Source organism: Hymenobacter persicinus, from assembly GCF_004167665.1.
Taxonomy (GTDB): domain Bacteria; phylum Bacteroidota; class Bacteroidia; order Cytophagales; family Hymenobacteraceae; genus Hymenobacter; species Hymenobacter persicinus.
Window position 1 is genome coordinate 1 of the sequence record NZ_SEWE01000019.1, and the last position, 85,348, is coordinate 85,348.

The 85,348-nt window shown below is 63.1% G+C and carries 71 protein-coding genes, 1 tRNA gene and 1 pseudogene; 32 read left to right on the forward strand and 41 right to left on the reverse strand.

Annotated elements, in window-relative coordinates; genetic code table 11:
* The 3 genes and pseudogenes from EWM57_RS21150 to EWM57_RS21155 all read left to right on the forward strand — a co-directional run.
* A pseudogene (locus tag EWM57_RS21150) lies at positions 1–278 on the forward strand (cytochrome-c peroxidase); the annotation flags it as partial.
* 126 nt (positions 279–404) lie between these two features.
* Positions 405–1,547 carry a cytochrome-c peroxidase gene (locus EWM57_RS10595; protein ID WP_129921121.1) on the forward strand — a complete coding sequence of 381 codons (1,143 nt, stop codon included), beginning with the start codon at positions 405–407 and terminating at the stop codon, positions 1,545–1,547.
* A gap of 68 nt (positions 1,548–1,615) precedes the next feature.
* On the forward strand, positions 1,616–1,765 hold the full coding sequence (locus tag EWM57_RS21155; RefSeq protein WP_165370480.1) for a hypothetical protein: 150 nt from the start codon (positions 1,616–1,618) through the stop codon (positions 1,763–1,765).
* Positions 1,766–1,846: 81 nt separating this feature from the next.
* Here the strand turns inward: EWM57_RS21155 and ftsZ are convergent, their stop codons facing one another.
* From ftsZ to mraZ, 13 genes are all read right to left on the reverse strand, one after another.
* Positions 1,847–3,340, reverse strand: a complete 1,494-nt coding sequence (gene ftsZ / locus EWM57_RS10600) for a cell division protein FtsZ (protein WP_129921122.1) — start codon at positions 3,338–3,340, stop codon at positions 1,847–1,849.
* A 104-nt stretch (positions 3,341–3,444) separates the two neighbouring features.
* Positions 3,445–4,815 carry a cell division protein FtsA gene (gene ftsA / locus EWM57_RS10605; protein ID WP_129921123.1) on the reverse strand — a complete coding sequence of 457 codons (1,371 nt, stop codon included), beginning with the start codon at positions 4,813–4,815 and terminating at the stop codon, positions 3,445–3,447.
* 87 nt (positions 4,816–4,902) lie between these two features.
* On the reverse strand, positions 4,903–5,667 hold the full coding sequence (locus EWM57_RS10610; RefSeq protein ID WP_129921124.1) for a cell division protein FtsQ/DivIB: 765 nt from the start codon (positions 5,665–5,667) through the stop codon (positions 4,903–4,905).
* Entirely contained in the window at positions 5,651–7,087 is a 1,437-nt protein-coding gene (murC, locus tag EWM57_RS10615) for a UDP-N-acetylmuramate--L-alanine ligase (protein WP_262708246.1), read from the reverse strand. Before murC ends, EWM57_RS10610 begins: the two co-directional genes overlap by 17 nt.
* A gap of 76 nt (positions 7,088–7,163) precedes the next feature.
* Positions 7,164–8,294 (reverse strand): undecaprenyldiphospho-muramoylpentapeptide beta-N-acetylglucosaminyltransferase, encoded by a 1,131-nt coding sequence (murG, locus tag EWM57_RS10620; RefSeq protein WP_242510041.1) that lies wholly within the window; start codon positions 8,292–8,294, stop codon positions 7,164–7,166.
* Positions 8,295–8,415: 121 nt separating this feature from the next.
* Positions 8,416–9,594: an FtsW/RodA/SpoVE family cell cycle protein gene (locus EWM57_RS10625; protein WP_165370481.1), complete on the reverse strand. Its 1,179-nt coding sequence runs from the start codon at positions 9,592–9,594 to the stop codon at positions 8,416–8,418.
* A 17-nt stretch (positions 9,595–9,611) separates the two neighbouring features.
* A complete protein-coding gene (gene murD / locus EWM57_RS10630) occupies positions 9,612–10,982 on the reverse strand; it encodes a UDP-N-acetylmuramoyl-L-alanine--D-glutamate ligase (RefSeq protein ID WP_129921125.1) in 1,371 nt (456 codons plus the stop codon).
* 92 nt (positions 10,983–11,074) lie between these two features.
* Positions 11,075–12,295: a phospho-N-acetylmuramoyl-pentapeptide-transferase gene (mraY, locus tag EWM57_RS10635; RefSeq protein ID WP_129921126.1), complete on the reverse strand. Its 1,221-nt coding sequence runs from the start codon at positions 12,293–12,295 to the stop codon at positions 11,075–11,077.
* Positions 12,296–12,516: 221 nt separating this feature from the next.
* Positions 12,517–14,007 carry a UDP-N-acetylmuramoyl-L-alanyl-D-glutamate--2,6-diaminopimelate ligase gene (locus EWM57_RS10640; protein WP_394345415.1) on the reverse strand — a complete coding sequence of 497 codons (1,491 nt, stop codon included), beginning with the start codon at positions 14,005–14,007 and terminating at the stop codon, positions 12,517–12,519.
* 34 nt (positions 14,008–14,041) lie between these two features.
* Positions 14,042–16,369, reverse strand: a complete 2,328-nt coding sequence (locus tag EWM57_RS10645; RefSeq protein ID WP_207218298.1) for a penicillin-binding protein — start codon at positions 16,367–16,369, stop codon at positions 14,042–14,044.
* Entirely contained in the window at positions 16,353–17,108 is a 756-nt protein-coding gene (locus EWM57_RS21410) for an FtsL-like putative cell division protein (RefSeq protein WP_207218299.1), read from the reverse strand. The genes EWM57_RS10645 and EWM57_RS21410 overlap by 17 nt, the downstream gene beginning before the upstream one ends.
* A gap of 2 nt (positions 17,109–17,110) precedes the next feature.
* Positions 17,111–18,037 (reverse strand): 16S rRNA (cytosine(1402)-N(4))-methyltransferase RsmH, encoded by a 927-nt coding sequence (gene rsmH, locus EWM57_RS10655; RefSeq protein ID WP_129921127.1) that lies wholly within the window; start codon positions 18,035–18,037, stop codon positions 17,111–17,113.
* Positions 18,034–18,510: a division/cell wall cluster transcriptional repressor MraZ gene (mraZ, locus tag EWM57_RS10660; RefSeq protein WP_129921128.1), complete on the reverse strand. Its 477-nt coding sequence runs from the start codon at positions 18,508–18,510 to the stop codon at positions 18,034–18,036. Before mraZ ends, rsmH begins: the two co-directional genes overlap by 4 nt.
* A gap of 377 nt (positions 18,511–18,887) precedes the next feature.
* Between mraZ and EWM57_RS10665 the strand changes: the two genes are divergently transcribed.
* The 3 genes from EWM57_RS10665 to EWM57_RS10675 all read left to right on the forward strand — a co-directional run bounded on the left by EWM57_RS10665 (position 18,888) and on the right by EWM57_RS10675 (position 22,185).
* Entirely contained in the window at positions 18,888–19,328 is a 441-nt protein-coding gene (locus EWM57_RS10665; RefSeq protein WP_129921129.1) for an HYC_CC_PP family protein, read from the forward strand.
* An 80-nt stretch (positions 19,329–19,408) separates the two neighbouring features.
* The gene (locus tag EWM57_RS10670; protein ID WP_129921130.1) at positions 19,409–21,709 is read left to right on the forward strand and encodes a TonB-dependent receptor; all 2,301 of its coding nucleotides are present in this window, start codon (positions 19,409–19,411) and stop codon (positions 21,707–21,709) included.
* An 83-nt stretch (positions 21,710–21,792) separates the two neighbouring features.
* The gene (locus tag EWM57_RS10675) at positions 21,793–22,185 is read left to right on the forward strand and encodes a heavy-metal-associated domain-containing protein (RefSeq protein ID WP_129921131.1); all 393 of its coding nucleotides are present in this window, start codon (positions 21,793–21,795) and stop codon (positions 22,183–22,185) included.
* A gap of 82 nt (positions 22,186–22,267) precedes the next feature.
* On the opposite strand, the gene EWM57_RS10680 is transcribed toward EWM57_RS10675, so the two are convergent.
* Positions 22,268–22,837, reverse strand: coding sequence for a hypothetical protein (locus tag EWM57_RS10680; RefSeq protein WP_129921132.1), 570 nt, complete (start codon positions 22,835–22,837; stop codon positions 22,268–22,270).
* A 292-nt stretch (positions 22,838–23,129) separates the two neighbouring features.
* On the opposite strand from EWM57_RS10680, the gene EWM57_RS10685 reads away from it, so the two are divergent.
* Positions 23,130–23,870 (forward strand): LytR/AlgR family response regulator transcription factor, encoded by a 741-nt coding sequence (locus EWM57_RS10685; RefSeq protein ID WP_129921133.1) that lies wholly within the window; start codon positions 23,130–23,132, stop codon positions 23,868–23,870.
* Here the strand turns inward: EWM57_RS10685 and EWM57_RS10690 are convergent.
* The 6 genes from EWM57_RS10690 to EWM57_RS10715 form a co-directional block, all read right to left on the reverse strand.
* Positions 23,848–25,683 (reverse strand): ATP-binding protein, encoded by a 1,836-nt coding sequence (locus tag EWM57_RS10690; protein ID WP_165370482.1) that lies wholly within the window; start codon positions 25,681–25,683, stop codon positions 23,848–23,850. The genes EWM57_RS10685 and EWM57_RS10690 overlap by 23 nt on opposite strands.
* Positions 25,684–26,006: 323 nt before the next feature.
* A complete protein-coding gene (locus tag EWM57_RS10695) occupies positions 26,007–26,765 on the reverse strand; it encodes a fatty acid desaturase (protein WP_129921135.1) in 759 nt (252 codons plus the stop codon).
* Between the two features lie 69 nt (positions 26,766–26,834).
* Positions 26,835–27,683 carry a 4-hydroxy-3-methylbut-2-enyl diphosphate reductase gene (locus EWM57_RS10700; protein ID WP_129921136.1) on the reverse strand — a complete coding sequence of 283 codons (849 nt, stop codon included), beginning with the start codon at positions 27,681–27,683 and terminating at the stop codon, positions 26,835–26,837.
* A gap of 334 nt (positions 27,684–28,017) precedes the next feature.
* On the reverse strand, positions 28,018–28,494 hold the full coding sequence (locus EWM57_RS10705) for a hypothetical protein (RefSeq protein ID WP_129921137.1): 477 nt from the start codon (positions 28,492–28,494) through the stop codon (positions 28,018–28,020).
* A 59-nt stretch (positions 28,495–28,553) separates the two neighbouring features.
* Positions 28,554–29,396, reverse strand: coding sequence for a phytoene/squalene synthase family protein (locus EWM57_RS10710; RefSeq protein ID WP_129921138.1), 843 nt, complete (start codon positions 29,394–29,396; stop codon positions 28,554–28,556).
* Between the two features lie 102 nt (positions 29,397–29,498).
* Positions 29,499–30,998, reverse strand: a complete 1,500-nt coding sequence (locus tag EWM57_RS10715) for a phytoene desaturase family protein (protein ID WP_242510042.1) — start codon at positions 30,996–30,998, stop codon at positions 29,499–29,501.
* Between the two features lie 294 nt (positions 30,999–31,292).
* Here EWM57_RS10715 and EWM57_RS10720 point away from each other — a divergent pair, with 294 nt between their 5' ends.
* Positions 31,293–32,393, forward strand: coding sequence for a nitroreductase family protein (locus tag EWM57_RS10720; protein WP_129921139.1), 1,101 nt, complete (start codon positions 31,293–31,295; stop codon positions 32,391–32,393).
* A gap of 11 nt (positions 32,394–32,404) precedes the next feature.
* On the forward strand, positions 32,405–34,009 hold the full coding sequence (locus EWM57_RS10725) for a phenylacetate--CoA ligase family protein (RefSeq protein ID WP_129921140.1): 1,605 nt from the start codon (positions 32,405–32,407) through the stop codon (positions 34,007–34,009).
* Between the two features lie 115 nt (positions 34,010–34,124).
* On the opposite strand, the gene EWM57_RS10730 is transcribed toward EWM57_RS10725, so the two are convergent.
* From EWM57_RS10730 to EWM57_RS10760, 7 genes are all read right to left on the reverse strand, one after another.
* Positions 34,125–34,640 carry a sigma-70 family RNA polymerase sigma factor gene (locus EWM57_RS10730; RefSeq protein WP_129921141.1) on the reverse strand — a complete coding sequence of 172 codons (516 nt, stop codon included), beginning with the start codon at positions 34,638–34,640 and terminating at the stop codon, positions 34,125–34,127.
* Positions 34,641–34,941: 301 nt separating this feature from the next.
* Entirely contained in the window at positions 34,942–35,844 is a 903-nt protein-coding gene (locus tag EWM57_RS10735; protein ID WP_165370483.1) for a MerR family transcriptional regulator, read from the reverse strand.
* Positions 35,845–35,855: 11 nt separating this feature from the next.
* Positions 35,856–36,353, reverse strand: coding sequence for a sterol desaturase family protein (locus tag EWM57_RS10740; protein WP_129921143.1), 498 nt, complete (start codon positions 36,351–36,353; stop codon positions 35,856–35,858).
* Between the two features lie 119 nt (positions 36,354–36,472).
* Positions 36,473–37,282 carry an enoyl-CoA hydratase/isomerase family protein gene (locus EWM57_RS10745; RefSeq protein WP_129921144.1) on the reverse strand — a complete coding sequence of 270 codons (810 nt, stop codon included), beginning with the start codon at positions 37,280–37,282 and terminating at the stop codon, positions 36,473–36,475.
* A 178-nt stretch (positions 37,283–37,460) separates the two neighbouring features.
* Complete coding sequence (locus tag EWM57_RS10750) at positions 37,461–39,701, reverse strand: ComEC/Rec2 family competence protein (RefSeq protein ID WP_165370484.1); 2,241 nt, start codon at positions 39,699–39,701, stop codon at positions 37,461–37,463.
* A 143-nt stretch (positions 39,702–39,844) separates the two neighbouring features.
* Entirely contained in the window at positions 39,845–40,285 is a 441-nt protein-coding gene (locus EWM57_RS10755) for a GNAT family N-acetyltransferase (protein ID WP_129921146.1), read from the reverse strand.
* 167 nt (positions 40,286–40,452) lie between these two features.
* Positions 40,453–41,559 (reverse strand): PhoH family protein, encoded by a 1,107-nt coding sequence (locus EWM57_RS10760; RefSeq protein ID WP_129921147.1) that lies wholly within the window; start codon positions 41,557–41,559, stop codon positions 40,453–40,455.
* A gap of 138 nt (positions 41,560–41,697) precedes the next feature.
* On the opposite strand from EWM57_RS10760, the gene EWM57_RS10765 reads away from it, so the two are divergent.
* The 5 genes from EWM57_RS10765 to EWM57_RS10785 all read left to right on the forward strand — a co-directional run bounded on the left by EWM57_RS10765 (position 41,698) and on the right by EWM57_RS10785 (position 44,890).
* Positions 41,698–42,459 carry an SAM hydrolase/SAM-dependent halogenase family protein gene (locus EWM57_RS10765; RefSeq protein WP_129921148.1) on the forward strand — a complete coding sequence of 254 codons (762 nt, stop codon included), beginning with the start codon at positions 41,698–41,700 and terminating at the stop codon, positions 42,457–42,459.
* Between the two features lie 142 nt (positions 42,460–42,601).
* Positions 42,602–42,907 (forward strand): putative quinol monooxygenase, encoded by a 306-nt coding sequence (locus EWM57_RS10770; RefSeq protein WP_129921149.1) that lies wholly within the window; start codon positions 42,602–42,604, stop codon positions 42,905–42,907.
* Between the two features lie 35 nt (positions 42,908–42,942).
* Entirely contained in the window at positions 42,943–43,479 is a 537-nt protein-coding gene (gene hscB / locus EWM57_RS10775) for a Fe-S protein assembly co-chaperone HscB (RefSeq protein ID WP_129921150.1), read from the forward strand.
* An 18-nt stretch (positions 43,480–43,497) separates the two neighbouring features.
* Positions 43,498–43,579, forward strand: a tRNA-Leu gene (locus EWM57_RS10780).
* Between the two features lie 105 nt (positions 43,580–43,684).
* Positions 43,685–44,890: a glycosyltransferase gene (locus EWM57_RS10785; protein WP_129921151.1), complete on the forward strand. Its 1,206-nt coding sequence runs from the start codon at positions 43,685–43,687 to the stop codon at positions 44,888–44,890.
* A gap of 59 nt (positions 44,891–44,949) precedes the next feature.
* On the opposite strand, the gene EWM57_RS10790 is transcribed toward EWM57_RS10785, so the two are convergent.
* Positions 44,950–45,993 carry a UbiA family prenyltransferase gene (locus EWM57_RS10790; protein ID WP_129921152.1) on the reverse strand — a complete coding sequence of 348 codons (1,044 nt, stop codon included), beginning with the start codon at positions 45,991–45,993 and terminating at the stop codon, positions 44,950–44,952.
* 291 nt (positions 45,994–46,284) lie between these two features.
* On the opposite strand from EWM57_RS10790, the gene EWM57_RS10795 reads away from it, so the two are divergent.
* Positions 46,285–47,382, forward strand: a complete 1,098-nt coding sequence (locus tag EWM57_RS10795) for a prenyltransferase/squalene oxidase repeat-containing protein (RefSeq protein WP_129921153.1) — start codon at positions 46,285–46,287, stop codon at positions 47,380–47,382.
* Here the strand turns inward: EWM57_RS10795 and EWM57_RS10800 are convergent.
* Entirely contained in the window at positions 47,379–50,102 is a 2,724-nt protein-coding gene (locus tag EWM57_RS10800) for a cyclic nucleotide-binding domain-containing protein (RefSeq protein ID WP_129921154.1), read from the reverse strand. The genes EWM57_RS10795 and EWM57_RS10800 overlap by 4 nt on opposite strands.
* A gap of 183 nt (positions 50,103–50,285) precedes the next feature.
* Between EWM57_RS10800 and EWM57_RS10805 the strand changes: the two genes are divergently transcribed.
* The 7 genes from EWM57_RS10805 to EWM57_RS10835 are packed head-to-tail and all read left to right on the forward strand — an operon-like array spanning position 50,286 to position 56,896.
* Positions 50,286–50,639 carry an S-adenosylmethionine decarboxylase family protein gene (locus EWM57_RS10805; RefSeq protein ID WP_129921155.1) on the forward strand — a complete coding sequence of 118 codons (354 nt, stop codon included), beginning with the start codon at positions 50,286–50,288 and terminating at the stop codon, positions 50,637–50,639.
* Positions 50,636–51,958 (forward strand): DUF4178 domain-containing protein, encoded by a 1,323-nt coding sequence (locus tag EWM57_RS10810; protein ID WP_129921156.1) that lies wholly within the window; start codon positions 50,636–50,638, stop codon positions 51,956–51,958. Before EWM57_RS10805 ends, EWM57_RS10810 begins: the two co-directional genes overlap by 4 nt.
* A 4-nt stretch (positions 51,959–51,962) precedes the next feature.
* Positions 51,963–52,151 carry a hypothetical protein gene (locus tag EWM57_RS10815; RefSeq protein ID WP_129921157.1) on the forward strand — a complete coding sequence of 63 codons (189 nt, stop codon included), beginning with the start codon at positions 51,963–51,965 and terminating at the stop codon, positions 52,149–52,151.
* Between the two features lie 12 nt (positions 52,152–52,163).
* Positions 52,164–52,379 carry a DUF350 domain-containing protein gene (locus EWM57_RS10820; protein WP_129921158.1) on the forward strand — a complete coding sequence of 72 codons (216 nt, stop codon included), beginning with the start codon at positions 52,164–52,166 and terminating at the stop codon, positions 52,377–52,379.
* On the forward strand, positions 52,372–53,934 hold the full coding sequence (locus tag EWM57_RS10825; RefSeq protein WP_129921159.1) for a polyamine aminopropyltransferase: 1,563 nt from the start codon (positions 52,372–52,374) through the stop codon (positions 53,932–53,934). The genes EWM57_RS10820 and EWM57_RS10825 overlap by 8 nt, the downstream gene beginning before the upstream one ends.
* A 17-nt stretch (positions 53,935–53,951) precedes the next feature.
* Positions 53,952–55,832, forward strand: coding sequence for an NAD(P)-binding protein (locus tag EWM57_RS10830; RefSeq protein ID WP_242510043.1), 1,881 nt, complete (start codon positions 53,952–53,954; stop codon positions 55,830–55,832).
* A complete protein-coding gene (locus tag EWM57_RS10835; RefSeq protein WP_129921160.1) occupies positions 55,829–56,896 on the forward strand; it encodes a hypothetical protein in 1,068 nt (355 codons plus the stop codon). Before EWM57_RS10830 ends, EWM57_RS10835 begins: the two co-directional genes overlap by 4 nt.
* Here the strand turns inward: EWM57_RS10835 and EWM57_RS10840 are convergent.
* The 6 genes from EWM57_RS10840 to EWM57_RS10865 form a co-directional block, all read right to left on the reverse strand.
* Positions 56,893–57,807 carry a DUF6929 family protein gene (locus EWM57_RS10840; RefSeq protein WP_129921161.1) on the reverse strand — a complete coding sequence of 305 codons (915 nt, stop codon included), beginning with the start codon at positions 57,805–57,807 and terminating at the stop codon, positions 56,893–56,895. The two genes, EWM57_RS10835 and EWM57_RS10840, sit on opposite strands and share 4 nt — an antisense overlap.
* 42 nt (positions 57,808–57,849) lie before the next feature.
* Positions 57,850–59,883 (reverse strand): RICIN domain-containing protein, encoded by a 2,034-nt coding sequence (locus EWM57_RS10845; RefSeq protein WP_129921162.1) that lies wholly within the window; start codon positions 59,881–59,883, stop codon positions 57,850–57,852.
* Between the two features lie 146 nt (positions 59,884–60,029).
* Positions 60,030–60,227: a hypothetical protein gene (locus tag EWM57_RS10850; RefSeq protein WP_129921163.1), complete on the reverse strand. Its 198-nt coding sequence runs from the start codon at positions 60,225–60,227 to the stop codon at positions 60,030–60,032.
* A 578-nt stretch (positions 60,228–60,805) separates the two neighbouring features.
* Positions 60,806–61,483: a response regulator transcription factor gene (locus EWM57_RS10855; protein ID WP_129921164.1), complete on the reverse strand. Its 678-nt coding sequence runs from the start codon at positions 61,481–61,483 to the stop codon at positions 60,806–60,808.
* A 309-nt stretch (positions 61,484–61,792) separates the two neighbouring features.
* A complete protein-coding gene (locus EWM57_RS10860) occupies positions 61,793–63,106 on the reverse strand; it encodes an amidohydrolase family protein (protein ID WP_129921165.1) in 1,314 nt (437 codons plus the stop codon).
* Between the two features lie 48 nt (positions 63,107–63,154).
* Positions 63,155–66,250: an amidohydrolase family protein gene (locus tag EWM57_RS10865; RefSeq protein ID WP_129921166.1), complete on the reverse strand. Its 3,096-nt coding sequence runs from the start codon at positions 66,248–66,250 to the stop codon at positions 63,155–63,157.
* Positions 66,251–66,423: 173 nt separating this feature from the next.
* Here EWM57_RS10865 and EWM57_RS10870 point away from each other — a divergent pair, with 173 nt between their 5' ends.
* Entirely contained in the window at positions 66,424–66,648 is a 225-nt protein-coding gene (locus tag EWM57_RS10870; protein WP_129921167.1) for a hypervirulence associated TUDOR domain-containing protein, read from the forward strand.
* 67 nt (positions 66,649–66,715) lie between these two features.
* Here EWM57_RS10870 and EWM57_RS10875 read toward each other — a convergent pair whose 3' ends face one another.
* The gene (locus EWM57_RS10875) at positions 66,716–68,299 is read right to left on the reverse strand and encodes an amino acid permease (protein WP_129921168.1); all 1,584 of its coding nucleotides are present in this window, start codon (positions 68,297–68,299) and stop codon (positions 66,716–66,718) included.
* Between the two features lie 238 nt (positions 68,300–68,537).
* Here EWM57_RS10875 and EWM57_RS10880 point away from each other — a divergent pair, with 238 nt between their 5' ends.
* Entirely contained in the window at positions 68,538–68,960 is a 423-nt protein-coding gene (locus EWM57_RS10880) for a hypothetical protein (RefSeq protein ID WP_129921169.1), read from the forward strand.
* Positions 68,961–69,102: 142 nt separating this feature from the next.
* On the opposite strand, the gene EWM57_RS10885 is transcribed toward EWM57_RS10880, so the two are convergent.
* Positions 69,103–70,521 carry a T9SS type A sorting domain-containing protein gene (locus EWM57_RS10885; RefSeq protein WP_129921170.1) on the reverse strand — a complete coding sequence of 473 codons (1,419 nt, stop codon included), beginning with the start codon at positions 70,519–70,521 and terminating at the stop codon, positions 69,103–69,105.
* 183 nt (positions 70,522–70,704) lie between these two features.
* Here EWM57_RS10885 and EWM57_RS10890 point away from each other — a divergent pair, with 183 nt between their 5' ends.
* The 3 genes from EWM57_RS10890 (at position 70,705) to EWM57_RS10900 (ending at position 76,959) form a co-directional block, all read left to right on the forward strand.
* Positions 70,705–72,081, forward strand: a complete 1,377-nt coding sequence (locus EWM57_RS10890) for an MBL fold metallo-hydrolase (RefSeq protein WP_129921171.1) — start codon at positions 70,705–70,707, stop codon at positions 72,079–72,081.
* A gap of 112 nt (positions 72,082–72,193) precedes the next feature.
* Positions 72,194–73,423 (forward strand): exonuclease subunit SbcD, encoded by a 1,230-nt coding sequence (gene sbcD / locus EWM57_RS10895; protein ID WP_129921172.1) that lies wholly within the window; start codon positions 72,194–72,196, stop codon positions 73,421–73,423.
* A gap of 89 nt (positions 73,424–73,512) precedes the next feature.
* Positions 73,513–76,959, forward strand: a complete 3,447-nt coding sequence (locus EWM57_RS10900; protein WP_129921173.1) for an AAA family ATPase — start codon at positions 73,513–73,515, stop codon at positions 76,957–76,959.
* Here EWM57_RS10900 and EWM57_RS10905 read toward each other — a convergent pair.
* A complete protein-coding gene (locus tag EWM57_RS10905) occupies positions 76,956–78,020 on the reverse strand; it encodes a DUF6687 family protein (protein WP_242510044.1) in 1,065 nt (354 codons plus the stop codon). The genes EWM57_RS10900 and EWM57_RS10905 overlap by 4 nt on opposite strands.
* 62 nt (positions 78,021–78,082) lie before the next feature.
* Positions 78,083–78,415, reverse strand: a complete 333-nt coding sequence (locus tag EWM57_RS10910; protein WP_242510045.1) for an HNH endonuclease — start codon at positions 78,413–78,415, stop codon at positions 78,083–78,085.
* Positions 78,416–78,680: 265 nt separating this feature from the next.
* On the opposite strand from EWM57_RS10910, the gene EWM57_RS10915 reads away from it, so the two are divergent.
* From EWM57_RS10915 to EWM57_RS10935, 5 genes are all read left to right on the forward strand, one after another.
* The gene (locus EWM57_RS10915; RefSeq protein ID WP_129921175.1) at positions 78,681–79,130 is read left to right on the forward strand and encodes a hypothetical protein; all 450 of its coding nucleotides are present in this window, start codon (positions 78,681–78,683) and stop codon (positions 79,128–79,130) included.
* A 175-nt stretch (positions 79,131–79,305) separates the two neighbouring features.
* Positions 79,306–79,614 carry a thioredoxin gene (gene trxA / locus EWM57_RS10920; RefSeq protein WP_129921176.1) on the forward strand — a complete coding sequence of 103 codons (309 nt, stop codon included), beginning with the start codon at positions 79,306–79,308 and terminating at the stop codon, positions 79,612–79,614.
* A 159-nt stretch (positions 79,615–79,773) separates the two neighbouring features.
* A complete protein-coding gene (locus tag EWM57_RS10925) occupies positions 79,774–82,125 on the forward strand; it encodes a TonB-dependent receptor (RefSeq protein WP_129921177.1) in 2,352 nt (783 codons plus the stop codon).
* A gap of 6 nt (positions 82,126–82,131) precedes the next feature.
* On the forward strand, positions 82,132–82,962 hold the full coding sequence (locus tag EWM57_RS10930) for a DUF4249 domain-containing protein (RefSeq protein WP_129921178.1): 831 nt from the start codon (positions 82,132–82,134) through the stop codon (positions 82,960–82,962).
* 83 nt (positions 82,963–83,045) lie between these two features.
* The gene (locus EWM57_RS10935; RefSeq protein WP_129921179.1) at positions 83,046–83,489 is read left to right on the forward strand and encodes a hypothetical protein; all 444 of its coding nucleotides are present in this window, start codon (positions 83,046–83,048) and stop codon (positions 83,487–83,489) included.
* Between the two features lie 83 nt (positions 83,490–83,572).
* On the opposite strand, the gene EWM57_RS10940 is transcribed toward EWM57_RS10935, so the two are convergent.
* Together EWM57_RS10940 and EWM57_RS10945 are read right to left on the reverse strand one after the other, a co-directional pair.
* A complete protein-coding gene (locus EWM57_RS10940) occupies positions 83,573–84,391 on the reverse strand; it encodes a purine-nucleoside phosphorylase (RefSeq protein ID WP_129921180.1) in 819 nt (272 codons plus the stop codon).
* 70 nt (positions 84,392–84,461) lie between these two features.
* Positions 84,462–85,348, reverse strand: an 887-nt coding sequence (locus EWM57_RS10945; RefSeq protein WP_129921181.1) for a PepSY-associated TM helix domain-containing protein, incomplete at its 5' end; no start/stop codon positions are given.

An 85,348-nucleotide genomic window follows, 5' to 3' on the forward strand; every position in this document is an offset into this window, starting at 1 on the left:
CCTCCGACCGGGGCAAGTTCCGAGCCCCAACCCTGCGCAACATTGCTCTGACGGCGCCCTACATGCACGACGGCCGCTTCCAAACCTTGCAGCAGGTCCTCGACCATTACTCTCACGGCGTGCAGGAATCCCCGACGCTGGATGCAGCCCTGCGCCGGCCCGCTGGGCCGCTGGGCCTGACTCTCACGGCCCGGGACAAAAGCGACCTGCTGGCTTTTCTGGCCACGCTCACCGACCAGGAATTCACCACGGACCCGCGACTGGGGCCTCCGCACTAAGTGTTTCGGCGGCTTGCCGACATTAGCGGAAGCTACTGCCCGCGGCCGGAAACCAAACGGCCGGGTCCGGGCGTTCTGGCCTAAAATCAATAACTTGACCGTTCACGCCGCCTTGCCCGCTTGCCTGTGCTGACTTCTACTCTTCTGCGTTCCTGGTTTTTCACCTCGGTGGCGGCGGCCGCGCTGCTGCTCAGCGCCTGCACATCCGACCCCGACGTGGTAGAAGAAGATTTCGTCACGACTCCCTACCAGCTGGTGCCGCCGACCGGATTTCCGCAAGCCGTAACGATTCCGGCCGACAACCAGCTCACCGAAGAGGGCGTGGCGCTGGGCCGGATGCTGTTCTACGAAACCCGGCTTTCCCGCAACAATGGCATGTCGTGCGGCAGCTGCCACCAGCAAAGCAAGGCTTTCACCGACGGCAAAGCCCTGGCCGTTGGCGTCGATGGGGCGACGCACACGCGCCATACCATGTCGTTGGCTAACATGCTCTGGGAGCCCAGCCTCAACTGGGACGGGGCCGCCACCGGTCTTGAGGCCCAGGCCCGCAAGCCGATTGAAAACCCGGTGGAAATGCACCAGACCCTGGCCGAAGGCGTGCGTAAGCTCCAGCAGACTGCCCTCTACCCGCCCCTGTTCCGCAAGGCCTTTGGCTCAACGACCATCACCGAAACCAACGTCTTGAAGGCCCTGGCGCAGTTTGAGCGCACCCTGATTTCGGCCAACTCCAAGTACGACCGGCTTAAGCGCAAGGAAATCAGCCGGCTTAGCGCCGATGAGGAGGCTGGCCGGCAGCTGTACCTGACTCACCCGTCCCCGGCCAACAACATCGTCGGCGCCAACTGCTTTCACTGTCATAATGAAGGCAACCTGCTCTTTAGCTCCACCGATTACACCCGCGGGGCTGCGGCGTCCTTTTTCAACAACGGCCTCGATGCCAACCCGGCCGATGCGGGCCGCGGCGGCGTGACCGGGCTGGCCTCCGACCGGGGCAAGTTCCGAGCCCCAACCCTGCGCAACATTGCTCTGACGGCGCCCTACATGCACGACGGCCGCTTCCAGACCCTGCAGCAGGTCCTCGACCACTACTCCGACCACGTCCAGCAAAGCAGCCCCAACATCGACATCAACCTGCTCGACGCCTCCAACACCTTCAACGGCACCCAGCTCGATCTGACGGCCACCCAGAAGCAGCAGCTTATTGCCTTCCTGCACACTCTCACCGACTCCACCTTTATTCAGGACAAGCGGTTTTCCAACCCGTTCTAGGGTTGCCTTTTCTTACCTCTCGTTACCGGTCTTGGGAAGCTTTTAGCCCGGCCAACCTGGTTTCTTCCATGAAACAGCTTTGCTTTTTTCTGCTGGCCGCTATCCTCAGCGCCTGCACTACCACTTCCTCTTCCCGCACCCTGAGCCCCGACCGGGAGCAGGCCAATCCGCGCAACCACGCGGTGTCGGTAGACTCGGCGGCCACTACTCCAGGGTAGATTTCACAATCGAAAGGATACGGCAACAAAAAAGCCGGTCAGGATACTGACCGGCTTTTTTGTTGACTCTTCGCGGGAAGCTTAGTCCACGTTGTCGTGCAGGAAGCGGTTGTCGCCCAGCAGTTCGTTGTCGTCGGAGAGGTTGAAGCGGGAAATGTTGCCTTGGTTGGAAGGCACCACGTTTTCCAGCTTCACCTGCCGACGCAGGTAGGCCGGCGTTTCGAGCTGATCCTTGATGGCGTCGTTGGTCAGGCCATTGCTGAGCGACTCCAGCCGGCGGCGGCGCTCCTCGGCGCGGGCGTCAAGGGAAGGGCGCGGGGCAATGGGAGCCACGGGCTGGGCCTGCTGTACCATTACCGGATCCGGAGCAGCGGCCATGGGAGCCGTTACGGGCAAAGCCGGTGCCGTGTACGCTGGGTCATCGAGGCCGTAGGTTACCTTGGGCGGCTCGGGCGCGGCGGGCGGCGGCGTGCCGAAGGTGGGCACAAACGACGGAGCCGAAGGAGCCTCCTGACGGTCCTTATCAAAAATATTGATCTGCGGGTCGGGCACTACCACCGGCTCGGGCTCGGATTTCTCCACGCCGTAAGCGGTGCTGATGTTGTGCGCGTCGCGGGCAAAGCCGGTGGCAATAACCGTCACGCGGATGCTCTGGCCCAGGGTCGAGTCGATACCGTGGCCGAAGATAACCTCGGCGTCCTGCCCGGCTTTGTTCTGGATGTACTCGGTGATTTCCGTGAGTTCGTCCATCTCCAGCTCGGCCTGGTCGCCCGACATGATGGAGAGCAGGATTTTCTGCGCCCCGTGGATGTCGGTGTTGTTGAGCAGCGGCGACGACAGCGCCTCCTCGGCCGAACGGCGGGCCCGGTTTTCCCCCTCGGTGATGCTCGAGCCCATCACGGCCGCGCCCGAGTCCTTCATCACCGTTTTCACGTCTTCAAAGTCGACGTTGACTTCGCTGGTAACCGTGATGATTTCGGCAATCGACTTAGCAGCGGTGCTCAGCACGTTATCCGCCTTGGCGAAGGCCGCCCGGATCGGCAGGTTGCCGAAGATTTCGCGCAGCTTATCGTTGAGAATCACCAGCACCGTGTCGCAGTTGTCGCTGAGCTCCTTGATACCCTGCTCGGCTTGCTGGCGCTTCTTCTTGCCCTCAAACAGGAAAGGTGCCGTCACAATGCCCACGGTCAGGATACCCAGCTCTTTGGCTACTTTGGCAATAACGGGGGCCGCGCCGGTGCCGGTGCCGCCGCCCATGCCAGCCGTGATGAACACCATCTTGGTGCCGTTGCTGAGCAACTCGCGGATCTGCTCCCGGCTCTCGATGGCGGCCTGCTTGCCCCGCTCGGGGTTGGCGCCGGCTCCGAGGCCCTCGGTCAGGTCTACGCCAATCTGCAGCTTGTTGGGCACGGTACTGCTGTGCAGGGCCTGCTTATCAGTGTTACAGATGACGAATTCCACATCCTTAATGCCCTGGCTGAACATGTGGTTCACGGCATTGGAACCACCACCGCCGACCCCAATCACCTTGATGATGGACTTGGACTGGGCCGGAATATCAAACTTATAATTCATGTTGGGAAGGTTAAATGTTGAAGGTTGAATGCTAAATGCGGACTGGAAAGCTGTCTTGTGCTAGGTCAATTCAACATCCAACATTTACGATTCAACATTACCATTTAGTACTGCTTGTCGTCGAAATCATCAATCAGCAGCCCTTTGGTGCGGCTGATGATGTCCTGGAAAAACTTGCCAGCCCCCGACGGCTTCTTGGGCTGGGCAGGTTGGGCGGGCTGCTGGGCCACCGGCTGCGGAGTAGCCGGAGCGGCGGCCCGCACTTCGGGCGCCGGCCGGTAGGCCACTTCCTCTTCTTCGTACGGACGGTTCGTGCGCTCGTCGAGCGAACGGTAGCCGGCCAGCACCAGGCCCACGGTGGTAGCGTACATCGGCGACTTCACGGCCTCGATGCGGCTCTTGCCGAGGTGCTCGTTGGGGTAGCCGATGCGGGTGTCGAGGCCGGTGACGTACTCGGTCAGCTGCACCAGGTTCTGGAGCTGGGAGCCGCCGCCGGTCAGCACGATGCCGGCCGCCAGCTTGTCGGCGTGGCCGGTGCGCTGAATCTCGGCGTACACGAGCTCAATGATTTCCTCCATCCGGGCCTCGATGATGTGGGCCAAGTTCTTGAGGCTGATTTCCTTCGGAGCCCGGTCGCGCAGGCCGGGGATGCTCACGATTTCGTAGTCGGAAGCTTCCTCGGAAATGGCCTTGCCGAACTTCACCTTCAGCTGCTCGGCCTGGTTTTGCATCACCAGGCAGCCCTGCTTGATATCGGAAGTCACGATGTTGCCGCCGAAGGGCAGTACCGCGGCATGCCGAATAATACCATCCTTGAAAATGGCCAGGTCGGTGGTACCGCCGCCGATGTCAATCAGCGCCACGCCGGCTTCCTTCTCCTCCTCGCTCAGCACCGACATGCTCGAGGCCAGCGGCTCCAGGATCAGGTTGTCGATTTCCAGGCCCGCCTTGGTGACGCACTTGTTGATGTTGTTGATAGCCGTGCTCTGGGCCGTGATGATGTGGAAGTTGCCTTCCAGCCGCACGCCCGACATGCCCACCGGATCCAGAATGCCTTCCTCGTAGTCCACCTTGTAGTCCTGGGGCATGACGTGAATGATTTCCGAGCCGGGCGGGGTCACCAGCCGGTACATATCGTTGGTGAGGCGGTTTACGTCGTCGACAGTGATTTCCGTCTCGGCCGAGTTGCGGGTGATGCTGCCGTTGTGCTGCAGGCTCTTGATGTGCTGGCCGGCAATACCCACGTTGACCACGCCGATGTTGATGCCCGACTGCTCTTCCGCCTGCCGAATGGCCTTCTTGATGGCATCCACGGTTTTGTCGATGTTCGACACGATACCGCGCACCACGCCCTCCGACACGGCTTTGCCCATCCCAAGGATTTCGAGCTTGCCGAATTCGTTCTTGCGGCCAACGAGCACGCAGATTTTGGTGGTACCAATGTCGAGGCCGACTACAATCTTATCGTTTTGCATGGGGAGGGAAGAGCGAGAGTGGCGGTAGGGTGCAAGGTGATATAAAGGCAAAAAACGCTGTTTTTAAGCGTTTAAACAAGGGTTGAGTCATTCACAGATAATCTGGTCTTTAAACTCCACGTTGACGCGGTGATACGTGTCCCAACCCAAGGCAGGCGGTATTTGACGGTAAAATACCATTAGTTTGGCGAATTTTTCTGAAATATTCTCAGGAAGTCCAAATTCTATGCGCTGGTCTCCCACCTGCTGGGTGAAGGAAACCTTGCCATTGGGCCCCACGAAGACCTCCGCCACCTGGGCCCGCCAGAAGGGGTGCTCATCAATGTAACGCAACATTTCGAGGTAGCGCTGGCCGGTGGAATCCTGAAAAAAACCCGCCTTCAACGGAGCCCCGCCGAGGCGGGAAATCGGCACTACGCGAGCCGTAAACAGCGGCGACAGCGGCAGCTTGTGGCCATCGGCATCGAGGTAGCTGTCGAGGCGGGTGTCGGCGTGGGTGAGGCGGGCAATGGGACGATTCTGGCGCACGTCGGCGTGCAGGTTGCCGGCCAGGTCGCGGTACACTTGAGCGTCCTTGACGAAGCTGTGGGCCTTGAGGCGGGCCTCCAGGGACTTCAGATTCAGGTCCTCGGGCCGGGCGCCTTCCAGGCGCTGGTTGCCGTTGCGGGTGAGCAGCTGGGTTACTTCCCGCTCACTGATGAAGAAGTTGTTGAACTCGTTGCTGATGTTGACGATGACGCTGCCCACGGGTCGGCTAGCCTGCCGCACGCCGGCAAACACGGCCAACCCCGAGAGTAGCACCAGACATCCGGTGGCGAAAATCAGGTTATTTACTTTACGCTTCAGCTCCATTCCAACGAATATCTAGAATATTCTTTAAACGAGATACTAACTGGTCGATGTCGCCGGCGCCCACAGTGGCCAGCACGTCGAAATCCGAGTCCGTTTCGGCGGCAGCCAGCACCTGGGCCTTGGTTTGCAGCGACTTGCGCGGGGCCGTTATCCGGGACAAAATCAGGTCGGAAGTCACGCCGGGCATGGGCAACTCCCGGGCCGGGTAGATGTCCAGCATCACCACCTCGTCGGCCAGACTCAGGCTCTGGGCAAAGCCCTCGGCAAAGTCGCGGGTGCGGGAAAACAGGTGGGGCTGAAACACGACTTTGAGTCGTTTGCCGGGGTACAGCGCCCGCAAAGACCGCAGGAAAGCCTCGATTTCGCGCGGGTGGTGGGCATAATCATCCACGTACACTTTCTCCCCGGCCGTCACGATAAACTCAAACCGCCGCTTCACGCCCCGGTAGGCCGCCACGGCTGCCCGCAGGGCTGGCTCCCCCACCCCTTCGAGGCGGGCCACGCAGCAGGCGGCCAGCATGTTTTCCACGTTATGAAAGCCGGGCACGGCCAGCTCCAGCCCCGCCACCGTGCCCTGGGGCCCGTGCAGGTCGAAGCGAAACTGGTGGCCCTGGGCGCTGATCTGGTCGGCGTACAGCTCGGGGCCCTGCTCGGGCGAGAGGCCATAGCGGATAACGCGCACCCCGGCCGGCACGGCGGCGGCCACGCTCTGGTCGGCGGTGTGGTTGAGAATCAGCGTGCCGCCGGGCTTGATCTGGCCCACAAACTGCCGGAACGACTCCACCAGGGCTTCTTTGTCGCCGTAGATATCCAGGTGGTCGGCGTCGGTGCTCGTGACGATGGCAATATCCGGGTACAGAGTCAGAAACGACCGGTCGTACTCGTCGGCCTCCACCACCACCGGAACCGCTTCCGCGACCGTGTCGCCGGTCGTTGGGGGCAGCAGCAGGTTGGAGCCCAAGTTGACGCTGATGCCACCCAGAAAGGCGGCGCAGGGCACGCCCGCGTGGTGCAGCAGGTGGGCCACCATGCTGCTGGTGGTGGTTTTGCCGTGGGTGCCGGCCACCGCAATGGTGGGCCGCCCGGCCGTGAGCAAGCCCAGCACCTGGCTGCGCTTGCGAATGTCGTAGCCCTGCTCCCGCAGCCAGGCCCACTCCTGGTGGTCCTTGGGAATGGCGGGGGTGAGCACCACCAGCGTCTGCGCCCGGTTTTCGCGCACCGCGGCCGGAATGCTGTTCACCGCGTCGTCGTAGTGAATCACGATGCCCTCGGCCGTCAGGGCCTGAGTCAGGGGCGTCGGGGTTTTGTCGTAGCCGCTCACGCTATGGCCGTTGGCCTGAAACCAGCGCGCCAGGGCCGACATGCCGATGCCGCCGATACCGAGGAAATAGACGTTGGGAAACGCAGCTACGGGATTCACGGAAGAGAATTCTGAATGTTGAATTATGAATTGACGGGCCGGTGGCGGGGCTATTACTGAGGCGGGTCGTTCGAGGCTACTTGATGAGTTTGAGCAGCTCGTCGACGATGGTGGTAGTGGCGTCGGGATGAGCCAGGGCGAGAACGTTTTGGCTTAGCTGCTGCTGGCGGGTCGGGTCGGCGAGCAAAGCCAGGGCGTCGTCGTAGAGCCGGGCCGGGGCTTCGGCATCCGTGACCAGCACGGCCGCGTCGCGGCTGACCAAGGCCTGGGCGTTCTTTGTTTGGTGGTCTTCGGCCACGTTGGGCGAGGGCACCAGGATGCTGGGCTTGCCGGTCAGGCACAGCTCCGACACCGACAGCGCCCCGGCCCGCGACACCACCACGTCGGCGGCGGCGTAGGCTAGGTCCATGCGCTGCACAAACTCCAGGGCCTGCAGACCGGCGGCGCGGAAGGGCGCGGCCTGCTCGGCGGCCTGGGCGTAGTAGGTTTTGCCGGTTTGCCAGAGCAGCTGCACCCCCGCCTCGCGCAGGCGGGGCAGGGCGGCAGCCGTGGCTTCGTTCAGGGTGCGGGCTCCGAGGCTGCCGCCGATAACGAGCAGCACTTTCCGGGCGGGGTCCAGGCCGAAGAACTCCAGCGCCTCCGCCCGGCGGCCGCTGGCAATTTCAGTGCGCACCGGGTTGCCGGTCACGACCAGCTTGTCGGCGGGGAAGAACTTGTCCATGCCCGCGTAGGCTACGCAGATCCGGTCGACGCGGCGGCTGAGCAGCTTGTTGACCAGACCGGCGTAGGAGTTTTGCTCCTGAATCAGGCTCGGAATACCGCGGGAGGTGGCGGCCAGCAGCACCGGGGCCGAGGCGTAGCCGCCCACGCCTACCACCGCGTCGGGGCGGAACTCTTCGAGCAGCTTACCGGCCTTGCGCACCGAGCGGAACACCTTCACGGGAAACAGCAGGTTCTGGGGCGTGAGGCGGCGCTGCAGCCCGGCAATATCGAGGCCGATGATGCGGTAGCCGGCCTCGGGCACCCGGGTCATTTCCATGCGGCCATTGGCGCCCACAAACAGGATTTCCGCCTCCGGCTGGCGGCGGCGCAGCTCGTTGGCAATGGCCACGGCCGGAAAGATGTGCCCGCCCGTGCCCCCGCCACTGATGATGACGCGGTACGGCCGGGGCTCCTGGGTGGCGTTATAAAGAGTTGACTTGGGCACTTCTTGGTGGTGAGATAGTGAACTGGTGAGATGGTGATTTTTAGATTATGGTGGGGGAGGTTTGCGCGGCTTGCGCACCTAAAACGACAACTCACCATTTCACTATCTCACCAGTTCACCGTTAGGCATACGCAGTTTTCTTCGGAATCCGGACCGTATCGGCGGGCTCCCCGGTCATGGGGCGCACTTCCCGCTCCCCGCGGCTCACGGAGAGAATGATGCCGATGCTGATGCCGGTAAAAATCAGGGAGGTGCCGCCCATGCTCAGCAGCGGCAGCGGCAGACCCGTAATTGGCCCCAGACCCACGGCCACGCCCATGTTGACCATGGCCTGCAGCACCAGACTAAAGCTTAGCCCCGCCGAAAGCAGGCCGCCGAAGGCCCCGTAGCTGTTCATCACCGTTTTCAGGCCCCGGTAGAGGAAAGCCAGGTAGAGAAACAGCACGATGACGCCGCCGGCCAGACCGTATTCCTCGATGATAACGGCGTAGATGAAGTCGGAGTACGGGTGGGGCAGAATGTTGCGCTCCGTGCTTTGGCCGGGACCTTTGCCGGTGATGCCGCCGGTAGCAATGGCAATGTAGCTGTGCTCAAGCTGGAAGGGCACGGGCTTGCTCTTGTCGGTGAAGCTTTCCAGGCGCGACTGGGCCGTTTTCAGTCGCTGCCCCGTGGACAGGCCGATGCCGCCCACCACGGCTCCGATGGCCACCATCACGGCCATCTGCTTGAGCGGCACGCGCCCGATAAACATCAGCAGCAGGCAGGTACCGAACAGCAGCAGAGCCGTGGACGTGTTACTCAGAATGATGATGCCGCAGATCAACCCCACCCACAGCATCACGGGCAGCAGGGTGGTGCGGAAGTCCTGCACGTTTTGCTGGCGGCGGCTGAGCATGGAGGCCACGTGGGCAATCAGGGCCAGCTTGGCCAGGTCGGACGGCTGGAAGGTCTGGTTGATAACCGGGATGGTCATCCAGCGCGAGGCCCCGTTGGTTTCGCCGCCGAGCAGGTAGGCAAACAGCAGCAGGGGCACCGACAGCAGCAGCCCGTACAAGGACAGGCGGGAGTAGTAGCGGTAGTCGATGCGGTGAGCCAGCCACATAAAGGCCAGACCGGCCACAATCAGGCCCGAGTGCTTGAACAGGAAGTACTCGGTGTTGCCGCTCATCTTCTTGTAGGCCAGCGTGCCGGTGGCCGAATACACCACGGCAATGCTGATAAGCGAAAACAGAATCACAATGGCCCACAGAATCGGGTCACCCTTCAGGTTTCGTTGCAGCCAGTTTTTGACGATTTCCATGAGCGGCGGCGGTTAGGTTACTTGTTTTCTTCCATCAACTCCTCCACGGCCTGGGCAAACTGCCGGCCGCGGTCCTCGTAGTTTTTGAACAGGTCGAAGGAGGCGCAGCAGGGCGAGAGCAGCACCACGTCGCCGGGCTGGGCCAGGGCGGCGGCCCGGCGCACGGCGTCGGTCATGCTCTGGGTTTCCTCTAGGTGAGGCACCACGCCGCCAAACGAGGCCTTGAGCTTCTCATTGTCCAAGCCCAGGCAGATCAGGGCCTTGGCACGGCTGCGGGCCAGCGGAATCAGGGACGAATAGTCGTTGCCCTTGTCGGTGCCGCCGGCAATCCAGATGATGGGCTGCCTGATGCCGTCGAGGGCGTACCAGGCGGCTTCCACGTTGGTGGCCTTGCTGTCGTTGATAAACTGGGCCCCGTTGATTTCGCCCACGGGCTGCAGGCGGTGGTCGGCGTTGCGGAACGTGCCCAGGCCACTTTCAATTTCCTCGTCGGAGAGCCCCGCCACCCGGGCGCAGAGCACGGCGGCCATGGTGTTCTGGCGGTTGTGCTGCCCAATCAGGGGCGAAGCAGCCACGCTGATTTCCTGGCCGCCCTCGTCGAGGCCGGGCTCGAGGTTGGTGCAGATGCGGTCCTCGGCGGTGTAGTAGGCCGCTAGGTGGTAGTCGGGGCGGTGGTGCAGGCTGAAGGGCAGCTGGTTGGCCTCGCAGAACACGGCCTGAAACTCCTGCTGAATCACCTCGTCGTCGGCGTTGTAGATAAACCACCCGCTGCTGTCCATGCTGCGGGTGATGCGCAGCTTGGCCTGGGCATATTTCTCCAGCGAGTACTCGTAGCGGTCCAGGTGGTCGGGGGTGATGTTGAGCAGCACCCCAATCCAGGGCTGAAACGAATAGGTGTCGTCGAGCTGAAAGCTGCTGAGCTCAATGACGTAGTACTCAAACTTATCCTCAATCACCTGCTCGGCGAGGCTGAAGCCCACGTTGCCGGCCAGGCCCACGCTGTAACCGGCCTGCTTGAGCAGATGGTAGGTAAGCAGTGTGGTGGTGGTTTTGCCGTTGGTGCCCGTAATGCAGATGTGGCGGGCCTTGGTGTAGCGGCCGGCAAACTCGATTTCGGAAATCACCGGAATGCGCTGCTCACGCAGGGCCTGAATCACGGGCGCCGTGGCCGGAATGCCGGGACTTTTCACGACTTCATTAGCGGTCAGCACTTCTTCCAGCGTATGGATGCCTTCCTCGAAGCGGATGCCGGCGGCGGTGAGCTTTTCCTTGTAGATAGGCTGAATCGGGCTGCGGTCCGACACGAACACGTCGAAGCCCTTGGCCTGGGCCAGCAGCGCCGCCCCTACCCCACTTTCCGCCGCGCCGAGAATAACGATTTTAGCCATGAGAGGTTAGAACTTAGTGCTTAGAAGTCAGAACGAAGAAGTGAGAAGGTCAAAAGTCTGGGTTCTACGCTCTGACTTCTGAGTTCTGCATGTTAGCGCAGTTTGAGGGTAACCAGCGTCAGCACGGCCAGCATGATGCCCACAATCCAGAAGCGCGACACGAGTTTGGACTCGTGGTAGCCCAGCTTCTGGTAGTGGTGGTGCAGCGGCGACATGCGGAGCAGGCGGCGGCCCTCGCCGTACTTTTTGCGGGTGTACTTAAAGTAGCCCACCTGCACCATCACCGACAGGTTCTCAATCAGAAACACCCCGCAGAGCACCGGAATCAGCAATTCCTTGCGCACGATGAGAGCCAGCACGGCAATGATGCCGCCGATGGCCAAGGAGCCCGTGTCGCCCATGAAGACCTGGGCCGGGTAGGAGTTGTACCACAAAAAGCCCACGCAGGCCCCCACGAAGGCCGTACAGAAGATTACCAGCTCCCCGGAGTTGGGAATGAACATGATGTCGAGGTAATCGGCCAGAAAGGCGTTGCCGCTCACGAAGCAGAAAATGGCCAGCGTGATGCCGATAATGGCCGAGGTGCCCGCCGCCAAGCCGTCGAGGCCGTCGGTGATGTTGGCCCCGTTGCTGACGGCCGTGATGATGACGATGACAATCGGGATGTAGAGGAAGCTGTAGAGGCCGTTGAAGAACGGGCCGGCGTAGCTGAACAGGTTGCCGTAGTTGAGTTCGTTGTTTTTGGCGAAAGGGATGGTGGTAATCATCAGCTTCACGTCCTGGTACACGCTGCTCGCGTCCACGGCCGAGGTTTCGCCGTTGGGCAGCAGGTACTGGCGCACGGTCACGTCGTTGGAGAAAAACAAGACCCAACCCACGGTGATGCCCAACCCGATCTGGCCCAGCACCTTGAAGCGCCCGCTCAGGCCCTCCTTGTTCTTCTGAAACACCTTAATATAGTCGTCCAGAAAGCCAATCAGGCCGAGCCAGACCGTGCTCAGCAGCATGAGCACAATATAGATGTTGTGGAGCTTGGCAAACAGCAGCACCGGCACCAAGATGGCCAGCAGGATAATCAGGCCGCCCAGGGTGGGGGTGCCCTTCTTCTCCATCTGCCCCTGCAGGCCCAGGTCGCGGATACTCTCGCCCACCTGCTTGCGCTGCAGCACCCGAATCAGACGGGCGCCGAAGAGCTGGGCAATGATGAGGGAGGTGATGACGGCCATGGCCGCCCGGAACGAAATAAACTGAAACACGCCCGCGCCGGGCAGGTGGTAGTGTTTGTCAAGGTAATCGAAGAGGTAATAAAGCATTGCGCGGGGGTTCAGCAGAAGGGGTAGTGGGGAGGCTGGCAAGCTACAAAGGTTCCGCTTTTTGGGTTGGGGTCAAATGTTGTGTTTTTGCAGATTTTCGAGTAGGCGGCATGCCGAGTGTCGGGGGTCATCGGGCCGGCCAGCCTCCCGGCCGGGGATAACCGGCTAGTCTGGCGGCAGCCCGCGGAATTTGGCGGCGGCGCCCGGGCCGGCGTTTATTTTCATTTTCCCAATAGGTCGAACATTTCCTGCAGGACTTTCCGGTCGTCGAAGTCAGCCTTGACGCCCTGGATTTCCTGGTAGGTTTCGTGCCCCTTGCCCGCCACCAGCACGATGTCGCCGGGTTGGGCCAGGGCCACGGCCGTCTTGATGGCCTCGCGCCGGTCCGGGATGGTGAGCACCTTGCCCAGATCCTGGGCTTGCACGCCGGCCTGCATCTGCTGCAGAATCACAGCAGGGTCCTCGAAGCGGGGGTTGTCGGAGGTCAGCACCACCCGGCTCGAGCCCTGGCAGGCCAGGTTGGCCATGATGGGCCGCTTGGCCGCGTCGCGGTTGCCCCCGCAGCCCACCACGGTAATCACCTGCTGGCTGGGCTGGCGGATGTCGGCAATGGTGTCGAGCACGTTCTCCAGCGCGTCGGGCGTGTGGGCGTAGTCCACGATGCCGGTAACCCGGGTTTTCTGAGCCAGCAGGGGCTCGAAGCGGCCCGGCGCCGACGTCAGGCCCGACAGGATGGTGAGCACCTCGGTAGCATCCTCGCCCAGCAGCACCGCGGCCCCGTACACGGCCAGCAGGTTGTAGGCATTGAACACCCCGATCAGGCGGAACTGGACTTCGCGGCCATCTACTTCGAGGTGCAGGCCGTGTACGGCGTTTTCAATGAGGCGGCCGCGGAAGGTGGCCGGACCGCGCAGGGAGTAGGTTTCGCGGGCGGCGGCCGTGTTTTGCAGCATCACCGGGCCGCGCTTGTCATCGGCGTTGGTCAGGGCAAACGCCTTTTTGCCCAGCGCGTCGAAAAAGCCCTTCTTAGCCTTCAGGTAGTTATCGAAGGTGCCGTGGTAGTCGAGGTGGTCGTGGGTGAGGTTGGTAAATACCCCGCCCGCAAACTGCAGGCCCGTGACGCGGTGTTGAACCACGGCGTGGGAGCTGACCTCCATAAAGGTATGGGTGCAGCCGGCCTGCACCATCCGGGCCAGCAGCTCGTTGAGGCGGATGGCGTCGGGCGTGGTGTGAGTAGCGGGAATAACCTGCTCATCAATCTGGTTCTGCACCGTACTCAGCAGCCCCACGTGGTAGCCCAGCTCCCGAAACAGCTTGTGCAGCAGCGTGGCGCAGGTGGTTTTGCCGTTGGTACCCGTGATGCCGACTAGCTTGAGCTGCCGCGACGGGTGCCCGTAGAAGGTGGCGGCCATGCGGGCCATGGCCTCGGCGCTGTCGGCTACCTGTATATATAGAGTGTCGGCGTTCAACTCGGCGGGCACCTGCTCGCACACCACGGCGGCGGCACCCTGCTCCACGGCTTTGGCAATAAACTGGTGGCCGTCGGTCTGGGCCCCGCGCAATGCGAAGAACACCGTGCCGGGACCAGCCTGCCGCGAGTCCAGCGTGAGGGCCTGGATAAGCGGCTCAGCCGAGCCGAGCTGCTGCCGCACCGTGACGTCGGTGAGCAGGGCGGCAAGAGAATGCGCAGGGGAAGAAGCAGCGTGGGTCAAGGCAAAATCAATCAGAAACGGAACATTCGAAGGCTTACCCGCGGCTTACGGGCGGGGCCTGGGGCTTGGCAACGCGCTTGGGCGTCTGCTGGGTCAGCGGCTTGGACTGGGGCTTCACCAGCTTCAGGGGCTGAGGCTTGGCCTGGGTGGGGTCGGCTTCCACGGGGGTGATGAGCTTGTTCTCGGCCAGCTTGGTCGAGGCCGGCATGGCTACCGGCGCGGGCGCGGCGGGCCGGGTGCCAATGGCATCGAGCTCCAGCACGACCACGGCCCCGCGACGGATGGCGCTGCCGGCTTCCACCGACTGCTGCCGGACGCGGCCATTGCCCTGGGCCCGCACCCGCAGCCCCCGGTTTTCGAGCAAAAACAGCGCGTCGCGCAGGGTCAGGCCCGTCACGTCGGGTACGCGGCCGGGGCGCACGGCCACCGGCTGCCACTCCAGCGCCTTTTGGTTGGAGTCGTTGGCCGCGGCCCGCACCCAGTCGTCGCCGGAAGCCTGGCTCTGGCTCGTGACGCCCATTTTCTGGCACACTAGGCTCAACTCATCTTGCAAACCGGCCCGCACCGAGGGCACGCGCGACTTGTTCAGCGGAGCCCGGGCCAGCAGGGGGCGCTGGCTGGCGTTGTCGCGGGCCATGGCTTTGTCAGCCACCTCCCGGAAAATCGGCGCGGCCGTCTGGGCCCCCGACCAGTTGGCCCCAATCGGTGAGTCGACCACCACAATGCAGCTGTACTTGGGCTTGTTGGCGGGGAAATAGCCGCAGAAGCTGGTCGAGTACATCTTGGTGTAGCGACCATTCTTGAACTTCCAAGCCGTGCCGGTTTTGCCCGCAATCGGGTAGTCGGGCGTCTTGATGGCCTTGGCCGTCCCCTCTTCCACCACCCCTTCGAGCATCTTGCGCAGCTTGGCCAGCGTGGCGTCGGAGCAGATTTTGGGAATCAGCACCGTGGGCTCAAACTGCTCGATCACCTTGTCGGCCTGCCGGATTTCCTTGACAATCATGGGCTGCACCTTGGTGCCGTTGTTGGCAATGGCGTTGTAGAAAGCCAGGGTCTGGAGCGGGGCCAGCTTAAGCTCGTAGCCAATGCACATGGTGCTGAGCGAGGTCCGGCTCCAGGAGCGGTCCGTGGGGTCTTTCACGTACGGGCGGGCCTCGCCGGCCATCTGGAAGCCCAGCGGCTTATCGAGTCCGAATTCCTTGAGGTATTTGGCGTACTTCTCGGGCTTGGTACTGAAATGGTCGTTGATGAGCTTGGCCACCCCGATATTGGACGAATTCTCAATCACCTGCTTCACCGACAGGCGCCCATAGGCGTGGGTGTCGGTTTTGACGGCCCCGGCAATGCGCATCGAGCCGGTGCGGCCGGTGTTGACGGTGTCGTCGAGGGAAATTTCGGGAAACTCCTCCATCAGTGCCATCATCGAGGCCAGCTTGAAGGTCGAACCCGGCTCGGTCCGGCCCTGGTCGGCAATGGCGTAGTTGTAATCTTCGCGGTACACGCCGTCGGCCACTTTGCCCAGGTTGGCCACGGCCTTGATTTCACCGGTCTGCACTTCCATCAGAATCACGCAGCCGTAGGCGGCGCGGTTGGCTACGAGCGACTTGAGCAGGGCGTTTTCGGCCACGTCCTGCAGGTTGATGTCGAGGGTGGTCTTGACGTCGAAGCCCGGCTGGGGCTTGATTTCGGTGCCGTCGTAGATGGGCTTGTTGCCGCCGGGCAGGCGCTCAAACAGGGCTTCCCCGTCTTTGCCGGCCAGGTGGCGGTTGTAGGTGAACTCCAGACCCGCGCCGTTCTTGTCCTCGTTGAGGAAGCCGATGGTGCGCTGAGCCAGGCCGCCGAAGGGCCGGAAGCGCTTGTCAACCTTTTCGAAGATGACGCCGCCCTTGTTCTTGCCCCCGCGGAAAATCGGCCACTGCGACAACTCCTTTTTCTGCTGGTAGTTGATCTGCCGGGAGTTCAGGCGCACGTAGCGCACGGCCGGCTTGGCGTTGTGGGCATTCTTGATCTTGCGCAGGTATTCCTGCGGGCTGCGGTCACCGAAAAAGCGCGAGAGCAGCAGCGCCAGCGAGTCGGCGCCGGCCCGAAAGTTCTTCTCGTCGACCACGCTCGGGTCCCAGGCGACCCGGTAAAATGGCAGGGACGTGGCCATGATGCTGCCGTTGTCGGAGAGCAGCATGCCGCGGGTGGCAAATACGGGCTGGTACACCACGCGGCGCTCCTGCTCCAGAGCTTTCCAGCGGGCACCCTCGCTGAACTGAATGCGCGAGACTTTCCAGACGATGGCAAACGAAAACAGGCAGACGCCCAGAAACGCCAGCCGAACGCGGGTAACAATGGATTTTTTAACGCTTCCTTTCATGACGGGACTGATTGGAAGTTGAGTTGGCTTTTTTGGCCGCCGGCCGGGCCGGGGTCGTTTTTTTCTTTTTAGCGGTTGCCTTCGGCTTCACCGGGGCGGCATGCGAAGCTCCCAGCGTGTGGACGGGGCGCTCCGGCATCAGGGCCCGCACCGAGTCGGCGGTGGCGGCCGAGTCGCGGGCGGCCTGGGCGGCCAGGGAGTCGGCGTTGAGCACCGGAATCATGTCCAGCTCGGCCTCGTCGAGGCGGCCGGCGGGCACGGTGATACGAAACGGCGGCGAGGAGCTTTCCACCAGCCCATAGGCGGCCACTTTGCGGGCTACCTCGCTTTGCTTGCTGGCTTCCATGTAGTCCGACTTCAGGGTGGTGTAGTCGGCGCGCAGGTCCTCGGTTTCCAGGCGCAGCTTTTGGATGCTGCGGTTCATGCGGTTGCCCCAGTGGGTGTTGCCGATATAAATCAGCGTCAGGCTCATGATGAACAGCACGTGGGGCAGATAGCGCACGGGCAGCCCTTCGCGAAACAGGTCGTCCATGCGCGTGAAGCGCTCCAGTACCGTAAATACGCTCCAGGCGCTGCGCTTAGCGGCTTTCGGCGGTTTGGGCGCCCGCACCTTGGGCTCCGGCAGCGGCTCGGGCTCGGGTACAAACGCGGGCTCCTCGGGCAGCGGCGGGGCTACTTCCCGGGGCACATTGGCCCGGGGCGGCGCGGCAACGGTGGGTTTGGGGGAGTTGATAGCCATGCTCAGTTCTTGATTGCAATGCGCAGCTTGGCCGAGCGGGCCCGGCTGTTGAGCGCCACCTCGTTGGCCGAGGCCTCCACGGGCTTGCGCGTGAGCACGTCGAAAGGCTGATGGGTGTGCCCAAACAGGTCTTTTTCCGCTTCTCCAAAGAATTTCCCCTTCGCCATAAAGTTCTTCACCAGCCGGTCTTCCAGCGAGTGGTACGACATGACCACCAGCCGGCCGCCCGGCCGCAATACCTGTGCCGTTTGCTCGAGCATTTGCTGCAAGGCGGCCATTTCATCGTTGACCTCGATGCGCAGGGCCTGGAATACCTGGGCTAAGTACTTGTTTTCCTTGCCCCTGGGCATGCAGCTCTGCATGGCTTTTTTCAGCTCCCCAATTGTCTGAATGTTCTGCCCGCGCCGGGCCGTGGCCAGGGTGTTAGCCAGGGTCCGGGCGTTGGTGACCTCCCCGTACATGCCGAAGATGCGGTGCAGGTCGGCCGCGGGATAGTCGTTCACGATGTCGGCGGCCGTGCGGGGGCCGGCAGGGTCCATGCGCATGTCCAGGGGGCCGTCGAAGCGAGTGCTGAAGCCGCGCTCCGGGGTATCAAACTGATGCGACGACACGCCCAGGTCGGCCAGCAGGCCATCCACGGGCAGGGCGCCGTGCCAGGCCAACTCGTCGTGCAGGTCGCGGAAGTTGGCCCGAATGAAGGTGAATTGGGGCCGGGCCAGCTGGGCGGCCTCGGCCTCGGCGTCGGCGTCCTGGTCGAAGCTGTAGAGGTGGCCGGTGGTGAGGCGCTCCAGCATCCGGGCCGAGTGGCCGCCGCCGCCGAAAGTGACGTCGACGTAGCGGCCGTCGGGGCGCAGGTCCAGCGCCTCGAGGCATTCGGCCAGCATCACGGGCCGGTGGTAGGCGGTATCGTTGGGCAGCTCGGCACTCATGCGGCAAGGGGGCCGCCGAGGGGCGGGGTTTCGGTGGTCAAAAATTTCTGCGCCAGCTTCGAGAAACTCTGCTGGTCTTTGATGAGGAACTCCTCGTACTTCTCCGGCTCCCAGATTTCGCAGCGGTTGCCTAGGCCCACGATGATGGCCTCCTTCTCGATGCCGGAGTAGCGCAGCATGGTGCGGGGCAGCATAAAGCGCCCGATGTTGTCGAGCTCCACTTCGGTCATGCCCCGGAAGAAGTTGCGCTGAAACTGCCGGTACTCCTCGTTGAACTCGTCGAGCGCCATCACCTTGTCGTGAATCACGCGCCACGACTCGCGCGGGTACAGCACCAGGCAGGGCTCGAAGCCCCGCACCAGCACGAGCTGGTTGCCCGAAGCTTCCGGCAGGTTGGCCTTCACTTTGGCGGGCAGCACCAGACGCCCTTTCGGGTCCAGCTTGCACTCATATTCGCCGGAGAGAAGGTTCATGGAAAAGGGCTGCGAGCGAAGCTCAGGGTAGGGATAATAGCAAAAGTACGCAATGCCCCCGAAAAGGCAACCACGATTTACCATTTTCTACCACTACCTAAAAACCCCGTTTGCAGCTCCCTAGAGCGGATTTACTGCCGCTGCTTCCCTTGCACACTCCGGCCCGGGGTAAAAGGTGGTACTATTCTAAATCTGCTTTGTCAAAATGGCAGACTGTGATTTAGCGGTGCTTTCTGCCCGCCCGGCGCTACCCCACCCCGGCCCCAGGCAACCCTGGGTCGGCCCAGGCCGAGTCTGGCAGGACGGCCCCGCATTGTGCACCGGCGCTTCAAGATTCTATACCCAAAACTACCGGTTGCGCCCCTATCTTTGTCCCTGTGAAGCGTCCCATTCTGCACCGGCTGTTCAGCGCCTTTTTGGCCCTGCTGGTCCTGACCTCCTCGGTCGGGCTGGCGGTGCAACAGCATACCTGCCGCAGCAGCGGACACTCCACGGCGGCCGTCATCTTCTCGACGCCCCACCACGGCTGCCCCGCGCCTACGGCAGCCACCCACGACACCAAAGCCCAAGTCAAGGCTGCCTGCTGCGACTTCAGCGCCCACTTCCACAAGCTCGATGCCTCCGCTTCGGACGTAAGCTGGGCCAAGCACTTGGCGCCCGCCTTCGTGGCCGTACTGCCCGGGCCGGCGCTGGGCTGGCAGCCGCTGGGGACGGCCCGGCTGCTGGCCCAGGCCCCCGCGTGGCAGGCTTCGGACTCTTCGCCCCCACCCCGCGGGGGCCGCACCCTGCTGGCCTTCGTGTGCACGCTGGTCGTGTAGAACTGTGACCAATCCGCCCCGCGCGGATTGGGCCGTCATGGCTCCGTTTTTTCGGACACTTTTCTTAACTTCCTCACCGCATGCACCTTTCCATCGGGCGCCGCCTTATCTGCCTGCTCGGCCTGAGCAGCCTGGGTCCGGCAGCCCTTGCCCAAACCGACCTTATTGCGCCCGTCCGCGGGCAGGTAACCGACGCGGCCGCCGCCACGCCCGTACCCGGCGCCGTGGTGCGCTGGCTGCAAAGCGGCCCCGAGCCGGCCACCACCGACAATGCGGGCACGTTCTCGCTCGTGCGCCCCGCTCGCCCCGAAGCCTCCCAGCTCATCATCAGCGCCCTGGGCTACCGTACCGACACTTTAGTAGTGGCCCCCACGGCCACGGCCTACCTGCGGGTGGCCCTGCGCCGCTCCCAGGAGCTGGGCGAAGTGAAAGTGGAAGGCCGCGCCCTCTCCTACTCGGCTCTCACGCCCACCAACTCCCAGATGATCAGCAGCCGAGACCTGACCAAATCGGCGTGCTGCAACCTGGCCGAAAGCTTTGAAACCAACGCCTCAGTCGAGGTTTCGACCACTGACGCCGTGTCCGGGGCCAAGCAGATTCAGCTCCTGGGCCTCGACGGCGCCTACTCCCTGCTCACCGTCGACAACCTGCCCGCCCTGCGGGGCCTGAGCACGCCCTACCGGCTGAGCTACCTGGCCGGCCCCTGGATTGAGAGCATCGACATCATCAAGGGCATGGGCTCGGTGGTGAACGGCTACGAAAGCATCACCGGGCAGGTCAACGTGCGCCTCAAGGAACCCGAGAAGGCCGAGCAGCTGCTGTTCAACGCCTACGGCAACGACCTGGGTAAATTCGACCTCAACCTAAACCTGGCCCGGCCTCTGAGCAAAAAAGTCAGCACGGCCCTGCTGCTGCACACCGACCACCTCGGCCGCCGCGTCGACCGCAACCACGACGGCTTCCTGGATCTGCCCCTGGCCACCCAGTACAACCTGTTCAACAAGTGGAAGTACAAGTCCGGGACGGGCATCGTGAGCGAGGTGGCCCTGGGCGCCCTGCGCGAAACCCGGCAGGGCGGGCAGGTAGCCTTCCGCGAGGGCGCCGTGGGCAGCACCGACTACGGCACGGGCAGCACCACCAACCGCTACACGGGCTACGCCAAAACCTCCTACACCTGGCCGGGCCGCCCCTACCAGAGCCTGGGTTTGCTGCTCTCGGCCACCGACCACCGCTTCGACTCCTACTACGGACGGCGCACCTACGACGGCACCCAGCGCACGGGTTTGGCCACGCTGTTGTTTCAAAGCATCATCGGCACCACGGCCCACACCTACCGCGCCGGTTTGAGCTACCTGCACGACGACTACCGCGAAGTCTACAAAACTGGTTTCGTGTACGCCATTGAAACTCCGGAGGAGCGCTACCAGCGCGAGCACCGCAACCGCCTGGAACGGGTGCCGGGCGCTTTTGCCGAGTACACCTACCAGAACGCCCATAACCTGACCGTCGTGACCGGGCTGCGCCTGGACCGCCACAACCTCTACGGCTGGTTTCTGACGCCCCGGCTCAATGTGAAGTATGACGTCACGGCCAACACCGTGCTGCGCCTGGCCGCCGGCCGGGGGCAGCGCACGGCCAACCCTCTGGCCGAAAACACCGGCATGCTGGTCAGCTCCCGCGAGTTTGTAGTGGCCGACAACCTGCAGCCCGAGCGAGCCTGGAACGCGGGCGGCAGCTTCACACAATACTTTAAGGTGGCAGGCCACCCGGCCACGTTCGTGGCCGACTACTACCACACCGAGTTTCAGAACCAAGTGGTAGCCGACCCCTACTCGGCCACTTCCCTGCTGCTGATTGGCAACCTCGAGCCCGGGGGCCGCTCTTACTCGCGCAGCTTCCAGGCCGAAGTGCAGGTGGAGCCGCTGAAAGGCTTGCAAGCCAAGGCAGCGTACAAGTTTCTCGACGTGCGCACCACCTACGACGGCCAGCTGCTGCCCAAGGTGCTCGTGCCCCGGCACCGGCTGTTTGCCAACCTGGGCTACGCCACGGCCTTCGACAAGTGGCGCTTCGACCTGACGGGGCAGTGGTTTGGGCGCCGCCCCCTGGCGCACGCGCCCGGCAGCACCGACCACCAGCACGGGCCCGGGGTAGCCACGGTCTTGCCCTACACGCCCCGCTACGCCTCGTTCAATGCCCAGGTAACCCGGGCCTTCAAGCGCTGGGAAGTGTATGCCGGAGCCGAGAACTTCACCAACTACCGCCAGCGCAACCCTATCATCGGAGCTACCGACCCGTTTGGGCCTAATTTCGACGCGGCAATGGTGTGGGGACCAGTATTTGGCCGCCTCACCTACGCGGGGCTCCGCTTCCGCCTCGAGTAGCCCGGAATCTTCCGGCAAACTCTTTGTTGTGCTTACACGCGGGTGCTACCCCGCTTTTCTTGTCTTCACTTTCCTTCTTTGTTATGCAGTTTTTGAAAACTCTGTTCCTCGCGCTGCTGATTGCCGGTCCGGCCTTTGCTGCCCAGGCGCAAACCAAGACTAAAGTCAAAACCCAGGGCGCGGCTGCTACCGAGCAGGTTCAGCTCAAAACCTCGGCCGTGTGCGACATGTGCAAGGCCCGCCTGGAAAAAGCGCTGGCCTACGAAAAAGGCGTGCAGGAAGCCCACCTCGACGTGGCCAGCCAGGTACTCACCGTTTCTTACCGGCCCGATAAGACCTCGCCGACAGCCCTGCGCACGGCCGTGCAGCGCACCGGCTACGACGCCGACAGCCAGCCCGCCGAGCCCCGCGCCTACGACCGGCTGCCCGACTGCTGCAAGAAAACCAACGCCGTGCACGGCGACGGCACCAAGTAGCAGATAAGTTCTTAGCCCATAAAAAAAAGCGTTCCGTAACCTACGGGGCGCTTTTTTTATGCAAGTATCCGCCCGCACTACCTCAGGCCTGGGCGGTGCGGCTGAGCTGCACGTCAAACTCCAGCACGGCGCTGAAGGCCAGGGGCTGACTGAGGCGGCGGCGGTTGGTGCCCGATATTTCCAGCGTAAACCAATCGGTGCGCAGGTAGTCGAGCAGGTTAGGGCGCCCCTGCACCTCCATTTCAATGTGGGTGGCGTGCACGGTGCGGTTCGTAAAGGAGGCCACGGCAATTTTGCGGCTGTTGGCCGTCAGAAAGCAGGTACCGCTTTCCAGCGCCGCCAGCGTGGAGGTGCCGCGGCCAATGGCGTGGCCCGGCTCGGGCTGCCAGGTCAGGCGGGCCGCCCGCAGCGTGACGGCCGTCACGCCGGGCCCCGTGAGTGAGGTCAGGCAGGGCAGCGTATTGGGCAGGATGGCCTCGCAGAGGTAAATCAGGTCCATGCCCGGGTCGATGCGCAGGTTGATAGCCCGGGAATTGAGCCCAAACGCGGAACGCAGGGAGCGGCGCAGGCTCTCCTGGTTAGCAATGGTAAGGTCGACGCCCAGCACCACGGGCGGGGGAGCCGCCATAACGCCGGAAAAGCGGGTGTTCATAGCCAGAAAGTCAAGTGCAGGTCAGGAAGGAGCAGAAAGCAGAGCGGAAATGAAGCCGCAGAAAAGATGGGCACCAAGTTTGCGCCCACTACGCACGAGTCAGAAAGGGCGAGTCTGGAATAAGATACGAAAGCTGCTGGCGGTAAGCGTTTAAAGTAGAGCAACACGGTTCAGAAGTAGACCGAAACCACGATTTGTGTCGGCCAAAATTATTTTCCTCCTATAAATTAATACTACAAATCAATTTTGGTTTCTTTATATTCACCCCGACCCACCTGATAGCTTCCCTACGATGAAGATTTCCTGTCTGCTGCTCGATGATGATCCACTGGTGCTGGACCTGCTCCAGGCCTACGTAGCCATGACGGATATCTTGGACGTGAAAGCCGTGTTTAATGACCCGCTGGAAGCGCACCGCTATCTGCTCAACAACGACGTGCAGGTGCTTTTCTCCGACGTAACCATGCCTCATCTGAGCGGCCTGGACCTGGTTCGGTCGCTGCAGCAGCCCCCGCTGGTGGTGCTGATGACTTCGTACCCGCAGTACGCCATGGAGGGCTTCAACCTGGACGTCATCGACTTTTTGCTCAAGCCCATTTCCCTCGACCGGTTTCTGAAGGCCGTCAATAAAGTGGCCAGCATCCTGCGCACGAGCCAGCCCAACGGGGACGAAAGCCACGACGTGCTGTCGGGCTGGGGCTCGTTCTTCATCCGCACCGACGCGCAGTTTGTGCGCCTGCACTACCGCGAAGTGCTTTACATCGAGGCCCTGAAGGACTTCACCAAGATTAATACCGCCGATGGGCGCACTCACCTCACGCTGGTGAACCTGAAAAACCTGGAGGAGCAACTACCCCCGGGTCTGTTTGTGCGCACCCACCGTTCTTACCTCGTCAATGCGGCCCAGATTGAGGCCGTCAGCACCCTGGAAGTGCGGGTGGGCGGCCATGCTCTGCCCCTGGGGCAAACGTACCGGGAGCGGGTGACGGAGCGCATCGTAAACCGTTCCCTTATTCGGCGTCAACAGCACTAGGTGCTCCAGCTAGCTGCAGCATCGGCCGGGGCGTGGCTTCCGCCTGAGCGGCCAGCAGCGTGAAGCGGAAGGTCGTGCCCACCCCCGGCTGGCTTTCGAAGTAGATCCGGCCGCCGTTGCGCTCCACAAAATCCTTGCACAGCTGCAAGCCCAGGCCCGTGCCCCGCTCCCGGGCCGTGCCCAGGGTGGAATACGGCCCACCCAGCCCAAACACCTTGGCGTGGTCGGCGGCGGCAATGCCCACGCCGGTATCGGCCACGGCTACCTCCCACCACTTGCCCTGCCGCGCCGCCGATACGGTTACGGTGCCGCCGTCGGGCGTAAACTTGATGGCATTGCTGATCAGGTTTCGCACAATCAACCGGGTCATGTTTAGGTCGGCGCTGGCCGTGGTGGGCACAGGTATCTGATTGAGCAGCAAAATCGTTTTACGCTCGGCGTCGCCCAGCAGCAGGGCCAGCGCCTCTTCCACTACCGTATCCAGCCGCAGCGCCTCGGGGTGCACGCTACTGCCTCGCATCTGCGCTGCCGACCAATTCAGCAGGTTGTCGAGTAGGCGCAGGGTGCTGTCGAGGCCGCGCGAGAGGCGGCTGGAGTGCGCAGCTAGGCGCTCAGGCGGCAGCTTACCCATATTCAGCAGCGTCAGCAACGAATACAGGGAGCTGAGCGGACTGCGCAGATCGTGCGAAATCACCGAAAACAGAGTGTCCTTGGTGTTATTGAGGTGAGCCAGTTGCTCTTTTTGCCGGCTGATGGCGGCATTTTTCCGCTGCAGGAGCCGGTTGATGCGGGCTTGCTGCCGCCGGCTCCAGTACAAGCCCGCCGCTAGTGCCAGCAGCAGCAGAATACCCACGCCCAGTACGTTGCGCACCAGCATCTGGCGCTGTAGGTTGGCCCGCTGTAACTGTCGGTCCTTGGTAAGCAGTTGGATAGCCCGCTCCTTTTTTTCCGTTTCGTAGCGCGTCTGCATCTCAGCCACTTGGGCGGCCCGCTCTTCAGCAAACACGGTATCCTGCAAACCAGCGTAGCGCGTCAGCGCCGCTAAAGACTGCGCGTAGCGGCCCTGGCCCCGATACAGGTCGGCCAGCTGGTGGTACAGGGAGCTTAGTAACGCTTTGGAGGCGCTGCGCCGGGCCAGCGGCAGGGCTTTTTGCAACAGCTGTTCCGCCGCCGTTACCTGGCCGGTGGTCAATTGGGTAGCGGCCAGCCGCTGGAGCAGCTCGACCTGTATTTCGGGTGCCGCGCGGGGCTGCAGGTGTTCCAGCGCCTGCTCATAGAAACGAAGCGCCAGTTCCTGGTTGCCCACGGCTTGGTATACCCCACCCATTCCCGCCAACGCCTCCCGAATACGCGTGCTGTCGTGCTGCTGCTGGCCGTGCCGGAGCGCCTGCCGCAGATAATACAGCGCCCGGCTGTACTGCCGCTGCTCCCGGTGGGCCAGCCCCACGGAAGTCAGGACGCGGGCGGCGGAAGCGGGCTGGGCCAAGCTTTGCCAGGTCGCTAAGGCCCGCACGTAGCTGCTCAGGGCCCGGGGCCATTTCTGCTGGGCCCCGTAAAGCTGCCCAAGGTCTTCGTACACGCCGGCAATGCCCGGCGTGTGGTGCAGGCGCGCAAATCCGGCCAGCGCGCGCGTGTAGGTCAGGCGGGCCTGACTCGTGTCGCCCTGCAGGTATTGCCCGCGCCCCAGATGCCGCAGCGCTTCCGCTTGGCCTAGTGGGTTGCGCTGCACGTGGTAAAGGCTCTCTGCTACTTCAAAATGGCGCACAGCCTGCTCAAAACGGCGGCTGCGCTCCTGCGCCAGGCCCTGGGTCACGTGTGCCGCGGCACTTGCGCCCCGGGGTTCCGACTCGGCGTTGCCCCGTGTTGGATGGCTGACAAGCACCAGTATTACTACGCCTAGTTTCAGCGCAGAATAGCAACATTGGCTTCCCGACTCCGTCAACAACCATCTCATAACAAGACTTTTAACAGAGTTTCTTCCTGAGCTCCCGTCTAACCAGGTACTATCTACTGCCCCTTAGTATTCAATGTAATATATATACAATCCACGGCTAAAAATTAGGGCCGTCTAAAAAAAGTGGGTAGCGGACCACAGCCGAGCTAAGGCACCAGTTGCTCAGGCTGACCGCTTAGGTTCTACTGTCCGGCAGCTTCTTTGGCCCGCCACAGCCGCCACCAGGGCAGGTAGGGCTGGTCGTGGTGCTCATAGTGGTAGCCGAAGAAATAGCAACTCACAAATGCCCATAAGTGGTGACGCAGCTGGCTGCGGGACTTGTGCGCATTGTCGGGGGAATGCTCGCCGCGGTGGGGCAGATAGGTCCCGAAAAAAAACAGTTGCAGGGTAGCCAGCACGGCCGGGACCATCCAGAAGGCAATAACGTTGGCCATCGGGAAAGCCAGCTTGAGCAGGTTATACGTCAGGGCCATCAGCCCAATTTGCCACCATGTCACGTAGTTCCAAGCGAAGCGGGCAAACCAGAACAGGAAGCTCGGGTGCCGGCCGTCGTGGAAGTCAGGGTCGGCGGCGGTGCCCACGTGGCGGTGGTGCTGGTGATGCTTGGGCAGCATGCCCGGAAACCAGTTGAAAGCAAACAGCAGGGCCGTGAGCGTGCCCAGTGCGTTATTGAGCCGCACGTTACGACTCACCACGCCGTGCATGGCATCGTGAGCCGTGATAAAGAGGCCGGTGTAGAGGTGAGCCTGCACCAAGACCAGCAGATAGGGCCAGGGCGAAGCCCAGTCGGGGCGGTAGAAAGCCAGTAAAAACGTGAGCAGCGCGGCCCAGGCGCCTAGAATCAACAGGCCCGCGGCTACGCCCCGGTACCCAAGCGGGGCGGGCTTCACCCGACGAACGGGCACGGCAGCAGCGGATGAGGGCGTGATGGTGGAGGGCATAGAAAACCGGGGGCCAGGTAAACAGCCGGCAGCGCCGCAAAATTCACAATTCTCCCGACTCCCGCGGGGTTACAGGGCCAGCAGGGCGTCGCGCACGTTTTCCATCAGCCAGAGCGGGGTGCTGGTGGCCCCGCAGATGCCCACCGACTGGCCGGGCTCAAACCACTCGGCCCGCAGCTCCTCAACCTTGGAAATAAAATGCGTCCGCGGGTTGGTTTCCTTGCAGACCTGGTAGAGCACCTTACCGTTGGAGCTTTTGGTGCCCGACACGAACACAATCTGGTCGAACTGGGCGGAAAAGCGGCGCAGGTCCTTGTCGCGGTTGCTGACCTGGCGGCAGATGGTGTCGTTGGCGTTGAGCTGGTAGCCGCGTTGCTCCAGCTCGCCCTTGATGCGGTAAAAGCTGTCGGTGCTCTTGGTGGTCTGGCTGTAGAGCGTGATGTTGTCAGGCAGTTCGTGGCTGAGCAGCTCGTCCAGGTTTTCAAACACTACCGCGTCGCCGCCGGTCTGGCCGAGCAGGCCGAGCACCTCGGCGTGGCCGTGCTTGCCGTAGATAAAGATCTTATCTTTTTTGTCGTAGCTGCTCTTGATGCGGTTTTGCAGCTTAAGCACCACCGGGCAGGAAGCGTCAATCAGCGTCAGATTGTTTTCCAGGGCCTTCTGGTAGGTGCTCGGCGGCTCCCCGTGGGCCCGGATCAGCACGGCCTCCTCGCGGAGCTGGGCAAACTGCTCGTGACAGATAATGCGCAGCCCGCGGGCCTCCAGGCGCTGCACTTCCTCGTCATTGTGCACAATATCGCCGAGGCAATACAGGTAGCCCTGCTCATCAAGGATGTCCTCCGCCATCTGAATGGCATAAATGACGCCGAAGCAAAAGCCGGAGTTGGGGTCAATACGGACGCTCAGGTGGTGCGGCATAGCTCGGAAACCAGGAAAACAGACAGAATGTTACGGTTAGGCTTCACAAAGGGCAGAAGATACAAAAAGCGGAGTAGATACGGCTCTGAGGGGGCCGCCGGATTACCGTTTACCCGTTTCTGCGCCTGATTCGCTACGCATAAGATTTCTTTTCCATCCGAGGCAGGGCAGCGGGCCCGCCCCGGGGTTTGCGCGCGTACTATCAATACTGCCGACGGACCTTTTTGTTTCACTTTTACCCCCAAAAGGTTAAACAAAAAAAGTCGTGCCGGTGGGCGGCACGACTTTTCTATTCGCTCGAGGCTTCGACTGGCAAAGCGCTCTGTAACACCAGCTACCCCGCAATGCGGGCCAGCTGCTGGGCCTGAGCATCGGTAACGTGGCCGCGCTCAACGAGGAAAGAGCGCACTAAACCGAACGATTCGGCATCGAGGCCCGACTTGGGATGGGACAGCAGGGTTTTGATCAGAAACTGCCGGTCTTCGTCGACGTGCTGGCTCAGGCCCAGAAAGGCGGGCAGGTTGCTTTCCACGCTCAGGCGCAAAAACCGGATTTCGGCGTTGTCGGCGTCCAGCTTCACGGCCTGGTCGAACTGCTTGCTGGCGTTCTGCACGTAGGTGAGCTTGTTGAACATGGACGCGTCGCGGGCCCGGATGGCTTCGGCGGCGGCTTTATAGGCCAGCACCACGGCGTCCTGCTGGGTGTAGGCAGCCATGAGCTGGTGAAACTTCTCCCCGGCCTGCTTGTCGGCGGCGGCGAGCTGGTACTGGCGGCGCAGGTTGGCCGCGGTGTAAGGATTAGCGTCGGACACGAGGGAAAGGAGCGTAAGGAAAAGGATGAAAAGGAGCTTCACAAGGGCAGAATTCGTGGTCAGATAGCCCGCAGGCGGTAACGAAAGTACGAGCCCATGAGCAAAAGCAGCTTGGTGTTGTCGGGCACGCGCACCCGCTCCCCCAAAATTCGGGCCGCGGGCAGCTGGCGGATCTTGTGAAAAAGCTTGAGATAGTACACGTAGGCCAGGTACACGCCCAGCCGCGCGGCCCGCGGCAGCTGCACAATGCCGGCGTAGCCCGCGTCGAAGTCGGCCCGGATGTCGGCCTCAATCTGGCGCTTCACCGCGTCGTCGAACCGCTCGTACTGCACGCCGGGAAAGTACACGCGGCCCCGGTCTTCGTAGTCGGAGCGGATGTCGCGCAGGAAATTCACCTTCTGAAACGCCGCGCCCAGGCGGCGGGCCGGCTCGCGCAGCCGCTCAAACAGGGCCGCGTCGCCCTCGCAGAAGATGCGCAGGCACATGAGCCCCACCACCTCGGCCGAGCCGTAGATGTATTCCTCGTACATGCTCTGGTGGTAGCTGCGGTCTTCGAGGTCCATTTCCATGCTCTTCAGAAAGGCCTCGATAAACTCCCGGTCGATGCCGTAGCGGCGCACCATGAGCTGAAACGAATGCAGCACGGGGTTCAGGCTGAAGCCGGTGGCAAGGGCCTCAGCAGTCTGGCGGCGGAAGTCGGCAAACAGGGCGGCCTTGTCCCGGTCGTGGAAGGTGTCCACAATTTCGTCGGCCCAGCGCACGAAGCCGTACACCGCATACACGGGCAGGTGAAACCGCCGGTCGAGGGTGCGGATACCCAGCGTAAACGACGTGCTGTAGCTTTTGGTGATAAGCTTGCTACACGCCAGGCTGGTTTGATCGAAGAGGGCAACGTGGTCCAAAAGGAGCTATTTAGGTTCAGGAGGGAGAAATCGAAGCAGAAGCTATGTCACTACGAGGCCGGGTAGCTCAGCAGTTTGCCCAAGGTAGTAAGCCGGGCTTTGCTAGCGGCGGGGCCGGCCCTGTTCCTTCTCGACCTCGGCCGCCACTACCTGCCCGGAAATCAGGGAAGGCGGCACGCCGGGGCCGGGCACGGTGAGCTGGCCCGTGAAGTACAAATTACTGACTTTCTTGCTCTTGAGTGTGGGCTTGAGAATCGCCGTTTGCCGCAGCGTGTTGGCCAGCCCGTAGGCGTTGCCCTTGTAGCTGTGGTAGTCGGCCACAAAGTCGCGGTGGGCATAGCTGCGCTTGAACACCACCGCGTCGCGCAGATTTTCGCCCACGTGGCGCTCCAGCCGGTCCATAATCAGGTGGTAATACCGCTCCCGGGTTTCGTCGGGGTCAGCGAGGTCAGGAGCCACGGGCACGAGCAGAAACAGGTTTTCCCCGCCCGCGGACGCCACCGTAGGGTCGGTTTTAGAGGGCGCCGACACGTAAAACAACGGTTTGCTGGGCCACTGAGGTTGTTCGTAAATCTCGTGGGCGTGCAGCTCGAAATCCTCGTCGAAAAACAGGTTGTGGTGCTGGAGCTTGGGCACGCGCTTGTTGAGACCCAAGTAAAACAGCAGCGACGAGGGCGCCATCGTGCGCGAATCCCAGTAGGCCTCGTCGTAGTGCCGCCACTCGGGCTTGAGCAGGTGCTGCTCGGCGTGGTGGTAGTCGGCCCCGGCCACGATGATGTCGGCGGGGCGGAAGCCGGCGGCGGTCTGCACACCGGTGGCGCGGCCGTTTTCCACCCGGATTTCCTGCACCTCTTGTTTGTACTCCAGCGTCACGCCCTGCTCCTGGGCCAGCGCCACCATGCCCTCCACGATTTTGTGCATGCCGCCCCGCGGGTACCAAGTGCCCAGGGCCAGGTCGGCGTAGTTCATGAGTGAGTACAGCGCCGGCGTGTTCTGGGACGTGGCGCCGAGAAACAAAATCGGGAACTCAACCAGCTGCAGCAGCTTGGGGTGCTTGAAAAACTTGCGCACGTGCTTGTGCATGCTCTGCAGGATATCCAGCCGCAGGGCGTCGACGAGCAGGCGGGGGTCGGCAAACTCGAGCAACGAGCGGCCGGGCATATGCACGAATTTGTTGATGCCGACCTCGTACTTATAGGCGGCCTGCCGCAGAAACTCGTCGAGGCGGGCGGCGCTGCCGGGCTCAATGCTTTCGAACAGGCGGCGGATGTCGGCCATCTGGGCCGGAATGTCTACCGCGTCGTTGGCCCCGAAAATCACCTGATAGGATGGGTCGAGCCGCACCAGGTCGTAGTAGTCGGCCACCTTTTTGCCGAAGCGGGCAAAGTACTGCTCAAACACGCCCGGCATCCAGTACCAGCTCGGGCCCATGTCGAAGGTGAAGCCCTCGGCCTTGAAAACCCGCGCCCGGCCGCCCGGTCCTTCGTTCTTTTCCAGGATGGTGACGCGGTAACCGCGTTGGGCCAGGGAAGTAGCGGCCGAAAGGCCGGCAAAGCCGGCGCCGATAACCAGAACGTGGGGAGCAGTAGCGGTGGAAGCCAAGAGGGGAAGACAGAAGTTGGTGGCAAGCTACAAACCCACTCCCGACTTTGTTTTGGCCCGCCGCCAGCAGCAAGCCGCTGCTGCCCGGCGGCTCCCCCCTGCGCAACCAAGTTCAAAGTCTGACAGGGCACAATTCAATTAATTGTATAACAGGTATTTACAAATTAAATTTTCAACTTCTTCAAGTCCGCTTCCCGCGGAAACTGGTATGCACCGGCCGGGAATAGTCTGCACCTTTCCTTCACCAACGGCGCCGCCAACGCGCCGCGGGCCTGGTCTCCTACCCTACCTTGCATGCAACGCCGCCACTTTCTGCACAGTGTTACCCTAGCCGCCGCCTGGACGGCCCTGCGGCCCCTGAGCCCGGCCCGCGCCGCCGCGCCCCCGGATGCCCGGCAGCGCTGGCAGGAGCTGCTCGAATACGCCCGCTGGGCGCCGAGCCCGCACAACGTGCAGCCCTGGAAACTCAAGATTCTTTCTGCTACCCGGGCGCAGGTGTACTACGACCCGACCCGCCTGCTGCGGCACACCGACCCCACTTCCCGCTTTACCATCACCGGCCTGGGCATGTTCGTCGAGTGCCTGCGGGTGGCTGCCGGGCCGCTGGGCTTCACGCTCACGGCCCACCCCGCCCCCGAGCCCCAACTGAACTACGCGGCCACCGACCTGCAGCTGTTTGCCACGCTGGAACTAGCGCCCTCTCCCACCACCGCGCCGGCCACTGACCGGGAGCTGATCCGGCAGCGCAAAACCTCCCGCCTGCACTACGACAGCCGCTTGATTCCAGCCCCCGTGCAGCAGCGGCTCACGGCCGTGGCCGCCGCTTATGGGCACACGCTCACCTTTTCCAGCACCAAGTTTACCGTCGACTTCGTGCTGGACTTGAACCGCAAAACCTTGTTCACCGACCTCGACGACCCGGCTACCCGCACCGAGCTGGCCGGTTGGATCCGGACGACGGACGAGGAGGCTGCGACGAAGAAAGATGGGCTTTGGAGCCATTGCATGGGCTTTTCGGGCCGGCTGATGCACAACTTCTTCTTCCACGCCGAGCGGTTTCGCAGCGCCTGGAAGCGGCGGGTACTGGGGCAGGTGTACAAGCATTCTATGCACGGCACCACCACCGTGGCCTGGCTGCAGGGCCCTTTCGGCCGCCGACCCGACTGGGAGCAGGCCGGGGCTATGCTCCAGCAGCTCTGGCTGGAAATGACCCGGCACAACCTCTACCTGCACCCCTTCGGGTCGGTGATTACCAATGCGGAGGCCTACGCCCAGTTCTGCCGCCACGTCGGCCACTGCGCCGAGTCCGAGCCGCTGTGGCTGCTCGTGCGCCTGGGCTATAGTCAGGAGCCCCCGCGCAGCTTCCGCCTGACTGCCAACGACATACTTTGCTAACGACTTTTCCTATGAAAACCCTCGCCGTTCTCGCTTTCGTGTATGTGCTGCGCCTGTGGCGCAAGGTGCTGGAGCTCGATTTTGCCAGCATGAAGCTGCTGTTTTTGCCCCACATGGAATCCGTGCGTTGGAACATCGGCAAGATGAAGGCCCTGGCCGTGTTCTGGGCCGCCCGCCGCCAAAGCCCGGCCTACCAGCGGTTTTTGCACGACCACCACGCCGGCGCCCCCCGCGTGCACGGCCTGATTCCGGACCTGACCACGCTGCCCGTCATGGACAAGGAAAACTATATTAAGCGCTACTCCATCGGGGCGCGCTGCCTGGGCGGTAGGGTGCCCGACCACGGCATTATCATCGATGAGTCGTCGGGCAGCAGCGGCGTGCCCACCAACTGGGTGCGGGGGCAGGCCGAGCGGCGGGCCAACAAGCGGATGCTCGAATTCGGGCTTTGCCACCTCATCGGGCCGGGTCCATATTTTCTCATCAACGCCTTTGCCCTGGGTCCCTGGGCCACGGGCATCAACATCACCATGGCGCTGGCCGACGTGGCCGTGCTGAAATCCCTGGGTCCCGACGTGCCTAAGATTCTGAACACGCTCCAGTCGTTTGGCCCCGACCAGCAGTACATTATCACCGGCTACCCGCCATTTCTGAAGCTGCTCGTCGATTCGGCGCCCTTCGATTGGCGGCAGTATAACGTGGCCATGATTTACGGGGGCGAGGGCATGAGCGAGGCCATGCGCGACTATCTGCTGGCCAAAGGCGTGCGCCGGGTGTACGGCTCGTTTGGCGCCTCCGACCTGGAGCTGAATATTTCCAGCGAAAACGACTTCACCATTGCCCTGCGCAAAGCCCTACTGTCCCGGCCCGAGCTGGCGGCCCGCTTGGTGAAGTACCCGGGGGCCACGCCGGTGGTGTTCCAGTTCAACCCCGCCGACTTCTACATCGAGGAAACTCCGGCCGGGGAGTTGCTCATCACCCTGTGCCGCCCCTACTACCTGGCGCCCAAAATCCGCTACAACATCCACGACCGAGGCCAGGTAGTGCGGTTTTCGGAGCTGCGGCGCATTCTGGCCGAGTGCGGCCTGACCCCTGACGATATCCTGCCCGGGGCCAGTGAGCTGCCGTTGCTGCTGCACTACGGCCGCGCCGACATGACCGTGTCGTTTTACGGGGCCAACGTGGCGCCCGGCGACTTGCAGGAAGCCCTGATGAGCGTGCCAGCATTGGCCAGTCGGGTGCAGGCCTTCACCATGTTCACGGCCGAGGACGAGGCCGCCAACAAAAGCCTGCAGATCTGCATGGAGCTGACCGGCGGGCAAACGGTTTCGACCCAGGAAGCCCAGCAGCTGAGCCGGGCGTTTTTTGAGGAGTTGCAGCGCATCAACCAGGATTTCCGCGAGGCCTGGCGGATGCTGCCCGCGGGCCAGCACCCCGAGCTTACCTTCCACGCCTTCCAGACCGGACCCTTCGCCGGCAAGGATTTGCGCATCAAGCAGCAGTACATCCAACCCACGCCGGTCGCCGGAGCCGTTAAGCCCACAGCCGCGGCGCGCCCAGCCCCGCGGCCTCAGGCCCGGCCGCGGCTGAAGCCATTTAACTTGTTTGACTACTAGTCAGTATTTTCTGCCAAGGCCCAAAAAAACGGGCCGCGAGCGGCACAACCCAATGGCTGTGTCATTCGCGGCCCGCTCTACACCCGGGGCGGAAGTTGTACTCTCTCCCTATTCCCTACACGCCGGGGGCATAGACCTTGAGAGCATCTTTCAGCTCCTTACGGGCAATGTGAATGCGGTTCTTGACGGTCCCAATCGGAATCTGCAGCTTCTCGGCAATTTCGAGATACTTGTAGCCGATGTAGTACATCATGAACGGCGTGCGGTAGTCAGCTGAGAGGCTGGCAATGGCTTCATTAATATCCGTTACTACGAAATCCGAGGTGGCTCCGTTGTGCGTGATATAGTTTTCGTCGGTGTTGAAATACTGAAAATACTCCGTGCTGTCAATATTGCTATTGCGCTTGGTGATTTTGTTGTAGTTGTTGATGAAGGTGTTGCGCATGATGGTGTACAACCACGCCTTCAGGTTGGTGCCCGCTTTGAACTTGTCCTTGTTCAGCATGGCTTTGAGCAAGGTTTCCTGTACCAGGTCCTTGGCATCGTCCGCGTCGCGGGTCAGGTTCATGGCCACGGGCTTCAGGGAGTAGGAAATCTTTTGTACTTGATCGGTGAATTCCAAAGAGGTCATACTGTTTAGCTTTTCGTGGCAAAAGGTTAAACAAATATACGAGTTGATCCAGATAATGGCTAGAATCAGGGCAAATAACTCCGGGCTGCCGGGCTCCTCGTATGTTGGTACATGAATGCGCCGCCAAGGTACGACACCCTCCGGGGTAACTCCGGGAATCTCCCATAATTTCGGCTTGCCTTCGGTTCCGGGAGTTGAACCTTCCTTTTTGCCCGTTGAACGCTGGTCCTTCGGAGCCGATAAAAAGATATAATCGACTTTCTCTTCTACTCTATGCCGTGTCGGAGCAGGCCAAAATTTTTTATTCGCCGCTCTCCGAATTCACCTGCTCAACCCAGGCAATAAAGTCGGTCATCAGGTAGGGATGTACGGCCCGGGCCGGTAGATCCAGGCACGCCTGCGCCTGCACAAGGGGGCCATAAAACACCAGCTTGGCATCGGGACACAGCTCGGTTACCTGATTGATAAAACTCTGAACCTGGTCGCGCTCGGGCACGGCCGTCAGCACCGTGCACAGGGCATACGGCTGGTAGGCGGCGCACACGGCCGGCAACTCCTGCACGGGCAGGTTTTGGCCTAGATACAGTATATGATGCCCCCGGGCCCGCAGGACGTAATTCATAAACAGCAAAGCCAGCTCGTGCATTTCTCCCTCGGGCAGAAACAGCACCCAGCGCCGGGCGCCGGCCGGTGACACCGGAGGCAGCGCGTCGGTGGCCGCCAGCATCTTCTGCCGCAGCAGATTGGCTACCAAGTGCTCTTGGGCCGGATTGACGCTCCCGGTTTGCCACAGAATACCAATGCGCTGCAACAACGGATACACAATGTGCATCACCGTCTGCTCGAAGCCCAGCTGGCTGACGGCTTCCTGCAGCAGCTGGTGCAGTCGGGGTTCATCCAGCTCCAGCATGGCCGCCAGCAGCGAATTCACCTGCCGGGCGTAATCGTGGGCGTCGTTGCAACAGGAAATAACGGCCGAGGCCAGCTCCTGGTCACTGAGCTGAGCCACCTTCGAGATGCGGTGGCCCTGCCCGCAGAGCGCGGCCACGTTCAGCAGGCGCCGCAGGTCGTTTTCGCAGTAAAAGCGGATGTTGGTCTGCGTCCGCTCCGGGGACAGAATCCCGTAGCGCTGCTCCCACATCCGAATCGTGTGCGCCTTGATGCCGGAAAGATTCTCTAAGTCACTGATTGAAAAATGTCCCACGCGGCCGGTGCCTAAGAGTTCGAGGAAGATACGCGCCGCCGGGCCGGGGGCGCCGGTTTGCGCAGCGCCAGCGCGAAGTAGCGCGGCGACACCCACAGCATGCCAAACTCCTCGGAGCCGTCGCGCCCGGTGGTTTTGTGGTGCATCTTGTGGGCCATGTTCAGCGCCCGCAGGTACGTGTTGCCCGACTTACGCCAGAAGCGCAGCCGCCCGTGAATGAGCACGTCGTGCACGAAGAAATACACCGTGCCGTAGGCCGCAATGCCCACGCCCACCCAGAAGTGCCAGTCTTTGGTGGGAGAGCCGTAGATAATGCACAGCATCGACAGAGCCCCGTAGAACAGGAAGAAGAAGTCGTTGCGCTCGAAGTGGTGCGGGTGCCGCACGTGGTGAGAACGATGCAGAAACCAGAGTGCGCCGTGCAGCACAAACTTGTGCATGAACCACGCTACGAACTCCATTCCCAAGAAGGTGGCCGTTGTCACGGCCACGGCTGCCAGCGTTGTCATAGGGGGCTAACCGGGTTGGGGACCAAATGTTAAAAAGACAGGAAGGCCGAAGGTCGGGGTGCCGCCGGAGCGCTGCGCCAACCTTCGGCCTTCCCACCGCGTGGAAAGATGGTTCAGAACTAATTCCAGGTGATTTTTTCCTTGTTGAGAAACGCCGCAATGCCGCGGCGGCAGTCCACCGAGCCGCGGGCCTCGGCGTTCATCTGGGCGGCGTAGCGCAGGCTGTCTTCCAGGGGCATTTCCGGGATGCGGGCCAGCATTTCCTTGGTCAGCTCCATGCTCTGGCCGGAGTTCTGCACGCACAGGCGGCGGGCAAATTCGTAGACCTTCTCGGCCAGCTCCTCCTTCGGAGCCAGGAAGTTGACCAGCCCGAACTCCGCCGCGGCCTGGGCCGAAATAACGTCGCCGGTGAGCAGCAGCTGCTTGGTGCGGGCCTCCCCGATTTTGCGCAGCAGAAACACGCTGACAATGGCGGGCAGAAACCCGATTTTCACCTCCGTGTAGCCGAATTTGGCCTCGGGCACGGCAAAGGCGAAGTCGCAGACCGTGGCCAGACCGCAGCCCCCGGCCAGGGCGTGGCCCTGGACCTCGCCGATAACAACTTTCTTGAGCGTGTAAATCTGGTGAAACAGCTGCATCAGGTGGGTCGAGTCGGCTAGGTTATCGGTGTAGCCGAAGCTTTGCAGCTCCTGAATGTAGGTCAAATCGGCGCCGGCGCAGAATACGGCCCCTTCCGCCCGCAGCACCACGACTTTGCAGGTGTCGTCGTCCTCGGCAAACTCGAAGGCCTGCTTGAGCTCCGAAACCATGTCGAAGCTCAGGGCATTGCGCTTGTCGGGGCGGTTGAGGGTGATGTAACCGATGGCGTCGCGGGTTTCGTACCGAATGTAGCGAAGCGCTTCCAGCTCCTGGGTTGGCATATTGTCCATGACAGTCGTTGCAAAAGGCAGGTGAAGCTTACGGGCGGCGTGGAGTGGCAAGACTTCGGACCGGGGCGGAAGCAAAGGATCGGGCAGTAGCCAAACCTAACAAAAATGGTGCGCTAAAGAAACTATATACCGTAGGCTCAGGCATTTCGGTTTCGACGAGCCCGCCCACTAGACTCAGCTACGGCCGGGGTCGCACGATGAATGCTCCGCGAGCCGTGACATCATAGGTCTGAAATCCAGCCTTTTGCAGCGCCGAATCCTGCCGGGTCACGTACCAGGACTTGCAGGAAGAATCGAAAATAACCCGGGCTTTCGTGCCAAACACTGCCGCCAGCTCCGCCGCGTACGCCCGGGCGTTGCGGCGCAGAATCACCAGCTCAACGGGCTGGGGCTGCCGGGCCCCGTCGAGCCGGCCCGATACGAAAGCCAGCCGCTGCCCCCGCCACACGGCCAGCACCACGCCCGGCAGGGGCTGGGCCGTCGGGATGGGGGCCTGCTGCCAGCCCACGTGGTAGAGCACGCGGCGGGCCTCACGCTGAATAATGCCCGGCACGAGGCGGTAGGTCCGCTCCGTCTCGGACAGCGGTAGAGAGTCGACGGTAACGACGTGGGCCGCGGCCCCCTGCCAGAAGCCCACCACCGACCGGCGCGGAATGCTATATATCACCAGCTGCTCGTCGGTAGTCAGGGCGCGGGCCGCCCACACCCGGCTGCCGCCGTACAGGCCCATCAGCGCGCAGGCCACGCCCAGCCACACCAGCTTGCGCCGGCGCACGGCCAGAAACGTGAGCAGTGCCAAGATGGTAGCCCCAATCAGCCAGACCTGGGGCGCTGTAACGTGAATCCCCGAAATCAGGGCTCCGGGCATTTGCCGGCCAATCCAGAAAATGTAGTCGTTGAACCAGCGGATCAGGGTTTCGAAGACGAAGGCAATACTCTGAGGTAGATAATCCAGGACCCGCCCTACCGCGGCGGGCACCGCCAGGCTCAGCAGCGCCACCAAGCCTTTGGCCACCAGCAGCGTGAGGCCCACGTACACGGCACCCGAGGAAATGGGTACGGCCACGAGGTTGGAGGCTAGAAAGCTGAGCGGAAACTGGTGGAAGTAGAACAGCCCGAGCGGAAACGTGGCCACCTGCGCGGCCAAAGAAAGCGCTGTGGCCTGCCAGATTTTCTCCCCGGCCCAGCCCAGGGCCCGCCACAGCCGCTGCACCGCTGCCGGCTGCCAGGGCCGAATACGGGCGTAGGCACTTTCGCGGAAGTCAAGCCAGCGCGCAATCCGGGGTTGCAGGTACACGATGCTCAGCACGGCCAGAAAGGAGAGCTGAAAGCCCACGTCGGCCAGCAGGTAAGGGTCGTAGCAGAGCAGCACGAAAGCGGCCACGGCCAGGGTGTTGTACATGGTGCTCTGCCGGCCCGTGGCCCGGGCCAGAATCACAAACGTGAACATCACCGCCGCCCGCAGCACCGAAGCCGAAAGCCCCGTCAGGAAGGCGTAGGCCCAGATAACGGCCAGCCCCAGCCCGGCCGCCACGAGCCGGAACAGCCAGCCGCGCCGGCCCGGCAGCAGCCCCAGCAGCCACGTCACGGCCCCGAATAGCAGCCCTACCTGCAGGCCCGACACGGCCATGATGTGGGTGGTGCCGGTGTTGGCGTAGACCTGCTTGGTGTCCTGGTCCACGTCGTCCTTGATACCCAGCACCAGCGCCGAAGCCAGGGCATATTCGCGGCGGGCCCTTACGTAGTGCCGAAAAACGCCGTCCAGGGTGCGGGCAGCGCGCATACTCACTGCTTTGAGGTAGTTCGGCGGCCGGAAGCCGATGCGGCGGTACTGGTCGGCGTGAATGAACTGCTGGTGATACACTTGGTGGTATTGCAGGTAGCGGCGGTAGTCAAACTCGCCGGGGTTGAGCGGGGCCTTGCTCGGCGCTGGTCCGCCGCGCACCAGCCAGACGTCGCCGTACTGCGGGGCCGCCACGCCCGCGTCGCGGGGCACCGACACGCGGATGCCGCCCAGCGCCGGCCGCCACTGCCCCCCGATACGCACGGCCGATACCCGCACAGTGGTGGCAAACGTGGCCGGGCGCGCTACGGTGTAGTCGTCGACGACGGCGCGGTAAAACTCCACCGGCCCGGGCAATTGGCTCAGGTGGCCTGATTGCCGGGATTCAGTGGCCTGCTGGGTGAGGGTCAGGCCAGCCAGGAACAGCACCGCCAGGGCCAGCAGGCCGGCGGCATCGGTCGGGCCCGGCGCGGGCTGGCGGCGGGCCCAGAGCTGCACCCCGACAAACAACGCCATGCTGCCGGCCAACGCCCAGCCCAAGTCGGGCAGGCTACTGCCGGCGTAGAAGTAAGTCAGAATACCGGCGGCCAGGGCCAGAAACAGCCGCACGAAGGCAACGGGCGCCCAATGAATCATAGCAGACAGGATAAGGATAGCAATAAGAACCGGCGGGTAAGCTGCTAAAAATCCGCCATATCCCAAGCCGGCGGCCCGAAAGCCCAAAAGCCTTTCTCCCGGGGTGGAAGAAAGGCTTTTACAGTTCCAGCGAAGCCGCATCCTTACCCGGGCCGCTGCAGCTCCATGCGGAAGTGCTCAATGTCGCACTCCGTAAACTGGTCGCCGACTTTAACGAATCCGTGCCGTTCGTAGAAAGGCACGGCCCGCAGCTGGGCGTTCAGGTACACCGTAGACGCCGGGTGCGCAGCTTGCACGTCGTCGAGCACGCGGCGAAGCAGGGCGGCACCCACGGCTTGATTGCGGAATTCTTCCAGCACGGCAAACCGCTCCAGCTTCACGCCGTGGTCAGTGGCGCGCCAGCGCGACGCCCCGCAGGCCGTGCCGTCGGCGGTTTGGGCGAGGTAGTGGTGGGCATCAGTGGCGTCGTGAGCGTCGTTTTCAGCCTCGGCGGGCACGCCCTGACCTTCCACAAACACCCGGTGCCGAATGGCCAGGGCGCGAGCCAGGTCGCGCGGGTCAGTGATGGGGTGGACCGTTAGCATAGCAAGTTGGGTTAGTCGGGTTAGAAAGCTTTCAGCCGGGGCCGGGCGGGCGCAAAATAAAGCAGCCAGCTACCACTTTCGTTTTACACTGAGCAGCAAACAGGCCTGCCCCAGTGAAGAGCAGGCCTGTTTTGTATGCCTAAGCGCGGCAAAACTGCTTTTTGCGCCTAGATATTCTCGTGGTTGACGGGCAGCTCCCGCGTGCCGTCGTCCTCGGGCCGGGCGTCGGGGTGGTGGCCGGCGTCGGGCTTGTCGGTGGGGTTGGAGCGGTACGGACGGGCCTCGCGCACGGGCCGGTTGGCCTGGTCGCGCTGCTGCTTTTCGTCGAACCGGTCGTAGGCCACCACAATTTCCTTGACCAGCCGGTGGCGCACCACGTCTTCGGCCGTCATTTCCACGAAGCCAATGCCGCGCACGTCCTTGAGGATGTCCAGGGCCTGAATCAAACCGGATTTCTGCTTGGTGGGCAGGTCAATCTGGCTCCGGTCCCCGTTCACCATCACCTTGGCCATGGGCCCCATGCGGGTCAGAAACATCTTCAGCTGGGAAGGCGTGGTGTTCTGAGCCTCATCGAGCAGCACGAAGGCGTTGTTGAGGGTGCGGCCGCGCATGTAGGCCAGCGGGGCAATTTCGATGATCTTGTTTTCCTGGTAGAACTTCAGCTTTTCGGCCGGAATCATGTCTTCCAGAGCGTCGTAAATCGGGCGCAGATAAGGGTCAACCTTCTCCTTCATGTCGCCGGGCAAAAATCCCAGACTTTCCCCCGCTTCCACCACGGGCCGCGAAATGATGATCTTCTTGACCTCCTTATTTTTGAGTGCGCGCACAGCCAGGGCCACCGAGACGTAGGTTTTGCCCGTACCGGCCGGCCCCAGGGCGAATACCAGGTCGTGCTTCATGACGGCGTCGACCAGCTTCTGCTGGTTGGGGGTTTTGGCCTTAATCACGCCGCCCTTGGCCCCGAACACGATAACGTCGGAAGGAGGCGTGCTGGCAATGATGCGTTCCTGCTGCTCGTCGTCGGCCGCGGCAATGTGCTCGGCGACGGTGCGGTCGGTAATCTGCCCGTATTGGTGGTAGTGCTCAATCAGGGACGACAGGATTTCGTTGATCCTGGCAATGACGGGCGTTTGTCCCTGAATCTTAATCTCGTTGCCTCGCGAAATGATTTTGCTGCCGGGAAAGGCCGCGGCCAGCTGGCGGATGTTCTGATTGTCGGGCCCCAGGAACTCGACAAGAGAAACGTTTTCGAGCGTGATGATTTTCTCGACCAAACTGTGGGTGGGTTTTAGCGAAATGAAGTTTTAACTAGTAACCGTGGGTGCCGACATTGGTTCCATCCGGCCAAATAGCCTACTTTTGCCGCCCCCAGGCGGGGTAAACAATAGTACGAAGAACTGAGGATTTCCGGCATGGGGCTGATTACGTTTCTCTCCGATTTTGGCTACCGCGACCACTACGTGGCGGCCGTGAAAGCCCGGATCCTGCAGCTGGCTCCCGCCCAGCAGGTGCTCGACATCAGCCACGGCATCGAACCCTTTAACATCGCGCACGCCGTTCACGTTCTCGATGCCGTCTTTCGGGACTTTCCCGCCGGCACGGTGCATCTGGTGGGCGTCAACGACCACGGCACCAAGGGCAGCTGGCACGCGCTGCAGTTTGGCGGCCACTACTTTGTGGCCGCCAACAACGGCCTGCTGGCCCTGCTCACCGATGGGCAGCCCGAGGAAATGGTGACCATCACGGCCGAGGCTACGCCCTCTCCCACCCGCGACGTGCTGGCTCCCGCCGCCGTGCACCTGGCCCAGGGCGGCCTGCTCGAAGATATTGGTCTGCCGACCACCGAGCTCTACCAGCTCCTGAATCGCCAGCTGCGCCTGCAGGACAACCGCGTGACGGGCCACGTGATTCACGTGGACCACTACGGCAACCTGATTACCAACATTAGCCGCACGGCCGTGGAGGTCATTGCCCGGGGCCGCCCCTTCACCATTCACTTCGCCCGCGAAACTGTGCGCGACATCGTGGCCCACTTCTCCGTTTCGGACCCCGGCGACGCGGTCTGTATCTTCAACAGCCAGGACCGGCTCTGTATCGGCGTCAACCAAGGCAACGCGGCCGAGCTACTCGGCCTGCACTTCGACTCCCAGGTCGATGTTCGTTTCCCGGCCTAGCCGGTAGGCACCGACGAAACAAGGCATTCGAGAGCTTGAAAACTGCGCTGCTGACTCGCAAAGCCACTTTCTTCACTGTTTTTACATTATGTTAAGCAATGCCTGTCAGGCTGGCAGGTTGCAATACCATTTTCTTGCTCCCATGCTGATCCGAATTGTGCGCATGACTTTCCAGCCCGAACGCACGGCTGAATTCCTGCAGATTTTCCGCGACTCCGAGGCACTGATCCGCCAGCAGCCGGGCTGCCGGCACGTGCAGCTCTGGCAAGACGCCGACGCCCCGCACGTGTACTGCACCTACAGCCACTGGGACTCGGCGGAGGCGCTGAATGCCTACCGGCGCTCCGAGCTGTTTGGGCGGGTGTGGCCCGCCACTAAGGCTCTGTTTGCCGCCCCGGCCCAAGCTTTTTCCGTACACCCGGTAGATGCCGCTTCCGGCTTGCTCTAGCCTCCTTCCCTCCTCCCCCGCATCTGCTGCCGCCCATGACGACCAACTACTTCGAGTTTTACGACCTGCCCGAAACCTTCCAGCCCGACGAGGCTGCGTTGAAGCAGAAATACTACGCCCTCAGCCGCGAGTACCACCCCGACTTTCACGCTACGGCCCCGGCCGAGCGGCAGCAGGAAATTCTGCAGCTGGCCACGCTCAACACCAACGCCTACCGCACGCTTTCCCATCCCGACCAGCGCATGGCCTACATTCTGGGTCAGCACGGGTTGCTGGAGGAAGGCAAACAGGAGCTGCCCGCCGACTTTCTGATGGAAGTTATGGACCTCAACGAACAGCTGATGGAGCTGGAGTTTGAGCCCGACCCCGCCACGGTAGCCCGGGTGGAGCAGGAAGTGAACAGCCTGGCCGAAACCCTGGATGCGGGCATTGCGCCGGTGCTGGCCGGCTACGCCGGGCTTCCCCCCGACGTGCGGCCCCAGGCCCTGCAGCAGGTGAGAACTTATTACCTGAAACGGCGCTATCTGTTGCGCATTCACGAAAGTCTGGCTAAGTTTGCAGCCCGTTCCTGAGTTGTGGGAGCGAGTTTTGCCCAGATGGCGGAATCGGTAGACGCGTCGGTCTCAAACACCGATATCGAAAGATGTGCCGGTTCGACCCCGGCTCTGGGTACAAAAAAGCCCCTCGGCAGCGCTGTCGAGGGGCTTTTTTTGTCCGTCCAGTGCTATCTTTACTGCCTCGCACGCTGCTTATCCGCTAGTTATACCCACTGCTTCCGTGAAGTCTTCCTCCACCGCGTCACCCCTCCGCATAGCGTTTATTAGCTCCTGCGACGGTGACTGGGGCGGCAGCGAGGAGCTGTGGGCCGGCACAGCGCTGGCGTTAGCGCAGGCCGGGCACCACGTGCAGGGGTTCAAAACCAACGTAACCTCTCATCCTCGCCTGCAGGCTTTGCGCGCCGCCGGCTGCCCGGTCACGGAGCTGGCACCGGCCGTACCGGTGCGCTACCGCATTGCCAATCGGCTGCTGCCGGTTAGCCGCCAGTTCACGAGCCAGAAGATGGGGTTTGACCTGCTGCGGCAACACCTGCGGGCTTTCCGGCCGGACGTGGTGCTTGTGTCACAGGGTTCCAACTACGATGGGTGTGCTTTTGCCAACCTCTGCCGCCAGGAAGGATTAGCGTATGCCTTGCTGTCGCAGAAAGCGCCGCATTCTACCGCCCCGCACGCGCACGAGCGGACCGTGGCCCAGCAGGTGTTTCAGGCGGCGCGCCGGGCATTTTTCGTGTCCAGGCACAATCTGGAGCTCACCCAGCTGCAGCTCGGCGTAGCACTGCCCGCGGCTGAAGTCGTCTGGAACCCCTACAACGTAGCCTTTCAGGGTGAACTGCCCTGGCCAGCCGCGACGGATGGCGCTTTGCGGCTGGCCTGCGTGGCGCGCCTGTTTTTGTCGGACAAGGGGCAGGATATTTTGCTGCAGGTGTTGGCCCAGGACAAGTGGCGGCAGCGCAAGCTCCACCTGACGTTGTACGGAGCCGGCCCCGACGAAGAAATTATCCGCGGCATGATTAGCTTCCTGGGCCTGGAAAACACGGTCTGCCTGGGCGGCCACGTGGCGGACGTAGCCCAGGTCTGGAGCACGCACCACGCCCTGATACTGCCCTCCCGCTACGAAGGCCTGCCCCTGGCGCTGGTGGAGGCCATGCTGTCGGGGCGGCCCACCATTGCGTCCGACGCGGGTGGCATCATCGAACTATTGGTGGATAACGAAACTGGCTTTGTGGCGTCCGGAATCACCTTTCTGGCCCTCGACGAAGCCCTGGAAAGAAGCTGGGCCAAACGGGCTAGCTGGGCGCAGATGGGGGCCGAAGCCGCACGGCAGGCCCGCGCCGTCGTGCCCGCTGATACACTCGAGCTGCTCGCGCACAAACTGCTGCAAATCGTGCACGAGGAACGGGCCGCCGCCGGCCCGGGGGTGGCGTAAACCGGCGCAGCCCGGCTTTTGGCAGCACCCGCTGGGGCAGAGTCGGCGACGCTTTGCGCTTACAATCCCAAAGATTTGCGCACCGTCAGCGAAGCTGCCCACACCAGCTGCCTTGTAGTTTCCCAGAAACAGCCCGCAAATAAGAGCACGTGCAGCCCCAGCACCAGGCTGTCGACCGGGTGGCGGAAGCTTAGCACTAGCAGAAAGGCCAGGGGGTAGAATACCTCATAGTAATTGTTGAGCAGCATGCGGGCCTGCGGCTCCAGGATCATGGCTCGGTTTCCCCACAGCCGCCACTTAAAGCCTTCCAGCGCCAGGTACACGCCCAGCAGCGCCACCGGCCAGACTTGCCGGCTAAGCACCAGCAGCCCGGCAAAGCCCAGCACTTCCACCGGGAAAATTACCATTTGCCCCAGCCGTTGAGCCAAGCGGGGGCCGCAGATTCGTACCCAGGTGTTCACGCCGGCTTCTTCGTCGGCCTGTGCGTCATCTAACTGGTGCATCAGAATATTGCGCAGGCCGCAGGCCAGGGCCCAGGCGCCTACGGCCCCGTACCAAAGGCCCGGCAGGGCGTGGCCAACCCAGGCCGAAGCCAGCGAAACCGTTAGCATCTGGGGAAAGAAATGGGAGCCCGAGGCATCGGCCAGCACCCCAACCAAGCCACGTTTTTTAAACCGAAAAGGGGGCAGTGAATACAGGGAAAAAGCCACCCACGCGCCCAGATACAGCCAGGTGCTCGTCGGGCTCCACTGCCAGAAGTAATACCCCATGCCCAGGCCGGCCACCAGGCAAAAGACCAGAATCGTGGCCGGCAGAGCCTTGGACTTGCCCGCTACGCGGTTGTGCTTGCCCGCCAGCCGGTCGTCTTCCTGATCGGTCCAGTCATTGATAACGCTCACGTAAGTAGCTCCTACCACCAAGGCGGCCAGCAGCAGCAGCAGCTTGGGCACCAGCGGCCAGACCGGAGCTCCCAGGTAGCAGACCGTAGCGTAAAACGTGGCCAATACGGGAGAGAACTTGTAGCTCCACCAGGCTTGCACGCGGGCAGTTTCGGCCAGCTTGCGGCTCAGCGTCTGCGGAACCAGCGGTTGCACTTGTACCATTAACAGGGATTTACTCGGTCCCGAAGACCTTCTTGCTATTCTTGAACTCTTGCGCTAACATTGCACAAAGAAAAGAAATAATTTACACAAACCAGAACCAGGCCGAAATAAAACCAGGTTATTAGCAGTTTAATCCTATTGCAAAAAATATCTCTCAGCTGCAGCACATCGGCCCAGCTCTTCCTCTCCTGATTTTTCCTCTGCCGCAGCCGGGTGCTGCAACGACTATTACCTTCGTTGTAGCCTGCTGCTTTAGCGGATTCCTTTGCTGTTCATTCCATTACTGCCTCAATGCCTTCCCCAAGTCCGCTGCCCGCTACTGCCATTGCCTCCTCCCACCTCGACCAGCCCATTGAGCGGGCCTTGTCGTATTTGCACCAGCACCAGCTCCGGGACGGACAGTTTGTGGCTTACACGGCCGGGGATGCGCCCATGCAAGGCTGGATTTCGACCGACAATACCATTTTCCCGACAACCGTTGTCGGGCACTGCCTGCTGCCGGTGGCCGAGCACCCGCTGGCGAATGAGATACTAAACGGAGCCACCCGGTTTTTGCAGGCCGAAATGAATTACGGTGGGTTGTGGAATCACTTTTCCACCAACCACCGCATGCGCAACCTCTGCCCGCTCGACATCGACGACACGGCCTGCGCCTCGGCCCTGCTCCGGGCCCGGAATATCGATTGTCCGGTGCCCACCAACGTTCCCCTGTTCTTGGTCAACCGCAACGACGAAGGACTATTTTACTCCTGGTTTCTGATGCGCCTGCGCTGGATTCCCAGCCGCACTTTCTGGCAGATAACGGTGCGGGAGCTGCTGCGGCCGGTGAAAAGCCTGCTGTTCTGGTACCACGTGGAAGCCAACCGCAACGACGTAGACGGCGTGGTCAACGCCAACGCGCTGTTCTACCTCGGCGACCGGCCGGAAACCCAGCCAATCATTGCGTTCCTGCTGCGCATCATTGCTACCAACCAGGAGCACGACTGCGACCTGTGGTACCGGGACCCGTTTTTCGTCTACTACGTCTTCACCCGCTGCTACCACTCCGGCATCACGAAGCTGGAACCCCTGCGCCAGCCCATCGTCGACCGGATTCTGGCCCAGGCCAAGCCCGACGGCCGCCTGGGCGAAACCCTGGTCGATACTGCCTGGGCCGTGTGCAGCCTGCTGAACCTGGGCAGCCAGCCGGCCGAGCTGGCGCCGGCGGTTGAGTATATTCTGCAGGCCCAGGGTACGAACGGGGAGTGGCCGCGCTGGCTGGTGTACTACGGCGGGCCGAAAAAGGTGGTGGGCTGGGGCTCGGAAGAGCTAACTACCGGCTTCTGCCTGGAAGCGTTGGTACGCTACCGCCAGCTGCTGGGCGCCGACGCGGCCGGGGTACCGGCTTAGCCAATCGGCTGGCTTACCTGCTCGTTTTGGCGGCGCAGGCGCTGGCAGAGCACCCGCAGAATGTTGCGCAGCACCTCTCCCCGCTCCTCCATCACGTCGTAGAAATCTTCCTGGTCGAGGCGGAAAGCCAGCACCGGCCCCTGGGCCACGGCCGAGGCCGACCGGGGTTCGGCATCGAGCAGCGCCAGTTCGCCGAAGAAGTCGCCCTTGCGGAAGGTGGCCAGCTGCAGGGCGCCGTTGAAAATGCCGACTTCGCCCTCGTAGGGAATAAACAGGGACGTGCCCAGGTCGCCCTTGGCAAAGATCTGCTGCCCGGCGTGGAAGGAAACCTCCTTCATGATGGGCACAATGCTGCTGAGCACGTTTTCGGGGGTTTCGGCGAACAGCGGGGTGTTTTTGAGCACGCTGACCCGCTCGGCGGCGGAAATGTGGGAAGTTTCGGCGGAATGGCTCATCAGCAAGTCGGAAAGGGTGGGGTGAGCAGCTAAAAACTCGTGGTAGGCCGCGGGCTGCTGGTCGGCCAGCCGCTGCAGCACCAGCCGGGCACTTTCGCGGACCAGTAGGCTGCGGCTGCGCAGGTGGGGCAGCAAATCGGTCAGGTCGGCGGCAGTGGGCTGCCACTGCCCCAGCGCCACGCTGACCGTCCAGTCGGAAAAAGCCTCCTCGCCCCGTCCCACGATGCTTGGCACGATGGGCGCCAGCCGGATGGCAGTGCCAAACAAGCTGTCGAAGGTGGCTACTTTCTCGGCCACGGGCATCAGATCCAGCAGGGCCTGCAAGCCCTGGTAAACCGAGCGGGGAATAATGTTGTCGAGGATTTCGAGGGCGTTGGCCTGCCGCTCCCGGGCAGCGTGGGCCACGCCGCGCTGGGCATCGGCAATAATCTGGGGCGGATACAGCTGAAGCAACAGGCCAAAGATGCGTTGCTCCAGGCGGGTCAGCTCGTAGTTGAGTGCCCGGCGCAGGGGCTCGTAAGTGGTGGCAGCCAGGCCGTGGAGCAAGTGCTGGGCCAGCCGCATTTCCTGCTGCACCAGGCGCTGAAACTGGGGGGCGTCGGCGGGCACCGGGGCGGAGTTGCGCAGGGCGCGCAGGGCCGCTTCCCGCCGAAACAGGTTACCTTGCCGGGCCAAGGCCACCAGCGCCGGCCGGTTTTCCGCCGACGGCAGGTGCCCCAGCAGCTGGGCCACGCGCCGGATCAGGGCTTCGTCGGTGGAGGTGGTGAGCGTCTCGCGCAAAACGGGCCCGGCCGCCGCGCCCAGTCGGGTCAGGTGGGTAGTGGCCCGGGCCCGGGTGGCTTTGTCGGCTAGGGCGGCGAGCAGGGCCCGGACGGTTTCGGGATTGGCCTCGAGAGCTTCGGGGATCAACTCCTCGCCGTCGGCCGCTGCCGGCTCGGGAGCGGCGCCGGCCTCTTCCCCGAAGGAAAAGCGCCGGCTCAGCGCGTGCTGCAGCTCGGTCAGGTAGTGGCCGTAGGTGCGGTGCAGCAGCAGCAGGGCGCCCGCCATCAGCAGAGCCATCCAGCCGAAGAGCACGGCTTGGCTCACCTCTGGCAGCGCGTGCAGCCCAAACAGCAGCAAACCGGTCAGGCCCATGCCCAGGGGTTCGTAAAATCCCTTGGCCAGCGTGTGCGCCTGCAGCCGCTCGGGCGCGGAAAGCGGCTGAAACAGCACCAGAAACACGGGGTCAAACACGGCCCGGCGCAAAACTTCCAGCAGCAGGTAGAGCCCGCAGAAATACAGCAGCAGGGTGCCTTCGCCGGCGCCGGCCAGCTCCAGGCTCCCGAACACGCCCAGGCCCGTGAGTACCACCACCGGCAGGGCCAGCAGCATCCAGCGCACGCCCAGCCGTTCCAAGGCCTGGCCCGAGAGCAGCAGCTTGAAGACCATGGCCGCCAGGTACGTGACGGCCAGTACGCTGCCCACGTAGCGCATCACCGTGGCCTGGTCGTGAAACTTGTGCTTGACGTTGACAAAAAACGAGTACTCCACCCCGGTCGTCACGGCGGCAATGGCCGTCATGCTCAAACACACGGCCAGCACCATGCGGCTGCTGCCAAACCACTGCTGCAGGCCCGGGGCCACGGCCTGCTCCCGCTCCCGGCGCGGGGTGGCGCGGGCTTCCACCACGTGCGAGTCGAGGGTGGCGCGCAGGGTGTAGAGCGCGCCGAGGTAGGCTCCGAAGGCGGTCAGCAGCAGGTAGAGCAGGTCGGTATGGGCGTGGATGAGGATGGCCAGCACCGCGCCCAGGGCCTTGGCGGGCATGTCGCCGGAGCTGATAACGCTGAACAGGCGCTTACCCTGGCGCACGTCGAAGACCACGGCCGAAATGCCCCAGAACTCGAGGTTGGCCAGCAAATAGATGATGCGGTAGCCGGTCATGATGGCCACGGCCGCCGCCACCGAATGGCCCACCAGCACCAGCACGCCCAGCACCCCGGTCAGGGCCACTACCGTCAGCAGCACCCGCACGGCCAGCTTCTGCAGTAGCAGGTGGTGTTCGAAGTGGGTGTAGACCTTGCCCACCACCAGCAAAGCCAGGGCGGCCACGCCGTAGGCCAGGGGCAGGTTGCGCTCGGGGTTGTTTTCGAGCAGAATCACGTTGGCCGACACGTAGACCAGAATCGTCCCGATGCCCAGCAGGAAGTTGTGCAGGAAAAACAGCCAGACCGTCCGGCCCTCCTCGGCACGAATGCCCAGGGACCGGTACCACGTAGTAGGAATCATCGAGTAGCCTCCGAAATAACGAGAAGCAAGGTACTGCCTTCTCCCTAAAATAAGCGCCGCACACGCCCAAGCCCAGGATTTTGCGGCGGCTCGGGCGCGGCGGGCAGCCCAGGCTTGGGCTTCTGCGGCGGGCGGCGTACTATTGCAGGAGCGCGCCCAATCCGTGCGCCGTATGCTATCCTGATGTCGGCTTATCTACCCGGACTCCATATTCTAGCCACTTTTCAGGCCCCGGCCCGGCACCTGACCGGCGCGGCCGCCTGCCGGACGTTTTTCGACGCCCAGATTACGGCCCTGGGCCTGACCAAGGTGGGCGAGGCTTACCACACGTTTCCCAATGGCAGCTTCACGGCCGTGGTAGCCCTGACCGAGTCCCACCTGAGCATTCACACCTGGCCCGAACACGAGCTGGCCACCTTCGACGTGTTCCTGTCCAATTATCAGCGCGACAACTCCGCCACCGTGCAGCAGCTGTACGCGGCCACGCTGCGCTTTTTCGAGGCCACCGAGCAGTCCAAAACCGAAGTGCGCCGATGAGGGAGCCCGCCACCACGCTTTCCGCCCAGCTCCCCTGCCCCCACTGCCGGGCCAGCATCACCTACTACGACGTGCAGGGCAGCACCCACTACGGCTGCCCGGAGTGCTACACCTTTTTCAAGTACGAAGGGGAAGGCCCGGCCCAGGAGCTGCGCCGCTTCCGGGACGTACCGCGGGTGGCCCCGGCGTTGCCCCTGGGCCTCGTGGGCACCCTGCCCGACGGCCTGCTCTACCGCGTCGTGGGTCACCTGCTGCGCAAGGAAGCCAGCTCGGCGGCCCGCTGGCTGGAGTACGTGCTTTTCAATCCTACCGCCGGCTACGCCCAGCTGGCCGTCTACGAAGGGCACTGGATATTTATCCGGCCCGACAAGCTCAGCTACCACGTCAACCCGGGCTCGGCCGGCAGCTACGCCTTCGTGGAGGCCGAGGGCGCCACCTACAACCTCTACAACAAGTATTCGCCCCGCACACTCTACGCCGTCGGGGAGTTCGACTACAACATTCTCGACGACGACAAGCTGAGCGTCAGCGAGTTTATTGCCCCGCCCCTGATGCTGGTGCAGGAGAAAACCAAGGGCCAGCCCACGGCCTGGTACCGGGCCGAGCATATCGAGCCGGCCGCAGTGGCCGCCGCCTTTGGCGTGGAGCAAAATAAGCTACCCTACCGCAACGGCACCGGCGCCATTCAGCCCGCCCCGGGCGGGGCGGCCTGGGCAGTGCTGCGCCCCCTCACGCTCTGGCTGCTGCTGCTCGTGGTGCTCACCCAGGCGGCCCTGCTGGTGCTCCGGCCCGAGCGGCAAGTGCTCAGCCAAAATTTCTCCAGCGGCATTGGCAGCACCCCGAACCCGAACATGGTCGTGCAAAACAACGCGCTGGTTTTGGTGTCGGAGTCGTTTCCGATTGAGGGGCCCACGGCCGTGGAAGTGGAGCTGCGCGCCGAGGTCGACAACAGCTGGATTGAGCTGCCCGTGAGTATGGTGAACGAGCAGACCGGGCAGAGTTACGAGTTTACCAAGAGCATCGAGTACTACCACGGCTACGAGGGCGGCGAAAACTGGAGCGAGGGCAGCGTGGAAGGCGACGCCGTGCTGGGGCCCGTACCCTCGGGCCGCTACCACCTGAACGTGTACCCGACCTCGGAAAACAACCGCCCCGTCAGCTTCACGCTCCGCGTCACGCAAAACGCTACCCTGACTTCCAACGTGCTGCTGGTGCTAGCGGCCCTGCTCATCTGGCCCGGCATTCTGGCCTGGCGCCGCCACGCCCACGAGGAGAGCCGCTGGAGCCAGAGCGACTACGACCCCAAGCAAAACGACTAGCGCCATGCTGAAAAACCTGTTTCACATCCGCTACTACCTCCTAGTGGCCCTGCTGGCCTACGGCACCTTCGTGTGGGCCGGGCTCACCGGCCACCGCCTGCTCGGCGACGACAACGAGAGCACCGAAAACCTGAACGGCACTGGCTCCCACGGCTCCGGCCGCCACGGCCGCGGCCTTTACTTCCACAAGTAACCCTTCGCCCCCATGGAATACCTCAACCTTAAAGCCCTGGTCGCCTCCATCGTGTACTCGCTGCTGGGCATCCTGATTCTGGTGGTGAGCTTCTTCATTATCGAGAAAATAACCCCGCAAGTGCTCTGGAAGGAGATTCTGGAGAAGAACAACACGGCCCTGGCCATCGTGGCCGCCGCCTTTATGCTGGCCGTCGCCATCATCATCAGCGCCGCCATTCATGGGTAACGCCCTGGAGGAAGCCCCCGTCCGCCGACCCGCCGCTCCCGCTGCCGACCACCTGCCGGCCCTGCTGCTGGGCTCGGTGTTCGTCATTGCCACCTGCGGCCTGATTTACGAGCTCATTGCCGGCACGCTGGCCTCCTACCTGCTCGGCGACTCGGTCACGCAGTTTTCCACCATCATCGGGGCCTACCTGTTTTCGATGGGCATCGGCTCCTGGCTCTCGCGCTACCTGGGCGGGCCGCTGCTGAAGTGGTTTATCCGCCTCGAAATCCTGGTGGGCATCGTGGGCGGCTTCTCGGCGCCCCTGCTGTTCGTGCTGTTTGAGTACGTGACGTCCTTCCGGCTGATGCTCTACACCCTGGTGGGCCTCACGGGCGTGCTGGTGGGCCTGGAAATCCCGCTGCTGATGCGGATTCTGGAAAACCGCTACGAGTTCAAGGACCTCGTCTCGCGCGTGTTCACCTTCGACTACATCGGCGCCCTGCTGGCCTCCCTGATTTTCCCGCTGGTGCTCGTGCCCCAACTTGGGCTGATTCGGACCTCGCTGTTTTTTGGGGCCCTCAACGTGGTGGTGGCGGCCGTGGCCTTGTACCGCTTCCGCGAAACCCGAACCTACCGCCGCCGCTTCAGCTCCGGTATTGTGGTGGCGCTGCTGGCCCTGAGCGTGGGCTTTGCCTACGCCAACCGCATCATGACCTACACCGAAACTCTGGCGTTTCAGGACCAGGTGATTTACGCCAAAAGCACGCTCTACCAGCGCATTGTGCTCACCAAGAACGACCGGGAGCTGCGCCTGTTTCTCAACGGCAACCTGCAGTTTAGCTCCGCCGATGAGTACCGCTACCACGAGGCCCTGGTGCACCCGGCCATGCAGGCCCTGCCCCGGGCCCGGCGGGTGCTGGTGCTGGGCGGCGGCGACGGGCTGGCCGTGCGCGAGCTGCTGAAGTATCCGCAGCTGCGCCAGATCCGGCTCGTGGACCTCGACGCGGGCATGACCCACCTGTTTCAGCACAACGAAATGCTGCTTAAGCTCAACCAGGGCGCGTTGCTGAACCCCAAGGTGCAGGTTATCAACGGTGACGCCTACCAGTGGGTGCGCCACGACACGACCCGCTACGATCTGCTGGTCATCGACTTCCCCGATCCGGCCAACTACTCCATCGGCAAGCTCTACAGCACCAGCTTCTACCGGGAGCTCGACAAGCTGCTGGCGCCCGGCGGGCTGATGGTGGTGCAGAGTACCTCGCCCTACGTGGCCCGGCAGTCGTTTTGGTGCATCAGCCACACGCTGGCGGCGGCCGGATTTCATACCATTCCCTACCACACCTACGTGCCTTCGTTTGGGGAGTGGGGCTACGTGCTGGCCGGCCGCAACGGCCACTGGCGCGGCGACGCGGGCCCCCTGCCCCAGGGCCTGCGTTACGTGACCCCGGCCACCATGCGCGAAATGCTGCACTTCCCGCCCGACATGGCCGAGGTGCCCACCGACATCAACCAGCTCAACAACCAGGTGCTGGTGCGCTACTTCGAGGACGACTGGGGCCCCTACACCCACTAGCCTCCGGTTTTTCACTCGTGCCCAACGGTTTTCAGGCCGTCCGCAAGAGGTTCCGGGGCGTCCGCAACGACTTCCGGGGCGTCCGCAACGACTTCCAGAATGGCCGCAACGGCTTCCGGGGCGGCCGCAACGACTTCCGGGATGTCCGCAACGACTTCCGGACCGTCCGCAGCGGTTTCCGGACCGTCCGCAACGACTTCCGGATTACTGCTGACCTTTACTACGGACTCGCCTTCTTACTTATGCCTGACTCCCCCGCCCCCCAGTGCACGTTTATGCCCGGCCGCCGCGAGTTTCTCGGCCGCACTGGCGTGGGCGTGGCGGGCCTGCTGCTGAGCCCGGCCCTGCTCGAATCGTGCGCGCCGGCATCTTCCCGGGCCCACATCCGCGGCAGCCTGCGCGGGGCCAACAAGGCGACGGGCCACCGGCTCTGGCACCCCGACAAGCTGCCCGCGCCCACCAGCACGCGCCAAACCGACGTGCTCATTATCGGCGGAGGCGTGGCGGGGTTGTCGGCCAAGCGCTGGCTGCACCGCCACGGGCACCACGACGTGCTGCTGCTGGAACTCGACCAGCACACCGGCGGCAATTCGGCTTCGGGCCAGAACGAAGTGTCGGCCTACCCCTGGGGCGCCCACTACCTGCCCGTGCCCGACAACCGCAACCAGGAATTGCTTGACTTTCTGCGCGAGGCGGGCACCATCACCGGCTTCGACGCGGCGGGGCTGCCCATCTACAACGACTACCACCTCTGCCACGACCCCGAGGAGCGCCTGCACATTCACGGCCACTGGCAAAACGGACTGGTGCCCGAGCTGGGCGTGCCCGCCGAGGACCGCAGTCAGATTGCGCGGTTTTTTGCCCTCATCGAGGATTTCCGCCAAGCCAAGGGCGCCGACGGCCGCGACGCCTTCCGCATTCCCCTCGACGAGTCTTCCTCCGACCCCAGGTTCCGGGAGCTGGACCACCTGTCCTTCGCCACGTACCTCGACCAGCAGGAGTTTACCTCCGACTACCTGCGCTGGTACCTCGACTACTGCTGCAAGGACGACTACGGCGCCCGGGCGCGGGACGTGTCGGCCTGGGCCGGTATCCACTACTTTGCCGCCCGCAAGGGCCGGGGCCACAACGCCAGCGGTGCCGACGTGCTGACCTGGCCCCAGGGCAACGGTTTTTTGGCCGACAACCTGCGCCGCCAGGCCGCCGCTGGCATTCTGGCCAACACCCTCGCTTACCGAGTGCAGGAAACGCCCTCCGGCGCCACGGTGCTGGCCTACCACGCCGACAAAGGCACGACTACCCGCATCGACGCCCGGCGGGTGCTGCTGGCCACCCCGCAGTTTGTGACCCGGCGCCTGCTCAAGGACGTACCTGGCCGACCGGCGGTGGCCCCGCCCTTCCACGCGCCCTGGGTGGTGGCCAACCTGACCATTGACGGCCTGCCCCAAGGCCCCGGCCAGCCCCTGAGCTGGGACAATGTGCTCTACGGCAGCGCCTCGGTGGGCTACGTGAATGCCAACCAGCAAGATGTGCGCCAGGGCACCCAGCAGAAGGTCGTCACGTTTTACTGGCCCCTGACCGAGGCGCCGCCCGACCAGGCCCGCCGCCAGGCCTACCGAACTTCCTACGACGAGTGGGTGACGCAGATTCTGGCCGAGCTGGAAACGGCCCACCCCGGCATCACGCCCCGGGTGCAGCGCGCCGACGTCTGGGTGTGGGGACACGGGATGGTGGCGCCCACGCCGGGCTTTCTGTGGGGCCCCGACCGGCCGCGGCTGGCGGCGCCGCTGCGCAACACATTCTTTTTCGCCCATTCCGATTTGAGCGGCATTTCCATTTTCGAGGAAGCATTTTACCAGGGAATCCGGGCGGCCCGCCAACTGCTCGACGCCTCGTGAAGCAGCCCTGGATTCGCTCGGCGAGCTTCGACGGCTGGCTGATTCTGGCCCCGCCCTTTCTGGCGCTGCTGGTGGTCGTGCTGCTGCCCGCCCCGTTTCGCAGCACGGCCCAGATGCCCCTGGTGGCCTGGGTGGGCCTGGTCGTGCTCATCGACGTCTCTCACGTGTACAGCACCTTGTTTCGCACCTACTTCGACGCGGCCCGGCGGCGGCAGTACCGAAGCTTGCTTTGGCTCGTGCCGCTGGGCTGCTACCTGGCGGGCGCGGCGCTGCACTACGTCGGCGGACTGCTGTTTTGGCGGGTGCTGGCCTACCTGGCCGTGTTTCACTTTATCCGGCAGCAGTACGGCTTCCTGCGCCTCTACGCCCGCCACGAGCCCTCGTCCCGGGCCCGCCAACTCGATGCGGCCGTCATCTACTACGCCACCATCTACCCGCTGCTCTACTGGCACCTGTCGCCGCCGCGCAACTTCACCTGGTTTGTCGACGGCGACTTTGTGCACTACGACTGGCCCGCGGGCCGGGCCGTGGCTACCGGCCTCTACGGGGCGCTGCTACTGCTCTACGCGGGCAAGGAAATTCGGGCCTGGGGGCAGACGCGCCGCCTGAACGTGCCGCGCAACCTGCTGGTGCTGGGCACGCTGGTGTCGTGGTATTTCGGCATCGTGTACTTCAACGGCGACCTGGCCTTTACCCTGCTCAACGTGGTGGCCCACGGCATTCCCTACCTGGCCTTGGTCTGGACGACCAGTCAGCCGGCCGCGGGTCTGCATCCTGTCCCGCGGGCACCCTGGTGGACGGGCCGCGCGGGCGTGGCGTTGTTTCTGGGCGTGTTGTTTCTGCTGGCTTACCTCGAAGAAGGCATCTGGGACGGGCTGGTGTGGCGGGAGCACGGCGCCGTGTTCGGCTGGTTCCAGTCCCTGCCCACCGTCCACGACCATCTGCTGCTAACCCTGCTCGTGCCCCTGCTGGCCCTGCCCCAGGCCACCCATTACGTGCTCGATGGCTTTATCTGGCGGCGGCCAAAAGCTTCGGCCCCGGCGGCTCCCACCCTTGCCGCTTAAACTGTCAGCTCCACGATGACAGCCGTTGAACCGCCGTTGTCGTCGTCGGTTACCAGCACCAATTCCCAGCGCCCGGCACCCAACGTGCGCTGCACGGCCACGCTTTCCACCTTGCCCCGGTAAGGCTGGCCGTCGGGCAGCACCAACTGGGCCAGCGTCACCACCGGCGTGTCCGGGCCCGACGCAGTCAGCTCCAGCACGCCCACGAAGCTGCCCAGCACGGCTCCGTCGGCCACCGCGTCGAGGGTATCTTCCACGGAAGCCGTGATGAAAAGCGTGTTCTGAAAAATCGTGGCTCCGGAAAAGCCGGCCGGTCGGCCCTCAATCGTGGGCAGCTCAAAGTGCTGCGCCCGCACAGCCGGCACGGCCGTCGAGTGGCTGGTGACAAACGCCCAGGTGGCAGCCAGCGGCAGCCGATAAACCAGGTTGCCGCTGGCCGCACCCACGGTGCGCTGAAACAGCAGCAGCTCGGTACCCGACGCGGCCACGGCTTCCAGGTTCAGGCCCACCCCGGCCGGCAGGTGGGGGCGCAGCGCGGCATAGAGCCCGCTCAGGTTCAACGCCCGCACGGCCGCCACCCGGCTGCCGACCGGAAACGTGACCCAGTAGCCGGTTTCGCGGGCCGGCGTGGCGCCCGAGCCGCCCATCAGCAGGCCGGTTTCGCCAGCGGGCGTGGTCAGCGCGGTTAAGCACTCCAGGTCGGGCTTGAGCACTTTCGGCAGGCGGCCGGTACCGAAATCGGCGGTTTCAAACAGCGTAACCCGGTCGGTGATGGCCAGGTGCTGCAGGTCGAGGCAGTACAGAAACGGGGAGTCGTCGCCGATGATGTAGGCTGTGCTCCCCAGGATTTCGATGCCCGAGGCCGAGGGCAGGCCCGGCAGCTCCAGCTGCCGCCGAATAGTCGCTTGCATAGTCTTGCCGGTAAATGCGTCCCGAATCCCGCCCGGGCGCTGCTATTTGGTGATGGTAAACTCCACGCGACGGTTGAGCTTGCGGGTTTCTTCCTTGGCATTGCTGGCCCGCGGCTTGGTGCCCCCGAAGCCAATGGTCGTGATTCGGTCGGCCGAGATGCCGCGCGTGACGAGGTAGCGGCGCACTTCGGCCACCCGCTCCTCGCTGAGTTGCTGGTTGAGCTCGGCCCGGCCCTGGTTGTCGGTGTGGCCCTCAAGGCGAATGTTGACCGTCGGGTTGTCGGTGAGCGTGCGGGCCAGGCGGTTGAGTTCGGCGTAAGAAGCCGGCAGCAGATTGGACTTGCCCTGGGCAAAAATCAGGGTGGGCAAATCGAGGCTGGCCCCAACGGCGGCGGGCACCAGCAGCAGCTGCCGCGTCATGGAGCCCACCATCTTGATGGTGTCGGTGGCCGTGAGGTAGCCCTTGCTGCCCGCGGCCAGCCGGTATGGGCCCTGGGGCAGGCTAAACTGGAACTGCCCCGAGGCGTCGGTGCGGGAAGTAGCGTTGAAGGCAATGTCGTTGCCCAACCGGATGGCTTTCACCTCGGCCACCACCGGTTGCCGGGTTTTGGCGTCCAGCACCGTGCCGCGCAGCAGGGTGCGCTGGGCCACGTTGGGCACCACCGGCGGCGGCGGTACGGTATCGGCCGGAGCCACGCCGCTGGCCGTGGCCCGAAACAGGTCAGCGGGGCCGTTGGGCGTGCGCGCGGCGGCGTAGTAGGCCTGCTTGCCATCGGGGCTAAGCATAAAGTAGGCGTCGAAGCCGGCTGTGTTGAGCGTGGGTCCCAGGTTGCGGGGCTCACTCCACGAAGTCCAGCTGTCGTCGAGGCGGGTGCTGACGAAAATGTCGGAGCTGCCGTAGCCGGCGTGGCCGTAGGACGAGAAATACAGGGTTTTACCGTCCGGGGCCAGCCAGGGCGCAAACTCGAAGCCCGGGGAGTTGAGCACCCCGCCCAGATTAAGCGGATCGGTCCAGGTGCCATTGGCCCCGGGCCGGCTCACGTACAGGTCGTTGCCGCCAAACGAGTCGCCGCGCTCCAGAGAGAGCAGCAGGATTTTCTCGTCGGCCGTCATAAAAAACGTGGTAGCGGCCGCCGCCGAGTAGTAGTTAAGGATATCGAGGGCCTCGGGCCGCCCGCTTTTGCTCTTGGGCCCACCCGTGCGGGGCACTACCGACACGCCGTCGTCGGCGAAGCTGCCGTCGCGGCCGTAACTGCCGCGCACCAGCAGGCGGCTGCCGTCGGCACCCAGCACGGCCATCACGCCGTTGTTTTGCAGTGTATTGAGGGCGTCGAGTCGCTGGGCCGGCCCCCAGGTTTGTCCCTCATCCACCGACTGGCTCACCCAGATGTCGCCCGAGTCGGTGTTGCCTTCCGAGTTGCCGGCAAATTTGGTGCGGGCCAGATACATCGTTTTGCCGTCGGGCGTGAGCACGGGCTGCAATTCGTTGCCGGGCGTGTTGAGAGCCGTCAGCGGGACGGCGGGCCCGAAGCCCGTCTGCTGGGGGTCAAGGTTGAGGCGAAGCTTAAACAGGCGCCATTGCTGCGTGGCGCGGTTCATGGGCCGCTGGGCCACGATGGGCGTCCCGTTGAATTTATCGGCGGCCAGCACGGCGGCGCACTTCTCGTTGCCGCGGCTCACGAGCTGCAAACTGCCGGCCGGACCGGCGGGCACCAACTTCCACTGCTGGTAGAAGCTCCCGGACCAGGGCCGCTGGGTGATGGTAGCGTTTTCGTCGGGCTTCTCCACCGTGAGACACTTGCCGCTCTGCCGGGCCTCGATGCGGTAATACTCGCTGCCGGCCGCGGCCCGCACAAACCGCCACTGCTGGCTCAAGGAGTGGGTAAATTCCCACTGGACGGCCGCAGCCCCGGCCTCTGCCGAGGAGCCGGTGATGTCAAGAGAGCGGCCACTCCCCCGGGCCACGACGCCGTACCAGGCGTTTTCATCGGGTTGGAAACTGGCTTGCTGCGCTTGTCCCGCCAGGGAAAGCAGCGCGAACAGGCAAAGCAACAGGTAACGGAGCGGATTGGGCATGCACGCAAAACGGATGAACCGGCCCGCAAGTTAGGCGAAATCCGGGCGCGGCAGCCTGGAGCCCGCCCAATAGAAAACGCCGTGCTTCATCCCGCCAGGGAAGCACGGCGTTTCAGGAAGACACCGGGAGTAGAAGCTGGACAAGGTTAGTTGCCCGTGTTGTTGATGTACTTGAAGCGAACAAAACGCTCGTTTTCGTAGATGGCGGTAAAATGACCACCCGCCGCTTTGGGTTCTGTTTTACGCTCTACGGCCCGACTTGGAGCAGCAACAGGGGCGGCAGGATAGGCACCGGGCATCATGCCGGGTACGTGGCAAATGAAGGAGAGAATCTTCGACGGCATGGTCTTTTTCCGTTAAAGGGTTGGGTTTAGGACAGGATTTGCAATAGAATGTGTAAGAGAGCTGCAGCAGGGAAATGTGATTGGTTTCTCAAACCCCTTGAACAAATATAAAGATATTATCATTTGATTGACCATTGCAAAGGTATATTTTTTATAAAAAGAATGAAAATCAGTGGTAGCCCCGACCTCTTCTCCGTGGTGCTACGGAGCCCTATATCCGTACCAGTACGGAGTATTGATCCGCGGCCATACTATCATTAAGCCAAGCTCAACATTGGCTTCAACCCATTGTCTGACTGACGATTACTTAAGTAAACAGCGCTAATTGCGGCCCACAAACACTGTTTTTGGGCGTTTTTTAAGAATTATCCTTTGCGAAGCAGCCGACAAGGGCGGACTATCTAGGGCAGTTGCTGCCCGGCACGTCATAATCAATACCACTCCAATCCGCTCCGACGAAGGGGCCAGCCGTGTAATTATTGGCTTATAATTGTACTATAAATAACCCAATAGGCTGTTGCAGGTTTTGAAGCCGCTTGACGCGGCTCTAACCAGGTACTATTAATTGATCAGCTTGATTAGTTGATCAGCTTGTGCCGCATAGCGTACTGAATCAGCCCGATAACCGACTTGGAATGCGTCTTGGTCAGTAAGTTCTTACGGTGCGTTTCCACGGTCCGCTCACTGATAAAGAGCGTTTCGGCAATGTGGGAGTTGGTGTATTCCTGGGCAATGAGCAGCAGCACTTCCTTTTCGCGGTTGGTCAGCGCCGCCAGGGGCTCCGATTGTCCCGGTCCGCGGCCGGCCGCCCGGGGCAGGTTGGCGAGCAGCGTGGCGCCCACCTCCGGGCTGAAAAACGTCTGCCCGCCGGCTACTTGCCGGATGGCCGCGCTGAGCTCGGCTTTGTTTGTGTTCTTGAGCAGATAGCCCGAGCCCCCGGCCTCGAGCACCGCCGTTACGGAGGCATAGTCGTGAAACATGCTCAACGCCAGCAGCCGCACCTGCGGGTGGGCCGCGTGCACGGCCCGAGCCAGCTCCAGACCCGACATTCGAGGCATATTGAGGTCAAGGATGGCCACGTTAATTTCCGGGTGCTGCTGCAGCAGCTCCAGCGCCTCGGCTCCGTCTGTGGCCTGAGCCACTACCCGGATGTCGGCTTCCTCCTTCAGCAGCATCTTGACGCCTTCAATCACCATTGGGTGGTCGTCGACAAGCATGACATTGATGAGTGCTGGCGTAAGGTTGGATTCAGTCATGTCCGGCAGCTTCGACTATAGAAATATAGGTAGTACCTGCGGCCGGAATGGCCCGGCCGCAGCCTCCTCGCCTTGCCAGGCTCAGCTGCTGCGGAAAGGAAACGCAACGGGCGGCATGGTCAGGCTCATTCATTAGACAATGTTAATATACTTGATTTCTAAGGATGAATCCGCATTCGGCCGGCAGAACCCGGATGTCAACGCCTGGTCATTACCTTACGGTGCACTGGCTGCCAGCGGTTTGCCCCAACAAAAAAGCCTCCGTCTGATGGAGGCTTTTTTGCTAATGCCGTGAACTGGCCGGGCCGTTTACGGCATACCGTACTTGCTCTTGAACTTGTCGCGCAAGTAGAGCTGCTTGTTTTGCAGGCTAAAAGCGCGGCCGTCGATAAAGGCCCGCGTCACGTTGTTGGTGCGCATGTCGAGCAGGTCGCCGGAGCTCACGACCAGCGTGGCCGACTTGCCCGCTTCGAGGCTGCCGTAGTCCTTGTCGATACCCAGAATCCGGGCCGGGCTCAGCGTGACGGCCGTCAGGGCCTGTTCCTTGGTCAGGCCGTGGCCGGCGGCGGTGCCGGCAATAAAGGCCAGGTTGCGGGAGCCGGGCACTTCCATGTCGCCCTGGTAGTCGAGGCAGTAGCGGATGCCGGCAGCCTCGAGCTGGGCGGGCAGCTTGTAGGGCTGGTCGTAGTCGTCGCCGGCCCGGCGGGGCAGGGCGTGAATGCGCGACAGAATCACGGCCACGTCGTTTTGCTTCAGAAAGTCGAGCATCATCCAGGCATCCCGGGCGCCCACGACGGTTACTTTCTGCACGCCCAGGCGCCGGGCAAACCGCACGCCCTCGATGATTTCCTTGCCGTAGTCGGCGTGCAGAAACAGCGTCTTGGAGCCATCAAACAGCCCGGCCATCGACGAGAGGCGCAGGTTTTCGCGGCGGCCAGCGGGCAGGCTGCGGTAGGCCGAGGCCTCGCTGAGCAGCTGCTCCAGGTCGCGCAGCTGCTGCTGGCGGGCCTTTTCGCGCTTGTCGAGGGCGGCGGCATCCTCGGCCGGGTTGAGCTTGAGCACCAGCGCGGGCCAGGTCAGATGCAGGCCGTCGTCGGCCTTGATGGCCGCATCCTGCCAGTTCCAGGCGTCGAGCTGCACGATGCTGCTCTGGCCCGAAATGATGCCGCCCCGGGGCGTGACCTGGGCCAGCAGCACGCCGTTGGTGCGCACGGTGGGCAGGATGTCGGAGTCGGTGTTGTAGGCAATCAGGGACCGGACGTTGGGGTTAATCGTGCCCACCTCAGCCTCGTCGACGGTGGCGCGGATGGCGTCCACCTCGGTCAGACCCAGGGTGGTGTTGGGCAAGATCAGGCCGGGATAAATCTGCTGGCCCTGCACGTCAATGACCTCGTAGGCGGCTTTGTCGAGGCTGAAGCCGGTTTGGGCGCCGGCGTAGGTGAGGCGACCTTTATCAAAAGCCACGGCGGCGTTGGGAATCACGGTGCCGTTGCCCACGTGCAGCGTGCCGCCCACGAGCAGTAGGGGCTTGCTTTGGGCAGGAGCCGGGGTGGGCACCTGGGCCAGGGCCCCGTGCCCCGCCAAGGCCAAGGTCAGCAGGAAAAAAGAAGTGCGAAAACGCATAGAATCGTCGGTGAAATGCTGGGAAATAGGAAGGCGCCGGCAGTGGGACTACTTATCAGTGTCCTTGCCCTGGCCCACGGTGTCGCAGTGGAAGTGGCCGTTGGCTTTGGCGCTGGGATTTTGGGTCGGGGCCCCGGCTTTCTTGGCGGCCAGCATCTTCTGGATGATGCGCAGGCGCTCCTTTTGCACGTCCTGGCGCAGCTGCTGATCCGATTCGAGGTCGAACAGCTGACGGCCATCGACGAAGGTGCGCTCGGCGCGGGCGTACACGCTCAGCGGGTTGTCGCTCCAGAGCACCACGTCGGCGTCCTTGCCTTCTTTGATGCTGCCCATGTGGGAGTCGAGGTGGAGCATCTTAGCCGGGTTGATGGTGACCAGCTTCAGGGCTTCCTCCTCGGAAAGGCCGCCGTACTTGACGGTTTTGGCCGCTTCCTGGTTGAGGCGGCGGCTCATTTCGGCGTCGTCGGAGTTGATGGCCACGTTCAGGCCCGCGTCGTGCATGATGGCCGCGTTGTAGGGAATAGCGTCGCGCACTTCGTTTTTGTAGGCCCACCAGTCGGAGAAGGTGCTGGCGTTGGCCCCGTGGGCCTTCATCTTGTCGGCCACCTTGTAGCCTTCCAAGATGTGGGTGTAGGTGTTGACCTTGAAGCCCAGCCGGTCGGCCACGCCCATGAGCATGTTGATTTCGCTCTGCACGTAGCTGTGGCAGGTGATAAAGCGCTGCCGGTTCAAGATTTCCACCAGCGCGTCGAGCTCCAGGTCCCGGCGCGGGGCCTCCCCTTTCTTCTGCTTGGCCTTGCCCAGCTTGTTCCAGGCTTTCCACTCCTGCTCGTATTCCCGGGCCCGGGTGAAGGCATCCACGAATACCTGCTCGGTGCCCATGCGGGTCTGGGGGAAGCGCAGCACGTTCAGCTCGCCCCAGTTGCTTTGCTTCACGTTTTCGCCGAGGGCAAACTTGATGAAGCCCGGCGCGCCCTGAATCTTCATCTGCTCGGGCGTCATGCCCCAGCGCAGCTTCACCAGCGCCGACTGTCCCCCGATGGGGTTGGCCGAGCCGTGCAGCAGCTGGGAAGCCACCACCCCGCCGGCCAGGTCGCGGTACACGTCGATGTCTTCGCCGTCGACCACGTCGCCGATGCGCACTTCGGAGGTCACGGCCTGGGTACCCTCGTTCACGCCCTCACTGATGGCAATGTGGGAGTGCTCGTCGATGATGCCCGGGGCGAGGTGCTTGCCGGTGCCGTCGATACTGCGGCCACCCTGGGGCACGCTCAGGTTTTTGCCAATCTTCTGGATTTTGCCGTTTTGCAGCAGCACGTCGGTGTTTTCGAGCTTGCCAGCGGCCTCACTGGTCCACACCGTAGCATTCTTGATAAGTACCGTCTCCTGCTTCGGCACTTCGGTCCGGCCGAAGGCCACGAATGGGTAGAGCACCTGCCCGAGCTGGACGGGTTCAGGGGCCTTCACCGAGTCGCGGTGGGCGGCGCGGGTGGCCTCCTCCTGGCGCTGGGCACTCCACTTCACGCTTGCCCAACCGGTTTGCGGCCCGCTAAGTTGCCCATCCCCCTGAAACAGGCGGCTTTCGGGGGTGTAATAGCCGCTCAACCGGGTGACATCCGTCTGAGTACCGTTTTTATGGTCGAAGACAATGGTGGCCAGCTCTCCATTGACGGTGATGCTGCCCTTCACTGTGTCGCCCGGGGCGGTAACAATCTTCAGCTGCGGCGCTTCGGGCTTGCCCTGAACAAGCATGCGCATATCAGCGCCAATCTTGAACTCGTTGCTCTTGACTTTCTCCGTCGTCATCAGCTTGAGCGTGTACACGCCCCGGTAGTCGGTGGGCACGGTACTGAGCTGGTACCGCTCCCCCTGCACCCAGTTGTCGAGCAGCACGTTGTCGTCGGCAAACAGGCGGTTGGAGCACACCAGGAAGTTGGCCTGCATCCCGGCTTTGAGGCTACCGACCTGGTTCTGGGCCTTGATGAGCTCGGCGGGCGTGGCCGTGAGGGCGCGCAGGGCCTGCTCCTCGGTCAGGCCGTACTCAATGGCCTTTTTCAGGTTGGGCAGAAACTTCTTCTTGTCCTTGAGGTCGGCGGCCGAGAGGGCGAAGGGCACCCCGGCCTTGGCCAGCATCCCGGCGTTGGCGGGCGCCATTTCCCAGTGCTTGAGCTCCGAGAGGTCGATGCGGGAGGCGTCGTACACGTCGTCCACGTTGTAAGCATCGGGGAAGTTGAGGCTCACGATCAATGGGGCCTTGGTGGCCTGCACATCGGGCAGGCGCTGGTACTCGTCGCCGGCTCCTTTGATAATATACTGGGTGCCAAACTCGTCGCCCACCCGGTCTGCGCGCAGTACCGACTGCTTGTCGCGAACCACGAAAATCTGGGGCAGGGCGCGCTGCTGGTTGAAGGCCCGCAGCGAGAGGTTTTGCTCCTTAGCGGGGTTGCGCTGGTTCCAGTCGGCGTCGAGGTAGGTCTGGCGCAGCAAGGCAATGCTGCCCATCAGGGAGCTGGGATAATCCTGGGAGCTGGTGCCCTTGTCGAAGGACAGCCCGGCGGCGGCGCGGTCGGTGAGGACCAGTTCCTGCTCCTTGCGGTTGGTATTGAGGCTCACCAAGGCCGCCGTGCCGCGCACAATGCCGTCGGGCTGCTGGGTGAGCACGGCCCCGAAGCCCAGCCGGCGGTAGACGTCGGCCTGCTCCTCATTGGCCTGAAACAGCTCGGCGGCGTTGATTTCGGGGTGCACGGCCTGGTTCCAGTCGTAGGCGCCGGCTTTCTGGCTGTCGAACTGCGGCCCACCCCGCCCGGTCCGGGCCGGGGCCTTCACCTCGGGCACGCCGTAGCTGGCGTACAGATCCACGAAGCCGGGGTAGATGAATTTGCCCTTCAGATCCTGGACCACGGCCCCAGCCGGAATTTTGACGGCGGTGCCCACGGCTTCCACTTTCCCGTCCCGAATCAGCAGCGTGGCGTCGTTGAGGCGGGTTTTGTAGTCGGTGAAAATGGTGGCGTGGGTGAAGGCGTACAGGCCGGGGCGCTGGTCATAGACGCCGTTGCGGGGATACGTACTCGGTTGCTGGGCATAGGCCGCGGCGCTGAGCAGCAGGCCGCCGGCCAGACCCAGCTGGCGTAAAAAAATCGACATAGAAAACGGTGCGGGTTGGGGAATACGGGTCGGGAGGGAAAGATACGGCCGCCGGACCTATTTCCGCCGCCGCGCCAAAGAAACCACCCCGGGCGCCGGGTTGCAGGACCGGGCTCAACTTTTTGCGGCCCCGAGCGGTATTTATTGTCCCACCTTTTCTTCCGTCCCCCCTTATGCGCAAAGGCACCCAAGTCACCTGGAAATACGGCACCGGCACGGCTACCGGCAAAATTGAGGAAACCCACAAGGAGTCCATTACCCGCAAGCTCCAGGGTGCCGAAATAACCCGCCACGGCACGCCCGACAACCCCGCTTTTCTGATTGTGCAGGAAAACGGCGACCGGGTGCTCAAGCTGCAAAGCGAGGTGAAGGCCGCTGCTGCCAAGGCCAAGAAGTAACGCTACAGCTCACAAAATAGCCCCGCCGGCAGTTGCCAGCGGGGCTTTCGGGCGTTGTCAGCAACGCTTAGCGGTTGTGCACGTCGGGCTCAATGAAGGCCTGCTCTTCCATTTCGGTCGGCACCACCACAATGCCCTTCTGGAGCATGGAGTTGCGCTTGCCGTAGAGGAAGTACACGATAAAGCCCAGCAGCATCCAGCCCAGGGCCACCTTCAGCGTGAAAGCATCAAGGGCCAGAATCATGCTGGTGCAGATGAGCACGCCCATAATGGGGACCAGCGGAAACATCGGCGAGGAGAGCGGGGCGCGGAAGGGCCGGGGCTGGGCGGGGTCGGAGCGGCGCATGATCCAGACGCCGGCCGACACCAGCACGAAGGCCAGCAGAGTACCAAACGAGGTCAGGTCGCCGGCCAGGGAGCCCGGCACGAAGGCGGCAAAGGCGCCCACGAACACCAGCAGAGCAATGTTGGATTTGTAGGGCGTGTGAAACTTAGGGTGCAGCTCCGAGAAGGCTTTCGGCATCAGGCCGTCCTTGGCCATGGAGAAGAACACCCGGCTCTGGCCCATGAGCATCACCAGAATTACGGACGAGAAGCCCAACAGGATGGCCACCGTTACGGCCGTGCTCAGCCACTCGTAGCCGGGCATGTAGTTTTTGATGGCGTAAGTAACCGAGGCCTCGCCGCCCTTAGCTGGGTCGGCAAAGTCACGCCAGTTGGCTACCCCGGTCAGCACGTGGCCAAACAGGATATATAGTACGGTGCACACGGCCAAGGAGCCGAGGATACCGATGGGCATGTCGCGCTTAGGATTTTTGGCTTCCTGGGCCGCGGTGCTCACGGCGTCAAAACCGATAAAGGCGAAGAACACGATGGCCGCGCCGCCCAGAATACCACCCCAGCCGTGCTTGTTCCAGGCCGTGTACTCACGAATCACCTTACCGGCCGCATCTTTTACAGGCTCCGCGTTATCCGGAATCAGGTAAGGCGTGTGGTTGGCGGGGTTGATAAACTGCCAGCCAACGGCGATGAAAACCAGCACGATGGCTACTTTCAAAAACACCACCACAGCGTTGAACATGGCCGATTCCTGGGTGCCTTTGATCAGCAGCAGCGACAAAGCCACGATAACCAGCAGGGCGGGCAGGTTGATGATGCCGTGTTCGGTGACGCCGTTTACCACCGCGCTTTCGAAGGGCGAGTGACTCAGGCTATACGGCACGCTGGTGCCAAAGACTTCCAGCAGCTTATTCAGGTACTCGCTCCAGGCAATGGACACGGTGGCGGCGCCCAGGGCATATTCCATAATCAACGCCCAGCCGATAACCCAGGCCACAAACTCGCCCATGGTGGTGTAGGCGTAGGTGTAGGCCGAGCCGGCAATGGGAATCATGGCGGCAAACTCGGCGTAGCACAACCCGGCAAACACGCAGCCGATGGCGGCCACGATGAAGGCCAGCGTCACGCCCGGACCCGAAGCCTGGGCGGCGGCAGCCGCCGTGCGCACAAACAGGCCGGCCCCGATGATGGCGCCCACGCCCAGCGCGACGAGGTTACCGGCGCCGAGCGTGCGTTGCAGCGTGCCGTGGCCGGTGGAGTTGGCCTCGCCCAGGAGCTGGGCAAGTGGTTTTTTGGCGAAAATATTTGCCATACAAAGTGAAAGAGAGAAGTAGGAAAGATGAGAGGTAGGGAAACTCGAAAAGTCGTTACGGGGAGCCCGAATATAGGCGATAATCGGCATTCCTGCGCCAAAGAGCCCCGCTGCCGGCATTAGTTGCACTGCCGGCCCGGCCTTTTGCGAGGAATGCCAGCTTATCGGCCGTTTATTTTAAACTTTCCCCGCCCGCCCCCATCCAAGCGGTACTTCTCTCCTACGAAAAGCTCTTATCATGAAAAAGATGCTCATCCTGCTGGCCGCCTTCGCCCTGACGGCCGGCGCTGCTTCCGCCCAAACCGAGGTGGCCCGCCCCGCCCGCGCCGCCCAGCCCGACCGCTCTCCCGAGCAGCAGGCCGATCTGCTCACCCGCCGCCTGACCAAAGATTTGGCCCTGAGCGCCGAGCAGGCCGATAAAGTCCGGCAGATTACCCTGGCCCGCGTCACTGAGATGCACGCGCTGCGGGGCAAGTACGCCACCGCGGGCAGCCGCCAGGGCATGGGCCAGGACATGAAAGCCCTGCGCGACAAGTACGACGCCCAGCTCAAGGAAGTGCTGAATGCCGACCAGTACGGCAAGTACGACCAGATGCGCGACGAGCAGATGGATAAGCGCAAGGAAAAGATGCAGGGCGGCAAGCTTAAAGTAAAAAGCTAAGTCTGCTGCTCCGTCACGAAAAAGCCCCGACCAGGACTGGTCGGGGCTTTTTTGGTTTTTCAAAGAAGCGGATATTGCCGGTAGCGGAACTTTGGAGTACGCCCCCACCCTTGTTTCTACCTGGGCTAGTTACTCCCTGCTACTACGGCGCCGTGCGCACCAGCTTTTGGGTGTAGCGCTGGCCCTGGCCCGTGGTGAGTTCCACCTGGTAGATACCGGCGGCCTGCCCCGACAAGTCCAGCTGCTGCTGCCCGCGCGTGAGCGGCACCGTCTGCTGCATCCGGCCCGCCAGGTCCGAAATCCGCACCGTTTCGGTGCCGGTAGCCGGCGTGGGCAGCCGCACGATTCCCGTAGTTGGGTTAGGGTACAGGGCCGGAGCGGCGGGCTTGGCTTGTTTCGCGGCCATTACCAGGGCCGGGCCGGCGTACCGCCGCAGACTGCGCTGCTCACTAACGACGACAGGACCATTCGTCAGGTCGGTGTCGACCGAAAGCCAGATCTGGCCGGAGTTGCTGGCGCTGAGCTGGCGGTAGTCAATCTTTTCGCCCGTGGCAATGGCCTGCCAGGTGGTGCCCTCATCCGTGGAAAAGGACAAGGCCGCGTCCCGGTCGTTCTGCAGCCAGTAATACCCGCCGCTGATGTAGGTGCCCGCCGTGCCTGGAATGGCCGCTACCGTGAGGGCCCGCAACGGCCCTTGGGTGGTGACCGGCGCCCAGGTCAGGCCCCCGTCGGTGGTGCGCAGCAGCCGGTCGGTCTTCGACATTTTCTCGCCGCTACCCGGGGCAAAGCCGTAGGCCAAGCCGTGCTGGGCATCCCGGAACGTGACGCCACTAAGCTGTAGCCCACTGTTCTGGCTGGTCCAGGTCAAGCCCCGGTCAGCGGTGTGCAGGATAGCGCCGTTGGCCGTGCCAAACCACAGGTTGCTGCCCAGCCGGGCGAAAGTGGCATTGGAATTCAGCAGCGCATCGGCGGCGGAACCTACCTGCGGAGCGTTGGAAATAAGCGCCCAGGTGGCGCCAGCATCGGTGGTGCGGTAGAGTTGCCAGGTGCCATTGCCCGCCGAAGGAGCTACGGCCACGCCCGTTGTCGCATCAAAGAAAAACACTTGGTTAAAGGCCGCTGGCAAAGTAGGCGCTATAACGCTAAAGTTCTGGGGGCCACTGCTGGTTTTCAACAGCCGGTAACGACCCGTTGCCGCAGCCTCATAATCGATGAGCCAAGCATTGTCCGCGTCCAGAGCGTACAGGTTACGCGCACGATACCCACTACCACCACTACCAATACCACCGGTATTGCCGCTGGCTACCCACAACTTCTCCCAATTCTGTCCATCGTTGGTCGTTCGCACAACGTAAGAGTTGTAGCTGCCGCGCCCGGTGAAAATCTCGCCCATCATCCAAAATGCGCCAGGCTGCGGGGCACTCGACATCGTCATGAACAGATAGTTGCCCGGCGCGTAAAGATTCGGGATGCTGGGGTCCACGGCCCAGGGAGTCTGCGCCGAGGCGGTGCTCAGGGCGCCAACGGCGCAAAGGCCAGCAAGTAAAATTCTGATTTTCATACGCTTTATAAGTAATTTTACCAGTACAGTATCGATACGAAAGGTAAAGTTTTATCCCTTTCGGACGAAGCTGCCCGGCAAGTATTTCCGGCGGCGTGAACCCCCGCATTCCGGAGTGGTTTGTTATATTTGACTTATTCGCGCCCGCCGTCCGGCGGTGGCGCCCCACCAATGTTTCACCCCATGAGTCCCCTGCCCAGTAGTACCGCCTCGGTTCAGATCCAGCAATTTTACGACAAGGGCCTAGCCCACGCCAGCTACGCCATCCGCGCCGGCCGTCAGATTGCCATCATTGATCCGGGGCGCGACCCGCAGCCGTACTACGACTTTGCCGACGAGCACGAGGCGCGCATCATTGCCGTCATCGAAACCCACCCGCACGCCGACTTCGTGTCTTCCCACCTGGAAATAGCCGAAGAAACCGACGCGACCATCTACTGCAGCAAGCTGGTGAAGGCCAGCTACCCCCACCACCCCTTCGACGACGGCGACCGGATTTCGCTGGGCCCCGTGGAGCTGCACGCCATTAACACCCCGGGCCACTCCCCCGACAGCATCAGCATTCTGCTCATCGACGAGTTTGCCCACTCCCGGGCCGTATTCACCGGCGACACGCTCTTCGTGGGCGACGTGGGCCGGCCCGACCTGCGCGAAAGCGAGGCCGTGGGGGGCCACCTGCGCGAGCAGCTCGCCGCCCAGCTCTACGACAGCACCCGCCGCAAGCTCATGACCCTGCCGCCCACTACCCGGGTGTATCCGGCCCACGGCCCCGGCTCGCTCTGCGGCAAAACCACCAGCACCGACCTCGACAGCACCATCGGCAAGGAGCTCAAAACCAACTACGCCCTGCAGCCCATGTCGCAGGACGAGTTTATCAAGGTGCTGCTCGAAGACCAGCCCTTCGTGCCCAAGTACTTCGGCCACGATGTGCAGCTCAACAAAGCCGGCGCCCTGCCCTTCGAGGACAGCATCCGGGCCGTGCCCCGCCTGCAGCCCGACGCCGTGCTGGAGCCCGGCGTACTTGTTATCGACACCCGGCCCCAGGCCGAATTCAAGCAGGGTCACCTGCCCGGCGCCCTCAACCTGCAGGACGGCGGCAAGTTCGAAACCTGGCTGGGCTCGGTGGTAGCACCGACTGAGCAGTTCTACCTCATTGCCGACTCCCAGATTGCCCTCGACACGGTGATCCGCAAAGCTGCTAAAATTGGGTACGAAGGCCTGATCAAAGGCGCGTTGCTGACCCCGGCCGCGCTGCCGGCCACCAGCCCCGTGGCCAACGTGGAGCACGTGCGGGAGCGGCCCGAGGACTTCACCATCGTCGATATCCGCAACTACGCCGAGGCCAAGCAGCCCGTCTTCGCCAACACGCTGGTGATTCCGCTGCCCGAGCTGCGCGAGCGGGCCCACGAAGTGCCCACCGACAAGCCCATTCTGGTGCACTGCGCCGGCGGTTACCGTTCCGCCGCGGGCAGCAGCATCCTGGAAGCCGCTCTGCCCGGCGCCGAAATCTACGACCTGAGCGACGCCATTACCGACTTCCAGAAGCAGGCGGTCCACTAACGGCCGGCAACGATAAAAGCCCAGCAGTTTGCGGAGCGTAAGCTCGGTGAGCCGCTGGGCTTTTTTCGATTTCAAGCTGCAAAAACAGCCGGCGGAGTTATCTTTGAAGAATATGCGCGTACTACACACCGCCGATTGGCACCTAGGCCAGCGCTTTATCAGCGGCCACGAACGCACCGACGAGCACCGCCACTTCCTCGACTGGCTCGTGCAGACCGTGCGCGAACAGGGCGTGGAGGTGCTCATCGTGGCCGGCGACGTTTTTGATACCGGCTCGCCTTCCAACCAGGCCCTGGAGCTATATTACTCCTTCTTGTTGCAGATGCAGGCCACTGGCTGCCGCGACATTGTGGTGGTGGGCGGCAACCACGACTCGCCGGCCACGCTCAACGCCCCGGCCCGGCTGCTGCGCCACCTGCGGGTGCACGTGGTGGGCTGCGTGCCCGAATGCTTCGAGGACCAGGTACTGGTGCTCAACGATGCCGCCGGCCAGCCCGGGTTGGTGGTCTGCGCCGTGCCCTTCCTGCGCGACCGGGACGTGCGCCTCTCGGTGCCGGGCGAATCGGCCGAGGAGCGGGAGCAGCGCATCAAGCAGGGCATTGCCGACCACTACGCCCGCGTGGCCGAGCACGAAGCGGTGTGGCAGCATAAAGCCGCCGGCGTGCCCGTGTTGGCCACCGGCCACCTCTACGCCGCCGGCGTGGCCCCCTCCGACTCCGAGCGGACGATTCACGTGGGCAACCTGGGCCAGGTGACAGCCGAGCATTTCCCCGAAATATTCGATTACGTGGCCCTGGGGCACATCCATCGGCCCCAGCGGGTGGGTGGGCGCGAGCATATCCGCTACTCCGGCTCCCCGATTGCGCTGTCATTTTCGGAAGTCGACCATCCCAAGGAAGTCTTGGTGCTGGAGTTTGTCGGCGGCAAGCTGGCCACGCTGGCGGCCCTGCCCGTGCCCGGCGCCCGGCGGCTGGTGCGCTTTCACGGCCCCCTCGACGAAGTTATCGGCCGCCTGACTTCCTACGATAACACCGGCTATACCCTGCCAGCTTGGGTCGACGTGGAAATCCGCTCCGAGCTGACTCAGTTGGAAGTGGCCGACGCCCTGCTCAAAGTTATTGGGGAGCTCGACCGTCGCCACCTCGAAGTACTCAACCGCCGCCACTTCCGCCTCGTCAAGCTCAAGCCCCTGGGCGAGGCCGCCGACGAGCCCCTGACCCGCAGCCTGCACGACTTCACGGAACGGGAGGTGTTTGAGCAGCGTCTGGACACCGAGCCCGCCGAGGGTCGCCCCGAGCTGCTGCGTACCTTTGATGAGCTTCTGGAGAGTATGCGCGGGTAGCCTGCCACGCAGCAGCACTTCGGCCTTACAAGATCAAGAATAGCCGACAACGGCCTCTCCTCCTACCGCTGTCAGCCTTTGCTTTTCGAATGAAAATCCTGCGCGTCCGTTTCTTTAACCTGAACTCCCTGCGGGGGGAGCACGAAGTGGATTTCGGCCACGCGCCGCTGTCGGATGCGGGGCTGTTTGCCATTACCGGCCCCACCGGGGCGGGCAAAACCACGATTCTCGACGCCATTACCCTGGCCCTCTACGGTCAGGTGCCCCGCCACGACGGCAGCGGCCCCGAGCAGGTGATGAGTCACGGCACCGGGGAAAGCTGGACCGAGGTGGAATTTCAGGTGGGCGGCCAGCTGTACCGCTCGAAGTGGAGCCAGTATCGGGCCCGCAAAAAGGCCGACGGCAAGCTCCAGGACTCGAAGATGGAGCTCAGTGAGCAACCTAAGCCCGCAGCCGACGGCGAAATCAGCCCGGAATGGCCGATTCTGGAAAGTTACAAGTCCAGGGTGCCGGCCAAGGTAGCCGAGCTCAGCGGCCTCGAATACCGGCAGTTTCTGCGCTCAGTACTGCTGGCCCAGGGTGATTTCACGAAGTTTCTCAAGTCGAGCCCCGGAGAGCGGGCCCAGCTGCTGGAGAAGATTACCGACACCAGAAAGTACTCCTACATTTCCCGGGCCGCCTTCGAGCGCAGCAAGCACGAAGCCCAGCAGGTCGATACCCTGCGGGCGGGCCTGGCCGGCGTCACGCTGCTCTCGGCCGAGGAAGTGACCACGCTCGAGGCGGAAGTAGCCGGCCTGCACGCCCAGCTCGGGGTGGCGCAAGCCGAACAGCACCAGCTGCTCGAAGCCCAGGCCTGGCTGCGTCAGCTCGACGACCTGACCTTGCGTCAGCAGCGCGGGCAGCAGCGCCTCGGGGCGCTGACGGCCGAAGCCGAAAACCTGCAGCCCCTGCGCCAGCGCGTGGCCGGGCACGAGCAAGCCCTGCCCTTCCAGACGCCCTGGGCCCTGCTCCAGCAAGCCGACCAGCAGATTGACACCCTGCAGCAGGAAGCCGAGCACCTGCGCCGCCAGCTGCCCCAGCTTCAGGAGCAGCTTACTTCTGCCCGGCAGGCCCGCGACCAGGCCCGCCAGGCTCGGGAGGCGGCCGAAACGGCCCGACAGCAGCAGGAACCCCAGCTCCGCGAAGCCGAAAAGCTCGACGCCCGCATTCAGCACGACCATGCCCAGTTGCTGGAGAAGCGGCAGGAATACGAAAGCCGCAACGAGCAGTGCAAGCGTCAAAAAGCAGAGTTGGAGCACACCAAGGCCCAGACCCGGCAGCAGCAGCAGGACCTGGCCGACCTGAACGCTTGGCTGACGCAGCACACCCGCCTGACCACGCTGGGCGAAGCCCTCCCCGACCTGGTGGGAGAATTGCGCGTCTGGAACAGCCTGCAGGATGAGCGCAGCCAGCTGCTGGCCGCCGCCCCCAACCTGCGCCGCCACCTCGACGCCGCCATTGCCAGCAGCCAAGCCACGCAAAACGCCATAGCTGAGGCTGGTCGGCAGCAGACGGAAATAAGCCGCCAGCACGAGGCCGCCCGGACGGAGCGCGACCAGTGGCTGCGCCGCCTGCATCACCATATCCAGGCTCTGCAGCAGGAACACAGCGGCTTAGAGCAGCGCCTCAACGACCTGCGCCGGCTCACCCAGGCCCACCAGCTCATTCTGACCCACGAGGAAGCCCGTCAGCACTTGCTGGCCGGAGAGCCCTGCCCGCTGTGCGGGGCCGTGGAGCACCCTTACGCCGCGGGCGTGCTGGGCATCAGTGCCGAATCGTTGCGGCAGGATCAGGACCGGGAAGACGAGCTGGCCCAGCAGACCCGCCTGCTCAACGCCCGCCTCAACCGCATGAGCAGCCTCACGGGCCTGCTCGAACAGGCAGGTGGCCAGCTCGCCGCGGAGGCTGGCGGCACCAGCGTCGTTTTGCTCACGCCCGCCGACGAAGAACAGGCCCCGCAGCTCATCCGGGCCCTAGGTCAGCAGCTGCGGGAGCTGGAGCAGCAGCAGAATGCCTTACTGGTGCGCCTCACTCAGCTGCAGGGCCAGCAGCAACAGGCCGGGACCCAGCAGGAGCAGCTCACGCTGGAACTCGGCAAAGCCACGGCCCGCCTCACCGACCTGGACGAAGCCATTCCCCAGAGCCAGCAGACCATCAGCAGCCTGCTCAGCAACTTCGGGCTGACCTTTGCGGGCCAGACCGGCGCCTCCCTAGTCGACGAGCTCCGCCAATTGGGTGCCGAATATGAGCAGAAAAACCAGGCCCGCACCGCCCTCGAAAAGCAGCTGCACGGCTTGCACACCCAAACCGATATTCTCGCCGTCCAGCACTTGGAGCTCCAGCAGTGGCTCAAGGACAGCAAGCAGCCGCTGGTAGACCGCCACGCGGCAATTCAGCAGCTGCGCGACCAGCGGCAGACGCTGTTTGCCGGCGCCGACGTAACTCAGGCGCTAGAGCAGCTCGCCGCCGCCGTGCAGCACACCCAGACCGCGCTGGAACACCGGGACCAGCAGGTGCAGACCGCCGAAACCAGCTTGGCCCTGGCCACCGAAAAGCTGCGGCAGCGCGAACAGGATGCCCAGCAGCGCCAGCAGCAGCGCCAGCAGCAGTACGACAAGCTGGTGGCCGACCTCGCCATGGCGGGCCTCACGCCCGACCCGGCCGCCCTGGCTCCGCTGCTGCTCACCGATTCCGAAGTGCGCCGCCTGGCCGAGCAGCTCCAGGCCCACGACCAGGCCGTGGCCGCCACCCAGCAAGGCCTGACTGAAGCGGCTCAGCAGCTGCAGCAAACTCAGGCCCGCGCCCTGACCATCCAGAACCTGGAAACCATCACGGCCCAGCTGGTCGTTAATTCTCAGCGGATTGCGGAGATCAACCAGCAGCTCGGGCAGCGGCAGGAGCGCCTGCACGGGCACCACGCCGGACTGGAGCGCCACGCGGCCCTGGCCGAAGCCCTGGAAAAGCAGCAGCAGCAGGCCCGCCGCTGGCGGCAGCTCACCGACCTGATTGGCTCGGCCGACGGCAAGAAGTTCAGCGAGTTTGCCCAGGGCCTCACCCTGGCCCGCCTCGTGGAGCTGGCCAACCGTCACCTGCACCGCCTCACCGACCGGTACCGCATTCTGCGCAACCCCCAGGAGCACCTCGACCTGCTCATCGTGGACGAGTACCAAGCCGGCAGCGCCCGGTCTATGAACTCGCTGTCGGGTGGAGAAAGCTTCTTGGTGAGCCTGGCGCTGGCATTGGGGTTGAGCGAGCTGGCGGGCCGCAAAACCCAGATTGACACGCTCTTCATCGACGAAGGTTTCGGCACGCTCGACCCCGACACGCTGGACACGGCTCTTTCGGCCCTCGAAACCCTGCAGGGGATGGGCAAAACAATCGGCATTATCTCTCACGTGGAAGCCCTGAAGGAACGGGTCAGCACCCAGATCAGCGTGCGCAAGGGCGCCGGCGGGGTGAGTACCCTGCGCGTCGTCGGGTTTGGGGAAGAGCTTTAGCCCCGGGGCTCCCCCGCCGCCCGAATGTCGGCCCAGGTCCAGCGCTTACGCGGGACAAGGCCGGCGTATCGGGCCCGGAAAAACGCCACCACTTCCGCTTCCAGCTCGTGAGGGCTGATGGACGAGGCGTAGATTGGGCGCTGGTCGGGGTCGGCGTAGCGCTGCACTTTGCTCAGGGAATGGCCGCCCAAGCGCAGCAGCGGGCCCGTGTCGGTGATACCGTCGAAGGTCCAGCGCTCGGGGGCCGTTTCCTGGTGATTCAGCCGCGCGGCCAGCTCCTGAAGTGGCAGGCGGGGCAGCGTGGCCCTCGATTCCAGATCAATCCAGGTGGTGTACTTGTACTCAAATTCGTAGCGTTGCCCGTCGTAAAGGCTCAGCACCATGTCGAAGCCGGCCGTGGGGCCAAATAAGGCGTAGTAGGGCAGCGGCTCCGGCGTTTCGACCACCACCAACCCGATTTCGGGGTAGCGCCGGATGTGGGTAGCGGGACTTTGCATCACCAGCTGGGCCTGTTGCACGCGGGCGTATTCGGGTTCCCAGGCTGCCCGGCCCGTTTCGGGGTTTTCCAGCACGGCTCCGAAGGCGGGCAGAAACCAAGCGAACTTTTCGGCCGAGGCCTCATCCTCGCGGCGCCGCCGGGCGGGCGCCCCGAAGGGCTCGTAGAACCGGGCTTTTTCCTCCGCATTCAGCCAGCACACCAGCTTCAGGGCCTCGTCAGCCAGCGGGTCAGTCAGGTCCAGCTCCCGAAAGTCGCCCAGCGTGGCTACCAGCCGCAGCAGGGGCTCGTGGCGCAAAGCCAGCGCGGGGTGCAGCAGACTCCACACGCCCACGAAGCCGTCGACGTCGAAATGGTTGGCCGTGACGGCGGCGGCGGTGAGGCCGGGCGTGGCCGGGGCGTGCAGGGCGCGCAACACCGAGCCGGCGCTGGTATCGTCGCGCAGGGCGGGCGGCGTGGGTGCCCCGCGCCAGTGGGCCAGCACCAGGGCCGCCCCGTTGGCAGTGCTGTCGACGACGATGGTGGGCTGGCGGCGCAGCTGGGCAAAGGGCACGAAGGATTTCACGGGCAAGCAGGCCGGGGAAGGTGGCCGGCCGGAGCGCAAGGTCCGAATTCCCGGCTACTTGCTCAGGGCTTTTTGCGGCGGTTGCTGATGCGCTCCACCCGGCTGCGGCGCACCCAGTGCAGGTATTTCTGCAAGTCCTCGGCCTGCTGCAGGGCAGGCAGCGTGGGGTAGCGGCGGGCCAGCTCCCGGTTGGTCAGCAGCAGATGCACAGTGCTGTGGCAGGGCTGGCACAGGGCCACGGTGGGGCCGTGGCGGCCGCCTTCCTCCCGGGGCACCAGGTGGTGGCGCGACACCTGCCCCACGAGCCGCTCGCACAGCTCGCACTGGGGTTCGGGAGTGGACCCAGCCGGGGGCGGCAGATTTTCCGGCCGCCTGCGGGAGGCACAACGCGTCATAAAACAGAGTATCAAGGGGCTACCTCCGCAAAAACCGGCTATTAGCGAATTAGTTGAGGATAAAAAAATATAAAATCATGTTGTGGCAGCGTTTAATTTCCTTCTATATTTGGTTAGGGAATGGGCCAACCAGTTCTATTTAAGGCATTTCTACCTCGTTACGAACGTCTCTAATAAGCCCGTCAGTTCGGCGGCCGGCTGCGCTACCCTCCTTTCTCCCGCGTTTTTTCTTCCCCTCGTCCTTACACTACTTACCCCTCTTGCCATGCGCGTTTCTACCCCCGCTCTCCTCCACCGTCCGCTTCACCTGCTGCGGGCTGCCGGCCTGGTGCTGGCCCTGCTGGCCCTGACCTCCACCGCTTCCCACGCCCAAACCTGGCTCGTCTCGACGGATGCCTACATTCGCCTGGGCGTGATGGACAAGTTCGGTCAGCTGGGTAACTACTCGGCCCGCTTTGTAGTCACGAACCAGACCAACGGCAAGGAATATATCCTGGTCAAGGAAATCGAGAAAGGCCAGAACGGCATTGACGTTATCTTTCCTTCCCTGGCCTCGGAGGCCGACTACTTCAAGTCGGAATCGGGGGAAGCGGCCAATGGCGTGCCCGGCCGCTACGTGTGGGAGTGCCAGGTAGGCGGCAAGAAAGTGGTCGGCGGCCGCTTCACCTTCCCTGAAGTTGCCAACGACGTGACGGTAATTGATAAGCGTAAATAACCTATCTTACCGCACCTTTACACCAGTTTTGAAAGAAAGCCCAGCGTTGCAGCGCCGGGCTTTTTTTATGCCCGGGCCCGCCGCCCCGCCTCTTTTCCGGCCCGCGGCCGTATAGCAACTGGGGCCGCTCAGCCACGGCCCCTGGTTTTTTCCACCTTCTTTACGTGCCCCTATCATGCCTAAAAAGTCGTTTGCGGAGCTTATCAGCAGCCCCGGAATGCCGGTACTCGTCGATTTCTACGCCGACTGGTGCGGCCCCTGCAAGACGATGGCGCCCATTCTGGAGCAAGTAGCGGCCCAGCACCAGGGCAAGCTCAAGGTCATCAAGGTCGACGTGGACCGCAACCAGGCCGCCGCCCAGCAATTCCGCGTGCAGAGCATTCCGACCCTGATTCTGTTTCACAAGGGCCAGCCCGTGTGGCGGCAGGCCGGCGTGGTGCCCGCGCCCCAGCTTACCCAGGCCCTGCAGGCGTACGTGAGCTAGCCGCGCGTCTTTTTCCGGGTGAGCCCACGCAACCAAGCGGCGGGTTCGCGCATCTAAGCAGGCAGCGGCCTAAACTAACGGCCACAGCTGGGCGTTAGGCAGGCGCCGCGCTTTACCTTTGCCCGGCCCGTTGCGCGGCCCCTACCTTGTGTTTTTCCCATGCGCTTACCTCTGCTTGCCGTTTGCCTAAGCTTGCTGGCCCTGGTGCTGCTGCCCCGCGCGGGGCAGGCCCAGGCCCGCTACACCCTGACGGGCTTTATCCGCTCCGGCGCCGACAAAAGCGTGCTACCCGGCGCTTCGGTGGCGGTGCCGGCCCTGGGTACCGGCGCCACCGCCGACTCCACCGGCCAGTACGCGCTGACGCTGCCCGCGGGCCGGCATCAGCTCGTTATTTCCTTTATCGGCTACCAGAGCCAGACCCGGGAGCTGAACCTGACCCACAACCAGCGCCTGTCCTTCAGTCTGCCCGAATCCCGCAATGAGCTGGGCGAGGTGACGGTGGTGGGCTCGGGCACGCTGGAGCAGAAGCTCCAGACCCCGCAGATGAGCGTGGAGCATCTTACCACCCGGGAAGCCAAGCTGCTGCCGGCCCTGTTCGGGGAAGTCGATCTGCTCAAAACCCTGCAGCTCAAACCCGGCGTGCAAAACGGCGGCGAGGGCACCGGCGGCCTGTACGTGCGCGGGGGCTCGGCCGACCAGAACCTGTTTTTGCTCGACGACGCGGTGGTCTACAACCCTTCCCACCTGTTCGGGCTGTTTTCGGTGTTCAACCCCGACGCCGTGCAGAGCGTGGACCTCTACAAGGGCGGCTTTCCGGCCCAGTACGGCGGCCGCCTCTCGTCGGTGGTCGACGTGAAGCTGCGCGAGGGCGACCCGCAGAAATATTCGGTCAGCGGCGGGCTGGGCCTGATTTCGTCGCGCCTGACCCTGGAAGGGCCGATTGTGAAGGACAAGGGCGCCTTCATCGTGTCGGGGCGCCGCACCTACTTCGACGTCTTTACCCGCCAGATCAACAAGCTCAACAAGAACACCGAGGACTACAGCCCGATTCCGGACTACTACTTCTCCGACTTCAACGCCAAGGCCAACTACAAACTCGGGGCCAAGGACCAGCTGTTTCTGACCGGCTACTATGGGCGCGACGTGTTCGGCTTCAACAGCACCAACGGCTTCAACTTCGACTTCAGCTGGGGCAACACGGTGGGCTCGTTGCGCTGGAACCACGTTTTTTCGCCCAAGCTCTTCGTCAATACCACCGTTTCGGCCACGCGCTACCAGTACAGCATTGCCAACAAGCTCGACCAGTTCGCCTTCAGCCTTTCGTCCGACATTCAGGACTACGCCGTGCGCACCGACTTTGAGTACGCCCCCGACGACCGGCACGTGTTCAAGGCCGGGGCCACGGCCACCAGCCACCTGTTTGGGGTGGGCCGCCTGCAGGCCGGCAGCCAGGACGGCAGCCTGAACATTGGCTCCGACGTGCAGTACCACGGCCAGGAAGCCTCGCTCTACGCCGCCGATAACTTCAAGGCCACCGACAAGCTTCAGCTCGAGTACGGCCTGCGCCTGACCGGCTTCCGCAGCGGCTCCGACTGGTTTGGGGGCCTCGAGCCCCGGGCTTCGGCCCGCTATTCGCTTACGCCTAAGACCTCCCTCAAGGCCAGCTACGCCCAGATGTACCAGTACGTGCACCTGGTCACGAACTCCGGCGCCTCCCTGCCCACCGACATCTGGTATCCGTCGCGGCTGAACGTGAAGCCCCAACGCTCCCAGCAGGTGGCCACCGGCGTGAGCTTTCTGCTGCTCGGCGGCCAGTACCTGCTCACCAACGAGGTGTACTACAAGTGGGCCCGCAACCAGGTGGATTTCCGCGACGGGGCCCAGCTGTTTGCCAATGCCGACCTCGACGCGGAGTTCCTCTTCGGCAAGGGCTGGTCCTACGGCAACGAGCTATACCTGGAAAAGAAGACCGGCCGCACCACCGGCTGGGTGGGCTACACCCTGGCCTGGACCCAGCGCAACTTCCAGCCCCAGCGCGGCACCACCGGTATCAACAACGGCAAAGACTTCTTCCCGACCTACGACCGGCGCCACAACCTGACCGTGGTGGTATTGCACCAGCTCACCGAGCGGCTGAACCTGACCGGCTCGTTCGTGTACACGTCCGGGGCGCCCACCACCCTGCCCGCGGGCCGCTTTCAGCTGCAGGATATATTCGGGGCGGGAGACCAGCTCGGCGGCAACCCGGTGCCCATCTACCCCGACCGCAACACCTACCGCCTGGCGCCCTACCACCGCCTCGATTTGGGCGTGGTGTATAAGCTCAAGCCCCGGCACGGCGAGTCCGACCTTACGTTTAGCGTGTACAATGCCTACAACCGGCGCAACCCCTACTTCGTGTACTTCGACCAGGTGAAGGACAAAGCCACGGACCAGGTAACCAGCTACCGGGCCCGGCAGGTGTCGCTGTTTCCCGTGATTCCGTCGGTGACGTACAACTTCAAATTCTAACCGCTCATGTTCGTCGCCACCTTGCTGAAACGTTGGATTGGGCTGAGCCTGCTGCTGGGCGCGGCGGGCTGCAACCTGCAGAAAGACATCGACGTGGACCTGCCCGCCGTGCCTTCCCAGCTTGTGACCGAGTGCTACCTGCGCCCGGGCGAGATTCCGCGCCTGACCGTTTCTGAAACCACGCCCTACCTTAGCACTGCCCAGCCCACCCTGCTCACCGACGTGACCGTGACGCTGACCCTGCCCAACGGCCAGCAGCAAAAGCTGCAGTTTCGGCCCGGCCTCGACCGGCTCACGCAGAAGATTTACACCCACATCGGCCAGCGCGCCCTCGTGGCCCGGCCCGGCGACACGTTTACGCTCGACGTGCAGGATTCCAAGGGCCGGCACGTGACGGGCACGGCCACCATGCCCGCCCTGGTACCCCTGGATACGGTGGAGTGGAAATTCAACGACAAAACCGGGGAGCAGCGCAAGGCTTACGTGCTGACCAAATTCCGCGACCCGGCTGCCACCGCCGACTTCTACCGCCTCCAGATTCACAAGGACAGCATCTCGGTGGACTCGGAGCGCGACTTTACCCTTGACGACCGGCTCACCAATGGTACGCAGATGACGCTGGGCACGAGCTACCGGTTTTCGGCCAACGACACCCTGCTCATCACCCTCTACCACCTCGACGAGCCCTACTACCGCTTTTTGCAGTCCGTCGATGATGCCCGCAATGCCAACGGCAACCCGTTTGCCCAGCCGGCCGCCATCCGCTCCACGGTCCAGGGCGGGGTAGGCGTGTTCACCGTTCTCAGCTCCGACCGGCGTACTATCATTGTGAAATAATGCTGCTTATTTTTATTTGCAGTACCGGGGCTGTTCCCGGTTATCCTAACGCGGTATTTTCGCTCTCTTAGATTTCTTTGCCCATGCTGAAACCCCGTACTCTTCTTCCCCTCCTCACCCTGCTGTTGGGCCTGGCTAGTTTGTTTACCAGCTGCAGCAAAGCCGACGACCCGGCTCCGGCCGCGCAACCCGAAATTACGCCCTCGGCCCTGACGGCCACCACGACCTGGCGCCTGGATGAGATTCAGCAGAATGGGCAGGTCACCAGCAGCGGGGCCGGCATCAAGGACCGTTATTCCCTCTCCTTCCGCACCGACAACTCCTACGCCCAGAAAATGCTGGCCGACAACGCCACCTACCCCGGCACCTGGATGCTGATGGCCAGCAACACTATACTTCACCTGCTCGACCACAAGGGCGACGACCACGAGTACAAGCTGACCGGGCTGACGGCCCAGCAGCTGCGCTACCGCTGGACTAACAAGGACGGCAAGCAGGAAGAACTCATCTTCTCCGCCCAGCCCTAAGGCGGTTATATTTCTCCGACAAAAAAGGCCCGCAGCACAGTGCTGCGGGCCTTTTTTGTTGTACAATAAGTTGTTGCCGGCGGCTACACCTTGGCTAGCACGGCCTTGAGCAGGGCAGTGAGGCGGGGCTCGGCGGCGGCGGCCACGCGCAGGATGTCGGCAATTTCGACGCGCCGGAGCTTGCCGGGGGAGCACAGGTCGGTGATGACGGAAACAGCCAGCACGGGCAAGCACAGGTGCACGGCGGCAATAACCTCGGGCACGGTGCTCATACCCACCGCGTCGGCGCCAATGGTGCGCAGGTAGCGGTACTCGGCCGGCGTTTCGAGCATGGGGCCGGGCAGGCTGGCGTACACCCCGCGCCGCACTTTGTCGGCGAAGCCCAGCTCCCGGGCGGCTTCTTCGGCCAGGCTGAGCAGGACGTGGTCGTAGGGTTCGAGCATGTCGGGGAAGCGCGGGCCCAGCTCGTCGAGGTTTTTGCCCACCAGCGGGTTGGTTGGCTGCAGGTTGATGTGGTCGTCGATGAGCATCAGGTCGCTGTAGTCGTAGTCGGGGTTGAGGCCCCCGCTGGCATTGCTCACAAACAGCTTCTGAATGCCCAGCAGCTTCATCACCCGCACCGGAAATACCACCTGGGGCATGGTGTAGCCCTCGTAGTAGTGAAAGCGGCCCTGCATCACCAGCACCCGGCGCCCAGCCAGCGTGCCGGCCAGCAGGTTGCCCGAGTGGCTTTCCACCGTCGAGGTCGGGAAGTGCGGAATGCCGGCGTAGGGCAGCGTAAACTGCACATCGATATCCTGGACCAGGTCCCCGAGGCCGGTGCCGAGGATGATGCCGAATTCGGGCTGGAAGTCGCCGATCTGCTGGCGGATGTGGGCGGTGGCTTCGTGAAAATCTTGCATAGAAAGCTAGGTTGGGGCGGCAAGGTACGGGTTCGGGCCGGGCAGCGCCAGCCCCAAGCGGCTATCAGCCCTACGCCCCGGCCGGGTACGCCGTCCGCCGCGGCTTTTCGGGTTTGTTGCGCTTGCCCCACCACACCACGAAGCCCGTCAGAGGCAGGCTGGCCGACAGCAGGCTACCCAGAAAAGCCACGATTTTGCCCCCTAGCCCCAGAACCAGGCCCGTGTGCAGGTCGTAGTTCATGTCCACGAGCTTGGCACCGTTGCTTTTGCTGCCGTGGGGCAGGCGGCGGAGCAGCTCCCCCGATACGGGGTGAAAATAGTAGTCGTCGCGGTGGTAGAAGCGCAGGGCGCGCTGGTAGGCGATGCCGAATACGGGTTGCTTCGTGGAAGTTGGCGCGGCCAAAAACAACATGGCGTAGCCCGGTGAGAGACGGCGCATCTGCTCGAAATACCGGTCGATAACCGGCTGCTTCGGTTCCGAAACCACCTGCAGGGTATCGAGAACGGGCGGAGTGGTTTCGGCAGGGTGAGTCTGGCCGCCGTTGCTGACGAACGTGGCCGCCGTACGCAGCCATTCGTAGCTCATCATCAGTCCGGTCAGGGCAATCAGCAAAGCCACGGCGGCCACGTAGAAGCCCAGCACGCTGTGCAGATCGTAGTTGACGCGCCGCCACCGGGCGCCCCACTTAATGGTGAAGCTGCGGTGCCGGTCAGTTTTGCGCTTGGGCCACCACAGCATAAGGCCGGTAGCCAGCATTACCACGAAAATCAGCACCGCGGGGCCCACTACCCACTCCCCCACCGCGGGCGGCAGCAGCAGGTACATGTGCAGGTACTGCACGAGGGTAAAAAAGTCGCGGCGCAGGTCCTGGAAGTGCAGCTCCCGGCCGGTGTAGGGGTCCACGTAGGCCACGAAGCTGCCGCCGGCTTTGTCGGCCAGATACACCGCCGCGGCCC

Excerpts from the sequence above, each read along its gene's own strand:
- EWM57_RS21155 (WP_165370480.1), top strand. The coding sequence starts at position 1,616 with ATGAAACAGCTTTGCTTTTTTCTGCTGGCCGCTATCCTCAGCGCCTGC.
- ftsZ (WP_129921122.1), bottom strand. The coding sequence starts at position 3,340 with ATGAATTATAAGTTTGATATTCCGGCCCAGTCCAAGTCCATCATCAAG.
- ftsA (WP_129921123.1), bottom strand. The coding sequence starts at position 4,815 with ATGCAAAACGATAAGATTGTAGTCGGCCTCGACATTGGTACCACCAAA.
- EWM57_RS10610 (WP_129921124.1), bottom strand. The coding sequence starts at position 5,667 with ATGGAGCTGAAGCGTAAAGTAAATAACCTGATTTTCGCCACCGGATGT.
- EWM57_RS10625 (WP_165370481.1), bottom strand. The coding sequence starts at position 9,594 with ATGGAAATCGTCAAAAACTGGCTGCAACGAAACCTGAAGGGTGACCCG.
- murD (WP_129921125.1), bottom strand. The coding sequence starts at position 10,982 with ATGGCTAAAATCGTTATTCTCGGCGCGGCGGAAAGTGGGGTAGGGGCG.
- mraY (WP_129921126.1), bottom strand. The coding sequence starts at position 12,295 with ATGCTTTATTACCTCTTCGATTACCTTGACAAACACTACCACCTGCCC.
- EWM57_RS10645 (WP_207218298.1), bottom strand. The coding sequence starts at position 16,369 with ATGAAAGGAAGCGTTAAAAAATCCATTGTTACCCGCGTTCGGCTGGCG.
- EWM57_RS21410 (WP_207218299.1), bottom strand. The coding sequence starts at position 17,108 with ATGGCTATCAACTCCCCCAAACCCACCGTTGCCGCGCCGCCCCGGGCC.
- rsmH (WP_129921127.1), bottom strand. The coding sequence starts at position 18,037 with ATGAGTGCCGAGCTGCCCAACGATACCGCCTACCACCGGCCCGTGATG.
- mraZ (WP_129921128.1), bottom strand. The coding sequence starts at position 18,510 with ATGAACCTTCTCTCCGGCGAATATGAGTGCAAGCTGGACCCGAAAGGG.
- EWM57_RS10670 (WP_129921130.1), top strand. The coding sequence starts at position 19,409 with ATGCACCTTTCCATCGGGCGCCGCCTTATCTGCCTGCTCGGCCTGAGC.
- EWM57_RS10675 (WP_129921131.1), top strand. The coding sequence starts at position 21,793 with ATGCAGTTTTTGAAAACTCTGTTCCTCGCGCTGCTGATTGCCGGTCCG.
- EWM57_RS10680 (WP_129921132.1), bottom strand. The coding sequence starts at position 22,837 with ATGAACACCCGCTTTTCCGGCGTTATGGCGGCTCCCCCGCCCGTGGTG.
- EWM57_RS10685 (WP_129921133.1), top strand. The coding sequence starts at position 23,130 with ATGAAGATTTCCTGTCTGCTGCTCGATGATGATCCACTGGTGCTGGAC.
- EWM57_RS10695 (WP_129921135.1), bottom strand. The coding sequence starts at position 26,765 with ATGCCCTCCACCATCACGCCCTCATCCGCTGCTGCCGTGCCCGTTCGT.
- EWM57_RS10700 (WP_129921136.1), bottom strand. The coding sequence starts at position 27,683 with ATGCCGCACCACCTGAGCGTCCGTATTGACCCCAACTCCGGCTTTTGC.
- EWM57_RS10720 (WP_129921139.1), top strand. The coding sequence starts at position 31,293 with ATGCAACGCCGCCACTTTCTGCACAGTGTTACCCTAGCCGCCGCCTGG.
- EWM57_RS10725 (WP_129921140.1), top strand. The coding sequence starts at position 32,405 with ATGAAAACCCTCGCCGTTCTCGCTTTCGTGTATGTGCTGCGCCTGTGG.
- EWM57_RS10730 (WP_129921141.1), bottom strand. The coding sequence starts at position 34,640 with ATGACCTCTTTGGAATTCACCGATCAAGTACAAAAGATTTCCTACTCC.
- EWM57_RS10740 (WP_129921143.1), bottom strand. The coding sequence starts at position 36,353 with ATGACAACGCTGGCAGCCGTGGCCGTGACAACGGCCACCTTCTTGGGA.
- EWM57_RS10745 (WP_129921144.1), bottom strand. The coding sequence starts at position 37,282 with ATGGACAATATGCCAACCCAGGAGCTGGAAGCGCTTCGCTACATTCGG.
- EWM57_RS10750 (WP_165370484.1), bottom strand. The coding sequence starts at position 39,701 with ATGATTCATTGGGCGCCCGTTGCCTTCGTGCGGCTGTTTCTGGCCCTG.
- EWM57_RS10755 (WP_129921146.1), bottom strand. The coding sequence starts at position 40,285 with ATGCTAACGGTCCACCCCATCACTGACCCGCGCGACCTGGCTCGCGCC.
- EWM57_RS10765 (WP_129921148.1), top strand. The coding sequence starts at position 41,698 with ATGGGGCTGATTACGTTTCTCTCCGATTTTGGCTACCGCGACCACTAC.
- EWM57_RS10770 (WP_129921149.1), top strand. The coding sequence starts at position 42,602 with ATGCTGATCCGAATTGTGCGCATGACTTTCCAGCCCGAACGCACGGCT.
- hscB (WP_129921150.1), top strand. The coding sequence starts at position 42,943 with ATGACGACCAACTACTTCGAGTTTTACGACCTGCCCGAAACCTTCCAG.
- EWM57_RS10790 (WP_129921152.1), bottom strand. The coding sequence starts at position 45,993 with ATGGTACAAGTGCAACCGCTGGTTCCGCAGACGCTGAGCCGCAAGCTG.
- EWM57_RS10795 (WP_129921153.1), top strand. The coding sequence starts at position 46,285 with ATGCCTTCCCCAAGTCCGCTGCCCGCTACTGCCATTGCCTCCTCCCAC.
- EWM57_RS10800 (WP_129921154.1), bottom strand. The coding sequence starts at position 50,102 with ATGATTCCTACTACGTGGTACCGGTCCCTGGGCATTCGTGCCGAGGAG.
- EWM57_RS10805 (WP_129921155.1), top strand. The coding sequence starts at position 50,286 with ATGTCGGCTTATCTACCCGGACTCCATATTCTAGCCACTTTTCAGGCC.
- EWM57_RS10810 (WP_129921156.1), top strand. The coding sequence starts at position 50,636 with ATGAGGGAGCCCGCCACCACGCTTTCCGCCCAGCTCCCCTGCCCCCAC.
- EWM57_RS10815 (WP_129921157.1), top strand. The coding sequence starts at position 51,963 with ATGCTGAAAAACCTGTTTCACATCCGCTACTACCTCCTAGTGGCCCTG.
- EWM57_RS10820 (WP_129921158.1), top strand. The coding sequence starts at position 52,164 with ATGGAATACCTCAACCTTAAAGCCCTGGTCGCCTCCATCGTGTACTCG.
- EWM57_RS10825 (WP_129921159.1), top strand. The coding sequence starts at position 52,372 with ATGGGTAACGCCCTGGAGGAAGCCCCCGTCCGCCGACCCGCCGCTCCC.
- EWM57_RS10840 (WP_129921161.1), bottom strand. The coding sequence starts at position 57,807 with ATGCAAGCGACTATTCGGCGGCAGCTGGAGCTGCCGGGCCTGCCCTCG.
- EWM57_RS10845 (WP_129921162.1), bottom strand. The coding sequence starts at position 59,883 with ATGCCCAATCCGCTCCGTTACCTGTTGCTTTGCCTGTTCGCGCTGCTT.
- EWM57_RS10850 (WP_129921163.1), bottom strand. The coding sequence starts at position 60,227 with ATGCCGTCGAAGATTCTCTCCTTCATTTGCCACGTACCCGGCATGATG.
- EWM57_RS10855 (WP_129921164.1), bottom strand. The coding sequence starts at position 61,483 with ATGACTGAATCCAACCTTACGCCAGCACTCATCAATGTCATGCTTGTC.
- EWM57_RS10860 (WP_129921165.1), bottom strand. The coding sequence starts at position 63,106 with ATGCGTTTTCGCACTTCTTTTTTCCTGCTGACCTTGGCCTTGGCGGGG.
- EWM57_RS10865 (WP_129921166.1), bottom strand. The coding sequence starts at position 66,250 with ATGTCGATTTTTTTACGCCAGCTGGGTCTGGCCGGCGGCCTGCTGCTC.
- EWM57_RS10870 (WP_129921167.1), top strand. The coding sequence starts at position 66,424 with ATGCGCAAAGGCACCCAAGTCACCTGGAAATACGGCACCGGCACGGCT.
- EWM57_RS10875 (WP_129921168.1), bottom strand. The coding sequence starts at position 68,299 with ATGGCAAATATTTTCGCCAAAAAACCACTTGCCCAGCTCCTGGGCGAG.
- EWM57_RS10880 (WP_129921169.1), top strand. The coding sequence starts at position 68,538 with ATGAAAAAGATGCTCATCCTGCTGGCCGCCTTCGCCCTGACGGCCGGC.
- EWM57_RS10885 (WP_129921170.1), bottom strand. The coding sequence starts at position 70,521 with ATGAAAATCAGAATTTTACTTGCTGGCCTTTGCGCCGTTGGCGCCCTG.
- EWM57_RS10890 (WP_129921171.1), top strand. The coding sequence starts at position 70,705 with ATGAGTCCCCTGCCCAGTAGTACCGCCTCGGTTCAGATCCAGCAATTT.
- sbcD (WP_129921172.1), top strand. The coding sequence starts at position 72,194 with ATGCGCGTACTACACACCGCCGATTGGCACCTAGGCCAGCGCTTTATC.
- EWM57_RS10900 (WP_129921173.1), top strand. The coding sequence starts at position 73,513 with ATGAAAATCCTGCGCGTCCGTTTCTTTAACCTGAACTCCCTGCGGGGG.
- EWM57_RS10910 (WP_242510045.1), bottom strand. The coding sequence starts at position 78,415 with ATGACGCGTTGTGCCTCCCGCAGGCGGCCGGAAAATCTGCCGCCCCCG.
- EWM57_RS10915 (WP_129921175.1), top strand. The coding sequence starts at position 78,681 with ATGCGCGTTTCTACCCCCGCTCTCCTCCACCGTCCGCTTCACCTGCTG.
- trxA (WP_129921176.1), top strand. The coding sequence starts at position 79,306 with ATGCCTAAAAAGTCGTTTGCGGAGCTTATCAGCAGCCCCGGAATGCCG.
- EWM57_RS10925 (WP_129921177.1), top strand. The coding sequence starts at position 79,774 with ATGCGCTTACCTCTGCTTGCCGTTTGCCTAAGCTTGCTGGCCCTGGTG.
- EWM57_RS10930 (WP_129921178.1), top strand. The coding sequence starts at position 82,132 with ATGTTCGTCGCCACCTTGCTGAAACGTTGGATTGGGCTGAGCCTGCTG.
- EWM57_RS10935 (WP_129921179.1), top strand. The coding sequence starts at position 83,046 with ATGCTGAAACCCCGTACTCTTCTTCCCCTCCTCACCCTGCTGTTGGGC.
- EWM57_RS10940 (WP_129921180.1), bottom strand. The coding sequence starts at position 84,391 with ATGCAAGATTTTCACGAAGCCACCGCCCACATCCGCCAGCAGATCGGC.